Raw genomic sequence first — 115,343 nt, forward strand, 5'->3', positions numbered from 1 at the left:
TGGCGGACGGGTGAGTAATGTATGGGGATCTGCCGAATGGAAGGGGACAACAGTTGGAAACGACTGCTAATACCGTATAATGTCGTGAGACCAAAGCATGGGACTTTCGGGCCATGCGCCATTTGATGAACCCATATGGGATTAGCTAGTAGGTGGGGTAAAGGCTCACCTAGGCGACGATCTCTAGCTGGTCTGAGAGGATGACCAGCCACACTGGAACTGAGACACGGTCCAGACTCCTACGGGAGGCAGCAGTGGGGAATATTGCACAATGGGGGGAACCCTGATGCAGCCATGCCGCGTGTATGAAGAAGGCCTTCGGGTTGTAAAGTACTTTCGGTGATGAGGAAGGCGGTGTATCTAATAGGTGCATCGATTGACGTTAATCACAGAAGAAGCACCGGCTAACTCCGTGCCAGCAGCCGCGGTAATACGGAGGGTGCGAGCGTTAATCGGAATGACTGGGCGTAAAGGGCATGTAGGCGGATAATTAAGTTAGGTGTGAAAGCCCTGGGCTCAACCTAGGAATTGCATTTAAAACTGGTTATCTGGAGTATTGTAGAGGAAGGTAGAATTCCACGTGTAGCGGTGAAATGCGTAGAGATGTGGAGGAATACCGGTGGCGAAGGCGGCCTTCTGGACAGATACTGACGCTGAGATGCGAAAGCGTGGGGAGCAAACAGGATTAGATACCCTGGTAGTCCACGCTGTAAACGATGTCGATTTGGAGTTTGTTGCCTAGAGTGATGGGCTCCGAAGCTAACGCGCTAAATCGACCGCCTGGGGAGTACGGCCGCAAGGTTAAAACTCAAATGAATTGACGGGGGCCCGCACAAGCGGTGGAGCATGTGGTTTAATTCGATGCAACGCGAAGAACCTTACCTGGTCTTGACATCCACAGAATCTTGTAGAGATACGAGAGTGCCTTCGGGAACTGTGAGACAGGTGCTGCATGGCTGTCGTCAGCTCGTGTTGTGAAATGTTGGGTTAAGTCCCGCAACGAGCGCAACCCTTATCCTTTGTTGCCATCGATTCGGTCGGGAACTCAAAGGAGACTGCCGTTGATAAAGCGGAGGAAGGTGGGGACGACGTCAAGTCATCATGGCCCTTACGACCAGGGCTACACACGTGCTACAATGGCGTATACAAAGGGAGGCGACCTCGCGAGAGCAAGCGGACCTCATAAAGTACGTCTAAGTCCGGATTGGAGTCTGCAACTCGACTCCATGAAGTCGGAATCGCTAGTAATCGTGAATCAGAATGTCACGGTGAATACGTTCCCGGGCCTTGTACACACCGCCCGTCACACCATGGGAGTGGGTTGCACCAGAAGTAGATAGCTTAACCTTCGGGAGGGCGTTTACCACGGTGTGGTTCATGACTGGGGTGAAGTCGTAACAAGGTAACCGTAGGGGAACCTGCGGTTGGATCACCTCCTTACGAAGTGCTCGTAAGTGTTCACACAGATTGTTTGTTTAGAAGAAATAATTAAGTCCCCTTCGTCTAGAGGCCTAGGACATCGCCCTTTCACGGCGGTAACAGGGGTTCGAATCCCCTAGGGGACGCCATAAAATGTGATGAAATTATTTCTGACTGATTATGTTTGTATTTATTTATTAATTAATGATGAGTAAATAGAAAGATAAAGCTCTTTAACAATTAGGAACAAGCTGAAAGAAACGAGTTCTCGTTTTTGCGGAAGGAAGCGATATGAAGATATCTGCGACTGGAAGTAAGAAAGAGAAGAAAGCGTAATTTAGACCAAGACAACTGTGAGTTGTAAGGTTAAGAAATTAAGCGTACACGGTGGATGCCTAGGCAATCAGAGGCGAAGAAGGACGTGTTAATCTGCGAAAAGCGACGGTGAGCCGATAAAAGGCGCCATAGCCGTTGATGTCCGAATGGGGAAACCCAGTGTAGGAGACTACACTATCATATGATGAATACATAGTCATATGAGGCGAACCGGGAGAACTGAAACATCTAAGTACCCCGAGGAAAAGAAATCAACCGAGATTCCCTAAGTAGCGGCGAGCGAAAGGGGAGGAGCCCAAGCGGGTAGCATATTGTATTAGTGGAAGCGTCTGGAAAGTCGCACAATAGAGGGTGAAAGTCCCGTACACGAAGGTGCGATATGTGGAAGCTTATAGAGTAGGGCGGGACACGTGATATCCTGTCTGAAGATGGGGGGACCATCCTCCAAGGCTAAATACTCCTGATTGACCGATAGTGAACCAGTACCGTGAGGGAAAGGCGAAAAGAACCCCGGGAGGGGAGTGAAATAGACCCTGAAACCGTGTACGTACAATCAGTGGGAGCATGTATCATAAGATATGTGTGACTGCGTACCTTTTGTATAATGGGTCAGCGACTTATATTCTGTAGCGAGGTTAACCGAATAGGGGAGCCGAAGGGAAACCGAGTATTAACTGTGCGTTAAGTTGCAGGGTATAGACCCGAAACCCGGTGATCTAGCCATGGGCAGGTTGAAGGTTGGTTAACACTAACTGGAGGACCGAACCGACTAATGTTGAAAAATTAGCGGATGACCTGTGGCTGGGGGTGAAAGGCCAATCAAACCGGGAGATAGCTGGTTCTCCCCGAAAGCTATTTAGGTAGCGCCTCATGAGTAACTGTTGGGGGTAGAGCACTGTTTCGGCTAGGGGGCCATCCCGGCTTACCAACCCGATGCAAACTCCGAATACTGACAAGTTTAATCATGGGAGACACACGGCGGGTGCTAACGTTCGTCGTGAAGAGGGAAACAACCCAGACCGCCAGCTAAGGTCCCGAAGTCATAGTTAAGTGGGAAACGAAGTGGGAAGGCTTAGACAGCTAGGATGTTGGCTTAGAAGCAGCCATCATTTAAAGAAAGCGTAATAGCTCACTAGTCGAGTCGGCCTGCGCGGAAGATGTAACGGGGCTAAAACTATGCACCGAAGCTGCGGCAGTGCACGTAAGTGTATTGGGTAGGGGAGCGTTCTGTAAGCCGTAGAAGGTGTGTTGTGAGGCATGCTGGAGGTATCAGAAGTGCGAATGCTGACATAAGTAACGATAAAGCGGGTGAAAAGCCCGCTCGCCGGAAGACCAAGGGTTCCTGTCCAACGTTAATCGGGGCAGGGTGAGTCGACCCCTAAGGAGAGGCCGAAGGGCGTATCTGATGGGAAACGGGTTAATATTCCCGTACTGGCTATAACTGCGATGGGGGGACGAAGAAGGCTAGGTTTACCACCTATTGGATGGTGGGTTAAGCATGTAGGCGTGTGATTAGGCAAATCCGGTCACTGAGACGCTGAGGTGTGATGACGAGCTACTAAGGTAGTGAAGTAATTGATGCCCTGCTTCCAGGAAAATCCTCTAAGCTTCAGGTTATAGTTAATCGTACCCGAAACCGACACAGGTGGTCAGGTAGAGAATACTCAGGCGCTTGAGAGAACTCGGGTGAAGGAACTAGGCAAAATGGTGCCGTAACTTCGGGAGAAGGCACGCTGATGTTAATTGAAGTCCCATGCGGATGGAGGTGAAATCAGTCGAAGATACCAGCTGGCTGCAACTGTTTAATAAAAACACAGCACTGTGCAAACACGAAAGTGGACGTATACGGTGTGACGCCTGCCCGGTGCTGGAAGGTTAATTGATGGGGTTATGCGTAAGCAGAAGCTCTTGATCGAAGCCCCAGTAAACGGCGGCCGTAACTATAACGGTCCTAAGGTAGCGAAATTCCTTGTCGGGTAAGTTCCGACCTGCACGAATGGCGTAATGATGGCCAGGCTGTCTCCACCCGAGACTCAGTGAAATTGAAATTGCCGTGAAGATGCGGTGTACCCGTGGCAAGACGGAAAGACCCCGTGAACCTTTACTATAGCTTGACAGTGAACATTGAGCCTTAATGTGTAGGATAGGTGGGAGGCAAAGAAGCATGCACGCTAGTGTGTGTGGAGTCGACCTTGAAATACCACCCTTTAATGTTTGATGTTCTAACCTATACTTCTGAATCGAGGTAAGGGACACTGTCTGGTGGGTAGTTTGACTGGGGCGGTCTCCTCCCAAAGAGTAACGGAGGAGCACGAAGGTTAGCTAATCCTGGTCGGACATCAGGAGGTTAGTGCAATGGCAAAAGCTAGCTTGACTGCGAGAGTGACGGCTCGAGCAGGTACGAAAGTAGGTCATAGTGATCCGGTGGTTCTGAATGGAAGGGCCATCGCTCAACGGATAAAAGGTACTCCGGGGATAACAGGCTGATACCGCCCAAGAGTTCATATCGACGGCGGTGTTTGGCACCTCGATGTCGGCTCATCACATCCTGGGGCTGAAGTAGGTCCCAAGGGTACGGCTGTTCGCCGTTTAAAGTGGTACGCGAGCTGGGTTTAGAACGTCGTGAGACAGTTCGGTCCCTATCTGCCATGGGCGTAGGAAAATTGAGAGGGTTTGCTTCTAGTACGAGAGGACCGAAGTGAACGCACCGCTGGTGTTCGGGTTGTGATGCCAATTGCATTGCCCGGTAGCTACGTGCGGAATAGATAAGTGCTGAAAGCATCTAAGCACGAAACTAGCCTTGAGATGAGTTTTCCCTGAAGAGATTCAGTAAGGTCCGTTTGAGACTAAGACGTAGATAGGTCAGGTGTGTAAGTGTAGTGATACATTGAGCTAACTGATACTAATGAACCGAGAGTCTTAACCTTACAACTCGGAGTTGTTTTGGGTTACGCGAAGAGATGATTAAAAGTTAGATAAACAGTTTGTTCCGGATTGAGCGATTGGTGTAGTTATGAGATAATGAGCACTGATTGAGAAAGAGAAGACAGGATATGTCTGGCGGTAATAGCGCGGTGGTCCCACCTGACCCCATGCCGAACTCAGAAGTGAAACGCCGTAGTGCCGATGGTAGTGTGGGTATTACCCATGTGAGAGTAGGGTGCCGCCAGACTTTTAAATAGATGAGCCCAGCAGTGATGCTGGGCTTTTTTGCTTTTGGGATTTTTATTTAGGAAAATACTAAAGCAGTACACTAATAGTAATTTAGAATTATAATTTATTGGTTTATTTTAATTTACCCTTATTTGATATTGAATAATTCTGTTAATGATATCATTTTATTTAACCACACAAGAGATACTAACTTTTCCCTCCGTAACCTAAATGAGATAGATAGAGCCTAACTAAAAGGGCATGTCCATTCGTTATTTTTCACTGGTAGTCCTAAGTATAGATGAAGAAAAACTTAATCTAATAAAGACTGTTAGGAAAGTTATTGATTTTATTTAATTTTTTTATTTTGTTGTTTTTTATAAAAATTACTCCATTTTAATCGACTGGATCCTTATCTTGCATCATGTCAGGCATAGTTATATCATGGTTACAATCCCATATTATTAAGGAATAAACTATGTTAAAGTCAATTGATCCAACTACTACTGAGTCTTGGAAATCGCTCCAAGCTAGCTATGAAAAGCATCATATTAAAACCATTGCTCAGATCTTAAAAGACGAACCACAACGCGTTGAAAAGCTCAGCATTCCTTTTGAAGATGAATTTTTGGTTGATTTGTCTAAAAATCGTATTACGCAAGAGACACTAGCATTACTTTATAAACTTGCTGACGAATGTGATCTGGCTGGCGCAACACAGGCCATGTATAGTGGTGAAAAGATAAACCGCACTGAAGACCGGGCAGTACTGCATGTAGCGTTACGTAACGTATCAAATACACCAATTTATGTTGACGGTAAAAATGTGATGGATGATGTTAATGCTGTTTTAGCTAAGATGGAATCATTCAGTAAAAAGGTGATCGAAGGTGAGTGGAAGGGCTATACTGGTAAGGCGATTACTGATGTGGTGAATATTGGTATTGGTGGTTCAGATCTAGGACCAGTAATGATTACCGAAGCGCTGCGACCTTACAAAAATCACTTGAACATGCATTTCGTATCAAATGTAGATGGTACACATATTGTTGAAGCACTGAAAGGTTTAAATCCTGAAACAACGTTATTTTTGGTGGCTTCTAAAACCTTTACTACACAAGAAACTATGACTAATGCACAGACAGCACGTGCATGGCTACTTGATGCGGCTAAGGATGATAAAGCGGTTGCGTTACACTTTGTTGCATTATCAACTAATGCCAAAGAGGTTGAAAAATTTGGTATTGATACTACCAATATGTTTGAGTTTTGGGATTGGGTTGGTGGTCGTTATTCGTCATGGTCTGCGATAGGATTATCGATTGTATTATCTATTGGTTTTGATAACTTTAAGCAATTTTTAGCTGGTGGTCATGCGATGGATAAACACTTCCAAAATGCGCCAATCGATAAAAATATCCCAACTTTACTTGCGTTAATAGGTATTTGGTATAATAATTTTTGCGGTGCTGAAACCGAGGCGATTTTACCTTATGATCAGTATATGCACCGTTTTGCTGCTTATTTCCAACAAGGAAATATGGAGTCGAATGGTAAGAGCGTGGATCGTAATGGATATAAAACGCCGTATACTACAGGTCCAATTATTTGGGGTGAACCGGGTACAAATGGTCAACATGCGTTTTATCAGTTAATCCATCAAGGGACTAAGCTCATTCCTTGCGATTTTATTGCTCCGGCGATTAGTCATAATCCAGTTAGCGATCATCATCCTAAGTTACTTTCTAACTTTTTTGCTCAAACCGAGGCTTTAGCATTTGGTAAAACAAAAGCGCAAGTCGAGCAAGAGTTTATTGCCGCTGGTAAGACACTTGATGAGGTTAAATCTATTGTTCCATTTAAAGTCTTTGATGGTAATAAGCCGACTAATTCGATATTAGTGAAGAAGATCACTCCTTATACACTTGGTGCATTGGTTGCAATGTATGAGCATAAAATTTTTACTCAGGGCGTTATTTTAAATATCTTTAGTTTTGATCAATGGGGTGTAGAGCTTGGTAAGCAATTAGCTGGACGAATTTTATCTGAATTGGCTGATGATAAGCCAGTAAGTTCTCATGACGATTCGACCAATTGTTTGATCAACCAATATAAAAAGTGGCGTTAGATTATTTTAGTCAATCGACTATTAGAATAGAGGATAAAATAAAACCTTCAGCTTTGGCTGAAGGTTTTTTTATTGATATATGGCGTTACTTTTTAATTCGCATTATTGGCGTTTTACCCGCTTCGATAGTACCTGATAATTTAGTTAACTCAGTCACTGTTTCCATATTAGAAATAACTACTGGCGTTAACACTGATTTTGCTTTGCTTTCAAGTAGTGGTAAGTCGATTTCAATAATTGTGTCACCTACTTTTACTTGTTGACCCTCTTCTGCAATTCGAGTAAATCCTTCGCCTTTTAGTTCTACGGTATCAATACCAAAGTGAACAAAAAGTTCGATACCTTCGTCTGATTCAATAGCAAAAGCGTGGTTGGTTTCGAAAATTTTGCCAATTTTGCCGCTTAATGGTGCAACGATTTTGTTACCAGATGGTTTGATGGCAACACCATCACCAACGATTTTTTCAGCAAAAACCACATCTGGCACATCTTCGATTTTGACAATTTCACCACTTAAAGGGGCAATAATCTCGATGCTATTTTTATTATCATCAGATACAAATTGCTTAATTTTATCGAATAGACCCATTATTGTCTCCTAACAAACTTGCTTTTCAGCAGTATAATTTTCAATTAACTCGATGATTTCTTTAGATGTCGCTTTTTCAAGTACGGTATCTGCAAATTTTTTCGCTTCTGCATAATTAGTGTTACGAATTAATTTTTTAATTTTTGGAATAGATACTGCACTCATACTGAATTCATCAAGTCCCATACCTAGTAATAAGATGGTAGCTCTTTCATCGCCAGCAAGTTCACCGCACATTCCTGTCCATTTTCCTTCCTTATGAGAAGCATCAATAACTTTTTTAATCAATGTCAACACAGAAGGTGAAAACGGATTATAAAGGTGAGAAATTAGTTCATTACCACGGTCAACAGCTAAAGTATATTGTGTTAAGTCGTTGGTACCAATACTAAAGAAATCTACTTCTTTGGCTAAATGATGTGCAATCACAGCTGCTGCTGGTGTCTCGATCATAACGCCGATTTCAATGTTTTTATCAAATGCTTTACCTTCAGCACTTAATTGTTCTTTAAGAATATTGATTTCTGACTTTAATGTACGAATTTCTTCAACCGAAATGATCATTGGGAACATGATACGAAGTTTACCAAATGCCGATGCACGCAATACTGCACGTAGTTGTGTGTGTAGTATTTCTTTGCGATCTAAGCAAATACGGATAGCTCGCCAGCCCAGGAATGGGTTTTCTTCTTTTGGTAGATGCATATAAGGTACATCTTTGTCACCACCAATATCCATGGTTCGAACAATAATTGATAAGCCATTTGTTGCTTCAGCCACTTCTTTGTAGGCCTTGAATTGTTCTTCTTCATCAGGATATGCTTCACGATCCATGAACAAAAATTCAGTACGATAAAGCCCAACACCTTCGTAACCATTACGTTCAGCCCCAGCGATGTCACGTACAGTGCCAATGTTGCCACAAATTTCTACTTGATGGCCATCAAGTGTGACTGCAGGTAAATCCTTTAATTTTGCCAGTTCTTCTTTATCGGCTGTGTATTTTGTCTGAACTTGTTTTAGTTTTTCTTGAGTATTGTGATCTGGATTAATATAAATGGCATTATTTATTGCATCTAAAATAATAAAATCACCATGTTTGATCGCTTGAGTGGCATTAGATGTGCCGACAATAGCAGGGATTTCTAAAGAACGCGCCATGATTGATGTATGGGAAGTGCGTCCACCGGCATCAGTAATAAAGCCTAATACCATTTCTAAGTTTAATTGAGCTGTTTCTGACGGTGTTAAGTCAGTGGCAACTAGGATACATGGTTGATTGATTGCACTAAGATCAACAATTTCGATACCTAAAACATTTTTAAGTAATCGTTTGCCAATGTCACGAATATCGGCAGCGCGTTCTTTTAAATATTCATCATCTAGATTTTCAAGCTCTTTAGCTTGTGCCTCAAATACTGATTGCACCGCAGCGTCTGCGCTTGAATGCTTGCTTTGAATACGAGAAATCACTTCTTGTTCAAGATCTTCATCTTCAAGAAGCATGATATGCCCTTCAAAAATAGCGGCTTTATCTTCCCCTAGTGTTAACTTTGCTCGCTCCATAATTACGTTTAGCTGTTCGCTTGATTTTTGGCGAGCCTCTTTAAAGCGTTCTATTTCAGCGTCAATTTTGTTATCAAGAATTTGTCTATTATTAATAACAATTGGTTCTTCTTTTAGTAATAACGCTTTAGCAAAAGCGATACCGGGGGAAACAAGTATACCTGATACCATAACATTTAGTCCTTATTCAATTTTAAAACCGTTCATATCTCATTGGGAGTGATTATTCTAATTCTGGAATTAATTTTACTAGATGTTTTACTGCTTCTTTTTCGTCTTCACCTTCGGCAGAAATGCTAATGGTTGTTCCTTGTGTCAAGCCTAAAGTCTGCAATTTAAATAAACTTTTAGCGCTTGCACTTTTGCCGTTAGATGTGACAGTGATTTCTGCATTAAAGTTTTTTGCTTCTTTAACGAATTGCGCCGCAGGACGTGTATGAAGCCCGTTAGATGCAGTAATAGTGACATCTTGTGTATACATTTTTTTACTCCCAAAAATATTCTCATATTAATGACCAATATAAATAAAAACTGCCTGAAAGGCTAGTAAGATTTCATTGTTTATATTAAGTCAATTGTATTAGTTAACATTTATTATGATAACTATGTTTTTCAGTATCGGTAGATGCGAGTGATTTTATCACTACATTTTTTAAATTCTACCTGCCCATGGATTCCATGTTTTATATTTTCAAACACGATTTCTTCACTGCCATCAAGTTGTGAGGCGCGAATTTCTTTTTTACAAAAAGCTTCAAATCGTTGTAGTTCTTGTTCGCCATTACCTATTTTATATGATTTAGGCAAATCTTGACTGGTTACATTGGTCTGTATTTTATCCTGTACATCAAGGATAATGACACCTTTATTAGGTAAAAATGAGCTACAGGATGCTAACGACAATGCTAATCCTGAGAAACATAATAGACTTAATCGTTGCAGAGATAATTTTGCAATTAATCTAACAATGTTCAAAATAATTCCTTTATAAAGCACAGTAACCTGTTTATTATTTATAATTGAATACGGATTATATACTAATAATCAAAGAAAGTGCAGAGTGCATTTTTAGTGATATGACAAGATTAGGGTGGAGCTTATGTCTGATGCTATTAATTACGACGAATTTAATCGTCAATTAATCCAAAATAAAATTGGTATTACTGCTGCTGAGTTGCATGGTTTTCTTTCTGGAATTTTAGCAGGTGGTAATCATGATGAAAGTTGGCATCCTTTAGTTAGCGATATGTTAAATAATGGTCAAGCGATTGTTGAACCATTAGCTGAGCAAATAAAAAGGCTTTATCTGTTAACTAAGCAACAATTTTCTAATGATGATTTTGAATTTGAGCTATTACTTAGTCATCATGATTTGTTTACGCAAATTGATGATTTGGTTGGTTGGGTGAATCATTTTTTACTTGGTATTGGCCTTGTACAACCTAAAATTAACCGTCTGAAAGGCGATGTCGGCGAAGCGATTTATGATTTACGCCAAATTGTTAAATTGGGTTATGATGAAAGTGAAGATCAAAAAGAGCTTGGTTTTGCATTTGAAGAAATTAAAGAGTATGTTCGTATAACAGCTATGCTCTGTTTTGATGAGTTTAACGAGCCTGATATAGCTCCGACCATTCATTAATATGAATAATTACATCCCATTAAGTAAGGCTATGACTATGATAAACAGTAATATCAAAACAGAACTATTGTCACGAAGAGAAAAACTATCATCCCAGATGACTACAAATAGTGTTGCACTTTTTTTTGCTGCCCCTGAAATGACACGCAGTAATGACACCAATTACCCATATCGGCAAAATAGTGATTTTGGGTATTTTACGCTTTTTTCTGAGCCAGAGGCAGTTTTTATTATTGTTAAACAAAATGATAATTCTACTAGATATGTGTTATTTAATCGTAAAAGAGATCGACTAGCTGAAACTTGGACAGGTTATCGATTAGGACAACAAGCAGCGTTAGATGCTATTTTTGTTGATGAAGCTTATGCATTTGATGAAATTGCTACCGTATTACCTGATTTATTGAATGGTAAAACAGCAATTTATCATGCTGATCAGCAATATGAATATGCTGATAACATTGTTGATAACGCAATGGAGACGTTGCGAAAAGGTAATAAAATGAATCTTTTCGCACCCAGTTGCATGATTGATTGGCGACCGCTAGTTCATGAAATGCGTATGTTTAAATCGGATTTTGAAGTAACTATTTTACGGCAAGCTTGTCAAATTAGTGCTAAAGCTCATGTTCGCGCTATGCAAAAATGTCAACCAGCGATGTTTGAATACCAGCTAGAAGCCGAAATTTTACACGAATTTGCTTGGCATGGGGCACGTTTTCCATCTTATAACACGATTGTTGGCGGTGGAAATAATGGTTGTATATTGCATTATGAAAATAATAATAAACCGTTAAAAGCGGGTGATTTAGTTTTGATCGATGCTGGTTGTGAATATCAATACTATGCGGGGGATATTACTCGAACATTTCCTGTTAATGGTCAATTTAGCCAAGCTCAACGTGAAATTTATGACATCGTTTTAGCATCACAATATCAAGCAATTAAATTACTTAAACCGGGTACTTCTATTATGGACGTGAATCATCACGTCGTTAGAATAATGGTTGAAGGCTTAGTCAAATTAGGCATTATGCAAGGTGATATCGACACTTTAATTGCCAATAAAGCATATATTGAATTTTATATGCACGGTTTAGGGCATTGGTTAGGAATTGATGTGCATGATGTTGGTAGCAATCGAGCTAGAATATTAGAGCCAGGTATGGTTTTAACCGTAGAACCAGGCTTATATATTAATCAAGATGCTGATGTGCCAGAGCAATATAAAGGTATCGGTATTCGGATTGAAGATAATATTTTAATCACTGAATCAGGCAATGAAGTTCTAACCAGTGATGTTCCTAAAGAACCGCACGAAATTGAAAAGTTAATGGGAAAAAATAAGTAAATTATTAATGGTAAGCCATAATCACTTTGCTTAAGGTTATGGCTTACCAGTTAGCTAACTATCAAAAAGCTAATACCTAACTATTTATTATCCAATTATTAATTGTTATCTAAACGAATCGATTTATCACGATTGAAGATAATTTTTATTTTCATGTCTTTGGTGGCAATGGGTTGATATTTCCAAGTTTTCATAACGCTGATTACTGAGCGATTAAATATATTATTGGGAATTGCCTCAATAATACGAATATTTTCAACTCGTCCATCACTGTTCACATCAAACTTTGCTACGACATAACCTTCTATGCGCATATCGAGTGCTCGGCGTGGATATTCAGGTTGATTTCGCCTTATCGGCGACGGGTTTCCTGAATATTGACGATTATCAGAAATCTTAGGTGCAACAGATGTTTTGGCAATATTTGGGCTATTTACTTCTTGCCTAACTTGTTTGTGCGAAGCTTTTTGAACTGGTGGACGCTTTTTCTTTGGTTTTGGTTCTTTTTTTATTTCAATTTTCTTTTCGGGCTCAATAGTTGGTTTATCAGTAACTTTTTCGATGATGGGTTCTGGCGTTTCTTCTTTTACAACTTCCGGCTCGGTTGGAACTTCTTCTATTTTTTGATTATCAATAATTGGACTATTTTCTACGCCTTGTATGTCTGGGGTGTCTTCTACTAGGGATTGTTCAGGTGCTGCTAATAGTGATAGATCAACCATGACGGCTTTGATGGAATTATCACCCTCATCAACCGCAATATTTTGGGCAAGTAACGCAGAACTAAATAGCATTACCAATAACACAAGATGCGACAGGATGGAAGCCGATGTGCATAGATAGGTGTGTTTTGGTTTTTTTTTAGTAGGGCTTTGTGGAGCCTTGGTATGATCGATGTCTATATTAAAGTTAATCTTCATAACAATTATCATTTTCAACTTAAGATATGTATTTTAAATGAAAATGAGTATCATTTATAGTGTTTTTTAAAATATGATAGATGACACCTTGTTGCATAAAGATATTTATCAGATAATAGAAAACAAATATCTATTATTTGTAGTGGTTAGACTGATGAATACTCCATCAATGAATCAAATACTCGATCTTGTTAAAGAAGATCTAATCAAAGTCAATCAGGCTATACAAGCAGAACTCAACTCTGATGTGGCTTTAATTAATCAATTAGGCAATTACATCATTAGTAGTGGTGGAAAACGCATTCGTCCGGTTATTGCTTTGTTAATAGCCAAAGCACTCAATTATCAAGGTGATAAACATATTATTACTGCTGCTTTCATCGAATTTATCCATACTGCTACTTTATTGCATGATGATGTTGTTGATGAATCAGATTTGCGTCGTGGCAAATCAACAGCAAATGCGCTTTTTGGTAATGCGGCAAGTGTACTCGTTGGCGATTATATTTATACACGTTCGTTTCAAATGATGGTACGCACAGAATCTTTTAAAGTCTTGACTATCATGTCGGCAGCAACTAATGTAATTGCCGAAGGTGAAGTTCAACAACTTATTAATTGTAACGATCCCAACATTACTAAAGAACAATATTTAGAAGTCATTTATCGTAAAACAGCCCGTTTATTTGAAGCAACTTCGCATTCGGCTGCGGTGTTAGCCGGCGCTAATGAAACACAAGAATTGGCTTTACAAGAATATGGAAAATACTTGGGAACAGCCTTCCAAATTATTGATGATCTGCTTGACTATAGTGCCGATAGTAACCAAAAACTGGGTAAAAATTTAGGCGACGATCTTAACGAGGGCAAACCAACATTACCACTTTTACATGCCATGCATCACACAAAAAATGCTCAAGATGCCGAATTAATTCGCCAAGCAATAGAACAAGGTAATGGACGTAACTTGTTAGATCGTATTTTAAAAATCATGGATGAATGTGGATCGCTAGATTTTACATTGCAAACAGCTCAAAAAGAAGCGCAAAAAGCATTTGATGCTATCGCCATCTTACCTGATTCACCTTATAAAAAAGCGTTACAAGATCTTGCCTTATTGTCAGTAAAAAGGGAAAACTAATTAATCAATTCGCAAATAAATGAGTATTCAGTTGAACAGATATTTTTATAGCTAAATTCATGGCGTTATATCTAATCATATAGTTTCCTGAAAACTTCTTGCCATTAGTTTCATATACAATAACTTCAATTAAGGTAATTATTCATGTTTAAAAGAGCTTTGCCTATTTTATTAATCTTTATTTCGATGATTTCGGTTCAAGGCAGTGCATCAATAGCTAAATATCTGTTTCCTGTATTAGGGCCTGAGGGTATGACGGCTTGGCGATTGTTTTTTTCGTCCATTCTGTTGATTTTTATACTCAAACCATGGCGTAAAACAATGACAAAACAAGCATTGAAATATGTTTGTTTGTACGGAATTTCAATTGGTAGCATGAATTTAGCGTTTTATAACGCAATTGCTAGAGTACCATTGGGGGTTGCTGTCGCTATTGAACTTACAGGACCTATTATGGTGGCAATGTGCTCATCAAGAAAACTACTTGATTTTATTTGGCTAGGTATTGCTATTATTGGGCTGTCTATGCTTTTGCCTCTTTATCAAGTTACAGATAATTTAGATCCTATAGGCATTTTATTTGCGTTATTAGCGGGAAGTGGTTGGGCGTGTTACATTTTATTTGGACGCAAAGCCAGCACTATTTATGGAACATCAAGCGTAGCAGTTGGGTCAGTTATTGCTGCGTGCTTTTTATTTCCTATTGGAATTTGGCAAAGTGGTAGCACAATGTTTTCGTTGGAACTGCTTCCGCTTATTTTTGTCGTTTCATTATTAGCATCGGCAATCCCTTATGGCTTAGATATGATTGCACTACCAAGATTACCGGCGCAAACATTTAGCACATTAATGAGCTTGTCTCCTGTCTTTGCCGCGCTTTCTGGATTGGTGGTTTTGCGCGAACAGCTAACTTGTAATCAATGGTTAGCCATTGTCTTTATTATTATTTCGTCCATAGGCACAGTACTTACTATGAACCATCCAGTAAAGATTAAACCGATTAAATCAAATAGTGAAATAAAGTAACAAAATTAAGCGACTAAAAACAATATCGCACTGTTTATCAGTGCGATATTTTGGGGAAATTTGAAATAGAGATTATGATAGTTATCGCTGTTGAAAATTTGAATTTGTGACGCCTTAACGAGGAGGGAATCCCATACCTCCACCCATTAATCCTTTCATTTGGCGCATCATTTTCATCATGCCACCGCCTTTCATTTTTTTCATCATTTTTTGCATATCTTCAAACTGTTTTAATAGCTTATTAACATCTTGCACTTGTGTGCCAGAACCGTTAGCAATACGGCGTTTACGTGATCCTTTAATTATTTCAGGGTTAGCACGTTCTTTTAATGTCATTGAACCAATAATAGCTTCCATTTTGATGGTAATTTTATCATCCATCTGAGCTTTGATATGATCAGGAAGTTGACCAACACCGGGTAATTTAGCTAGCAAAGCACCCATTCCGCCCATATTACGCATCTGCTTGAGTTGGTCTTGAAAGTCATTAAAATCGAACTTATCGCCTTTTTTTAGTTTTTTGGCAATTTTCTCGGCTTTCTCTCGATCGACATTATGTTGTAGATCCTCAATCAACGAAAGTACATCACCCATGCCTAAAATGCGTGAGGCAATACGATCTGGGAAAAATGGCTCTAACGCATCAGTTTTTTCTCCCATTCCTAAGAATTTAATTGGTTTGCCCGTAATATGACGAATAGATAATGCTGCCCCACCACGAGCATCGCCATCAACTTTAGTTAAAATTACACCAGTAAGAGGCAATGCATCGTTAAACGCTTTAGCTGTATTGGCGGCATCTTGTCCTGTCATCGCATCAACCACAAATAATGTTTCTATTGGATTAATGGCTTGATGAAGCGCTTTGATCTCATTCATCATGTCACTATCAACATGCAAACGACCCGCGGTATCGACAATAAGCACATCAAAGAACTGCAATCTTGCATGTGAAATGGCTTTATTAACGATATCAATAGGTTTTTCATTAATATCAGATGGAAAAAACTCAACATCAATCGCTTTAGCTAAGGTTTCAAGTTGTTTAATTGCTGCAGGGCGGTAAACATCGGCAGAAACAACTAACACTTTCTTTTTTTGCTTTTCTTTTAAAAATTTGGCTAACTTAGCAACACTGGTTGTTTTACCTGCACCTTGTAAGCCTGCCATTAACATAACAGCTGGAGGTTGAGTAGCAAGATTAAGCGAACTGTTAACTTCACCCATTGCTGCTGTAAGTTCCGCTTGAACAATTTTGATAAACTCTTGTCCTGGTGTTAAGCTTTTACTAACATCTAATCCAACAGACTTTTCTTTAACTTGATTAATAAATTCACGAACGACAGGCAAAGCAACATCAGCTTCGAGTAAGGCCATACGTACATCGCGCAATGCGTCTTTGATATTATCTTCAGATAGTCGCCCACGACCACTGATATTACGAAATGTTTGTGATAAACGGTCGGTTAAATTCTCGAACATATTAACTCTCAATGAATAAAAAAATTATGTTTATGATATCAGAAAATTTCAATAAGTCCCACGATCATAATTTTGCGTTAGCTTGACACTAAATTGTGTTCCTGATGAAATGAGAACGTAAAACAAAAAAAGAAAAACCAAATATATTCACCATATTGGTAACTAAATAACACAATAGATTAAAAAGGAGAAAATCGAATATGGCAAAAATAATTAGTACAGATAAAGCGCCAGCCGCTATAGGACCTTATGTTCAGGCTGTTGATTTAGGTAATATGTTATTTGCATCAGGACAAATTCCATTAGACCCAAGCACTGGTGAAATGCCAAGTTGTGTGAAAGAGCAAGCAAAACAAAGTTTAGCAAATGTTAAAGCGATTGTTACCGCTGCTGGTTATCAAGTGAATAATATTGTCAAAACGACTATTTTTTTAGCCGATATGAATGATTTTGCTGTGGTAAATGCGGTATACGAAGCCTTTTTTATTGAAAATAATGCGACTTTTCCTGCTCGTTCTTGTGTACAAGTTGCTCGAATTCCTAAAGATGCTAAAGTCGAAATAGAAGTGATTTGTAGCAATTAATCGCTTTTTTTACAGGAAGTTGAGAAACTACTGTAATGAATATGCAACATAAAAAACAAAACTAATGCCTTATCACAGACAATAGATAGGGCACTTATATCGTAAAGAGAAAATAATTGTCACTTATTGTTACAATCTAGACTAAGGAAAAGTATGAATTTAAGAGGAATATGTTGGGATAATGCGGTCGTTAAAATTTTTTCACCCACTTAAAACACATTTTAATGGTAAAAAAATGTTGTGTAATTTTGAATAATTCTAAAATTTATTCTACTGAATAGAATTAAAAACTCAAGCGATTTTGGATAAAATCACCTCATGAAGCTTTAAAGAATTATTTTATTTGTAAAGCGAAAAACTAGATATTCTCATTTTCTTACATATTACCTATCCTTTTCATTTATAGCACGATTTGATGGTTCAGAATGACAAACGTTGTTAACTTGAATTGAAATATTATTTGGTGGCTGACCATATTTATTTATGTGGATACAGTTTACATAGTCAACCATGCCACTAGTTAGAAAAAGGTCTAAAAACCATCCAAAACCAAATAAACCAGCAGTAAAAAACCAAATGATTCCTGTAATCCATTTACCACAGTACATTCGATGGACACCCCAAAAACCCAAGAAGAACCATAACAAATAAGCTACACTTTTATTTCTCATAATCATCCTTATTTTATAATTACATAATGTTATCTGATTATAATTAAGTTGATTTTTTAGTACTTATATCCCTATTGATATCAGATCAACTATGTTTATCCTTACTCTTTGTAAGTAATTAATGCTACAGTAGCTAAAAAAGAATATCAATAAAAAGTTTTTAAATTAACATGTTACTTTGATTGATTTAACTATGGACAATAATAAATACATATAAAAACAAAACTAATGTCTTATGAGTTTTTAGAGAATTATTTTAATCATTCTGTGTAAAAAACGGTGTTTTCCTACATTTTATTTTTTCTAAAAAGCATGATTTTTAACCAAAAATCAACGTAATTATTTGTTGTTAAACTGCTATTTAATGATTGATTGCCAATAAAGTTGGTGCAATAATCTACAATTATTTATTGTTATTTTTGTCTTAACTGGATTGTGAATATGTTTGAAAAAGTAGAGCCGTATGCAGGCGACCCGATTTTATCGTTAGTCGCTGAATTTATTAATGATAATCGAGATAATAAGACTAATTTAAGTATTGGTTATTATTATGATGAAAACAGTATAGTTCCTCAATTAGAATGTGTAAAAACGGCTCGCGATTATATTTATCATCACAATCAAGAGGCACAGCTTTATTTGCCTATGAGTGGGTTACCATCCTATTGCCAAGCTATTGGCTCTTTATTATTTGGCGAACAACACGCTGCTTATAAAGACAAACGTATTGCAACAATACAGACACTAGGCGGATCGGGTGCACTTAAAGTGGGTGCTGATTTTTTATTTCGCTATTTTCCACACTCTCAAGTATGGGTAAGTGATCCAACTTGGGATAATCATATCGCTATCTTTAGTGGTGCGGGTTTTAAGGTCAACCAGTATCCTTATTTTGATGAACAAACATGTGGCGTAAAATTTGATGCAATGCTTGAAACATTAAATCAATTGCCAGCTAAAAGCATCGTATTACTTCATCCTTGTTGTCATAATCCAACTGGTGCTGATTTAACTCATGCTCAATGGGATAAAGTGATTGAAGTATTAAAGGAACGGGATCTAATTCCTTTTATGGATATTGCTTATCAAGGTTTTGGTGAAAGTATTGACGATGACGCTTATGCCATTCGAAAGGCGGCAGATGCAGGATTATGTGGCTTTATTAGTAACTCGTTTTCAAAAACATTTTCACTTTATGGTGAACGTGTTGGCGGTTTATCGGTTTTATGTGATAACAATAACGTCGCCAACCTCGTATTAGGGCAACTGCAAGCAACCGTTCGTCGCAATTATTCTAGCCCATCGGCTTATGGTGCACAGCTAGTTAGTTATATACTAAATAACCCAACCCTTAAAGAACAATGGGTTAAAGAGGTGGATGCGATGAGAAGCCGTATCGTAACAATGCGAACAATGCTTGTCGACCTACTGAAAACTGCTATACCCAATCGTAATTTTGATTATTTAGTTAAACAGCGAGGCATGTTTAGCTATACCGGCTTTACAAAAGAACAAGTCACACAATTAAAAGATCATTTTGCTGTTTATTTGGTGGGCAGTGGAAGGATGTGTGTGGCGGGTTTAAATCACCATAATATTGATCGTGTGGCAGAAGCATTTGCTGCATTAAAATAAACATGCTACTAAAAGGAGTATATTTTATGTTCCATAAAGTGTTAATGTTAATATTAGGTATAGCTATGACGACTTTGGTTGTTGGATGTAACACTGTTAAAGGTGTTGGGAAAGATGTTGAATCGGGTGGAAAGGCTATTTCACGTACTGCCGAAAAAGTAAGTGATAAAATGTAACTAAGGTTATATATGTCTAGAAATATTTTAGCATTTTAACTTTTTTTAGAGTAAAAATGCCACGTAGTTTGTCTTTTGTTATATTATTTTTACTTGTTGGGTGCGGTTCGTTAAATTTACGAACTGCCCCTTTAACTATGGAAAATTGTTAATATTCAAACCTATCGGGTATTGAGTTTTTATTAAATACCCTCCCAGCAGATACCCCAAGTTATCAGTATGTTTATATTGCTCAAAGTAGAGTAAGCCAACACTTACCATCTAATTATGCAGGCATAAAAGGCAAATTAACGGGACAAACTTTAGTCCGTGACTATCCTAAAGAAACTTTTTGGCGAACGCCAAGCCTACTAGAAAGCGCTTCTTTATATGACGATGGATATGATGATCTTTATATTCGCAAAACACAAAAAGAAGCGCGTGATCGCAAGGCCAAATTTGTAGTAAGGCAAGCCGTGTTGCAAAATTGCCAAATCGTTTATATCGCTATTGATTCTTTAGCCAAAGACAGGGATAATCCTTTACTAATTGAATCTAGTGACTTATCAATTATTAAATAAGAATAAAAATAACTAAGGGAAAAGACTTAAAGGATTAAAAGGTGGGTTAATTTTAATTTGTGTTAAATTGTTTTTTTATTTGAAGTAGGTCTAAATTATTTATTTTTTCTTTTAAGAATCTATACATATCTATATTTTATTAAAAGTAATAAATCTCCTATCTTCTTTATTATGTTTAGTAGTAGTTTTATTGCAATCATTTATACCTGTATTTGGATTGCTTATATATTAAAGTCAGTACGAGTCAAAAATACATTTGTTAATGGTCGCCGTGTGAAGGTACGAGCAATACCATTGTTGGCTAATTTGTTTTAAGGAAATAAAATGACATTAAATTTAGAAAGTTCGGTTAGCGGAAAAGTAAGAAAAGCGGTTATCCCCGTAGCTGGTTTAGGTACGCGTATGTTACCTGCAACTAAAGCCATTCCTAAAGAGATGCTTCCTGTTGTTGATAAACCACTAATTCAATATGTGGTTAAAGAATGTATTGCCGCCGGCATAACCGAAATTATCTTTGTTACTCACTCATCAAAAAACTCGATTGAAAACCACTTTGACACCAGTTTTGAATTAGAAGCAATGCTAGAAGCGCGTGTTAAACGTCAGTTATTGCAAGAAGTACAAGGTATTTTGCCTAAAAATGTCACAATAACAAGTGTTCGCCAAGGCTTAGCAAAAGGGCTTGGTCATGCAGTATTATGTGCTTATCCTCTGGTTGGTAATGAACCTTTTGCTGTTGTTTTACCTGATGTCATTATTGACGAATACGATAGTGATTTGACTCAAGATAATTTAGCTGCAATGATCAATAATTATCACGAAACCAAACACAGCCAAATCATGGTAGAGCCTGTGCCAAAAGAGTTAGTTTCTTCCTATGGTATTGTTGACTGCCGTGGTGAAACGCTATCAGCAGGCAATGTAGCACAAATGTATAGCGTTGTTGAAAAACCATCGATTGACAAAGCACCATCAAACCAATCTGTAGTTGGACGCTATGTATTATCTGAAAAGATTTGGTCTTTACTTGCTAAAACGCCATTAGGCGCAGGTGGTGAAATTCAGTTAACTGATGCGATTGCAATGCTACTAGAAGAAGATCCAGTTGATGCTTATTGCATAAAAGGACGTAGCCATGACTGTGGTAATAAATTGGGCTATGTACAAACCTTTGTTCAATATGCAATGCGCCACAAAAGTTTGGGTAACGATGTTAAAGCTTGGTTAAAGACACTTTAGTTTTGAACATCTAACAATATAAAAAAGGGCGCAGATGGCGTCCTTTTTTATTCATATAACATAAATGTCATACATAGTGGAAAAAACGATAAATATTTTTACACTTCATAAAATATTAATTCCTTATACTTTTATTGGAATGATAATGATATTTCTCAAATGTTAATAAATTAAGCAAATCAGATAATTCTTTTGAATTCAATAAAGCTCGATTAGTATAAATAAGTTCAGTTAATGGCAATTGACTACAGCGATAAGTAAATTGCGAATAGTCCCGTTAAATGTGTTGAATTGTAGCTATAGTTTATTTGTGTTGCTTCTAAAGCTTGTTTTTTTAGTGACAATATAGTGGCTAATATTTTTTTCACACAGCTGCATGATTTTATCGAGGGTGACGTTTTGGCAATGAGGATTGTATTTGGTGTTTAGCTCATTGGGATTCTTACTAACAAATTGCCCCTGCAAATCAATATAACCCTGTTTATTATCTTGCGTTTTTACTTCAGCGTAGCCATTATTAAATGGATAGATTTTTTTATAATAAACGCCTTTAGGGGTAATTAAATGACCATCGGTATCAATTAAAACTGATGCCTTAGTATCTTGATAGTAATAAGCAATTCTTTCATTACCCAAATACCTCAACGACCCACCGGGTTTGAAAGTTAAAATATCACCCTGTTTATCAAAAGAATATTCAAAGTTTTCAACTTGCCTAGAATTATTAAAAAAAACATCATTATTTTTTTGTATAATCCAATAATGATCCTTATACGTTATCGTATTCTCATCCTGCACATTATCGACAATCACCTTACCGCTACGATCAAGTAACAAATTCTTATAAGGCACATAAAGTCTTGCATCATCAGCATACGACGACATTGAAAAGCAAGCCAAACTTATTAGATATAAAGCGCTCTTTAATCTTTTTTTTATCACTTAACTATTTCCTTTCCTTAACAAAATTCCAATCATTCATTATTAACGGTTAGTGTTTATTGAATAATGGTAATAGTGAAATTAATGATTATTTTTATTAATACCTAATTCTAAAATAAAATAAGGTTAATTTCTTGTTATTTTTCAAATATGATTTTTGAAAATGGTGTGAGGTTTTTTATTGGGGGAATTTTCTATAAAAAAACATACTATCAAATGCTCAAAAATTAGTCAGGAAAGGTATTGATTTTATTGAAGTTTTTATTTGACTCTTTTTAAGCAAAATCAACCACTTGCATAACTAGCGTTAAATACCAACAACTAACAAACCCGTAAAACCAATAAAAGCACACTCTGGATAACTGCATTTAATCGCAAAAAAGTGGTCAGGAAAGGTACTGATTTTATTAAAGTTTTTTCTATCCGTTTTTTTGAATATAAACCTCTACAAACCCTTTTTTTTACGATAATTTAAAATTAAATAAAATCAATGCATTAGAAAACAGCTTAAAAAAAGGGTTTTCAAAGCCAAAATTGTTGTTTATCTTTATATAACGAGATTTATCAAATCTTGAGTTCTACCTTAACGCCGTATAGGCGGTTTAGAAACCCTACCAATCATATATATAAAAAAAAGAACTACCTTAACGCCGTATAGGCGGTTTAGAAAAGTCAGTGACGTTTTCGTAGCTATCGCCATTCCCTTAACGCCGTATAGGCGGTTTAGAAATGTCCCCATTCCACTAACACTGGCTCCGGTAACCTTAACGCCGTATAGGCGGTTTAGAAAACCGTTACCGCCTGATGATAAAAAAACACAGACCTTAACGCCGTATAGGCGGTTTAGAAAATCAACGCCAAGATAACCTTGCTTTTGTTCATCCTTAACGCCGTATAGGCGGCAATAAAAAATAAAATTAATCACATAATTAAAAAACAATCGGCTATACTATCTGCCTTATTCAGGCGTCAGAATGTGCCGACAACAGAGCGAGGTTAGCACGCCAAACAGGGATGTTTGGCGAGTTTGTGGCGCGCTTGACAAATTTGTCTGGAACAAATTTGAACACCTGAGCATAGCGAAGGTGGCCTCGTAGAGGCGAGTATCAGGATGATACGAGTATTGCCGAAGGCCACATTCTGCAGCCAAAGCGTGGGATTGCTAAGGGAATTCGCTTTAAATTCCCTTGGCTCGGACGTGGTCACTGTGGCCATTTTATTCACCCAAAGGTCAAAACGTCCGAAACCACCGCACTTAATTTATTCTATTCACAAAAACAAAAAAAGGCCTGATTTTCCGCTAAAAAATCAGTTAGGAAAGGTATTGATTTTATTGAAGTTTTTATTTAACTCTTTTCAAGCAAAATCAACACTAACATCAGCTTAGAACAACCTCCTCATTGCTATCAAACCTCTGACGACTCATTTTCAAGAGTAATATTCGGATCGTTATACACACCCATATCCATAAGGCCAATTTCACGATCGGTTACCACTGCGGCTGTCATAGCGCCAGATACATTAGCTAAAGTTCTTGCCATATCAATAATTGGATCCACGGCTAAAACCATTCCAATTAATGGGAAGTATTCGGCCATCCCCATCCCCGATAAAACAACAGTTGCGGCAACTGTTGCTGTGCCGGGAATGCCGGCGATGCCGATTGAACCAATAACGACCACAATGACAAGCATAATATAAAATTGGATATTTGTTTCAATGCCAACCATATGGGCTACCATCACGGCAAGTAAAGCAGGGAAAAAACCTGCACACCCATTCATTCCCATTGTACTGCCAAGTGAGCCGACTAAATTTGCAGTGCCGGTATTCACTCCCATTCGAATGGTTAACGTTGAGATAGTCATTGGTAATGAGCCAACTGATGAGCGACTAGTAAAGGCTAATAACCATGTTCCTAGCGCTTTTTTTATAAACATAGTTGGTGAAATACCATGAATCGAAACAATGGCAATATGCACAATTAACATAATCAATGTGGCAATATAGATGGCGGCAACAAAGCTTGAGACCTGAATAATGGCCGGTATTCCATTAGAAATAATGGTGCGAGCCAGTAACGCAATGACTGCGTAAGGCATGTATTTAATAACCGTCATCGCAATGGACATAACGATCTTGTAAAGTGCTTCGATAAATGTTTTAAAGAGTGAAATAGGTTGTAGATTCTTCTTTTCCATTCTATTGGCGGCAAGCCCCATTAAGGCAGAGAAGATGACTAATCCAACAATATTTTCATTTACCATTGATGCAATAATATTACTTGGGATTAGATTTACAAAGGTATCAATAATATTGGTGTATTGTTTTGCTTGCGCTTGATGTACAGAGCTTGAGCTTATTTCACCTAAAGAAAATAGATTCGCTAGCAAAATACCGATGATACAAGCAATGGCTGTTGTAAACAGTAACCAAAAAATTCCTCTAAATGCAATTTGAGGTAGATTTTTTTTGCCCGAAAAGTCGATAATCACTTTAACAATCGATACAAAAATAAGTGGTATTACTAGCATTCGGATAAAGGCAATAAATGCTCGACCAAATAGCCCATACCATGTTGCGGTTTCCTGCATCCAGAGGGTTGCCGCATCAGGAAATCCCGCCACAGCTTGAATGCCTAGACCAAGTATAGCACCAAGGATTAAGCCAACTAACATACGAACTGAAAAATTGACTTTTTTATCTTGTAACGGTTTCATCACCGCAAAAAAACAGATGAGAAGTAGTCCAATACCAATGAGGGTTTGATAATGGGTAATTGATAAGAACTTTTCAAAAAAAGTCCCCTGAAAAATGGCATCTGACATAATTAGCCTCTCTTTTGATAATTCAGTTATCTGGTTAACAATCTATGTTTAATTACGTGCTATGTTTAATTACGTGATTTGATGTTTAACTATAAATATATTAATGTTGTTTATTTTGCGATTGAGCCTGCAATATTTAAAATATCCCAAGGTCTGGAAAAAGGTGGCGCGTACAGAAAATCCATCATGGCTAATTCATCAATTTTCAAATTCGCCCATATAGCGGTTGCTAACGTGTTCACTCTTAATACCGCGCCATTCCCCCCCGCTATTTGTCCACCTAAAATCACGCGCGTATCGGCATGATAAATCAGTTTTGCTGTTACACTTGTTTGTCCAGCAACATAATTACTGTGATTTTTATCTTTAACTATGACAGTTTTATAGGGGATTGCGGCTTTTTGGGCTTCGTTTTCAGTTAAACCCGTGCGTCCTGCTTCGATATCAAAAACTTTTAACGCTGAAGTACCAATCGTGCCGGGATATTCGCAATGTCCACCACCTAAATTTTCGCCTACAATTTTACCAAGCTTGTTTGCTCCTGTGGCGAGCGGGATATATACCATTGAATGGCTAACTTTATGGTAAAGCGCGGCGCAATCGCCAGCGGCATAAATATCAGCAATATTGGTTTGCCCTAAGCTGTTAGTGATTATGGCTCCATTTTTAAGTAGGTTGATGCCAAGATCTTTATAGATATCACTGTTTGGTTTTACTCCCGTTGCAATAATAACGATATCAGCAGGATATCGTCCTTTATCTGTAATTACATGGGTGACATTGTGTGATCCCTCAAAGCTAAGAACTCGCTCTTGCAAGTGTAGGTCGCAATGTTGTTTAATATTTTCTTCAATTAGGCTGGTAATTTGTTCATCAAACGCATCGACTAGGATTCTGTCATCTAATTGAATCAATTTGACATTTTTTTGTAAGGCGACTAGCGATTCAGCGATTTCAAGCCCAATATAGCCAGCACCGACAACAATAACATTTTGGGTATTTTTGTTTGATAATACGTGTTTGATTGCTAATCCATCGTGCAGATCACGTAATGTAAAAATGTTTTTTAGCTGATCATTTTTAAAAGCTGGTATGATAGGACTTGCGCCAACCGCCAGTAATAATTTATCGTAGTTGTCATCAAAGCAATGGCCAGTATTATGATCTTTTATGGTTAATTTTTTTTGATTAACATCAATCGTCATTACTTCATGTAACGTTTTAATTTCAATACCATCTTTTTGAAATTGTTCTGGTGTTCGAGATATCATTTCATTGGCATCAGTAAAGTGGTTACCAATGAAATAGGGTAAACCACAAGCGCCAAACGAGACAATATTTGATTTTTCATAAATACGGATGGTTGCCTCTGGGTTCATTCTTTTGGCTTTTGCGGCGGCACTTGCGCCTGCGGCTTGAGCGCCAATGATGATGATTTTCATTTAATTTGCTCCTCAGTGCTCAGATACTCAATTATTAATAATATCCTATCATACGCCATAAATTATAGGAGAGATAGACAGCTATTTAGCATTAATATTTGTGAATTTGAATCATTTGAACATTTACAATCACCAGTCTTGCATAATCTTTTTAAGTCACTTTGCTTCTGTAAAAAATTTTAGGAGACTATGTGTTTGAATATAAGGTGTTTGAGCATAAGTTTTTAAATGTAAGCGGTTGAGTATGATTAATTAGCTCTATGATAAAACTAATCTGTAAGTCGCTCTCATTTAATGCGGGAATATAATAAAACGTTTTTCCTCCTGCATTAAAAAATAGTTCTCGATTTTCTTCATCAATTTCATAAAGGGTTTCAATACAATCTACCGAGAAACCTGGGCAGATGACGTGCACGTTTTTTATGCCTTGCTTGGCTAGCTGTTTTAATACATCACTGGTATTGGGTTCGACCCATTTACCTTTACCAAATTTGGATTGATACGCCATTTGGATTGGTCGATTTATCCCATTTTCTCGACATTTTTCGATTAATAATTGCGTGGTCATTTCACAACGTTCAATATAATCCTCTTTTCGTTTGTGGATATAGCGCTCTGGGATACCATGGTAAGACAGAACGAGCACTTCCGGCTCGCCTTGCTGTTGAAAAGCCTGTTTGATTTGCAAATATAGTGCATTGATATAACTTGGATGATCCGCATAATCACGAATGTAGTTAATGTTTGCAGTGATTTGATTGTGGTTGATGAGTTGGTTAAGTTTATCTAGTACGGCAAGTGTTGTGGTGGTTGAGTATTGCGGAAAGAGGGGCAATACTGTAATTTTGGTACATGAGCTAAGATGATTCAATGCCGATTGCATAGTGGGATCACCATAAGTCATGGCTAATTCGCATTGCACATTGGGTAAACACTGTTGTAACTTGTTACATAATAATTGGCTGTAATGCAATAATGGCGAGTTACCCTCTATCCAGATTTTTTGGTAATGCTTAATTATATAAGGTACGCGTTTGGGGATTATGCGGTACTTTAAAAGCGGATACCAAAGCAGTCTAGGCAGATCAACAACATGCCTATCAAGCAGGAACTCAGTTAAATACTGCGTTATGGCTTCTGGCGTTGCGGCGTTTGGAGTGCCTAGGTTTACAAGTAATAGTCCTTCTTTTGAGGTCACCATTAATCCTTATTTTTAAGATATCGGTTGATAATAGCAAGAAGCCGACCTAATGCCCCCTGATTTTGTTTTAATACTTGATAGGCGTGTTCACCCATTTGTTGGCGATTAATTTGACTGTTTAATAATGCATCAATCGTTGAATAAAGTGCATCAGCCGAGCTAGCACAAACTTGCATTCCTTGTGCTGAAATGAGTTGTTCACCAATTACTTTAAAATTAAAAAAATGTTTGCCACTTATGATCGGGATGTGATGCAGTGCTGGCTCTAGTGGGTTATGTCCTCCATGCTCAACTAAGCTCCCCCCAACAAAGGCGATGTTGGCAATGCCATAAAGTTCTATTAGTTCGCCCATTGTGTCGCCCAATATAACTTGGGTTTGTCGCGTTGGGGCATTATTGTGACTGCGGTTGATGTAATTTAGTTTGCGGTCATCAATTAGCTTTTCAACTGTTTTAAAGCGCTCAGGATGGCGGGGAACAATAATTAATAATAAATCAGGATGTTTGAGTAATAACCGTTGAAAGGCCGTTAAAATAATTTCGTCTTCGCCATTATGGGTACTTGCGGCAATAAATACTGGGCGATTTAATGGCCATTGCTGTTTTAGCATGGCAATTTTTCGCTGTTGTTGTTCGGTTAGCTCAATATCGAATTTAATACTGCCTGTGACGGTTAAGTGATCAGGCGGTAAGCCTAATGACATAAATCGTTCGCCGTCTTGCTTATTTTGTGCGGCAATGGTGCTGATTTTTGATAATAAGTGGCTAATGGCAGAACCGAGTTTGCGGTATCGGTTTGCTGATCGCTCAGATAATCTAGCATTGGCAATAATTAGGGGGATGTTTTTGTTATGGCATTGGCTAATCATGTTAGGCCAAAGTTCGGTTTCCATAATAATCACTAATTTAGGTTGTACTGTTTTTAGAAAACGATGGATTGCACAAGGTAAATCGTAAGGTAAATAAACATGGCTGACACTATCACCAAGTAACGATTTGACTCGTTCAGATCCCGTTGGTGTCATGGTGGTGACAGTGATGGGTAAATGCGGGTATTGTTGCTTAAGTGCTTTGATAAGTGGTATTGAGGCGATGGTTTCGCCTACCGATACCGCATGAACTAAAATGCCGTTGGGCTTGACTTTGTTTTTACAAAAACCATAACGTTCAAGCCAACGTTTGCGATAATTTGGCGCTTTAAGGCTACGCCAAAGTAACCTTAGCCAGACAAAAGGTTGTAGTAAATATAATAAAATAGTATATAAAATTTGCATACTAATTAAATAGTTATATTAAAAAAGTGTTGGCGATAATAAGCCAATTCGGCAATCGAGTCACGAATGTCTTCAAGTGCTTGGTGTGAACTTTGTTTACTGATGCCTTTTAATATTTCGGGCTTCCAGCGTTTGGCTAGTTCTTTAATTGTACTGACATCTAAATAGCGGTAATGAAAATAGCTTTCTAAATTAGGCATATAGTTAAATAAGAAACGTCGATCTTGCCCAATGGTGTTGCCACAAATTGGCGAGCTGTTTTCAGGCACCCATTGTTTTAAGAATTCAATGGTTTGTAATTCGGCTTGTTGTTCGCTGATGGTACTTTGGCGAACACGTTCAATTAGTCCTGATTTGCCATGTGTGTTTTGGTTCCATTCGTCCATTAGTGCTAACTGTTCATCAGATTGGTGAACTGCAATGACAGGTCCTTCAGCAAGGATATTAAGGTTGGAATCGGTGACGATCGTTGCAATTTCAATAATGCGATCAACGGCTGGATCTAGGCCTGTCATTTCAAGATCAACCCAAATTAGATTGTTGCTATTAATTTGTGTTTGTTTAGTCATAATATGTGATAGATAATTTCTTTTTGATACTGAGTAGTGTAGCATAACTGGCAATCTGTTTTAGTAAAAAATGAGTACTATGGCAAAAATTCAATTATCCAATAATCAAAAAAGACGCATGGCAGCTAAACATCAACAACGGTTAGCAACAAAGCAAGATGAAAGCCTATCTAACTTTTCATCACCGCGTGATGGTGTGGTTATCAGTCGTTTTGGTAAATCGGCTGATGTTGAGGATAATACTGGCAATATTTATCGCTGTAGTATTCGACGAACGTTACCTTCGTTAGTCACTGGCGATAAAGTGATGTGGCGTGAAAGTTTAGAGCCTAATACCAATGGTGTGATTGAAGCTGTTCACCCTCGACATTCTGAATTGGTTAGGCCTGATTTTTATGATGGTGTTAAACCTGTTGCGGCAAATGTGGATCAAATTGTGATTATATCGGCTGTATTGCCAGAGTTGTCTCTTAATATTATCGACCGTTATTTGGTGGCTTGTGAAGCAACAGATATTAAACCGATTATTGTTTTAAATAAAATTGATTTATTAAACGATGTCGAGCGAGCAAATGTTGAAAGCCAATTGGCTATTTATACTAAAATTGGTTATCAAGTGTTGTATGTTTCATGCCAGCATCAACAAGGTATTGCTGTATTACAGGATATTTTACAAGGTAAGATTTCTATTTTAGTTGGACAGTCTGGTGTGGGTAAATCAAGTATTATTAATTTGCTGTTACCGCATCAATCACAATCAGCGATGACTGGAGATATTTCAGAAATATCAGGGCTTGGTCAGCATACAACCACATCCTCTAGACTTTATCACTTACCAAACGGTGGTGATATTATTGATTCTCCAGGGATCCGCGAATTCGGATTATGGCACTTAGAACCACAGCAAGTGATTAGTGGTTTTAAAGAATTTGATAATTATTTGGGCGGTTGCCATTTTCGGGATTGTAATCATCTTGACACACCAGGATGTTTACTACAAAAAGCCGTGCAAGATGGTGAAATCGCTCAATCAAGGTTAGATAACTATCATCGAATTTTGCAGACAATGCAAGAAGTTAAGGCAAAAACCAATAAAAGCTATAAGTAGTCGGTTTTGGCGTGTTGTTTGTTGCAATTAAGCTGTATTATGTTCATAAATGATTGCTCACAATAAGTAGGAATCGTGTGACATATAGCTAAACGTATCGCTACTTGATTGTGAGCACTGGCATAATTTATTTTTTATTTACTGCTTTAATTGCAAAACCAATCGCAACATAAGCCCAACCTTGGAAGATGAGGTCGATACCTAAAAACATACCTAATACCCAAACGCTGTCGTATGGCCATCCTATGATAATCATAAAGCCTAAAATAAGTGTAATAATGGCAGAGGTTAAAATCCATCCCCAGCTTGGTAAATTACGATTATTTAGCGCTGCAAATAACTGAGTAAAACCACTCATCAGTAATAAGAATGAAATAACTAGTGTTAACGCCGATGAAACCGCAACGGGTTGGAAAAATGACATCAAGCCAATCACTATATATAAAATCCCCATTACTGCCCATAAAGCTGATTGGCCAAAACTTTTTATGTTAAATGAATGTAATGCTTGAGCAATCCCTGCAATTAATATTAATGAACCAATAAAATAGACAGAAAAGACAGTGGCGATAAACTGATAAGTTAATGCTAAACATCCTAATACAATTAAAATAACACCAATTAAAATAAACCAATTTGATTTTGGTTTTAGGTTTTGTAGCTCGTTTTTGTTAGATATCATGTTATTTTCCTGTTTTTATAAGTTAATTTTGGGTTTTAAATTAAAATTATCTTTAAAACCTATGCGTTTGCTAATAGTGAATAGAAAATAAAAAGAAAGGTCGTGGAGCTTTAATTTATTGCACAGTCATTATTTTTGCTGAAACTTTGACTGTGCAGTTAAATTAGTAAATATGATAAGACTAAATTTAAAATTAATCTTTATCTTTCAGTGCTTCTTCTAATGTTGAATAGAACATGATTTTGTTAGATGTTGGCACTACTTTGGCGCGAGCAAGGGTTTTTAATGGTTGAAATTGTAACTCGCAAATCGATAAATCGACATGTTCAGGAAGTTCATCAATAAAATGTATTAAAGCATTGAGTCCGCCTGCATCAAGAATAGGCACGGCATCCCATTGTAATACGATGTGTTTATAACCATTGATTTTTTGATATATTTCTGAAAAAGTACGTTCAGCAGCAGCAAAAAAGAGTGGGCCGTTAATTCGTAATGCAAGGGTTTTATCGTTGCTTTGGTTTAGTTCAACTAAGCGGGTCATTCGAGCAATACGGCGCATAAATAGAATTGATGCCAGCACAATTCCAACAGTAATTGCAATCACCATATCAAATAGTACTGTTAGCGACATGCAAATAAGCATAATTAAAATATCGTCTTTAGGGGCGCATTTGATGATATAAATGACACGTTGAACAGCACTCATGTTCCATGCCACGATAAGTAACAAGGCAGCCATCGCAGATAGAGGAATAAACGATAATGCTGGCGCAAAGCAAATAAGTGCAAGTAATACAACTAATGAATGTAATACAGCAGCAATAGGTGATGTTGCTCCTGCTTTGACATTGGCGGCCGACCTTGCGATAGCCGCTGTTGCTGATATACCACCAAAAAATGGGGCAATGATATTACCTAAACCTTGCCCAATAAGTTCACTATTTGAGTGGTGTTTGGTGTGTGTCATTTCGTCTAATACGACTGCGCACAATAATGATTCAATTGCACATAACATTGCCATGGTTAGTGAAATGGGTAATAGGGCTGTGAGCATTGACCAATCCCAGTTAAATTCAGTATGAAGCCACGGTAAAGAAAATTCTGGTAGTACGGATGGAATACCGTGCCCTATGGTATTATCAGCCATTGTGTAGGTGAATCGAGAACCAATTGTTTCAATCTGGTAGCCTAATTGATTAAAAATAAACATGACAATCACGCCAGCAATGAGTGCAGGTAGGTGCCCCGGTATTTTTACTTTAAGTTTTGGCCATGCAATTAATACCATTAGTGTGACAAAACCAACAATGGTATCAGCAATGTTGATAGTTGGTAGATTTTTTGTTAGTTCAATGACTTTGCTAATATAGCTTTCTGGCATATGTTCAAGCGTTAAGCCAAAAAAATCTTTAATTTGCATGGTGGCGATAGTGATGGCAATGCCCGAAGTGAAGCCTAATACAACAGGGAGTGGAATATATTCAATTAATCGACCTAATCGAGCCATGCCCATAAAGATAAGGAATATCCCCGACAATAAGGTGGCAATGAGTAGTCCAGATAATCCGTATTGTAATGAAACAGGATATAAAATAACGACAAATGCAGCCGTTGGGCCAGAAACACTAAAACGTGATCCTCCCGTTAATGCAATCACCAAACCAGCAATAATGGCTGTATATAAGCCATGTTGTGGCGGTACTCCACTGGCAATTGCTAATGCCATTGCTAGCGGAATAGCAATAATACCAACAGTTATGCCGGCTATTAAGTCTTTAATAAAACGAGGAATGCTGTAAGGGGTGTTTATGCATGAGGATACTAATGCACAGCTAATTTTTGTGCCAGAAAGGCCGTATAATTTCATTGTATCTAATCAATTAAAGGAAAGTTGTGTTGAGTGCTTAATAAGATAATCTTTTTTACAAAAAATAAAAGAGTGTTATAAAAATAATCATCTTTTTTTTGAAGTTTTTTATAGGTAGTGTTTTATTGATGCGATGACTTGATAAGTACGGCTTATTTTAATTTTTATGTTAATCTACACTATAAGGTAGTGATGTTGAGAGTATTTTTAATGGTATATTAACATTGTTTATTTCAAGGGGAAAAGCGTATGGTTACGGTTCGTTTTTGCAAATGGTTTACTGTTTTTTTATGTGCGTTTTCTGCTGTAAGTTTTGCTCAACAATCTATAATTTTGGGGTCTAAGACAGCTTATCAATATGATACCGAACAAAAGATTACTCCTGCACCAGTTGGGTATGTGGCGTTTTATATCGATCATGTCGGGCGACATGGTTCACGTTATATCAGTAAGTCAAAATCTGAAGATATTGCTTATCAAATTTTGTCAATGGCCGAAAAGCAAGATCAATTAACTAACCTTGGAAAAGATTTATTGAGGCAAATAATTCGTATTAGTGAGTTAAATAAAAATCATTACGGTCAACTTACCGATCTTGGTCGTAAAGATATAGCTTTGATTAGTCAACGAATGCTGAACAATAATCCTACTGTGTTTAACGGAAAGGAAATTGATGTTGTTTCCTCTAGCTCACCAAGAGCCAAAGAAACCGCAGAAATATTCGTTAGTTCTTTCAAATCTAAATATCCTAATATCCATGTCACACAGCAACCCGAAGATCAGCAAACGTTATTGCGTTTTTTTGATTATTCACCAGATTATGATGAATATAAACACAGTAAAATAGTAAAAAATGCCGTGAAATCAGTAGAAAATGCTCCTAAAACGCAACAAATAAGCAAACAGGTTGCAAAAAAGATCTTTGTTGATGATTTTATTCAAAAGCTAGATAGCGGTATTGAAGTTGTCGACAAACCATCTGTAACAACGCGAGATTTCGTGATTGCGATTTACCAATTGTATCAAGAGTTACAAGCATTTTCGCCTCAATTATTAAAGGATAATTATCTTGACCTTAATTCGTATTTTTCGGTTGATGAAAATACTTGGCTTAATACCGTGGTTACAGCTAAAAATTATCTGGAAATTGGTCCTGCTTTTGATGCCAATGGTATCCAAATAAAAATTGCCGCCCCATTGTTGTGGGATATGTTAAACACTGCCGATATTGCAATAGCGAATAATAATATTGATGCTAATTTGCGTTTTGCTCATGCTGAAACTATTTCACCTTTAGCTACTTTACTTGAAATTGAAGGTACATCCACTGTTGCTGAGTCTATTTTTGATTATTATGCCGTTTGGCAAGCAGATAAAATTATTCCTATGGGTGCCAATATTCAATGGATTTTTTATAAAAGCGAACAAGCAAATCAGCCTGTATTAGTTAAAGTATTATTAAACGAGCGTGAAGTGCATCTACCTATAAAATCAGCGCAATACCCTTATTATCGTTGGAGTGATATAAAGCAATTTTATACAGATAAGCTTAATAAATTAGGTTTAAGTTATGTCCCGTCACCCGCAGCAAATTAGGCTGTAATGGAATTAATTGCGATAGATAAAAAGCAATATTTCTAATAGAAATATTGCTTTTTGATAATGGTTAACCTAAAAGCAGAGCATCGTCGGTAACCTTTTCACCGCGTGTTCGTTCAAACATGGCTAAAAGGTCGGTGACAGTTAATTTAGCACGTTCTTCGCCCGATACATCAAGTACTACTTGCCCTTGATGCAACATGACTGTTCGGGTGCCATATTCCAAGGCTTGTTTCATTGAGTGAGTTACCATCATGGTCGTTAATTTGTTTTGTGACACGATTTTATCAGTAAGATCTAAAACAAATTGCGCCGTTTTAGGATCAAGTGCCGCAGTGTGCTCATCTAGAAGTAGTATTTTAGATGGTTGTAAAGTTGACATTAATAAGCTAACAGCTTGCCTTTGCCCACCAGAAAGTAGTCCCATCATGTCGGTTAGTCGATTTTCAAGTCCTAGGTTTAATGTTGCTAGTTTTTCTTTAAATATTGAACGTGCTTTGCGGTTAAGCGCTGAAGATAATGTGAATTTTTTACCACGGTTATAAGCAATAGCAAGGTTTTCTTCTATCGTTAGGTTTTCACAAGTTCCAACCATTGGGTCTTGGAATACTCGAGCAACCATACCCGCGCGTTTCCATGCTGGCCATCGAGTGACATTTTTATCATTGATCATAATGCAGCCAGAATCAGTCAGTAAATCACCACTAATTGCGTTAAGTAACGAGCTTTTCCCTGCACCATTACTGCCGATGATTGTGACAAATTCCCCTTCACTGATGTTAAGATTTAACCCTCGTAATACATGATTCTCAATCGGCGTACCTTGATTAAAGGTTAAATGTAATTGTTCTGCTTTAATCATGTTTACTTTCCTCTTTTCTTCGAGAGTTTTCTTATTTGTTTTGGTAATACAAGTGCTAATACCATTAATAATGCGGTGATGATATTAAGATCTTCTGTTCCAACACCGATACTTTTTAGGGTTTCATTACTTAATGCAAAAGCAATAAATAAACGATATAAGATAGACCCTAAGATGATCGCAAACATAATCGACCAGATGCGTTTTGTTGGGAAGATGCTTTCTCCAAGTATAATCGAGGCAAGCCCAATAACGATAGTGCCAACGCCGATAGTGATGTCAGCACTGCCTTGTGTTTGTACAAATAATGATCCACCTAGCGCAATTAAACCATTTGAAATCGCCATTCCTAAAATGATGATGCCATCCGTTGGAATCCCTTGCGATTTTGCCATTCGTTGGTTAGTCCCTGTAGCTCTTAAAGCAAGGCCTTTTTGGGTATTTAAAAATAGGTTTAGTAGCATCCAAAATACAATGACAAACCCTAAGATTATAAGGTATTGCGATATAGATCCTTCAAAAGGAAGTGATGTAAAAATTGTATCCGAACCCAATAATGATAGGTTGGGTGTACCCACAATTTGATCCGCTTCACCAGTGACATAACGGCCAACACCTAAAATCCGAAGATTTATTGAATAGAGCCCCATCATGACAATAATACTAGCGAGTAGCTGTAAGATATTTAGTTTGACATATAATAACCCTGTCATTGCACCAGCAAGACAACCTGCAAACATGCCAAGAAATGTTGCAATCCAAGGATCAACGCCAATATAGATGAATAAACCACATACCGCCCCTCCAAGAGGAAAGCTACCATCAGCAGTTAGATCAGGAAAATCCAGTAAACGAAACGAAATAAATACACCTAAACTGACAAGTGCATAAATAAGGCCAATTTCGGTTGAGCCTAATAAAAATTCAAAAGACATTCAAAAATCCATTAAAGTTAACCGCCAATATTGGCGGTTTAATGATAATAAAAGTGTAAAAATTATTTTTCAACAATTTTTGCGGCTGATTTTAATATATCTTCAGATAAAGTGACACCTTGGCGTTCAGCTGCTTTTTTGTTAATTGTTAGTTGAGTAATATTGCCCACTTGTGGTGGAATATCACCTGGGTTTTCGCCATTAAGGATGCGAATAACAATTTTACCAGCTTGTCGACCAAGATCATAATAACTCATACCTAAAGCAGCAATAGCACCGCGTTCTGCAGAATCAGGATCTGATGCTAGCAAAGGAATTTTGTTTTCGTTAGCTACTTTTGCTAACGCTTCATAAGCGGAAACGACGTTATTATCAGTTGTGGTATAAATCATATCAACCTTACCTTTTAAGCTTTGAGCTGCGGTTGAGATATCTGATGTTCGTTGAGCTGGGGCAGCAATGATTTTCATACCTCGTTTTTCAAGTGCTGATCGTAATTCTTTAAGTACAATTGTTGAATTAACTTCACTTGGGCTATAAACATAACCAATATTTTTAGCATCCGGTTTAATTTTTAGCATCATCTCAATTTGAGAATCAAGCGGTAGTGCATCAGATACGCCTGTTACATTCGTTTTTGATGCTTCCCAGCTTGATGTTAATTTAGCCGCAACAGGATCAGTTACAGCAGTAAAAACGATAGGAATATTTTTGGTTGTAGCAACTAACGCTTGTGTACTAGGCGTTGCGATACCAACGATAACATCAGGTTTACTTGCTGCAAATTGTTTAGCAATTTGCGCTGCATTTGCACTAGTTCCTTGTGCACTGGCAAATTGTAGTTTTAGATTTTGGCCATTAATATAACCGTTATCTTTTAATTCGTCTTCAACACCTTTGCGTACATTGTCTAACGCAGGATGTTCAACAATTGCGGTGATAGCAACAAATTTTTGTTCAGCTTTAGGTTCAGCATCAGCAAAAGAACAAAATGTTGCTAACGATAAACTCAGTAACATACAAAGTTTAATTATAGAATTACGCATAAAACGCTCCTGTAATATTTTTTTTACATATAAGCTAAATATTGAGTTACTATAAAGCAAAATTAGATAATTTTCTATAATAAAAAACAGGTTATCTGTAAATATTTCATTACAGTTACAAAGGCATTATTAAAAGCGATGTTAATGATGTGTATCTTAGTATTCGATTAAAGTTGAGAGTCAGTGATGTTTATTGATTCAGAATGATGCTTTGTAATATTAAGTGCCTTGTTCACTTAAGTGAACAAGGATTTTTATTGATTTTAGGGATATTAAATTAATGATTACCGATGACTTTGTCAGCAGATTGAATCACTTCAGGTGTAAATGTAATTCCTTGTTTTTTAGCTGCATCAATATTGATGACAAGGCGAAGAGATTGTCCTATTTCTGGAGCAATATTACCTGCGGTTTCACCTTTTAATATGCGCACAACAAGTTTGCCTGACTGACGACCCACATCGTAATAACTCATGCCATATGCCGCAACAGCACCGTGTTCAATAGCATCAGGGAACGAGGCTAAAAGGGGAATTTTATTCTCATTAGCAAATTTAACTAAAGACTCATAGGCCGAAACCACATTGTTATCCGTTGTGGTATAGATTAAATCAACTTTACCCTTTAATGAGGCGGCCGCCGTTGGAATGTCTGATGTTCGTTGAGCTGGCACGGCAAAAAGGGCGATCCCTTGTTCTGTTAGCAATGTTTGCAGGTGTCTTAGTACAACCGTTGAGTTAATTTCACTTGGGCTATAAATATAACCGACTGATTTAACGTTAGGTACAATTTTTTTCATAAAATCAATTTGTGGACCTATTTCTTGGTAATCAGATACGCCAGTAATATTGGTGCCTGTTGGTTGCCAATCTTTGGTTAATTTAGCTGCTATGGGGTCGGTAATTCCCGCAAAGACGATAGGAATTTGTTTAGTTGCAGCAGCTGTTGCTTGTGCGCTTGGTGTTGCAATTGCAACGATAACATCAGGTTTTGCTGTAGCAAATTGCTTTGCTATTTGAGCTGCAGTGGCACTGCTTCCTTGTGCACTTTTGTATTGTACGGTTAAATTATCATTTAATGTATAGCCGCTATCGGTTAATTCATCTTTGACACCATCACGGATTTGGTTTAATGATGGATGCTCAACAATTGCCGTAATGGCGACATTTTTCATTGCATCAGCAAAACTGTAAAAAGGCACAAGCAATATCATTATTATCAATAAAGTAAAGCGTTTCATAAAATACACTCATAAACTAGTACAATAGTTTCATTGTAGCCTTATTAGCCTAAAAAGTTAAGTTGTATTTTATGAATTAATGATTATTGTTAACAAAGCCGTTATAAAAGTGGTAATCAATAACCATAAATTATTTTTTTAATCATCGTGTTATAGTCACTTTTTATTGAGCGAATATAAAAGGATTTATTCCACTTTTAGCAAATCCCTCTTCTTCTGTTTTGATATCTAATATTAGCGAAGCAATGTCATCAGCAATAATCTCAATGTGTGGATCTTTATCTTGATCGAAGATTTTTAAATAGCTATGGCAAGCATCACAGCATTCTGTTTTGGTGGGGGATAATTCGTTATCAAGTGAAAAGTATTGAATATCTTTCATGTTATCACAGCAGGTACATTTTATTCGAGGCACATACCATTCGCTTTCACACAAACTACAATGTAAATAGCGTAAGCCATTATTGCTACCTAATTGGATGATACTAGCAACAGGTATGTTGTTGCATACTGGGCATAACCAGCTTTTATCAGTGCTTTCTGCTATTGCTTTGCCTTTAATTTGGCTTGCTAGTTGACTGTAATAAACCGACAATGCTGCCCAAATAAATATCGCTTCGTTACCCTCTACATGAGCAAACTCATTATTGAGTAGATGTAGCGCTTTATCTTGTAGCTGCTGAACACTATTTTTTTTAAGTTGCTCAATGACTAATGTTATTTGTTCAGTTGTTGCAGTTATCGAACTTAATAATTCATTGAGGTATTCTTGCCAACTCGTGGACAATGGTCGATTGCTTAAACTTAATGGTGGATTTTCGTTGTTAAGATATTCAGACAAATCAACATTAATAGGATTTTGTTTAGCTAAATTGGCTTGTTGTTCGGCGATTGTGGCACAAAAATTTAAATAATCACTAAATGGGTTATTGGTTGCCAAGCTTTTTAAGCGCTTTGCTCGATGTGCATAAGTCGTTGTTGGTGATGGATAAAAAATTAATGGAATCTGTCTAATCACTGAGTTTGTTGCCTGTTGTTCAAGTTGTTTTTGTGGGATGATTTTTATACTCATTATAAATTCTCATTGATTGTGACTTAGCTGATTATAGACTTTAACCAAACGTAGTACCGCTGATATATTGTCAGCGGTAAATTGGCGTTATATAAAAACGTTAATTAAATCGTTTTATGTTCAATGTCATTCTTGATATCATGTTTCGTGTTAGTTGTCGGCTGATCTGATTCGGTTTTGGCTTTTAGTTCTGCTTGATAGACTTTTTCCATCTCTTGTTCATACCAAGCGGAATGATTTTTTCGTGCCCAAGCACGTGATACATAGCCCGTTATCATCCCTTTAATCGAGCCTTTAACCCAAATTGCCATATAAGCATGGCCAATAGCCAGTAAAATTAAGCTAATTGCGGCAAGTGAATGAAATAATATCGCAATACGAACAGTCTGTACTGGAAAATAATCCGAAATATACTGACGCCACATAATAAGTCCCGTAACGAATAAGACAAAAATTAAGCCCATAATGCACCAGAACAGAAACTTTTGACCGACGTTGTATTTACCAATTGGAATGCCTTCTTCTTTGCCCATAATGACGCTTTTAAAGTTTTTAATCCACACCATATCTTGCTTATTAGGGATGTTATGATGAACCAATTTTAAAAACATAAACATCAGCAATACAAAAACAATACAGCCCAAAATAGGGTGTAATGTTCTCACTAATTGTGGGGTGCCAAGGAACAAACCAAATAGTTTTATTGATGGGAAAAACAGTGATAAACCTGATAGCGCAGTCAAAATAAATAGACATACCATACACCAATGGCAGAAGCGAACAATTAATGGTGTTCTTAATATCATTCCTTTCTTATTCATGATGATTCTCCTGTTGTGGTAAATTAGCACCATTTTTACGTTCAACAACTGGTAATCCTAATTTTTTTCGTGCTTGTTTATCGGCTTCTTTTTCGTGTTCAATATCATCTTGGTCGACTTCAATTGCACCTACGCCCATATAATGGAATAGTAAACCTCCAAAGGTGGCAACAAATGCTGCCGCTGAAAGTGGTTTCCAAACACCTTTCCAGAATTTAACAATTTCGCTAATTTGTGGATCTTTAGGCAGACCGTGATAAAGTTCTGGTTGATCTGCATGGTGTAAAACATACATCACATGCGTACCACCAACACCTTGTGGATCATAAAGCCCCGCATTTTCAAACCCTCGTTTTTTCAAATCGACAATTCTGTGTTCAGCATGGCGAATCATGTCTTGTTTTGTGCCAAAATGGATAGCGCCCGTCGGGCAAGTTTTTACACATGCTGGCTCTTGCCCCACAGCAACACGATCTACGCATAAAGTACATTTATAAGAGTGATTATCTTCTTTACTGACCCTTGGAATGTTAAAGGGACAACCAGCAATACAATAGCCACAACCAATACAGTGTTCTGATTGAAAATCCACAATACCATTGGCATATTGAATAATAGCACCTTCGGCAGGGCAAGCTTTTAAGCACCCAGGATCTGAGCAGTGCATACAACCATCTTTACGAATCAGCCATTCGAATTTACCATTAATTTCAACTTCCGAATAACGCATTACGGTCCAAGCTTTGGGCTCTAAGTCAGCGGGATTATCATACACGCCGACAGTATTGCCAATTTCGGCTCGTAAGTCATTCCATTCGCTACAGGCAACTTGGCACGCTTTACAGCCAATACATGTTGTTACATCGATTAATTTTGCGACTTCTTGTTGATAATCGCGGGCTCGTGGCGCTGGTGTTAATGCGTTGGTTCCTGAGCGGCGAATAATATCTTGTGTTTGTAATGACATAATTGATCTTCCTCCTTATGCCGCACTGGTAACTTTTTCAATATTGACTAAGAATGATTTATATTCTGGTGTTTGTGAATTAGCATCACCTAAATGAGGTGTTAATTCATTAACCAAAAATCCTTTCTTTGTTTGCCCTGTGAATCCCCACACAATAGGAATTCCTATGGTTTCAATCTCTTTACCATCAACGGTTAATGTCGGAAGACGTTTTGTCACGACTGCTTTAGCTTTGATATAGCCCCGATATGAAGTTACTTTAACCGTATCACCTAATTTGATACCTTTTTTATTGGCTAAATTTTCACTTAGTTCAATAAATTGCTCTGGTTGAGTGATCGATGCTAACCTTGCATGCTGTGTCCAAAAGTGGAAATGTTCAGTGATGCTATAAGTCGTGCCAACATAAGGAAATTCGCTAGCATTACCTAAGCGAGCCAAATCTTCTTTAAATGCTCGTGCAACAGGACTGCTTATTTGATTTGGATGCAATGGATTATTGGTAATAGGCGTTTCAAACGGTTCATAATGCTCAGGGAACGGTCCATCAACTAATCGATTTAAACAAAATAATCCACCTAAACCATCATTATTCATAATAAAAGCGCCTGCTCCAGCACTTGGCGATAATGTTGCCGTAAAATCAGGAACATCATTACCGATCCAGTTTGAGCCGTTCCATTTTACTAAAACTCGTTTTGGATCCCATGGTTTGCCGTTTTCATCCGCTGATGCACGATTATAAAGTACACGTCGATTCATTGGCCATGCCCAAGCCCAACCAGCATGAACGCCTTTGCCAGACGGATCGCTTGGATCTCGCCTTGCCATTTGGTTGCCTTGCTCAGTCCAAGAACCACAAAATATCCAAATACCTGATGACGTTGTTCCATCTGCTTTTAATTGGGAAAAACCACTGAGTAACTGACCTTTTTTAAGGATAACATTTCCATTTGCATCAGTGATATCTGCAAGTGCACGTCCATTATAATCTTTGGCTAGTTCTTCGGCTGCTGGACCTTCAGGGTCTTGATAATCCCAAACTAAATTATCAATTGGCTCATGATAAGTACCGCCCTCTTCGGCATATAGTTCTTTAATTCTTAAAAAGATACGTGCAATAATTTCAGGATCATATAATGCTTCGTAAGGCGGTTTAGCTGCTGCCCAATGCCATTGTAACCAACGGGAAGAGTTAACAATTGTTCCGTTTTCTTCAGCAAAACAGTTAGATGGTAATCTAAAGACTTCCGTTTGAATCTTGCTAGAATCCACATCATTTGATTCACCATGGTTTTTCCAAAACTCAGCGGTTTCAGTTGGCATAGGATCAATGCTAACTAAGAATTTTAAGTTAGATAAACCTTCACGAACACTATTTTTATCGGGTAGAGCAGCAAGTGGGTTAAAGCCCTGACAAATAAAGCCATTGGCTTGTCCATCGCGCATCATTTTACTAAATCTTAAAACATCATAGGTTTTATCCCATTTTGGTAACCAATCAAATCCCCAATCGTTATCTTTAGTCGATTTATCACCGTACATTGATTTCATAAAACTGACAAAGAATTTAGGATAATTTCTCCAAAAATTTATTTCGCTTGGACCAAGTGGTTTTGGTGTTTTTTCATCTAGATACTGAGTAAGTGAAACTTGAGACTCTTTAGGTAAATCAAGATAAGCTGGCAGGCGATTTGACAACAAACCTACATCGGTTAAACCTTGAATATTTGAATGCCCACGCAGAGCATTAATACCTCCGCCCATAACGCCAATATTACCTAAAATAAGCTGGACCATGGCAGCGGTACGGATAATTTGTGATCCATAAGTGTGTTGAGTCCAACCTAATGCATATAAAAAGGTTGCTGCTCTATCATTGGTTTTTGTGCTAGCAAGTGATCGGCAGACATGTAAAAATCCATCAATTGGGCTACCAGTAACCTTATTTACCATTTCGGGGGTATAACGGCTAACGTGTTGTTTTAATAGATTCCAGACACAACGAGGATGGTTTAGTGTTTTATCCCGAAGAGCATAACCATTTTCGTCTTTTTGATATGCCCAACTGGTTTGATCATATTGACGATTAGTTGCATCATAACCACTAAACAATCCACTATTAACATCAAAATTAAAATCATCACGCACAATTAAGCTAGCATTGCTGTGTGTCACTAAATACTCAAAGTTAACTTCGTTATGAGTAATCAGATAATTAATAATACCAAGTAAAAATGCAATGTCAGATCCTGAGCGAATGGGTACATAATGATCCGCAACTGAAGCTGTTCGGTGAAAACGAGGGTCAATGGCAATTAGTTCTGCGCCATTATTAATTTTAGCTTCAATTGCCCATTTAAAGCCAACTGGATGGGCTTCTGCGGCATTACCGCCCATGACAATAACAACATTGGCGTTTTTGATATCATTCCAATTGTTAGTCATTGCCCCTCGACCAAACGTGGCAGCTAAGCTAGATACAGACGGTCCATGACAAACTCGAGCTTGGGTTTCAAGGCTTAACATGCCTAATGCACGAGCAACTTTAAAGGCTAACCAGCCTGTTTCGTTGCTTGCGGCCGATGTGACAAGCCATCCTGTTGTTGTCCAACGATTAACCGTCGTGCCTTTCTCATTTTTTTCAATGAAGTTTTTATCTCGGTCAGCTTTCATTAAACGAGCAATACGGTCAATTGCATCATCCCAACTTATTTTTTGCCATTTATCTGAACCTGGTGCTCGGTATTGTGGATATCTAACACGATTTTCACTTTTGATATAATCAAGAACTCCAGCGCCTTTAGGACAAAGCGAGCCGCGGCTAACAGGATGATCAGGATCGCCCTCAACATGAAAGATGGATGATTCGGCATTTTTAGCGCCATCGCCACGACTATAAAGTAGCATTCCACAACCCACTGAGCAATAAGTGCAGTTGTTACGAGTTTCTTTGGATTTGAGTAATTTAAATTGGCGAGTTTGTGCAAGCGCGACATTCGGCGCTAGTCCTAGTGTGGCTACCGTTGTTCCTGCCATACCACCAGCACAGATCTTAAAGAACTGCCTACGGTTAAATAGCATATGGGCTCCTTAGAAAGCTGACATCACATTATTTGATTTATTATATTGGAAGTTATTAACATCCTTATAAGTTGTAATGATAATCTTTAATAGCATGGAAATAAAGGAGAAAACAGGGATGAATTCACAAAATTTGATGTATATCAAAAATAAATTTTCAATAGCTTAATTTATGTTGAATATGGTGAAAAAAATTGTTTGAGCTTTTGTTACTTCTTTTTGAATCATCAAATATTTGCTGATTATATCACACTCTTTCGGTTTTTTACTTGTTTGTGGGGTAGTTAATTTCATAATTTTTTTGATTGATAAGATAGTTGTTTTAGATATTAGGCATGCGGACAATCTTTTTCACAAGTTAGAAATCTATTTCATACATTTTAAACTGCGCTATTTTGGCTAAATCATCTGGCGATAAATTTTGTAATTTTGTAAGTGTATTTCTGTTTGAATCAGTATCATAATGATAAAGTCCATTTTTATCCGATACAATGAAAGGTCCAGAAAATAATGACTGATAACGCAATACTTTAAAGGTTTTGCCATCTAAAGCTACGGGGTGTGAATAATAGTACACAACATTGTCATCGAAAGCGAATCCATACATTGTTAGTCGTGCCAATTTTACATTAAGAGGTAAAATTTCACCTTGAAAGTAGATATGATTTTTGTCTTTAGCAAAACCAAACTCATTGGTGGTTATGAAAGATTTGACATCAACATTATCCAGTCTTATTAGCGTTTTTTCTTCGGTAACCCGATCGAGATAAACATAGTTTTTATCTTTCCAATAAATTGGTTCACCTGTTCCACATTTAGTGAATGTAGAACCATCAATCCCTTCAATACGTTGATAATTCCATCCATAATAACCTAAATAAACATGATTCTTATCAGCAAACAGATCTGAAAGCATGGATACTTCCCTTAATGTGACTGGATCTGCTCCCACTAGCTCCATATAATCATCATCTTTTTTCTTTTCGTAGACTTTATTATTGAAAGTATAGAAATGTCCCAATAACGGCAAAGGATTATCCTTAGTGGCTTGGCTAATTTTATACGGGCGAATAATTTCTTCTTGCTCTTTACAATAACGGTTAAAAGCGTTCCTTATGGGCTTGTAATAGTAATTTTTCTTTCTTAATGCTTTACCTATAGGTGGAAAAAACTCTTTCTCCATAAAACTAAAAAAATTCTCAATATACTCATCAATAATCGTTTGAGAGACTTCAAACTCATCAATTTTATGCAAAGTGTTTTTATCTAAATGATAAGCAGAGTAAAAATCCCTCGTCCATGGACTGATAAATAAAGCGGTATCATTACTTTCAATATCTTTATAACTAGCAAGCTGAGATAGCATGGATAGCATTATTTTTTCATAAGTGGGGAAAATATCTTGATCAAATATAACCGCAATAAATACCCGTTGTTTATTTGCGTCATAATTGAAAAGAATAACATCACTATCTGGATCACTATTTTTTAAATCATACAGTAAACTGGCATAAAAATAGGCAATACTTTTTGATGTGTTAATATTCTTTTGTATGAGAACATTATCAAACTTCTGAAATTTATTAGATAAGAAATATTTTTCAATATCAGTATTTTTTTGTTTACTGCGTAGATATTTATCTAATGCTGAGGCCGTTATTTTTACATCAATAATACATCCCCAAGGTTCAGACATATACAGTACTCCTTTTTTACATATAAAATGCCTACTTATTTAGATAAAATAGCTTTTCTATTTAAAATAAAAAAATGTTAATGCGGGTTTTTATCATTACTTCGTTACCAAATAAATACATGAAAGACATATACATTTTACACACTAAGTCTCTTGTTTGCTTGGATTTTTCCATCTCTATTTTTTGTAACGTTGGTCATTGTCAAAATACTAGATAGAACCCACTGCTATCATTTTATCGTTTTGGTAATATTGTTGTTTATATTGTTCAGGTGATACCCCGTCATTGGCTGAATGACGGGGTATACGATTATCATAGATTTCAATGTATTCAAATAGTGCTTTATTAGCCAGCTTCCTCGTTTTGTAGTAACAGTCATAAATAATATGGGGTTTGTGTGTATGAAAAAAACGTTCAATGACCACATTATCTCAACAGTTTCCTCTTCGAGTCATGCTTTGCTTTAGTCCATATTGTAACAATAACTACTTAAAATCAGCGTTGTAATATTGGCTTATTCATTGATAGAAAGCTCTGCATGAGATAATGCATAGTCGACTGATTATTGTTTGAATTCGATGCTAAATTTTTTGTTCATGATATTTGCCTCTTATGAGTTTTGTTCACTTTTTGTCTAGGGTCACTAGTTAAGAATATAAACAGATCCATCCCCCCATGTTCCAATATAATAATGATTATGCTTAAATGCCAATGCAACTGCACCATGTAAGGAAGAAGCAATAGTATTAACTTGACCTGTTTTGACATCAATAGTACGTAACATTCCTGCACCGTTATCAATAACAGCAACGACAGTAGGAGTAATAGCGGTAATACCCACACCAGGACGTTCAAAATTTTGACCTAATTCAACTTTTTCACCTGATGGTCGAATTAAAGTTAGATGTCCACTGTATTGAGATACCATTATACTATCGTCTGGTAATTGGGTAACCCCCACTGGCGTCGATAAACCTTGAACAAGCACTTCTTTTCGACCATTTTTTAAATTTAGAGAAATAATCTCTCCTGTTGCTCGATTAGTAATAAGAAGTTGTCCCGAGTTAGAAAACGCAATACCCGTTGGAGTGTGATAACCTTCCGATATTTTTTGTGGTTTTCCTTTAGCTGGTATTTTTAAAATATAATTGTCACTATATGATGAAACATAAATATTATCCTTTTCATCAATAACAATACCAGCAGGAGAAGAAATATTCGAGTAAATAACCTCATGTTCATTACTGGCTTTAATCTTAGTAATTGAATTTCCTGACCAATTGGTGACATACATTGCCCCTGTGCTATCAAAAGCAATACCAGTCGGTGCTTGGAAAGAAGTTTCCATTTTTGTTAATTGAGCCATACTAGTACCTGCATGTAAATTTAAAAATAAAAAATATATAGTACATAAAAAACACTTTCTCATAATTGTTATGATCCTGATAATGGTGAGTTGGTATTTTATCTAATGATTAACTATCAAAATTAAACATCTTGTTGGTTTTAACTTTATCTTACTTCTTTACTATTTGTATTAATTTGTATTAATTTTCCCCCATAAAAGGATAAAACAATATTTGCTAATGAAAGAATAATGCATGTAATAATGATTCCATTCCAGTTTAGGCTGTCATAAACGATCCCAAGTAGATATGTGCCAGTACTCCCTCCAGCTAAACAAGCAAGTAAATATAGAGACGAAATTGAACCTCTTGATTCTTGGTTAACAATTTGATTAATTGATGAAATAACAATTGGTTGAACACCAAAAACGAATAAAAATAGACTAAAAATACCCACTGTGATGCAAATTAAGTTTGTACTCAATTTAATAATAATAATTGATACACTAATGCCTAATAAGCAAATAATTAGTAATTTATTTCCTTCTATATATTGAGATAATTTACCAGTAATTGTTGCACCAATTACCGCACTTATGCCGGCAAAGTTTAACCACCCTAATGTTGTTGAAGAAAGATAAAACGGTGCACCTTTTAAATAAAAGGTTAAAAAGGAAGATATCCCGAAATAAACAAAAAAGAGTATAAAACCAACAAATAAAAAAATAACGATAGTTTTATTAAATAATAATTTAATTGCATTTAAGTAAGTTTGAATAACTTTAATATCATTTTTATCTGAGATATTTTTATCAATACCATAGGGAACAAAAAAGCAAGCACAAAAAATGAGCATTGCATAAATAATAAATGCAAATTGCCAAGACCAAGTATCTGTTAGCATTGCAATAAAGCTGCGACTAAAAATCATTCCTACAATTGAAGCTGAAATCATTGACCCCATTTTTTGAGGTAACTTGTCATTAGGTGTATTTTTAGCTGTATAAGCAAATAATGCTACAGGTACAGATGCAGCAAAAAAGCCCGTCAATGACATAATAAATAAGTATATTTTATACGATTCGACAAACACTGAAATAGTAAGACATAAAATTGTACCGATACAACCAAAAATAACTAATAGTCGTGTTGAGACTCGATCTGATAATGGGCCATAAATAAAAAAAGAAATAGCGTAAAAAAAACACGATAAACTAAAAACAAACCTAGCATCTAAAATATCTATATTGAAGCTTTGTGATATTTCTTGGAAGATGAGTTGACTAATATAAACCGAACCGACTAAAAGTAATACAAGCATAACTGACACAATAATGCTCATTTTGCTTTGTTTTTTCTCTATAAAATGGATGTTACTTATTTCCATAAGATAAATACCTTTCGTTAATAATCATATTATTGGTATTGGTAACAATAAATAGAAAATTCAAAATATAGAAATACTTATTTTGTGATATGAAATAGATATCAACCAAAATTTTAAAGAGGAATCAAGCAGAAATAACTTTAAATATTCAAGATTATTAATAATTAATAGGATAAAAATTAGAACATTTATTTATTAATATCTAAATATTCGTCTTTAAAATAATTAATTATCGATTCAGTCAATACGGTCTTTCTTAGGTTTTTACGCCAGATAAGGTATATATTAATGTTTAGTTTTTTAGCTTGTCTTTTGATTAGTTTTTTATAAACTACACCTTCGACTTTTGCTTGAGCCATTGATTGTGGTAAAAGCATCATTGCTTTTCCTAACGATACTTCAAGCAACATTGATAGCGTATCGGATAATTCAGCTCGACGACAAATAGGATAAGAGAGTGTTTTAAATACTTGTTCACATTGGTCATAAAAAGTCGGATTTAAATATTCTTTGAACCAAAAAAGAGGTAAATTGGTAATCTCATTAAGATCCACGAATTCAAGCTTACTACATGGATGAGAATTTGGTAACACTAAAATCATAGGTTCTTTATAAATCAGCAAAGAATTTTCAGTTTCCTCTATTTTTTCATTCTCAGAAACAAATGCAAAATCGATGTTTCCTTTTTTTAATTCAAGCATTAGTTCTTTTGATGTGTAATTATGTTTGTAGATTTCTGTATTATCACTAAAATCAGAAAGAAATTTTTTAAAATTAGGAATAAAATCAAAACTGAGTGTTTTTGTCATCCCTAATATCACCTTTTTAAGATTGTTTGAATTAGTTAATTGAGTGATTAAACAAAGCTCATTTAATAAACTGGAAGCTTTTAATTGGAAATATTCCCCTTCTTTTGTCAAAAAAACACGGTGAGAATTTCTTAAAAACAAAAGTACACCAAGTTTTTCTTCTAGTTCTTTTATTTGAATTGAAAGAGGAGGTTGACTAATGCCTAATTTTTCAGCAGCGCCTCTAAAGCTTTTTGCTTCACAAACAGCAATAAAATACTGTAACTGCTTTATTGTTGGTAACCTTTTATTATAAATATCCATTATTTCCAAATTTCGCTGATTTATGCTTTAAGAAAAATACTTTTTAGTTGTAAAAATAAAAGAATTATCATCAGTTTTGTTTTTTTCTTTCAAAAAAACAAAAGTACGGCGATAAAACTGTACATTAAATTTTCTAAAAAACATAAAAATGAAGATTCTAACTATTTATTTTATTATCAGTAATTAGTTCAAATTTTGTTTTGAGATAACGATTTTTGATTGATGGAAAAAATTTATAATTATCAAAAATATTATTATTAAATATTGCTTGTTTGGCATATTCGCAAGATTGCGTGATTTTTCATGCCAAACAGTATCAACAAAAAGTATGACTTATTATTTTCTTTTTTAGTTTTTTATTATGTTATTTTTATTGTTTGATGATAGATTAATTTCGTCAATGGTTTGCATTACCCTTGCAGTAATAAGGGGTTTAAGAATTTTGTTCATTTTTTCAATTTTTGGTATGTTTTTGTCACCGTGATCATCTAGATATCCTTGTTCACGCAATGATGCTACTAATGTTGAAAAAACACCTTTATCAAAAAATTCAGGCGCATTGATGCCGTGTAAAATGGATAATCGTTCAGCAATTAATCGACCTTCTTTTTCTAGTGTTGCTCGGCTAATGGTTGGTTCTTTTTGCAATAAAGAAAATGCAATGGCATAACGCTGTAATGTATCTTTAGATGATGAAGCAAGTAATTGTAATCCCGAAATTTTTAAATAATTTATTGTCAGCTTATTGGTCGAATCATTAATCAAATTCAACTCGGTATAAGTTGCAATGATTTGTTTTACATACTCGGTCAGTTGTTCATCGTTATGATAAAGAAATAGCTCTGATTTGATTAAAGGGAAAAGTAGTTTTACTTGTTGTAAAACGTCATCAGGTGAAATTTGGTTATGTTTGAGTACAATTCTGGCTATGATGGCCGGAATAATCAGTAAATGCTGAATATTATTACGGTAATAAGTCATTAATACTGCTTGTTCGGTTGTAAGGCCAACCATTTCGCCAACGTCGTCAGTAGTAATAATAAATTTGCCCATTTCTTTGGCATGCTCAAATAATTCTTCGGGCGTATCATCGGGAATAGTAATTAAATTCGAATAAGGGACTGTTTTAAAAAGTTTTAAAAGATAATCAATATGTTCCAAAAGTCTGACTTTGGTTAGTGCGCATTGGTCTGCAGCTAATAATATTGAACAACATAAATTCATTGCATTAATCGCTGCTGATGAATTTATATTTTCCATAATTTGCTTGGCAAGTAAGTTGGTTGTTGGTGTTAACCATTGCGGGCGTTGGGCGCCTGTTGGTTCGATAGCTTCTCGCCATTCGGGAACGTATTGGTTTAGAAATTGATTTAACGGAATAGGTTGACCAAAATTGACATAACCAAATCCTAATTTCTTTAGCTTTAAAAATGCTTTAATAGTACGCCACAAACTCTCTTTTTCTTTTTTAGCGCCTCGTAGTTCATTGGCGTAGGTTGCAACTTCTAATACATGCTCGTAACCAATATAAACAGGTACAACAGTAATTGGTCTTGCATCTCCACGTAATAATGTTTGAATGGTCATCATTAACATCCCCGTTTTAGGATCGAGTAACCGACCCGTACGAGAGCGTCCACCTTCAATAAAATACTCAACAGCATAACCGCGAATAAATAGTTCGGCTAGATATTCTCGAAAAACTGAGGTATAGAGTTTATTACCTCGGAACGAACGGCGGATAAAAAATGCACCTAATCGTCTAAAAATAGGACCCGCTGGCCAAAAATTTAAGTTAATACCAGCGGCAATATGTGGCGGAACTAAACCTTGTCGATAAAGCACATAAGATAATAATAAGTAGTCCATATGGCTACGGTGACAAGGCGCATAGACAATTTCGTGGCCATTTTGTGCCAATTCACGAACAGGATCGGCATTGGTTACTTTTAATCCTTGATAGAGTCGATGCCACGCCCAAGTAAGGACAAAATCAGTTACTCTAAGCATGCGATAAGAAAAACTAGCGGCAATTTCGTTCAAATTAGCTAATGCATTTTTTTTCGCTTTATCAAAAGTGATATTTTTACTTTTAGCCTCTTCTTGTATTGCTTCCGAAATAACTTGCTTTTTGAGTAAATTATTTAGCATTGCTTGACGAACAGGTAACTTAGGTCCAATTGAAGCCATACGTTGTTTGGCAAAATGAATTCGTGCAACACGAGCTAATTTATGAGCTAATACTGAAAGATCTTGTTCTGCAACATGAATATCTTTAAACGAAACCGTACGAGAAAAGCGCGTATAACAGTCTCGTCCTGATGTGATTATTTTGAAAAATTTACTTGTTGCACCAAGCACTTGTAGTGATAACTTTTTTTTGCCTTCTTTATCGGGACAACGCCCAAACATAACCGAAACAGGTAACATTTGAATATCAAGATCATGATTTTGTTGATGTGCCGAAATATAATCTCTTAAAATGCCAATAGCTTTGTTTTTTTGTTGATTAGAGGCAAAAATACCTGGGCCTTTATCAATATAGATATAAGCTGGAACGTTTTTTCCGTTGATGTCGATTCCAATTAATGGATCAGGTAAATTATATTGTAAACAAAGTGACCGAACCACCATTAAGTCGATTTGAGAGTTGTAAGGTAATACATATAAAATGGGGCTATCGATATCAAGGTCTAATTCTGTTATTGGATCGGTTGGTATCGGTTTACTTTTAACAAAAAGTTTGACCAGCATTTGGATAAGAAAAAAATAGACTTTAGTCCACCAAGAAAACATAAAAAAATAAACCTCATACTTTTGCGTTATTCATAATACTTTAAAAAAGCAACGAACTCAGTATATACTTGTTACTGCCTAATTGTTAGTAAATTTGCATAACCTTTAGGCTATATGATTAGATAAATTCGAAGCCAAATTATCACAATATTTAGCCGTATTATAACGGTTTATCGTTATCAACGCCACGCATCGACTTGGCTTTTAAGTATCAAGCGAATTTATTGGGATATCGCCAATTATTTAATGAATTACTACCGCTAATGGTGCGCTCATAATTATGATTAGAAAGCTGTATTGTCATTTATTAAAAATGACAGATTCAATTAACCGTGGCTTTTGTATAGCACATCTAAAATGTATCGTAATTCTTTGACATCTAATTGCCCTGGTGCAGAGGCATTTTTAGCTGCTCCAAAAGTCATTGCAGAACCAAATGTGATTCCTGCAATGCGACTAATAGTGCCAAGCCCCGCCATAGACATGGTAATAATTGGCTTGGTTGCGTATTTTTCGTTCATTTCGGTTGTGGCGGCCAGTAAAGTTAATACATCATCTGTGGTTTTGGGCATAACGGCAATTTTAGGAATATCAGCGCCTAAATCTTGCATTTTTCGTAATCGCTCGATAATGTCGCTTTTTGCTGGTGTTTTTTCAAAATCGTGGTTTGATGCTACAACAAAGACTTGATTATTGTGGGCAATATCAATGATATCTTTTACATAATCATCACCAATAAATACTTCAACATCAATCAGATCAACAAGTCCACTACAGGCCATTTCTTTATTCAATTGAATATAAGAGGATAACGGCCAAGGTTTGACTCCTCCTTCGTTTGCTGTTCTAAAAGTGAATAAAAGGGGTTTATTGGGTAATAGATCTGTTATTTTTTTAGCGACTTGTTTGACAGCCAAAATATCGTCAACTTGGGTAAAATGATCGACTCGCCATTCTAAAACATCAAAATCAATGGATTGCAAAAACTGAACTTCATCGATTAATTCAGCTTGAGTTTTACCAACAATTGGTACAATAATTTTGGGTGCTCCAACGCCGATCTCAAGTTGTTTGATAGTAACTGTTTTCATTTTATTTCCTATTAATTGTCGATACTCTCATTATAAATGGCTATTTTATGTTTTATATCGGATAAAACAATAGAGTAAAACGAGTTGGTATAATGTTATTACATCGATTTTAACTAATCATTAAAGCCCATTTTTTCTTTTACATATTCAATTGGAGCGTCTTCACCTGTCCATATTTTAATTTGCGCAGCTCCTTGCCATAACATCATGCCAATACCATTTAGTGTTTTGCAACCTTGCTGTTCAGCTATCTCTAATAGTTTTGTTTTGCGTGGACTATAGATACAGTCTGTCACAATAAGATCTGCATGTAGCATGGTGGGATCCGTAATTAAACTTTGACCTTCTAATGGCTTCATTCCAACGCCTGTTGCATTACAAAGCACAGTACTTGTTGCTATTTCTTGACGTAGCTGTGTTTTATCGGCCAAATCGAGAACGTTTACCTGACATTGTGTATTTTGATTTAGTTTTTCGGCAATGGCTTCTATTTTTGTATAACACTCATCTTTTTGATTAAAGATCGTGATTTCTTTTACACCATCAAGAGCGGCTTGCACTGCAATGGCGGTGCCTGCACCACCAGCACCTAGGATGGTTATTTTTTTGCCTATCATATTGACACCAGCTTCTTTTAGCATCCGCATGTAACCCATTCCATCAGTGTTATAACCAGTTAAAACACCATTGTCGTTTGAAATGGTGTTACATGCTCCGCTCATTTCAACCGCTGGTGTTAATTTATCCAGATATTGGCAAACGACCTGCTTGTTTGGCATGGATACGGCACTGCCACGTAGACCTAATGCTCGTAGTCCTTTAATAGCATCAGGAAGTTTTTCTTGGTCAACTTCAAACGCTAAATAAACATAGGGAATATTCAATTTAGAATAGATCGTATTTTGCATCTGAGGGGATAAACTATGGCGAATAGGATAAGCCATTAACCCAATCAATAAAAAATGTCCGTCGATATTACTTCTCATTCACCATTCTCCGCGCAAGTTTTTCTTTATTATAATAGGGGTTATGTTTAATCATTCTTCAATAACATGCCTAGGGCACACCTATCGGAAAAGAGTGAGTATACACTATCAATTGCACTTTCGACACCTATCGCCTAGAATAATAAACTTTGCTTCTTAACAAAGAATCTATTTATGAATACCATGCTTGATTTGTTCTCATCAATAAATGCCGTTGTGATAGCGGTAATTTGTATGTTAATTTTGTCTCTTTGCCGTGTTCATGTGGTAATTAGCTTAATTATTGGGGCATTTGTTGGTGGCTTGTTTAGTCATTTATCGTTAAAAGAAACGATTGATGCTTTTAATACAGGTATTAGTAATGGCGCTAATATTGCATTATCTTACGCCATGCTTGGCGCTTTTGCAGTGGCAATATCAAAATCTGGTCTACCCGAGCTATTGGCTGATAAAGCAATAAAACAGCTGACAACAAGTAATGCTAAAAAGCGCATTAAATGGTTATTAATTATTATTATTGCACTTGTTAGTATTTCGTCACAAAATATTATTCCGATTCATATTGCTTTTATACCGCTTTTAATTCCGCCACTCTTGTATGTAATGTCTCGATTACAACTTGATAGGCGAATGATTGCTTGTATCATGACATTTGGGTTAATTACGCCATATATGTTTTTACCTGTTGGCTTTGGTAACATCTTTTTAAATCAAATTTTATTAAAAAACATTACTGCATCAGGAATGGATGTGAGTCACGTCAATGTAATGCACGCCATGGCTATTCCTGCGCTAGGTATGTTTTCTGGTTTATTGTGGGCGATTTTTGTCAGCTACCGTAAACCAAGAGAATATAAAATTATTGATGAACAGACAAATCTTGACGCGTTAAAAAATGTAAATAAGCGTTCACTTATTGTCTCATTATTGGCGATTATTCTTTCATTTGCTATCCAACTTTACACGGGTTCAATGATTTTAGGTGCCTTAATTGGTTTTATCTGTTTTATTGTGTCAGGCTCCATAAAATGGGGTGAAGCCGACGGTGTATTTACCGATGGTATCAAAATGATGGCAATGATTGGTTTTGTGATGATTTCCGCACAAGGCTTTGCCGAAGTTCTAAAACAAACTCACGAAATTGAACCATTGGTTATTAATAGTGCTGCTTTATTTGCAGGAAATAAAATAGTTGCATCATTTATGATGATGTTAATAGGGCTTATTATTACGCTTGGTATTGGTTCTTCGTTTTCAACGGTGCCGATTATTGCCGCAATTTATGTTCCGCTTTGTGTTCAACTTGGTTTTTCGCCAATTGCAACTGTTTGTTTAATTGGTGCCTCTGGTGCAATTGGGGATGCTGGTTCTCCACCATCAGATACTATTTTGGCAACCTCAGCAGGGCTTAATAGCGATGGGCAACATGATCATATTCGTGATAGTGTTATTCCTACATTTACCCATTTTAATATTCCATTATTTATTGCAGGTTGGGTTGGATCGTTAATTTTATAATCAACATTATTCTATTTAATTGTTGTTTTTTAGGTCATTATTATTATGAATAATCAATCACACCAAAATATTCGTGCAGTTTGTGCGCAAGCTATTTTTAATGTGCTAGAAGAAGGGCAATCATTAAGTGCAACCTTAACGGCACTTAATCATAAAATAGCTGATAAAGATAAGGCTTTAGTACAAGAGATCTGTTTTGGTGTGATGCGAGTATTACCCGAACTTAATTTTTATATTCACACCTTGATGAGTAAAGTATTAACGGGTAAAAATAGAATTTTACATGACCTATTGTTAGTGGGTATTTACCAAATTCTTTATACTCGTATTCCTGCACATGCGGCAGTTGCCGAGAGTGTAAATGCGGTTAACTCACTTAAAAAAACACAACTTAAAGGATTAATTAACGGTGTATTGCGCGAATTTTTGCGCCAACAAACATCATTACAACAACAATTTACGCAAGACAGTAAACAACAAAACCAGCAAACACTGCACCCAAGTTGGTTGTTAACACGCCTTAAACAAGCTTATCCAAAGCAGTGGCAAAGTATTGTTAATGCTAATAATCAAAAACCACCAATGTGGTTGCGCGTTAATCTTAATCAATACTCAGTAAGTGAGTACCAACAATTACTAGCCAAAGATAACATTGAATCAGAAACCTTTGCGGATATACCTTCGGCAATTAGGTTAATAACCCCCGTTAATGTGGCAAAATTACCTGATTTTGCAAAGGGTGCTGTCACAGTGCAAGATCTATCAGCACAATATGCTGCGTATTTATTAGCGCCGCAAAATGGCGAACAAATTTTAGATATGTGCGCGGCGCCCGGAGGTAAGACTACACATATTTTAGAAGTAGCTCCAAAAGCGCAAGTCTTAGCTGTAGATATTGAACCTAGTCGAGTTAAGCGTATTAACGAAAATTTAGCTCGCTTAAAACAGCAGGCTGAAGTAAAAGTAGGGGATGGTTTAACGCCCGAAAATTGGTGCAAAGAGCGCAGTTTTGATCGTATTTTACTTGATGCACCTTGCTCAGCAACAGGCGTTATTCGCCGTCATCCTGATATCAAATGGTTACGCCGTGATAGTGATATAGCGCAGTTGACTGAATTACAATACGCAATTTTAACTAAAATATGGGCTTATCTAAAAACGGGTGGTACTTTGGTTTATGCTACTTGTTCAATTCTGCCAGACGAAAATAAATTACAAATTGAGCGTTTTTTGCAAGAAAACACCAGCGCCAAATTACAAGGTGAACTAAAACAATTTTTACCGTCTGAAAATGGGGGTGATGGTTTCTTTTATGCGGTTTTAAAAAAGCATAGTTAATACAACATAAAATATGATGATTTATCAATTACTATAAATATCATATTGATTTTTATTAGTTATATTTGTTTATAATTTCAACTAACTGTTGACCGTGTTGTTGTGCTTTTGTTTTTATTTTAGCTTGTACTTCTTCAACCACAGGTGAAACACCATATAAAAGTTTCGGTGGCAGATATTCCATTTGCGCATATAAGGCTGATATTTTGACGGGCTCTAATAAATTATCCATTAAATCGTTGCGATATTTTTTATAATTCTGTTCTTGTTGTCCTATGGTTAAACTTGGTAATAGTTTTTTATCTTTTAATTTATCGCCTTTGGAGCCATAAGCAAATTGGTAAGTAAATACTTCATCAAACCATATTTTTAATATGGCCGGCATGTTATACCAGTACATTGGATATTGTAAAATAATAAGGTCATGTCTGAGTAATGCGGCTTGCTCCTCTTGCACATTGATTTGATAGTTTGGATAAAGATTGTGAATATTGCGAATTTCAATATCCTCAACTTTATCTTGTAATGTTTCGATAATTGTTTTATTGGCGGTAGACTGTTTAATGTTAGGGTGACCTAAAATAATTAATGCCATAATGATTCCTTTTTCCTTTTTTGCTATTAAAATGATAGTTACTCTAATTAGTTTATTCGTAAATAAGCTTATAGCAATATCTATCAAACTTGATAGTTAGGTGAATTAATGCAAATAGATGAACAAAGGCCATTAAAACGTTATAACAATAAAACTTATGATTGTCCTATTAGTTTATCAATGGATTTAGTTGGCGGAAAATGGAAAGGGGTGATAATTTATTATTTGCTTTCTGGTGAAAAAAGATTCAGCGAATTGAAAACCATTATTCCTAATATTACCGATATGACATTAAGTATACAACTTAAAAAATTAGAGGAGGATGGGTTAATTACTCGACATGTTTTTGGTGATAAACCCCCTTTAAAAGTTGTCTATAAATTAACTTCACTTGGCGAAAAATTGGAGCCTATATTAGAGCAACTTTGTTTATGGGCGTTGAATATTTAAGATCACTATCAGTATCGTGGTGGAATGATTAAAGGCAATTGATAGATTTATTTTTTTGTTAAAAAGTTTCAGGTAACTATGTGTTTAAGTATAAAAAACTAAAAAAATCACACAATCCTAATTTGGACAATCTTTAGTAGTTGTGATAAATTTTGGGCTTGTTTTATGTTATGAAGACTTCCTAATATGGCTTATATACTTACCTACAATGACCTTCCTGAAAATATTCAATCTTGGCAGGGGTTACCACTTTCATTAAATGGCTGTGAAGTGGTTCCTTTGGATTATAATGCTGGTAAAACAGGTTGGATTATTTATGGTAAGAAGTTAAATAAGACCATCTTGTCAAAATTTCAAGATCAGCTTGCTATGCCAATGGTGATAGTGTCATCGTGGAAAATAAAAACTTACCAAATTGTTCGTATTGCAGGTGTTATGCCTAAAAAAGCCAAATCGATTTCATTGACTTTAGGTATTGATGTTGCACCAATTGACAATTTGCCTACGCTACGCTCTCCTGGATTATTAGTCATGGATATGGATTCGACAGCGATCAGTATTGAATGTATTGATGAGCTTGCTAAATTGCAGGGCGTTGGAGAGCTAGTTGCGGCAGTAACCGAACAAGCGATGCATGGTGAACTTGATTTTGCGGCGAGTTTACGCAAACGAGTGGCAACCTTAAAAGGGGCACATCAAGCTATTTTAGATCAAGTTAAAGATAATTTACCGCTTACTCCCGGACTTACTTATTTAGTGAAAGAACTGCATAAAAAAAATTGGCATGTTGCTATTGCGTCAGGCGGTTTTACCTATTTTGCTGATCACTTAAAGCAAAAGTTAAAATTAGTTGATGTTTATGCCAATGAATTAGAGATTAAAAATGGTAAATTAACTGGTAAAGTCACAGGGCAAATTGTTGATGCTAAATATAAAGCAAGAACACTACAGCAGTTAGCCACATCGCTAGACATTCCTATTGAACAAACGGTTGCGATTGGTGATGGTGCTAATGATTTGATGATGATTCGTATTGCAGGTCTTGGCGTTGCTTATCATGGTAAGCCTAAAGTTGTCGAAAAGGCACGAATTAGTATTAATTATGCTGATTTAACTGGATTATGGTGCATTTTATCAACCAGTTTATTAAGCGAAGGTTAGGAGATTAAATTGGCAAAAGCAGTAAAACGTGCTTATGTTTGTAATGATTGCGGAGCAGACTACCCTCGTTGGCAAGGGCAATGTAGTTCATGTCATGCTTGGAACACCATCACTGAAGTTAGACTTGCTAGCACCTCATCACGTAATGATCGGTTAACAGGGTATGCAGGTAGTAGTGTTGGACAAGCTAAAATTCAAAAATTATCTGAAATCAGTTTAGAGGCATTACCGCGGTTTTCAACGGGGTTTTCAGAATTTGACCGCGTGCTTGGTGGGGGGGTTGTACCGGGTAGTGCTATTCTTATTGGTGGAAACCCAGGGGCAGGTAAAAGTACGTTGTTACTGCAAACCATGAGTAAGCTCTCATCACAAATGAATACGCTTTATGTCACTGGTGAAGAATCACTCCAACAAGTGGCGATGCGTGCTCATCGCTTAGGGTTACCTGCTGATAATATCAATATGCTATCTGAAACCAGCATTGAACAAATATGCTTACTTGCTGAACAATCACAACCTAAACTGATGGTGATTGACTCAATTCAAGTTATGCACTTAACTGACATTCAATCGTCCCCCGGTAGTGTTGCACAAGTGCGTGAAACAGCAGCTTACTTAACGCGTTTTGCCAAAACTAAAGGTATTGCCATTATTATGGTTGGACATGTCACCAAAGATGGCTCGCTTGCAGGACCCAAAGTGCTTGAACATTGCATTGACTGTTCTGTCTTATTAGATGGTGATGCGGATTCACGTTTTAGAACATTACGAAGCCATAAAAACCGTTTTGGTGCCGTGAATGAACTAGGCGTATTTGCCATGACCGAACAAGGTCTAAAAGAGGTTAGCAATCCATCCGCCATCTTTTTAAGCCGTGGTGATGAAATGCTACCGGGTAGCTCGGTAATGGTATTGTGGGAAGGGACACGTCCATTATTGGTTGAAATTCAAGCCCTTGTCGACCATTCTATGTATGGCAATCCACGACGTGTAACAGTAGGATTAGATCAAAACCGACTTGCATTATTACTTGCAGTATTACACAGGCATGGTGGATTACAAATGGCCGATCAAGACATTTTTGTTAATGTAGTTGGTGGCGTAAAAGTCACCGAAACCAGTGCAGACTTAGCATTAATTTCGGCTTTAGTCTCTAGTTTTCGTAATCGTCCGTTACCGCAAGATATCGTTATTTTTGGCGAGATTGGACTGGGTGGTGAAATTCGCCCAGTACCAAGTGGTCAAGAACGTATTACTGAAGCGGCTAAACATGGCTTTAAAAAAGCAATTGTTCCCATTGCCAACATGCCTAAAAAGAAACCCGAAAATATGCAAATTTTTGGCGTCAAAAAGGTATCAGAAGTGCTAGATATTTTAAGTAATTTTTAGCTAAAAATTGTATTTGCCTTTTACACAAACGTATCCGCCGATAAGGTATCGGTGGATACGATAAATTAAGCGACTATGTGCACCAACAATTAAAACACTATGTGAAATACTAAGTTAAATGCAAAGTTAAATACTAAGTTAAATACAAAGCTTAATAACAAATCTCATAACAAGGCTGATAAGCCGTTCCACCCGGTAACTTCATACGGTCTTGCTTAATAAAGCTTCGCAATAAATTATCCATTTGTTTCATAATTTCGCTATCGCCTTGTAGCTTATAAGGACCTTTTTCAGCAATTTGCTTCATACCAAATTCTTTAACATTACCCGCCACAATACCCGAAAACGCACGACGCAAATCAGCAGCTAATAGTTCAGCTGGTTGATCCTTATGAAGATTTAATGACGCCATATTGTCATGAGTTGGATCAAATGGATGTTGTAGCGATTCGTCAATTTTAAGTAACCAATTAAATCCATAAGCATCGCCTGTTTTTAAGCGTGAAGATTTAACATGCTTAACACCCTCTTTCATAATGCGAGCCACTTGCTCAGGTGAATCGATCACAATTTGATAAAGCTTCGTCGCTTCATCGCCTAGTGTGTTACGAATAAAGCTATCGATAGAAGCAAAATAGGCTTCGCACTCTTTAGGACCTGTTAAAATTAACGGTAATGTTTGTTGTTTATTGGCTGGATTTAGCAAAATACCCAGAATATAAAGTAACTCCTCGGCAGTGCCAGGACCACCAGGAAAAATAACAATACCATGAGCCATTCGCACAAACGCTTCAAGGCGCTTTTCGATATCGGGCATAATAATCAATTCATTAACTAGCGCATTAGGCGGCTCTGCGGCGATGATTGACGGCTCGGTCATGCCAATAAAACGGCTCTCTTTGTAACGTTGCTGTGCATGGCCTACGGCTGCCCCTTTCATTGGTGCTTCCATCACACCCGGACCACAACCCGTACAAATGTTTAACTCTCGTAAGCCAAGTTGCATGCCGACTTGACGGGCATAGTAATATTCATTTTCATTAATAGAATGGCCACCCCAACAAACAACCAAATTTGGCTCTTCGCCCACATGGAGTGCATTGGCATTACGTAAAATCGAAAAAACAAGGTTAGTGATATAAAATGAGTGATCTTTTTCAAGTTGAACATTTGCCATTAACTCTTTAATGGCACTGATTTGGCTATTTAAAAATAAAATATCTCGCAATACCGCAAAAAGATTTGCTTGAATAGAGCGAATAATCTTTCCATCAACAAAAGCGCTTTCTGGCGCATTAACGAGTTCTAATTTAACACCACGCTCTTTACTGATCACATTGATTTCAAAAGACTTAAATCTATCGAGCAGATCTTTAGTATTATCGGTCTTGCTTCCTGCATTTAATGTTGCCAATGAGCAATTTCGATATAATTGATAAAGCTCACTATTGGCTGATTTTTTTAGGATATCAACTTCAGCCTGAGCAAGTAAATCCATCGATCCTAATGGGCTAATATGGGTAATCATCGCAACCTCGACATGACGTTTTTATCAACAAAGGGATTATTATATACTCAAACCGATTGAATAAGTAAAGTTGGTAAATGTAATTAATTATAGAAATTAATCTGCTTTATTTTTGATAGATATTATAGGGTAATGCATGTTTTGAACAATTAATTGAAGTGCGAAAATACACATATTAATAATTAGACTAAATCGCCGATTATGTTCTCTTGGCTCAAAATTATTAAATAGTAATAAATATTGACCATAGAACCTTATTTAGCATCGGTTATTATATTTTATAAATATGTATAAAAAACAGTCAGGAAAGTCATTGATTTTATTGAAGTTTTTAATTTTCTATTTTTACCAAAAATAGCTATTAAAAATTTCCTAAAAGGTGAATTCTCTAGATAATACCCTTAGAATTAACAAAACTTTACAATTCTTTTAAAAAAAACTAGCCATTTAATTTTTAGCAAGTTATGCTTTATTTAAATTACAAAATAGCTCATGAAACGAGCATTAAAACAAAAAAACCAAATAAAACAATAAATTAATTGACAGGAAAATAAAAATGCACTACCATGGTCGGCATCTGGCCTGCCAAACCTATGCCCTAAATCTTATTGATTCGCACAGTGGTCAAAAACAGGCGCAACGGTTATTTTCATCACCGAAGTCATTTTGCGTAGCGAAATCGACGCAGTCATCGCGGTTTTTACTGGCGATGTCTTCGGCGGATTCATCAACAACATTCTTGGAAACATCCTCGACAACCTCTTCGGTCACAGATTCGGCAGGGTTATCGCCGATATCTAAATGGTTATCCAAACCACTATTACTATTTAAATCTTCATTATTATTTAAATCGGCATTGTTCTTTGCGCCATTATTGTCATATACGCAGGGAGTACAGGCGTTAACGGCTTATACCTCAATGACAATAGAGGGCAGTGCGCCGTATTTAACGTTTGATGGAGGGGTAACAAAATTAACGAATACAGACCGTTTATTGTCAATAAAGTTGCAGGATGGCACGGTATACACAAGGTCAACCAACCCATCCACACCAAGCAATCCAATCAGGTTGCCATATGTGGGGAGTAATTTAAGTCATATAGAGATGATAGTACCGCCATCCCAGAATTCAATCACCATGAATGATTTGGTTAGTCAAGGGAATTGGAAAGATGATGATGGCGATGGACAGGCAACGGCATCAGGGAGTATATCGGTAACGTTTACCGATAAAGATGGTAATACAGTTAATCGTACTGATGCATTAAGTGTATGTAATGCACCGTATAAGGTAACTTTAACAAGTTCAGGTGGCACATTAAGTACGCAGTATGGGGTGCCAAGAAGTAGTAGTTTTATTGGCGCAACGGTGGATTATTATATTAATCCGAATTCATCACAGCCCGTTATTTGTTCGGTCAGGCCGAATCTAAAGTGGGGCACAGGCAACTACGCAGGCCCAGCTAACATATGGAATCCTGACAAGGGCTTTTTAGTTCAGTCAACGAGTCCATCATCTTACGACAGGAACTTTCCAACTACGGGTTCAGATGGCTTGTATTTTGATTTGGATGTAGGGGGGGGTAGATGTAGCTCAGTTAACTTGGTCTCCGGTCACTCATGGTGGAATAACGGCTACGGTGACAAATGTTACACCTAATGATAGTTGGATTCCTAGTGATGATAGAGGGAAACAGGTAGCACGGGTAACGTTGCGTGGCCCTAAGGCAAGTAGTAGTCAAATAAGCTCAAGTAATCCTAGTCCACTTACACGTCTATCTTTGCCACAGACCTTCGAGTTGGTCGGTAGGGATAGAAGTGGTAATGAGGTTCGTTATGGATTTGTGTTAAAGCAGTGGTTCGTCTATCGGGGTAATCAAAGTAAACGTTATAGTGACCAATTAGCATGGTGTAATAGTTTGGGTTATCGGATGCCTAGGGTAAGGGATTTAACCAATTCGGTCAAAACAGATAATCCTCCTATTTCAGGCGCGGCCCCTAGCTCATCTGTTAATTATTACATGGTCACATAGGAGCAGGATTTTTCACGGAGTGGGGCTTCATGTACTACTACGCTGATACGGGCTTCGTCGGCAACTACTACTGGACGAGTGACGCAGCAGGTAGCAACCAGTTCACTGTCCACTCTTACGACGGCGACGTGAACAGCTACAGTGCCCGCTACATGTTTTACGCTGTTTGCACCGCACCTTAGCTTTTAGCGTTTAGTTCTTAATCCTTAGGGCGCGGGGGGCGATTATGGTGCCTGAGGGGATAATATAACAAAGAATAAAGCCCCCGCGTAAGTTGGGGCGTTTCCCTTAGGGTTGCGCCGTTGTGGCAAAGTCACAATAGCGCCGCCCCCCCCCCCGCCACATGTAAATATCCAAATCACTATATCTAATCTATTCCACCATTCAAAATCCAAAAAAGACATTATTTCCGTCAAAAATCCTTTATTTGTAAAAGCCAATTTGTTCATAGTCAAAAAATAAAGTCTATGCTAGACTGAATCAAACTCTGAAGCTCTTTTACCTAAGTGAAATAGTGATTTTATAAGGTGGATTAGCCGCGGTATAGCTCAGAAATGGCTATGCTTCCCGATTTGGATAAGGTGTTTGTTTTATATGCAATTAATGGATAATTATCAACGTCGATTTCAGTATCTGCGTTTGTCGATTACCGAGCAGTGTAATTTTCAGTGTCAGTACTGCCTGCCTAATGGCTATCAACCTAATAAAGCACATCAATTTTTAACTCTTAACGAGATTGATAATGTAGTATCAACATTTGCTGAACTTGGTGTGCACAAAATTCGGTTAACAGGTGGCGAACCAAGTTTGCGTCGTGATTTTGTTGATATTTTGTCGCTGATTTCTGCATATCCAAGTATTAACGAAATTGCCATGACAACTAATGGGTCACGTTTATTAAAAAATATCCATTATTGGCATCAAGCAGGTTTGAATGCGATTAATATTAGTATTGATAGTTTTTCACCCCATTTGTTTAAATTAATTACTGGGCAAGATAAGCTTAAAGAATTATTGCAATGTGTTGAAAAATCGTTAGAAGTGGGTATAAAAAAGGTCAAAATTAACACCGTTTTGATGAAAAACATGAATGATAATCTAACTGATTATTTATCATGGATTAAACAGCGTCCTGTTGAGTTGCGTTTTATTGAACTAATGGAAACAGGCGAAAGTGGTGATATTTTTAATCGTCACCATGTTTCAGGGCAATCAATCGAATTACAACTAATTGAGCAAGGTTGGTTGTTGCAGCCTAAAGTAGCTTTATCTGGACCCGCTAAGGTTTATACTCATTGCGATTATCAAGGTAAGATTGGGTTGATTATGCCGTATTCAAAAGATTTTTGTAAGAGTTGTAATCGGTTAAGGGTATCATCAATTGGGCAGTTGCATTATTGTTTATTTGGTGATGCGGCAGTGGATTTGCGTGATTTGCTCCAAAGTTCAGAGCAAAAACAACAATTAATTGAAAGAATCTTTGCTTCGTTAATGATAAAGCCTGAAAAACACCTATTGCATGACCATAAGGTTGGTGTTATGCCTAATTTATCTTATGTTGGTGGTTAATAAGCGATTTTGTTTGGGAATATTGGTTATTTTCCAGTGGTTAATTGCCCAATCTAATAACTGTTTTTGCGTGGCATCTTGCCAATCTTGAGGGATTTGTTGTCCTAAAAACTGTAGTGCTTGTATTGTTAAGGATTGCGTATTACTGACTTCAATGGGCTTTGCGTGGTTTTGTTTGGAAAGCTTGTTGCCGTTACTATCTAGTACCAATGGTAAATGACAATAGCTTGGTGTTGGTAAGCCCAAAAGCTGATAGAGCGAAATCTGTTTAGCGGTGACAGGCAATAAGTCTGCACCTCGCACTATTTCGGTAATACCTTGCTGGTGATCATCAAGTACTACCACTAAATTGTAAGCAAATAAACCATCTTTTCGGTGAATAATAAAGTCTTCTTGAGCATTTTGGGCGTCGAACGTTTGAATGCCACGAATGCGATCGGTAAACTGATATACGGGTTGAGTCTGTTTTAGGCGTATGGCAAGTGGTTGGTTGGGGATATTTAGATGTCGATCACGACAAAAACCATCATAAATCCCATAAGGTAAATTGTGAATGCGTTGCCTTGTGCAGTCACAAAAATAAGCCTGCTGTTTATCTAAAAGAGTTTGTAGAACAGCTTGATAACGTTCACTGCACGTCGATTGGTATAAGATTTCATCATCCCAGTATAAATTAAAGGCTTCTAGTGTTTTTAAGATGAGTGATGATGCGCCTTTTACTTCTCGTGGTGGGTCGATATCTTCAATACGAACCAACCATTTGCCATGACAAGATTTTGCTTGTAAATAGCTACCAAGAGCGGTCACCAGTGAACCAAAATGTAATGGTCCAGATGGTGACGGGGCAAAACGACCAATATAGTGCATAGGTCAGTTGGGTAGAATAATAAAAGGTTAAGAAAGTTGGGTTTACATGCCCATTTGTTTTTCGCGAAGTTCAGCAAGTGTTTTACAGTCGATACATAAATCAGCTGTAGGTCTTGCTTCTAAGCGGCGGATCCCAATTTCAACCCCGCAAGAGTCACAATAACCAAAATCATCGTTTTCAATTTTCTTTAATGTTTTTTCGATTTTTTTGATTAGTTTTCGTTCTCTATCGCGAGCACGTAATTCTAAGCTGAATTCTTCTTCTTGCGTTGCTCGGTCAGCTGGATCTGGGAAATTAGCCGCTTCGTCTTGCATGTGCGAAACTGTTTTTCCCATTTCATCTTGTAATTGAGCAAGCCATGCTTCTAAAATAAGTTTGAAATGTTTTAATTGCTTAGGATTCATATACTCCTCGCCTTTTGCTTCTTGGTAAGGTTTAAGCCCCGCAATTGAAAGCAAGCTAAGAGAAGATGTATTTAATTTTTGTTCCTTTTTCACAGCAATCCCCTTAAGTACAGATTATTTGCAAGCGGTAAACTATAGCAATAAATTAGCTGTTGGCAAATTTTTTTTTATCTTTTTTCTACCTATAAATAAGCAAAATAGTACAACTGTATGTTATTAATAAAGATAATTACTTATCCCACTTTTCTAATCCATTTTTAGGGCATTGGGTTACTAAATCATACAACTTATCGTTATCAGGTAAAATAAGTTCAGGACTGATATCAAAGAGTGGGTAGAGAACAAATTCTCTATTTTTCATATGGTAGTGAGGGATCGTTAGTCTTTCGCTTTCGATCACTAAATCATCATACAGTAAAATATCAAGATCTAAGGTTCTTGCTCCCCATCGATTTTCTTTACGTACACGACCTTGGGCTTTTTCAATTGTCTGTAGTGCATCAAGTAGTTCAATGGGGGATAGGGCTGTTTTAATTTTTACAACAGCATTAAGATAATCATTCTGATCCTGCGGTCCCAGTGGCTTACTGCGGTAAAAAGGTGACACTTCTAAACATGTTGTATTAGGTAATTGCTTTAATGCCATTATTGCACGATTAGCTTGTGATAATGGATCCTCAAGGTTACTGCCTAAGGCGATATAACAGATAGACATAATTGGTCGTTTACTTTTTGATATGGCTAGTGTTTGATAAAAACGATTTTAACACATAACATCATTAGCAAAAAAGCTATATCGTTTTGTTACTTATTGTTTTTGGTTATTAATATATGACTATATAATCTTTAATTTAGTTATGATTATAGGTTATGTTAGTGGTATTAAATAGTGTTATCCATTAAAGGGTTATAGAGTGAATTTATATTGAGATCATCAAATGAATTTAGGTCAACAATTGAGTTATTTGATAAAAAACACACCTGTTATCCACGATGCAGTAGTTATTCAACGGGCTATTAGTGGGGTAATTGATTATTTTGCTAGTAGTTTACAAGCACGCCATGATACTGATGCTAAAAAATTACTAAGTTGGATCGATGATGAGGGGGGGAAGGCTAGAGCATGGCTTGTTGGTCAAAAAAAACTAGCAACGGCAAGACAAGCTGCATTATTTAATGGTTTTCAAGCCCATTGTTTAGATTATGATGATGTGCATTCTGAGGTGCGTGGTCACCCTTCGGCAGTGATTTTATCTGCACTTATTGCAAGTATTCGTTTAGATAATGTTGATTTAAAAATTGATGGCCGACGGTTTTTAACGGCTTATGTTATCGGCATAGAAGTAATGGCGTTATTAGGTAAAAGTGTTAATCCTGCGCATTATGAAAAAGGTTGGCACACAACTATTACTTTGGGGGGAATTGCGGCAACTGCAGCTATTTGTTATTTATATGATGAACCTTTTTTATCGCAAGCATTAACCTTAGCGGCTACTCAAGCATCAGGAATGCGTTTATTAATGGGAACACCGATTAAATTTTTACACGCAGGATTAGCGGCCGAGCATGCAATACAAGCTGTTGAATGGTTGAGGGCAGGCATACATGCAAAACAGGATTTTTTAAATGATAAATTGGGGTTTTTAGCTATCTATGGGCAAGGTAATGCAAGTCTTGACTTGTGTCATTGGGGAAAACCTTGGAAGATTGTTGAACCAGGATTATGGTTTAAAACTTATTCTTACTGCTCGGCAGCCGCTTATGTTGCCGATGCGGGTAAATTGCTTTATCAGCACCGACAATTAAATGTTGATGATATTGCCAATATTACGCTTTTTTTTACGCCCGAAAACAGTGATGCTGCATTGATTTATCGGTTGCCTTTGTTTGCCGAGCAGGGGCGTTTTTCTGCTGAGTATATTTTAGCATTAACTTTATTAGGGATACCGCTTGATTTTGAACAATTTTCGGCAACGCCAATCCCTGAACATATCCAAAAATTGATGCAAAAAATGCAGCGTAGTTATCAAATACAACTACCACCACACCCAAAAGCTTATAATGGACGTTATGTAGTCATTGATATTGTGCTTAATAATGGCAAAAAAATTTGCCAACGTATTGATATACCGAAAGGATCTCCCCAAAATCCATATAGTCAAGCTGAAATGTCATTAAAGCTTATTAATGCCATTAAAAATCAGCAAATGGCTGAAAAATTAACTCAGGATATTGAAGCATTAGCTACAGGGTTAGAGGTTAGTCGATTTTTAATGAATTATATTTTTAGGTTATAGAGGTGTGGGCTTTCTTTGTATGAATATATTTGTATGAGTATAAAAGACAATATCCAAAAATTTCGCTTTCTATATTAGAAAGTATATATTCCGTATTGTATCCCTCATTCCAATACATTCTAATGTTTATACGCTATCTATGAATTGACTTTACCGAAATTGTTAGGGTAACGGTATTATTTTCATAGTATACTTTGTCATTGTCTTTAATGATAAAAAGCTAATATCAAGTATCTAGGAATTACAATGCATTAAATAAAGCACAAATAGAATTAATTTGGTTGGTTAAATTTCAAAATCAATCTCATCTGTTAATTGACGTAAAAAACGTTGAGTCAGTTCATGTTGCGGGTTGTCAATAATTGATTTGGCTGCCCCCTCTTCAACAATGACACCATTTGCCATAAAGATAATACGATCGGAAACATATTTAGCAAACTCCATTTCATGGGTCACAATGAGCATGGTTATTTTTTCTTTAGCGAGTTGTAGCATGACTTGTAATACTTCATGTACTCGTTCGGGATCAAGGGCTGAAGTGGGTTCGTCAAATAATAGGACTTTTGGCTTAACGGCTAATGCTCTAGCAATGGCAACACGTTGTTGCTGACCACCTGATAATGTAATGGGGTATTGATCAGCATACGCTAACATGCCTACTCGTTCTAATAATGACAGTGCTAGCTGTTTCGCTTTTTCTTTAGCTATTTTTTGTCCTGTAATTAATGGGTAAGTGATGTTTTCAATTGCAGTTTTATTTTTGAATAAATTATAGTGCTGAAAAACCATCGCCGATTGTTTGCGTAAATTTTTTTCTTCTTTATGATTATAGTGTTCACTATTAAGTGATACATCGCCAATGCGAATTTCACCTGTATTGGGTTTTTCTAATAAATTTAAGCAACGCAATAAGGTTGATTTTCCCGATCCTGATGGTCCAATAATGGCAACAACTTCGCCTTGCTTGATGTTTAGGTTAATTTCTTTTAATACTTGATTATCAGCAAAGCGTTTTGATAAATGAGATACTGAGATCATAAGGTTTTTCCTTAACGACGATATGGCAAAGTAAGTTTTTGTTCTAATTGTTTTTGTATCCAAGAATAGATAACCACAGTAAGCCAGTAAACAATGCCAACAGCTGAATAGGTTTCGAAATAAAGAAATGAATTAGCTGTTAACATTTTTCCCGCTGCTAATAATTCTTGCACACCTACAAAAAAGGCGACTGAAGAGTCTTTAAGTAATGAAATAAACATATTACCAGCATTAGGGAGTGCGTTTACCATCGCTTGAGGCAATATAATGCCTTGGTAAACTTGAATAGTATTGAGCCCTGATGTTAATCCTGCTTCTTTTTGACCTTGATCGACCGATGCTAAACTTGCACGAAAAATTTCTGCTAAATAAGCCGCATATTTTAAGCTAAAGCAGATAATTGCCGCAGTTGTTGCGCCCATTTGTTTTAAAATGGGGAAAATTTGTGGCGATCCATAATAGATAATAAATAGTAAAACAACGGACGGAATACCACGAAACAGTGAAATAAACAGAGCAAAAATCGAATCGATAATGATGATTTTTTGGTTGCGTAATAGTGCGATAGATAGTCCAAATACAGTGGCAAACAGAATCGATACGATGGCAATACATAGTGTGACAGGCAAATACGGTAATATCTGCGGAAACACACTAAAAAAATAGTCTATATTAAATTTCATGAGGTAATGTCTTCGCCAAAATATTTAATTGAAAGATTCTTTAATGTGCCATTTGCTTGTAGCTTTTTTAGGGCTTGATTAAATTTTTCACGCAGTGCTCGACCCTTTTCATTCTTGCTGAATGGAAAAGCAACTTGCTCAATAGTAATTGGTTCGCCAACTAGCTTAAATGGCAAGTTTTTACGTTTGATTTCTGCCAGTAAAATGGGCTTTGAATTAACATATCCGTCAACACGCTGATATTCGGTGTCATACATTGCGCCATCTCTAGTTTCGTAAGTTTTGATAGTGATGTCGTTATTTGGAAACACTTTTTTTAAATTATTGATGTGATTCGAGCCTAATACTCCCGCAATAGTCTTACCTTTAAAATCAGACAATGTATTGATGTTATTATCTTTATGGGTAACAATTTGACTACCGTAAAAGCTATAAGTGTTGGAAAAATCATATTTGGCTTGGCGAACAGGGGTGACAGCTACTGCATTGGCAATGGTATCTAAACGTCCTGAATCAAATTGCCCCATTAAACCACCAAATTCTGCAATGACCCATTCGACTTTATAGCCTAATTCTTTCGCAATTGCTTCGGTAATTTCAACATCAAAACCAACTAAATTGCCATCTTGCTTGTAGCCATTTGGATAACTTTGTCCAGTAGAGCCTACTTTTATGGTAGGTTGTTCGGTAGTTTGTTTGTTGGATTGATTATCACAGCCAATTAAGGTTAGGCTAGTTAATAAAAGAACCGATAGTAAAGTTCTTATCTTTTTCATTGTGTATTACTCCTTTTTTTCCATTCGGTATAGCTTTTGTCATTTAAGATTTTTTCAAAATAGAGGGTTGTATGATCTGGCGTTAAATTTGCGTATCCTATTTTTTTATAACCTTTATTAATATAAGTTTGAGCAAGCCATGGATGATTTGCTGCAGTTCCTAAGGTAACAGCGGGTAATTTTAGTTGATGAATCAAAATCTGTTGTTCAACAAAATCCCATAGCGCATTACCATAGCCTTTGCCTTTATAATCTGGATCGGTTGCAAACCAACCTAAATGAGGTAGCCCATAAGGTCCTGGATTATTACCCCATGGAAAGCGGATGCTTAATGTTGATAATAGTTTGCTATTTTTTTCAAATAGGTAGACGGCATTCGATTCAATGTGTTCAATAATTTGTGCTTGTGTGGCTGTTGCTGCTGCAAAGTGAATGCCCAATTGCGTGTTAGTTTGATAAGCACTATGCAATAGTTTTTGATAAGTAGGAATATCATTATATGTCATTAAGCGAAAACTCATGCTAATACTCCGCTATGTTCAGCATAGTTAATCACTTGTTCTACTTTTTCAGGTGCGGAACCAAGATAATTAATTGGATTTAACCAAGTATCAAGTTCAGATTCGGTAAACTCTTTGTTTAAATAAGGATCATCTAATAATATGTCTTTAAATGGACGATTTTGTTCAAACGCTTTCATTGCACTTTGGTAAACTAAATTGTGGGCGGTCTGTTTACCTAATCGTTTGCCAATTTCGAACATTACTTTTTCTGACAATAATAAGCCATTTTGTATTGATAAATTGGTCAACATTCGGTCAGCATTGACCTTTAATCCTTTAAGTACGGTAAGTGCTGTTTGTAATTGCGCTGAAATGTAAAGGTTAATTTCGGGGAGTGCAATCCATTCGACACGCCAACTCATGGCATCGCGTTCATGTTCAACTTTCATCGATTCATGAATTAAAGCAACACTTTTTAATAACGGTGCAGTTAAACTTGCTAATCCTTCTAGTGCCGCTGGGTTGCGTTTATGCGGCATGGTGGTTGAACCAATCTTACCTTCTGAAAATGGTTCTTCTACTTCGTTAATTTCAGTACGCATCAAGTTATAAAATTCATTGCCAATTTTACCCAATGTACCACTAATTAGGGCGATAACTGATGCGTATTCAGAAAACCGATCACGTGCTGCTTGCCAACCAATATTTGGAGTATTTAATCCCAATATTGTTAAAGCACGGGCTTCAACTTGTGGTCCTAATTTACCCATTGAGGCATAAGTACAGATTGCACCACTGATATTACCAACCAATACCCGTTGTTTTATTTCACTTAATCGTTGTAGATGACGAATAAATTCATCCAACCAAACAGCCAGTTTAAAACCAAAGGTTGTCGGTAGTGCTTGCATGCCGTGAGTTCGTCCGGCCATAGGTAAGTATTGGTATTGTTTGGCTAATTTTTTTAGTTCAAGCGCAACAAGCTTAGTGTCTCTTTCAATAATAGAAAATGATTGTTTTATTTGTAAAACAGTTGCAGTATCTACAATATCTTGTGTTGTTGCGCCATAATGAATATATTGACCTGCCTCACCCACTTGCTTTTGTAAAGCATTTATTGTTGACATTAACGAGTGCTTAGCAACGGCTGCTTCTTGAGCAATTTTCTCTAAAGATAACTTAGTAGCATTGGCTTTTTTGACTATCGTATTAGCCACGTCAATCGGAATTACTTCAAATTCTCCCTCGGCTTTGGCTAATGCAACTTCAACGGCAACTTGTTGCTCAAGTCGATTCTGCTCTGACCATATTGACCGCATTTCAGGAGTGCCAAAGTTATTCCCTAAAACTAAAAAATCCAAAACATGTGATGCCACAAAACAATCCTTAATCAATTTTTATTTATTGATTAATTATTGATAATAATTGCGTTATCGTCTAATAATCAGTTTTTCTATTGATATAACTAAATGGCATAAAAAAAACAATAAGCCTGCGGTTTATTGGTTAGTTTGGAATGATAAATTTGATATTTAGTCGTTTTTATAGCACTTTAACAATTGATTCGCAAAGTCTAGACATATTATCTAATGTCATACCTGCAACATTAATACGACCTGAATTAACAATATAGATACCATAGTCGTTGCGCAATTTGAGCACTTGTTCTTCATTTAGACCACTAAATGAAAACATGCCATTTTGTTTAACAATAAAGCTAAAATCTTGGTTAGCACCTTTATCTTGTAAGGTTTTAACAAATAGTTGGCGCATACGGTGAATGCGTTGGCGCATATTGGTTAACTCATTAATCCATTCTTCTTTTAGTTCTTCATTGTTTAAAATGTGAGAAACGATTTTAGCACCATGTGCAGGAGGGTTGGAGTAGTTAGCCCGAATAATCGTTTTTATTTGGCTAAAGGCTCGATCGGCAATTTCGCTATTGGCAGCAATTAGGGTGAATGCGCCAACACGTTCATTATAAAGACCAAAGTTTTTTGAATAGGAACTGGCAATAAGTAATTCAGGTTGATTTTGTGCAAAGAGTCTTAAGCCGTAGACGTCTTCTTCTATACCTTGTCCAAAACCTTGATAAGCAAGGTCGAATAATGGTAACCAGCCATTTTTTAAGGCTAGATCCGAGATCGCCTGCCATTGTTCGGGTGTTAGATCGATACCTGTTGGGTTGTGACAACAGCCGTGGAATAGCACTGCTTCACCAGTAGCAACAAGGTTTAGATCGTTCATCATGGCATCAAAATTAAGGCTGTGAGTTTCAGGGTTGTAATATTGATATTCACGAACTTCAAGTCCTGCGGTTTGAAATATACTGCGGTGATTTGGCCAAGAAGGGTTGCTTATCCAAACTCGTTTTACTTTCGTTCTGCGAGCTAAAAAGTCTGCCATTATGCGTAAAGCGCCTGTTCCACCTGGTGCTTGAGCCGTTCTTGCTCGTTCATTTTCATGACCAAAGAGCAAAATTTGCGTTGCAATATTAAAGTCGTTGATACCGTCAATAGCTAAATAACTTTTAGTTGTTTCATCAGCTAATAAAAAATGTTCTGCTTTTTTTACGCTTTCTAAAATAGGTGTTTTGGTTGTTTCATCTTTATAGACGCCTACGCTAAGATTGATTTTATTGGTGCGGTCGTCTTTGTTGTAAAGATCGGCTAATCCTAAAATAGGATCAGCCGGAGCTGCTGTTAAATATTCAAACATAATTCACCTATCTGATCTAATGGCTTTTAGTTCATTATATACACATTATTTTGTAAGTTACAATTTTGATAATGACAATCTATTAAAAAATTTTTAAATAAATTAATCTTATTTTTTACCAATATGTTTTTTAACAACAGGTAACTAGTTGCTGTAAAAATTGTTGTAAATCATCGGCTAATATTGTTAGCTCTCCGGTAATAAGATCTTCTTTTACAATTTCACCTGTTAGGTTGTTTAAACTAATGATTTCGGTGCTTTCATCCGTCGAGGCTATAAATACCGTTGGTGTGCGTCGTAACTTTTTTTGTTGTGATAGATGAGCAATTAGGTTTTGTTCTAAATTTGAAAAATCATCATCATTCCAAGTTTGAATTAAAACTAAATTAATGTTGTTAAACTTAGCTAGCATATTGCCTGCGTATTGTGTGCCATAAAAAACATGGCTACTTGGGTGTAGCGTAATGCCTATTAGTTGCTCAATGATAGTTAAAGATCTTGGTGGAACTAATAAAAAAGGTTGCCAATATACAGTTAATTGTTCTGTTTTTAGAATACAAGGTGAGGGTATGGCGTGCAGTTCTTCACTTTGTGGCGCATCGTCAAATTGGTTGAGCCAACGTGAAGTAAAATTTATTAGGGCTGTTTTATCTGGGTTATCCATAAGTCGACTTTATCTCTTATTTATTTTATTGTTTATTTTATTGCTTTTATTAACAATTATTATACTAATTAAGGTAGTAGATGCGCCAGTTTATTAAAATCTTATTTTTGATTAAGTCGATAAATAAAAAAAACAAAAATTGTAAAGATGTTTAAGGTTAGTAAGGCGTTTTAATATAAATTAATTGAATAATAATATAAAAAAATTATTAATTAAAAGCCTATGTGTAAACAATAAGAAGTAGCTTGCTAATAGGGTGTAAAACAGTGCGCTTAATTTACTTGCTATCCTTTGCCGAAACGTTAATAATAAGCAGGGATTTTTTATCCTTGTAATGCAGCAATGGCGTTAGACATTACAATTTATTAAAAAATAAAATAGCGTAAGTAGAGTCATTATCATTAAATAATATGTTTATTTTAAACAATCATATGAAGTTTTAGTTTGTTAACTAAAGTAGGTAAACGAGCTGAGGTTTGCAAATTAATTATAACAATAATATCAATTAATTATATAATTAATGATAGTTTAAGAAATATACAGAGCTTTTAAGTGTCAATAATGACCTAAAACTTTGTATAAATATTGTATAAATAATACTGGGTTCACATAAAATAATAACAAAAATAACACAAATAAAATAATGAATGCCGTATTGAAGTTAATTAAGTTCCGTTATTTATCATTGTTAAAATATACATTTATTACTAATAATAAGATTCTGCCTATAGTTAACTAAGATTAATGAAGAGTGTAGAATAATGAAAAGAATGCTAATCAATGCAACTCAGCAAGAAGAGCTGCGTGTTGCGCTTGTTGATGGCCAACGCTTATATGATTTAGATATAGAAAGCCTTGGACATGAGCAAAAGAAAGCCAATATTTATAAAGGTAAAATTACTAAAATCAATCCAAGTTTAGAAGCTGCTTTTGTTTCTTATGGTGGTGAGCGTGATGGATTTTTACCGCTAAAAGAGATTGCAGAAAGTTATTTCCCATCTAATATTTCTGGACGTCGTAGTATTAAACATCTACAAGAGGGGCAAGAAGTCCTTGTCCAAATTGAAAAAGAAATCCGCGGGAAAAAGGGCGCAGCTTTAACCACCTATATTAGTTTAGCTGGTAGCTATTTGGTGTTGATGCCTAATGATCCACGTGCTGGTGGGGTTTCGCGTCGTATAGAAGGTGAGGAAAGAGCCGATCTTAAACGAATTATTGATGCGATTGAAAAACCCAAAGGGATGGGTGTTATAGCTCGAACCGCAGGGGTTGGTAAAACCCAAGAAGAGTTGCAACAAGATTTAGATGCATTAGTTAACTATTGGACAGCAATTTTAAACGAAGCTAAAAGACATCCTGCTCCAAGTTTAATCCATAAAGAAAGTGATATTATCACTCGTGCTTTTCGTGATTATTTACGCGATGATGTGGGCGATATTTTAATTGATAATCCTAAAGTACTTGAAGTTGCTAAAAAACGCTTAGCTGATCTGGGACGAGTTGAGTATGTTAGTCGCCTTAAATTTTATGAGAGCGATGTGCCTTTATTTAACCATTTCCAAATTGAAGGACAGATTGAATCGGCATTCCAACGAGAAGTTCGTTTGCCGTCTGGTGGTTCTATTGTTATTGATACCACTGAAGCACTTACTGCAATTGATATCAACTCGGCTAAGTCGATTCGTGGTAGCGATATTGAAGAAACCGCCTTTAATACCAATCTTGAAGCTGCTGAAGAAATTGCTCGTCAGTTACGTTTGCGTGACTTAGGTGGATTGATTGTTATTGATTTTATTGATATGACACCAATTCGTAACCAACGTGAGGTTGAAAATCGCCTAAAAGAGGCAATGAAAACAGACCGTGCACGTATTCAAACTACACGTATTTCGCGCTTTGGTTTGCTTGAAATGTCACGCCAACGTTTAAGTCCATCTTTACGTGAAGCGACGCATCATATTTGTCCACGTTGCCAAGGCACTGGCACTGTTCGTGATAATAATTCATTATCTCTTTCTATTCTTCGATTAATTCAAGAAGAAGCGATGAAAGATAATACTGTACAAATTGATGTTATCGTTCCTGTACCCATTGCAAGTTATTTACTTAACGAAAAACGCCGCGCTATTACCAATATTGAACGAATGCATCCAGATGTAAAAATTGTGATTGCTGGCGATGAAGAGATGGAAACGCCGCTTTATAAAGTCATCCGCAAACGTGCTGGCGAAGAAACGGACGTGCTAAGTTATAATCTTCCAAAACTGATTCGTGAACTTGAAGAAGAGGAAGATGAACAACAAGCCGTTGAAGTGATTGTTGAACAAGCAGTGTTATCAGGTCCTAAAGTTGAAGCATCTGTTGCTCCAAAAGATAAAACAGATTCAAAAACTAAAAAATCAGAAGGTTTATTTGGTGGGTTGTTGGGTAAACTACGTAAATTATTTGCCTCAGAAAAAGCGGAACCAGAACCAGAAGTTAAACCAAAAACAACTAAAAGACGAGATAATCAACGTACAAATAATCGACGTCAACGCAATAATCGAAACAATAGTGCTGCTAATACTGCTACTGGTGTTGTTGCAACAACGGGTAATATTGATGAGGCTAAAGAGCAAAGTAGAAATAATAATCGCAGAGCTAAACAAAATAGTCACTCAAATACCAATTCGTCAAATTCAACAAGTAATGTAAAAGTAGATAGGTCTGCTGACGAAACGTTACCACCGAAACAGCGTGAAGTTAAACCAAGGCGCCAACAACGCGCATTGGCTAAAAGTGTTCGTGTAAAAAATAGCGATACAATAGAGCAAGCTCAAGAAGAAAGAGTAATCATTCCTTCTTTATTGTTACCAATTATTGTTTCTAAACAAACTGAAGACGATATTGTATCTGAAACTCAACCAAGACGTCAGCGCCGTGCTTCAAGGCATTTACGAATGAATGGCCAACGTAATAAACGTCGTGTTCGTAATGTGGAACTAAAACAATCTCCAATGCCATTACCTTTTGCTGCAGCATCATTAGAGTTAGCATTAGGTCGTGTTGTTGTTGATTATAGTCAAATAACAAATGACGATTCTAGTATTGTGACACCTGTTATCCCTTCACTTTTGCTTCCTGTTATTGTTAAAAATGAAGAGGATGTAAATAGCAATAGTGTTGATATTGTCACCGTTGATGATGTGTTTAATGATTCTACAAATGCTCAAGAAGAACTTAAACATAGTGAAAAAAATAGTAATGATGTCGATTTGGAAATTAATGACTTTCAATCAATAGGTTATTCTTCATCTGCAATGGCTAAAGCTCCCGCACCAGAATATGTGACTTCTGATATTGGAGTGAAAGCACGTGATGAGTCAGATTATTGTTTTGAAGGAAAAGGTAATGCTGGCGGTTTAAGTGCGCAAGATCATGCATATGCTGCAGCAAGTAAACCGGTGATACCGGATTAATAAATAGATAAATCAAAACACGGTGATGTTTTTATGTTACCGTGTTTTGTTGATTTATCATATCAATAAAGATAAACAATGATTATCTATATTTTTAAGAAAATAGTTACGTTTTTATTTATTATTTGCGTGCTAGCTCAGATTAGCTTCTGTTTAGTTTATTTTACCCCTCATTCAATGTCTAACTTTCATAATCTAAATTTTATTGATGCTTATATTGCTTTTTTTAAGCAGTTGTTGCAAGGTCAATTTAGATTATTAACAGGAGAAACAGTACCGTTTTTTCATACATTATTAGCAACATTTGAATTGTGTATTCTTGCTCTATTGGTTGCTTTAGTTGTTGGGTTGCCTTTAGGTGTGTTTCTTGGCTTAAGCAATATTAATTGGTTAAATAGTACGATTCGCTTAGGGGCTTTATTGCTGTATTCTTGTCCTATCGTTATGCTTGTTATTATTGTGATGTATTGGTTATCACCAACTTGGCTTGTATCAATGAATTTTGATATGTCACCGTCGGTAACGGGAACTTCTTTATTGGATATTTTTATTTCAACAAATACATCTAAATGGCCAGCACTACTTGAACAATTACATTATTTAATTTTGCCAATTATTTTTTTAGCTATTCAGCCTAGCATTATGACTATTCAATTAATCAGTCAAAATGTAAAAAATATATCGAGACAGAATTTTATTAAAATGGCAGTTATCCGCGAACGCTCACCGTTTAAAATTTTACGTCGGCATTTATTACCTAATTCTATTCCAGTGACCATTCCACAGCTGACATATAATACTACAACGTTGTTATTCTCAACGATGGTTATTGAAATTCTATTTAATCGAGTAGGGCTTGGACAGTGGGTGATGATTGCTTATCGTGATCATAATTATTTTATTATTTCTATTGCCATTTTAGCTTGTGGCACTGTTATTAGTTTATTAACATTATTAGGCGAAATTTTGGCGATTGTGATTTATCCTTTACGCCATAAGGAACATTATGTCTAGGCGAGTAAGGTTACTTAAACGTGTAAATTCATGCTTTAATCGGTTGCATAGTAATCTTTATTTGATTGTTGGCTTTTATGGTATATTGGCGATTACATTTGTGGCATTGTCAACTAAGTGGTTCTTTCATGCTCATTTAGATCCGATTTATCCTGCTTTATTACCTCCAGCTTGGTGGCCTAATGGTGATATCAATCATATATTAGGAACAAATGATAAAGGACAAGATATTTTTGGTTTTTTACTTATAGGTTATCGTTCAACTATGTCAATGACATTAAAAACAGTATTTTATGTGGTTGTCATTGGTGGGTTAATTAATTACTTAATGTTTTTTATATCGTTGATACGTCCTTTTGTATTATTTGTTTTTAAATTCTGTATGGTTGTTCCTCCGTTACTTGGTGTGATTGTTATTAGCTTATTATTTAAGGATGATATTACCAATATGTTATTGATTATTGGGCTATCATATACACCGAGATTTATTTACAATATTCATCAGAGTATTATCAATGAATGGAATAAAACTTATATTACAGCTTATAGGCTTGATGGTTTATCGTCATTTTCAATTTTAAACCATTACATTTTACCTAATATTTTACCTGTCTATTTGACCGAAATTGTTTCGTTATTTGGTTCAATTATTTTATCTATTACGACTATAACTTTTTTAGGTTTTGCTAACGATGTTTCCCGACCTGATTTAGGCATGATGATGTTTCAAATGAAAGATATTATTGCAACTAATTATTTAGCCTTTTTATCTCCTGGAATTGCGGTGTCAGCTACAATTATTTTTGTTTATTTGTTCAATTTTGGGTTGTATGGACAGCGGGCAGGAACTTAATTATGGCATTATTAGATATTCGAAATTTGACCATTGAGTTTATTACGCCAGATGGCCTTTTGCGCGCGATTGACCGTGTTAATTTGAAGTTATCTGAAGGCGAAATTCGAGGCTTGGTTGGTGAATCAGGATCAGGAAAAAGCCTTATTGCTAAGGCCATTTTAGGAGTGACTAATCATAATTGGAAAATTTCAGCTGATCGCTTTCATTTTGATAATATTGACTTATTAAAGTTAACACCTAAACAGCGTCGAAAAGTCATTAGTGATAATATTTCGATGATATTTCAAGAACCACAATCTTGCTTAGATCCTTCAATGAAAATTGGTCAACAATTGATTGAGGCGATACCAAGCCGAACTTTTAAAGGGCATTGGTGGCAAAGGTTATTTTGGCGTAAAAATCGTGCCATTGAACTGTTACATCGAGTTGGCATTAAACATCATAAGGAAATATTAAAATCTTACCCATTTGAATTGACAGAAGGTGAGTGTCAAAAAGTGATGATTGCAATTGCATTGGCTAATCAACCAAAACTACTGATAGCAGATGAGCCGACAAATGCGATGGAAGCCACAACTGAAGCGCAAATCTTTAGATTGTTGGCTAGTATGAATCAAAACATGGGTACTACTATTTTACTTATTAGCCATGATTTGCAGATGGTGACTCGATGGACAGATCGTATTAACGTACTGTATTGTGGGCAAACAGTTGAAGTTGCTGATAGTGAAGAGCTAATTAAATCACCTTATCATCCTTATACTCAAGCTTTAATTTATGCAATTCCAGATTTTGGTAAAGCGATGCCACATAAAAGTCCATTAAATACTTTACCAGGAGTGATTCCTTCTCTTGAGCGTTTACCAATTGGATGTCGATTAGGACCAAGATGTCCTTATGCGCAAAAAAAATGCATTCAAGCCCCTGAGCTAATACCGATAAAAGATCATTTCGTAGCCTGTCATTTTCCGTTAAATACTGATGAGTGACCATAAATAATAGGAATATACAATGAATCCAATATTAAAAGTGCGTAACTTATCTAAGCAATTTAAAATACCCAAAGGATTTTTTGGTCATTTACGAATTAATGCGGTTAACCCTATCTCTTTTTCATTAAATGAGGGTAAAACCCTGGCTATTATTGGGCAAAATGGTTCAGGAAAGTCGACTTTGGCAAAAATGTTAGTGGGCATGATAGAACCGAATAGTGGTGATATTTGGATTGATGGTAATAAAGTTGAGTATGGCGATTATAACCATCGTTGCCAGTTAATTCGTATGATATTTCAACATGTAGAAAGTTCGTTCGATCCTAGATTGCGTATTGGGCAATTATTAGAAATCCCATTAAAATGCCATACTCATTACAATGTTCATGAGCGTGAAAAGTTAATTAGTAGTGTATTAAAACAAGTCGGATTATTGCCAGAACATGCTTCTTATTACCCCTCTGTGATGGCTGCAGGACAAAAACAACGTGTTGCATTAGCTCGTGCATTGATTTTAAAACCCAAGGTGATAATTTTAGATGAAGCTTTAGCGGCATTAGATATTTCGATGCGTTCACAAATTGTGAATTTAATGTTGTCATTACAGGCTGAACAAAATATTTCTTATGTTTATGTTACTCAAGATATTGGCATGATGAAACATATTAGTGATGAGATTTTAGTTATGCACAATGGTGATCTTGTTGAATATGGTAATACAGCCGAAGTGTTGGCTTCGCCATTAAGTGATATTACACAGAAGTTGATAAATAGCTATTTTGGGGAGGCGCTAACGGCCGATTCGTGGCGAACTGATACGCGAGCTTTTTAAGAAACTTTTTATGTCTATAATCATCAATAATATATTTAGCTATTGTTATGATTTTATGTTAAATATCATATCTATTATTATTCAATAAAAAGTCTCGACAAATCATTTAAAACAAATTATATTTAGCTGTATAGATTTCTAGACGTCTATTTTAGGTGTTTTAAAATAACTGATTGTGTTTAGGAGCTTTTGTTATGCCTATCTGTATTCCTGATTCATTACCCGCTGTTGATGTGTTGCGTAATGAAAATGTTTTTGTTATGACCTCGTCTCGGGCAAATACTCAAGAAATTCGTCCACTTAAGCTTCTTTTTCTAAACTTAATGCCTAAAAAAATAGAAACCGAAAATCAGTTTTTACGATTACTTTCTAACTCATCTTTGCAAATTAATATCCAATTATTGCGAATAGACCAACGTGAATCAAAAAATACACCAGTCGAACATTTGAATAGTTTTTATTGTGATTTTGATGATATTCGTGAACAGAATTTTGATGGATTAATAATAACTGGTGCCCCTTTAGGTAAAGTTGCATTTTCTGACGTGGTTTATTGGCCAAAATTATTTGAGATTATTTCTTGGGCTAAAGAACATGTTACATCAACAATGTTTGTTTGTTGGGCTGTTCAAGCCGCTTTGAATGTATTATATGATTTGCCTAAATTTACACGAACACATAAGTTGTCAGGCGTTTATCAACATCAAATTGTTCAGCCTAATGCGATTTTAACTCGTGGTTTTGATGATAGCTTTTTAGCTCCTCATTCACGATATGCTGATTTTCCACTTGATAAAATTAAAAATTATACGGATTTAACGATTTTAGCAAAATCTGATATCACAGGACCTTATTTAATGGCAACGGCAGATAAACGCATGGCGTTTGTGACAGGGCATCCCGAATATGATTCATTTACATTAGCGAATGAATATTTTCGTGACTTAAAAGCAGGTATTCATCCTGATCTTCCTGATAATTATTTCCCTGATAATAATCCTGATTTACAACCCAAAGCGACTTGGCGTAGCCATGCTTATCTATTATTTAGCAATTGGCTTAACTATTATGTTTATCAATTAACGCCTTTTGATTTGACCACCCGCAATTTAACCATTGATGATTAATAAGCTAAGATTAGTTATAGGCTAGATACAGATATAAGAATTTAACTATTTAACTATTTAAATAAGTTGTAAAATATTATCTAAATATTTATTTAATTATATGATCAAACTTGTAACCAAAATGTTACTGGACCGTCATTAATCAATGATACTTGCATATCAGCCGCAAACTGACCAGTTTGCGTCATTATTTTTTGCTGACATTGTTCTACAAAAAACTGGTAAAGCCTATTTGCTTCATCAGGCTTAGCTCCTTTAGTAAAACTTGGACGCATCCCTTTTTTAGTATCTGCAGCTAGAGTAAATTGAGAAACAACTAGTATTTCTCCATTTGCTTGACTAACATTTAGGTTCATTTTTCCTTCATTATCACTGAAAATACGATAGCCTAATACTTTTTCACATAAACGAATTGCTTTTTGTTCGTCATCGTTTTGTTCAACTCCAAGTAAAACCAGTAAACCCTGATTAATTTGGCCAATAATATTATTGTCGACGGCAACACTAGCTTTTTTTACTCGTTGGATTAAGGCGATCATAAGTTAATTACTCTGGTAAAGGGGGATTATTAATAATGTGCTTTTTTTGTCGGTTATAGTCAGTTAAGGTTGCTGCAAATTCAGCTCCGAATAAAACAATGCACCAAGAAAAGTAGATCCAAACTAACATGATAGGAATGGATGATACTACTCCGTAAATAAGTTGATATGTTGGAAACGAAGTAACATATAATGCGAAAATGCGTTTACCTAATTCAAATAATATTGCAGCAACAAGGGCGCCAATCATTGATTCTTTTAATGGTACTGATTCCGTTGGGATAATGCTATAAAGTAACCAAAATCCCAATATAGAAATAAAAAATGGTAGGCTACTAAGCAAAATAGTGTTTGTTGTCGCTGCTGAAAACCATTTTAAAGAAAATATGTATGAACTTACTGCTATGCTTGCACCAACTAAAATAGGACCTAAAGTTAATATTGTCCAGTATATGGTTAGGTTGTACATAAAAGAGCGTTTTTTTTGGGTTTTCCAAATATGATTAAGTGTCGTATTAATTGAGTTAATAAGTAATAGTGAGGTAACGATTAAACCAATTACACCAAAAAAAGTCATTTTTTTAGTGTTGGTTATAAATTGCTCTAAGTAATTTTGAATTGTATCACTGGCAGTAGGGACAAGATTGTTATAAATTAATTGTTTCAATGAATGGCTAACTTCTCCAAACATAGGAAAAGCAGACAATAGGGAAAAAATAACAGTAATAAGAGGTACTAGAGCCAGTATTGTTGTATAAGCCAGCCCAGCAGCAGAGGTTGTTAGGCGATCGTTGTTTATACGCTCCCATAACATTTTCGTAAAAATTTGTATTTGCTTAACTAATTTCATTGTTTTTTTAGTTAGAAATAACACAGTTATTAATCCCATTGTTATTTAATGAGTTTAACGCCTTACTTGCTTCTTTTTTACTTTCATATGGCCCGACAGTGACCTTATATAATTGCCCTGAAGAGATATTGCCGCTAACGCCAGTCATTGCAAGCTTAGCTTTTAGTGTGTCAGCATTAGATTTATCTTTGAATGCACCACACTGCAAGAGCCATTTATTGGTAACTGTTGAAGTTGGTTGTACAGCTGTATTTGTTATTTGATTTTGTGTTGCTGAGCTGCCTTGTGATGCTGGTATAGCAGTATAAGTACTGTTTGCAAAACTATCTAAAATTCGCTGTCTTTCATTAGCTATTGAACTTGGTGTTGCACCATTATTTGCATTTGGTGTTTCTAACTCTTTGAGATATGTCCAACGCTCTTGAGGTTGCTCTGGTAGGGTTATAGCAGGTGGTTGAGTTTTTGCTTTTGGAGTTTCAATAACTTTCTTGGGGGTGTTATTTGAAATAAAGTAGAGAATAGTTGAAAATAATATGACTATAATGATAGCCAAAAATATCATTAGATTAGGCTTATTTCGTGACTTATTTTTTTTTGATTGGCTCTTTTTTCTAACATAATCACGCTGAACCACAATAGACTCTCTTTTATTTTATTAACATTACATAAATAATTAGTATACAAATAAAAAAAGTGGTTTACACCACTTTTTATTATTTTTCTTTAACTATGATAGTTAACAGTTAATAAATAAAACTATTAACCTAACGCTTTGATTTGCTTAATTAAATTAGCTTTATGACGAGCAGCTTTATTTTTGTGGATTAATCCACGAGCCGCTTGGCGGTCAACAACTGTTTGCATATCTTTGAATGCTACTTCAGCTGTTTGTTTATCACCAGCTGCAACAGCGGCGTAAACTTTTTTAATATAAGTGCGCATCATTGAGCGGTTGCTAGCATTATGTTTACGGCGTTTTTCAGATTGAATCGCACGTTTTTTAGCTGATTTGATATTAGCCAAAGTCAACTCCCAAGTTTAGATAAAAATTACATATTAATAAGGTGGCAAAATATGCCTGATTTTCTTTCTGTTGTCAATGCTGTTGTATAAAAAAATATAATTGGACATTTTTTGTTGTTAATAAATGTTTACCATTTGACCAATAAATGTGTATAACCTAAAAAGAAATTTTATGTTAGAATAAAAAAAGTTTTATTTTATTTATATTTTATAGAGAGGAAGTATCATGTCTATTATTAGAATGCAAGATCTTGATCTAAAAGGAAAACGTTTATTTATTCGTTCAGATCTTAATGTGCCAGTGAAAAATGGTAAGGTGACTTCAGATGCACGTATTAAAGCATCATTACCTACTATTGAAGAGGCCATCAAGAAAGGCGCGAAAGTAATGGTTACCTCGCATATTGGTCGTCCAACAGAAGGTGAATATAATCCTGAATTTTCATTACAACCAGTTGTTGATTACTTAAAAGAACATGTATCATTCCCTGTCCGTTTAGTAAAAGATTACCTTGATGGTGTGGATGTTAAGGAAGGTGAATTAGTTGTTCTTGAAAATGTCCGCTTTAATGTTGGTGAAGGTAAAGATGATGAAGCTTTATCTAAAAAATATGCAGCACTTTGTGATATTTATGTGATGGATGCTTTTGGTACTGCTCACCGAGCTCAAGCTTCAACTCATGGTGCAGGTAAATTTGCTCCAGTTGCTTGTGCAGGTCCATTATTAGCCGCTGAGCTTGATGCGTTAGGTAAAGCTTTAGATAATCCTGCTCGCCCAATGGTTGCAATTGTTGCTGGTTCAAAAGTGTCAACTAAATTGACTGTACTTGATTCTCTATCAAAAATTGCTGATCAAATTATCGTTGGTGGTGGTATTGCAAATACCTTTATTGCCGCAGAAGGCTATAATGTGGGCAAATCACTTTATGAAGCTGATTTAATCCCTGAAGCTAAAAAACTAATGGCTAATTGTGAAATCCCAGTTCCAACTGATGTACGTGTGGCAACTGAATTTAGTGAAACAGCTGTTGCAACAGAAAAATCAGTTCAAGATGTTAAAGAAAATGAACAAATTCTTGATTTAGGCGATAAATCAGCAGAGGTCTTAGCAAATATCATTAAAAATGCTAAAACCATTTTATGGAATGGTCCTGTCGGTGTTTTTGAGTTCCCTAATTTCCGTCGTGGAACTGAAATTGTTGCTAAAGCAATTGCAGATAGCGAAGGATTTTCAATAGCTGGTGGTGGTGATACTTTAGCTGCAATTGATTTATTTGGTATTGAAGATAAAATTTCTTATATTTCAACTGGTGGTGGTGCTTTCCTTGAATTTGTTGAAGGTAAAAAACTACCAGCTGTAGCGATGCTAGAAGCTAGAGCAAAAGCATAATATTTAGTTCAATAGAAAGGATGGGAAAGTACTCATCCTTTACTTTTTATATAGATAACTTATAGGTAACAAGATGGCTACAAAGATTTCAGATGTTGTTAAACCTGGTGTTGTGACTGGTGATGATGTTCAAAAAGTATTTCAAATCGCTCGCGAAAATAACTTTGCAATACCTGCGGTTAACTGTGTTGATACGAATACAATTAATGCTGTTATTGAAACAGCTGCAAAAGTAGGTTCTCCTGTTATTGTCCAATTTTCTAATGGTGGCGCTCAATTTATTGCTGGTAAAGGCTTAAAATTAGAAGGACAAGAATGTGCTATTTTAGGTGCCATTTCTGGTGCAAAACATGTTCATCTTATGGCTGAGAAATATGGGGTTCCAGTTATTGTTCATACTGACCATTGTGCTAAAAAATTACTTCCATGGATTGATGGATTACTTGATGCTGGTGAAACTCATTTTGCAAAAACAGGTAAACCTTTATTCTCATCTCATATGATCGACCTTTCTGAAGAAACACTGAAAGATAATATTGATATCTGTTGTCAATATCTTGCTCGTATGTCGGCAATGAAAATGACATTAGAGCTAGAGTTAGGTTGTACTGGTGGTGAAGAAGATGGTGTTGATAACAGCCATATGGACAGCTCAGCACTTTATACTCAACCTGAAGATGTGGCATATGCTTATGAACGTTTAAGCGCTATTAGCCCTCGTTTTACTATCGCTGCTTCATTTGGTAACGTACATGGTGTTTATAAACCTGGTAACGTTAAGTTAACACCGAAAATTTTAGATAACTCACAAAAATATGTATCTGAAAAATTTAATTTACCTGCTAAATCATTGAATTTTGTATTCCATGGTGGTTCAGGTTCAACACCAGAAGAAATTGCTGAAGCAGTAAGTTATGGTGTAATCAAAATGAATATTGACACAGATACTCAATGGGCTAACTGGTCAGGTATTTTAGAATACTACAAAGCAAATGAAGCATATCTACAAGGTCAATTAGGTAACCCTGAAGGTACGGATGCGCCAAATAAAAAATACTATGATCCTCGAGTATGGTTACGTAAAGGACAAGATTCTTTAATTGAGCGTTTAGAGCTAGCATTTAAAGAACTTAATGCAGTGAATGTTCTTTAATTTGTTTTAGTTATTTAAACTAAAAGCAGAGTTGTTGCTCTGCTTTTGATTTATCCTGTTTTAAATAAATCTTGCATTTTTAATTGGATTATAGGATAATTCTGCCCTCATTTAACTTAGGGGAGCTGTCTATTTATTAATATCTATTATTAATAGAGGCGTTCGCACCCGAGCAAAGGAAACTAAAATGGCAAAAAAAGTACAAGCTTACATCAAGTTGCAAGTAGCGGCTGGTGCAGCAAATCCTAGTCCACCAGTTGGTCCAGCACTTGGTCAACACGGTGTTAATATCATGGAATTCTGTAAAGCGTTTAATGCTAAAACAGAAAGCATGGAAAAAGGTTTACCGATTCCTGTAGTAATTACAGTGTATTCTGATCGTTCATTCACTTTTGTAACTAAGACGCCTCCGGCTGCTGTTTTATTAAAGAAAGCTGCTAAAATTAAGTCTGGTTCAGGTGAACCTAATAAGAAAAAAGTAGGTAAAGTAACGAGTGCTCAAATTCGCGAAATCGCTGAATTAAAAGCTGCAGATATGAATGGTGCTACTATTGAAACGATGATGCGTTCTATCGAAGGAACTGCTCGTTCAATGGGCTTGGAAGTGGAGGGTTAATTCATGGCTAAACTATCTAAAAAAGCTAAACTTATCCGCGAAAAAGTAAATGCAACTAAACAATATGATATCAACGAAGCGATCGCTTTATTAAAAGAATTAGCTACAGCTAAATTCACTGAAAGCGTCGATGTTGCTGTTAATTTAGGTATCGATTCACGTAAATCAGACCAAAATGTTCGTGGTGCAATTGTACTTCCACATGGTACTGGTCGTAGCGTTCGCGTAGCTGTATTTACTCAAGGTGCAAATGCAGAAGCAGCTAAAGAAGCTGGTGCTGAATTAGTGGGTATGGATGATCTTGCTGATCAAATCAAAAAAGGCGAAATGGATTTTGATGTTGTTATCGCATCACCTGACGCTATGCGTGTTGTTGGTCAATTAGGTCAAATTTTAGGACCTCGTGGTTTAATGCCAAATCCTAAAGTTGGTACTGTAACTCCTAATGTTGCTGAAGCTGTAAAAAATGCTAAAGCTGGTCAAATTCGTTATCGTAATGATAAAAATGGTATTATCCATACTACTATCGGTAAAGCTGATTTTGATGCAGATAAGCTTAAAGAGAATTTAGAAGCATTACTAGTTGCATTGAAACGTGCAAAACCAGCATCTGCAAAAGGTGTATTTATTAAGAAAGTTAGTCTTTCTACTACAATGGGCGCTGGTGTTGCAATTGATCAAGCAACATTAAATGCAACAGTTTAATTATTTTTATAATTAAATAAAGAAATCGGTTGGTGTCTGGCCTTAACCAGACCCCGTCCAAGACCGTAGGTGTGGTTGAAGTTTGACTACTTAATTTTCCTACGTAGACGGTGACAGAGCCTGATAAGATATAATAGAAGGTTTCTGCTCATCGTGGTTGTGCTAGTTACATTTGTAGCTAGTTGAAATAAGTCTAGGCTTTGGCCTAGTATAATCCAGGAGCAATACCAATGGCACTAAATCTTCAAAATAAACAAGAAATTGTTGCTGAAGTTAACGAAATCGCCAAAGGTGCGCTATCTGCAGTTGTTGCGGATTCTCGTGGCGTTACTGTAGAAAAAATGACTGCATTACGTAAATCTGCTCGTGAAGCTGGTGTTTATATGCGTGTTGTTCGTAATACGCTATTACGCCGTGTTGTTGAGGGTACTCAATACGAGTGTTTAAAAGATACGTTTGTTGGTCCAACTCTAATTGCATTTTCAAATGAGCACCCAGGTGCTGCAGCGCGTATTTTTAAAGCGTTTGCTAAAGAAAATGATAAATTTGAGATTAAAGCCGCAGCCTTTGAAGGTGAGTTGATTACTGCAGCGAACATTGATCGCTTAGCAACATTACCTACATATGAAGAAGCATTAGCTCGCTTGATGTCAACCATGAAAGAAGCCGCAGCTGGCAAATTGGTTCGTACTCTTGCAGCGGTTCGCGATCAAAAAGAAGCTGCTTAATTGGCAGTTTGATTGTGAATTTTATTAATTAGAAAATGTAAATTTGGGAAACTATATTATGTCTATCACTAAAGAACAAATTTTAGATGCAGTTGCTGAAATGTCTGTTATGGACATTGTTGAACTTGTATCAATGATGGAAGAAAAATTCGGTGTTTCTGCAGCAGCAGCTGTTGCAGTTGCAGCAGCAGGTCCAGCTGAAGCAGCAGAAGAAAAATCTGAATTTGATGTAATCTTAAAAGATGTTGGTGCTAATAAAGTAGCTGTTATCAAAGCAGTTCGTGGCGCAACAGGTCTTGGTCTTAAAGAAGCGAAAGATCTTGTTGAATCAGCTCCAGCGACAGTTAAAGAAGGCGTTAGTAAAGCTGATGCTGAAGAACTTAAAAAAGCGCTTGAAGAATCAGGTGCGGTTGTTGAACTTAAATAAGTTTATCGACAACACAGCAAATGGCTGGGGGTTTTATACCTCCAGCCTTTTTGCGCTATAATAAGTTAAAGAATTTTATTTGAAGATTATCAATAAAAAGTAATAAAGAAATAGTATATTTATTAAGCCTAATCAATTGATATTTATAGATATTTTCGATGAGGTGTCAGGTGTTATCAGTTATCGATAGTATCCCTGATGAATATTAATCATGCTAAAATAGCAGATAAGCAAGTTGAGGAACTAATGGTTTACTCTTATACCGAGAAAAAACGAATTCGTAAGAATTTTGGTAAACGTCCACAAGTTTTGGATATACCGTATCTTCTTTCTATTCAACTTGATTCGTTCCAGAAATTTATTGAGCAAGATCCAGAAGGTCAATATGGTTTAGAAGCCGCTTTTCGTTCAATATTTCCAATAAAAAGTTATAGTGGTAACGCTGAGTTACAATACGTGAGCTTTAAAATGGGCGAACCTGTGTTTGATGTTAAAGAATGTCAAATTAGAGGGATCACTTACTCAGCACCATTGCGCGTAAAATTACGTTTAGTTATTTATGATAAAGATGCACCAGAAGGAACAGTAAAAGATATTAAAGAACAAGACGTCTATATGGGCGAAATTCCTTTAATGACAGATAATGGTACATTCGTAATTAATGGTACTGAGCGCGTTATTGTTTCACAGTTACATCGTAGCCCTGGTGTGTTCTTTGATAGTGATAAAGGTAAAACGCACTCTTCTGGGAAAGTTTTATATAATGCTCGGATTATTCCTTATCGTGGCTCTTGGCTTGATTTTGAATTTGATCCTAAAGATAATCTTTTTGCTCGAATTGACCGCCGTCGTAAGCTTCCTGCAACAATTATTTTACGTGCTCTAGGTTATGAAACTGAAGAGATTTTAGATATTTTCTTTGAAAAAACTAATTTCGAAATTGGCAAATCTAAATTAAAAATGGATCTTGTCCCTGAGCGTTTACGTGGTGATACAGCATTATTTGATATTGAATCAAAAGGTAAAATATATGCTGAAAAAGGCCGTCGTATTACAGCTCGTCATATTCGTGAATTAGAAAAAGATAAAGTTAGTAAAATTGATGTACCTGTTGAATATATTGTTAACAAAGTTCTTGCTAAAAATTATATTAACGAAGAAACAGGTGAAGTGATTGCTTTTGCCAATACACCAATCTCATTAGAACTATTGGTTGAATTATCTAACGCTGGATATAAAAAAATAGAGACATTATTCACTAATGATTTAGATCATGGTGCATTTATTTCTGAAACATTGAATGTTGATTCAACGCGAGATCGATTAGGTGCATTGGTTGAAATTTATCGAATGATGCGTCCTGGTGAGCCACCAACAAAAGAAGCGGCTGAAGCATTATTTGATAACTTATTCTTCTCTGATGAACGTTATGATTTATCGGCAGTTGGTCGAATGAAGTTTAATCGTTCTTTAGGTCGTGATGATATTGAAGGCGAAAGCGTCTTAACTAAAGATGATATCGTTGACGTAATGAAGAAATTAATTGCTATTCGTAATGGTCACGGTGAAGTCGACGATATTGATCACTTAGGTAATCGTCGTATCCGTAGCGTTGGTGAAATGGCAGAGAACCAATTCCGTATTGGTTTAGTTCGTGTTGAACGTGCAGTGAAAGAGCGTTTATCTTTAGGTGACCTTGATTCACTCATGCCACAAGATATGATTAATGCGAAACCAATTTCGGCTGCGATTCGTGAATTCTTTGGTTCAAGCCAGTTATCGCAATTTATGGATCAAAACAATCCATTATCTGAAATTACGCATAAACGTCGTATTTCTGCATTAGGTCCGGGTGGTTTAACACGTGAACGAGCTGGATTTGAAGTTCGTGACGTACATCCAACTCATTATGGACGTGTTTGTCCAATTGAAACACCGGAAGGTCCGAACATCGGTTTGATAAACTCATTAGCGGTTTATGCTCGTACTAATGAGTATGGATTTTTAGAAACGCCATATCGTCGAGTTATTGACGGTGTTGTTACTGATGAAATTAATTATTTATCAGCTATTGATGAAAGTGAATTTGTCATTGCACAGGCTAACTCAAATCTTGATGAGAATGGTCGTTTTAAAGAAGATTTAGTAACTTGTCGTTTAAGTGGTGAGTCTGGCTTATATAGTCCTGAACAAATCCATTATATGGACGTATCAACGCAACAAATTGTATCTGTTGGTGCTTCATTAATTCCATTCTTAGAGCACGATGATGCGAACCGTGCTTTAATGGGTGCGAACATGCAACGTCAAGCAGTGCCAACGCTAAAAGCCGAAAAACCATTTGTTGGTACAGGTATGGAGCGAGCGGTAGCGGTTGACTCAGGTGTTACTGCAGTTGCGCGTCGTGGAGGTACAGTACAATATGTTGATGCATCACGTATTGTGGTTAATGTTAATGCTGATGAAATATATGCAGGCGAAACTGGGATAGATATTTATAATTTAACTAAATATACCCGTTCTAACCAAAATACATGTATCAATCAAATTCCGTGTGTGGAATTAGGCGAAAAAGTTGAGCGTGGTGATGTGCTTGCTGATGGTCCATCAACCGATTTAGGTGAATTAGCATTAGGTCAAAATATGCGCGTGGCATTTATGCCATGGAATGGTTATAACTTTGAGGATTCTATTTTAGTTTCTGAAAAAGTGGTACAAGATGACCGTTTCACTTCGATTCATATTCAAGAGCTATCTTGTATTTCTCGAGATACTAAATTAGGTGCAGAAGAAATTACTGCGGATATTCCAAATGTGGGCGAAGCAGCACTTTCTAAGCTTGATGAATCAGGTATTGTTTATATTGGTGCTGAAGTTCAAGGCGGTGATATTTTAGTTGGTAAAGTAACACCTAAAGGTGAAACTCAACTAACACCAGAAGAAAAATTACTTCGTGCTATTTTTGGTGAAAAAGCATCTGATGTTAAAGATACTTCATTGCGTGTACCAAATGGTGTTTCGGGTACAGTTATTGATGTCCAAGTCTTTACTCGAGATGGTGTACAAAAAGATAAACGTGCACTAGAAATCGAAGAGATGCAGCTTAAACAAGCGCGAAAAGACTTAACAGAAGAACTAAAAATCTTAGAAGCAGCTTTATTTGCTCGTATCCGTGATGTATTAATTTCAGGCGGAATTAAAGCAGATAAATTAGATGCATTACCTCGTGAAAAATGGTTAACAATCGGTATTGCAAACGAAGACAAACAAGCTCAACTAGAGCAACTTGCTGAGCAATACGACGAAATTAAAGCCGAGTTTAACAAAAAACTAGAAGCTAAGCGCATGAAGATCACTCAAGGTGATGATTTACAACCTGGTGTACTCAAAATTGTGAAAGTTTATTTAGCTGTTAAACGTCAAATTCAGCCTGGTGATAAAATGGCTGGTCGTCATGGTAACAAAGGGGTTATTTCTAAGATTAATCCAATTGAAGATATGCCATATGATGACAAAGGTCGCCCAGTTGATATCGTATTAAATCCGCTAGGTGTTCCTTCTCGTATGAATATTGGACAGATCCTAGAAACTCACTTAGGTATGGCAGCAAAAGGAATCGGTCAAAAGATCGATACGATGCTAAAAGAACAGCAAGAGCTAGCAAAATTACGTGAATTCATTCAAAAAGCGTATGATCTTGGTTTAGGGGCTGCTCAAAAAGTGAATGTGGCTGAATTTACAGATCAAGAAGTCATGAATTTAGCTCAAAACTTGCGTAATGGTATGCCACTTGCTACTCCAGTATTTGATGGCGCTAAAGAGCAAGAAATTAAATCACTACTTGAACTTGGTGATCTACCAACATCTGGGCAAATTACCCTATATGACGGTCGTACAGGTGAACAATTTGAACGTCCAGTTACAGTAGGTTACATGTACATGCTTAAATTGAATCACTTAGTTGACGATAAAATGCATGCTCGTTCTACTGGTTCATATAGTTTGGTGACTCAACAACCATTGGGTGGTAAAGCTCAATTTGGTGGTCAACGTTTCGGTGAAATGGAAGTGTGGGCACTTGAAGCATATGGTGCTGCTTATACCTTACAAGAAATGTTAACGGTTAAATCAGATGATGTGAATGGCCGTACTAAAATGTATAAAAATATTGTAGATGGTGATCATCGTATGGAACCTGCGATTCCGGAATCCTTTAATGTATTGTTAAAAGAGATTCGTTCGCTAGGTATCAATATTGAGTTAGATGAAGAGTAATTTTTGCTAACTTAAATGATTTCTATTTATAGGGATAACTTATTAGCAATAATAAGTTATCTAATTGGTTTAACTCCATAGGAGTCAATTGTGAAAGACTTACTAAAGTTTCTAAAAGCACAAACAAAAACAGAAGATTTTGATGCCATCAAGATAGGTCTTGCCTCTCCTGATATGATTCGCTCATGGTCTTTTGGTGAAGTTAAAAAACCTGAAACAATCAACTACCGTACTTTCAAACCAGAACGAGATGGATTGTTTTGTGCGCGTATTTTTGGACCCGTAAAAGATTACGAATGTTTATGTGGAAAATATAAACGTTTAAAACACCGTGGTGTGATCTGTGAAAAATGTGGTGTTGAAGTAACTCAAGCTAAAGTCCGCCGAGAACGTATGGGACACATTGAACTTGCGTCACCAACAGCACATATCTGGTTTTTAAAATCATTACCGTCTCGTATTGGTTTATTACTTGATATGCCTCTTCGTGATATTGAACGAGTCCTTTATTTTGAATCATTTATGGTTCTTGATGGAGGCATGACAAATCTTGAACGAGGTCAGATCTTAACTGAAGAGCAATATTTAGACGCACTAGAAGAGTTTGGTGACGAATTTGATGCTCGCATGGGCGCAGAAGCTATTCAAGAGTTATTACGAAATATTGATGTTCAAGCGGAATGTGAAGCTTTACGTGATGAATTATCAACGACTAATTCAGAAACTAAACGCAAAAAGTTAACTAAACGTATCAAAATTATTGAAGCATTTATTCAGTCTGAAAATAAACCTGAGTGGATGATTCTAAATGTATTACCGGTTCTGCCACCAGATTTACGTCCATTAGTTCCACTTGATGGCGGGCGTTTTGCAACATCAGATCTTAATGACCTTTATCGTCGAGTGATTAACCGTAATAACCGTTTAAAACGTTTATTAGACTTAGCTGCACCAGATATCATTGTACGTAATGAAAAACGAATGTTACAAGAATCTGTTGATGCATTACTAGATAATGGTCGTCGTGGACGAGCTATTACTGGTTCAAACAAACGTCCATTAAAATCACTTGCCGATATGATCAAAGGTAAGCAAGGTCGTTTCCGTCAAAACCTATTAGGTAAACGTGTTGATTATTCTGGCCGTTCAGTTATTACTGTAGGTCCATACTTGCACTTGCATCAGTGTGGTTTACCTAAAAAAATGGCATTAGAATTATTCAAACCATTTATTTATGGCAAATTAGAGCGCCGAGGCTTCGCTACTACAATTAAAGCAGCGAAAAAAATGGTTGAGCGTGAGGATGCAGTTGTTTGGGATATCTTAGATGAAGTTATTCGTGAACACCCAGTATTACTAAACCGTGCACCAACATTACATAGATTAGGTATTCAAGCATTTGAACCGATTCTAATTGAAGGTAAAGCAATTCAATTGCACCCATTAGTTTGTGCGGCCTTTAACGCCGACTTCGATGGTGACCAAATGGCGGTTCACGTTCCATTAACGTTAGAAGCTCAACTAGAAGCACGTGCGTTAATGATGTCGACTAATAACATCCTTTCACCTGCGAGTGGTGAGCCTATTATTGTTCCTTCACAGGACGTAGTTTTGGGCCTTTACTATATGACTCGTGATAAAGTCAATGCAAAAGGTGAAGGCATGGTATTAACAGGCCCTAAAGAAGCAGAAAAACTGTATCGTTTAGGCCTAGTTGAACTACACGCTAAGGTTAAAGTTCGTATTACTGAAAGCCATCATAATAATGTGGGTGAGTGGGAAGAAACCACTTCAGTTATTGATACAACAATTGGACGCGCAATTTTATGGTTAATCATGCCTAAAGGTATGAGTTTTTCTGTTATCAATCAACCGCTTGGTAAAAAAGCGATCTCTAAGATTTTAAATATCTGCTATCGCCAATTAGGTATGAAAGAAACGGTAATTTTAGCCGACCAAATTATGTATACTGGATTTGCATACGCTGCTCGTTCAGGTGTGTCAGTTGGTATTGATGATATGGAAATCCCTGCGAAGAAAATACAAATCATCAATGAAGCTGAAATTGAAGTTGCTGAAATTCAAGAGCAATTCCAATCAGGTCTGGTGACCGCTGGTGAACGTTATAATAAAGTTATCGATATCTGGGCAGCAGCTAATGAACGTGTTGCTAAAGCGATGATGGATAACTTATCAACAGAAAAAGTGATTAATCGTGACGGTGAAGAAGAAGTACAATCTTCTTTCAACAGTATTTACATGATGGCTGACTCAGGTGCTCGTGGTTCGGCAGCTCAGATTCGTCAGTTAGCTGGTATGCGTGGTTTGATGGCAAAACCTGATGGCTCGATTATCGAAACACCAATTACAGCAAACTTCCGTGAAGGACTAAACGTACTACAGTACTTTATCTCTACCCATGGTGCACGTAAAGGTCTTGCTGATACAGCATTAAAAACAGCAAACTCTGGTTACTTAACCCGTCGTTTAGTTGATGTTGCGCAAGATTTAGTGGTTATAGAAGATGATTGTGGCACCTTAGAAGGTGTTGTCATGACACCTGTTATTGAAGGTGGTGATGTTAAAGAACCACTACGTGAACGCGTTTTAGGTCGAGTAACTGCTGAAGATGTATTAAAACCAGGTAGTGCGGATATCTTAATTCCACGTAATACACTACTTGATGAACACTACTGTGACTTACTTGAAGCGGAATCAGTCGATAGTGTCAAAGTTCGTTCGGTTGTATCATGTGATACTGACTTTGGTGTTTGTGCGAAATGTTACGGTCGTGATCTTGCACGTGGTCACTTGGTTAATAAAGGTGAAGCAATCGGTGTTATCGCCGCTCAATCAATTGGTGAGCCAGGTACACAGTTAACCATGCGTACGTTCCATATCGGTGGTGCGGCATCTCGAGCAGCGGCTGAATCAAGTGTTCAAGTTAAAAACAAAGGTAGTATTAAATTAAGTAATGCTAAATTTGTGACTAACCCAGATAAAAAATTGGTTATCACCTCTCGTAATGCTGAGTTAACGATTATCGATGAGCTTGGTCGAATGAAAGAAACTTATAAAGTTCCTTATGGTTCGATTTTAAGTAAAGGTGATGGCGTAGCTGTTGACGCTGGTGAAACAATTGCTAACTGGGATCCGCATACTATGCCAGTTATCTCAGAAGCAAAAGGTTTTGTCCGTTTTGTTGATATGATCGATGGTCAAACTATTACACGTCAAACTGATGAATTAACTGGTTTATCATCTATCGTGATTTTAGATGTGGCTGAGCGCACAGGTGTAGGTAAAGATTTACGTCCTGCAATCAAACTTGTTGATGCTAAAGGGAACGATATTTTCCTTACGGGTACAGAAATGCTTGCACAATATTTCTTACCAGGTAAAGCATTAGTACAGTTAGAAGATGGTGCTGAGATTAATATCGGTGACACACTTGCTCGTATTCCACAAGCATCTGTTGGTACTAAAGATATTACTGGTGGTTTACCGCGTGTTGCTGACTTATTTGAAGCACGTAAACCGAAAGAATCAGCTATCTTGGCTGAAATTGACGGTATTATTTCATTTGGTAAAGAGACCAAAGGAAAACGTCGCTTAATTATTACTCCATTAGATGGCAGTGAACCATATGAAGAGATGATTCCAAAATGGCGTCAACTTAACGTATTTGAAGGTGAACAAGTTGGACGTGGTGATGTAATTTCTGATGGACCTGAATCAGCACATGACATTTTACGTTTACGTGGCGTCAATGCAGTAACACGTTACATTGTTAACGAAGTTCAAGAAGTTTATCGTCTACAAGGTGTAAAAATCAATGATAAACACATTGAAGTTATTGTTCGTCAAATGTTACGTAAAGCAACGGTTATTCATCCGGGTGGTTCTCGTCTACTTGAAGGTGAGCAACTTGAAGTTTCACGCTTGAAGATTATCAACCGTGAACTTGAAGCACAAGGTAAAGAGCCAATTGTTTATTTGCATGACTTACTAGGTATTACTAAAGCCTCGTTAACAACTGAATCGTTTATTTCTGCGGCTTCGTTCCAAGAAACAACTCGCGTCTTAACCGAAGCAGCGGTAGCAGGCAAAAATGACGAATTACGTGGCTTAAAAGAAAACGTGATTGTTGGTCGATTAATTCCGGCGGGTACGGGTTATGCTTATCATAAAGAGCGTTTGCGTAAACGTGCGATGCCATCAACAGATGATATCCAACCAACGATTTCAGCAGAAGAAGCAACCGCTAACTTAGCTGAGTTACTTAACTCTGCTGAAGAAAATCAATAACCTCTGAGGTTTAATTAACAAATAGCACGCATAGCGTGCTATTTTTTTATATGATGCTTAATAAACATAAAAGGAGTTTTATATGTATATTGTCATGAATCGTTTTAAAGTAAAACGAGGTAGCGAAGATACTTTTATTGAAATATGGCGTAATCGTGATAGCCATTTAAAAGAAATGAAAGGATTTAGTCGTTTTTATTTTTTGCAAGGTAAAACAGAAGAAAATTACACCTTATTTTCTTCATTTGCCGAATGGGAATCTAAGGCTGATTTTGAAGCTTGGGTAAATTCAGATAACTTCAAACATACTCATCGTAATACTAAGAATCGACCGAATAACAGCGATATCTATTTTGAGCCAGCACAGCTAGAGTGTTTTGATGTTATACTATAATAAATAAGGTATTGAACTTGATCGAAAAGCAAAAAAGCTAATTTATCTATTTATCATTTACTTAGTCATTCCAACGACGTTTTGTGAGCAATAATAAATTGATTTGGACACGAATATAGTAATAACAAAAGAGTCTAAAATCTAATAGTAAGATTTGAGTTTTATATAGAAATAATTGATTTTATTTAAAATAAACACGAGAAAAACTTTAATAAAATCAACGCTTTTCCTGACTGATTTCTAGTTAATAAAATATAGTCAAGCACAAGTGTGTAAAGGTTTTTATATTCCTTGACAGAGACATTTCCTCTTGCTTAAACTGTTTGTAAAATAAACAGCAATGTGAGGCATACTGATGAAAACCAAATCGTTATTAATCATTGTAGTGTTAGTTGTTGTTGGAGCGTTTATCTATTTTACAAGTTACAATGGCATCCAAACTAAGGATGAAAACGTGGCAGCCTCATGGTCTGAAGTGCTTAATCAATACAAACGTCGGGCTGATTTAGTCCCGAATTTAGTCAATACCGTAAAAGGTTACACCACACACGAAAAAGAAGTTTTAACCCAAGTAACTGAAGCGAGAGCAAAAGTCGGAACGATTCAGATTAATGCTGATCAGTTAACCGACCCTACTTTATTCTTAAAATTCCAACAAGCACAATCAGAATTGAGTACAGCATTAAGTCGCTTAATCGCAGTAAGTGAAAATTATCCAGAACTGAAAGCCAACACCCTTTATCAAGATTTAATGAGTCAGCTTGAGGGTAGTGAAAATCGTATTACTGTTGCTCGTGGACGATATATTGAAGCGGTACAAACATTTAATATCTATATCCGTAAGTTACCGACTAAATGGGTTGCTGATAGTCTAGGGAAACAACCAAAACAGCAATTTACGGTTGATGATGAAAAGCAAATATCTAATCCACCGGTAGTGAATTTTGGCTAATTATTATCGTGAAAAAATATTTCCTATGTAGCGTATTATTTATAGTCAGTTGGTTCAGTTATGGGCTGACTGACATTCCCCAATTTTCTCATCGTGTCATCGATACCACTAGAACATTAAGCGAATCACAAAAAAAGGCATTAGAAGCAGGCCTAATCGACTTTGAACAACCAAGGTCAGATGGTGCACAAATAGCCGTGTTAATGATCGATAAACTCGATAATGAAACCGTAGAGCAATATGCGGATAGAGTCTTTATCCAATGGAAAATCGGCAAAAAAGGGCAAGATAATGGTATCTTATTACTGATTGTAAAAGATGATAAACGGATGCGCATTGAAGTAGGTTATGGTCTTGAAGGCACTATTACCGATTTAGTTGCCAGCCATATTATTCGAGAACAATTAGTGCCACAATTTCAACAAAATAACTATTATCAAGGTATTGATAATGCATTATTGGTGCTGAAACAGAAAATTGATAATCCTAACCTAAAAGTGACTGATGATCAGGAGCAAAATCTCAATACATTATTGGCGGGAGACTTTGGTTTCAAGCTAATTAACTATGGACTCGTGTCATTTTTTATCTGTTTCTTATTAATCAGTTTATTTATCACTAGAGTCAGTGTTAAACGAAGTATAGGCACAGGTTTACTCAATGGTCTGTCTATTGGAGGGTTCACCTTATGGCAAGGCTATCCGATACATATCGCATTACCCCTATTATTTTTGGCTTTCGTTGTCAGTACGATTATGAGCGGTATTTTAACTGCTAGAGGTGGTAGCGGTGGTGATAATAATCGCCGTGGTGGTGGTTTTGGTGGGTCGGGTGGTGGATTCGGTGGTAGATCAGGAGGCTTTGGTGGTGGTGGTGGTCGCAGTGGAGGCGGTGGTGCATCTGGTAGTTGGTAATTCAATGAATTCCCCTCAAAGCATCCAATTAAATATCAATGGCTAAAAATTAGTCAGAAAAGATTTTGATTTTATTAATGTTTTTTTGTGTTTTTAATGTATGTAGAAGGGTAAGCAGATTTCCCCTGTCAATCTTAAACTAGGCGCGTTTTTTAGTGGAAAATAACTTTAGCTGTAGTAGCTCAAATTTAAAATGACAGAAGGTGAAATTAGCTATTTAGCAATTCACATTGGCGTGGCATTAGAACGTAATTATAACGAAGGTCATGAAAGGTATGCTCAAATTTTATTAGTTAGTGAACTGGGTAATTCTACTCTAAGAATGATTGAGTCAAAAATTAAGCGAGATTTTCCTCATATTCAGATTAACCGTGTTCTTTCTTATAGAGAGTATGAGCAGCTTTTAGATATTGAAGAAGATTTTGTCGTATCAACAGTTCGTTTAACAGAAAAAAATAAACAAATAGTTAAAATTGCACCATTTCCCACACTTTATCAACTTGAACAGTTGGGAAGGCTTGCAATGATTGATCGAACTATGCCTTATATTATTGAGCGATTTTTTGATGAAAAATTTTTTCTTATTATCGATAAACCTATTACACAAAAAAGCCTTTTAAAAAAGGCGTGCCAACGACTTGAACAATCAGGTTATGTCGATGAAAATTTTTATCCTTCGGTGATTGAACGCGAAGCAATTGTTTCAACATTATTAGGTGAAAATATCGCTATTCCTCATACTGTTGGCCTATTAGCAAAAAAAACAATGGTAACAACGATTTTGGTGCCACAAGGTATTGCATGGAATAGAAATGAAATTGCACATGTTATTTTTTTGTTAGCAATTAGCAAAGATGAATATGAAGATGCTATGAGAATCTATAATTTATTTGTTAATTTTGTTAAGGAAAGAGCGACTAAACGTTTGTTAAATAGTAAAAATTTTGATGACTTTAGGGCCATTGTTAAAGATAGTTTTGGGCGATTATCATAGTATGTTTATAGGCCATAAAAATGTATGGTCTAAATTAAACTGTTTTACAATAATAAAATTACATAAATTTAAAATATATTAAGGTAATGCCAATATTTAAATTAAATTATATTATGATCTAGCATTGACGAAAACCTTATTTAAAGGTAATATGCGCGCCTTATGTATTGTGTTCTTTTTAAGAGACATAAGAATAACTTTAAGGTAGAATGCATATTCTATGCAAAATAAATTGCCATTAACAATTGACCCAATTAAGGCAGCACAAAAAAAGCTTGATTATGTTGGATATTATCCAATGCAAAGTGCGACAAGGGTTGAACGTCCAAAAAGTGATATTGAGTGTAGCTTATCTTTTTATTATGATGAGCAAAGGCTCTGTGTTATTGCAATTGATGCAAAAATCACGTTAGAGCAGATATGCCAACGTTGTTTTAAACCTTTTGTCACAGAAGTTCATGTGATGAATAAATTTAGTCCTGTTAAGAGCGATGCTCAAGCAGAGACACTACCGGAACATTATGAACCTGTTCTTATGAACGAGTTTGGTGAAGTAGATATATTAGCGTTACTTGAGGACGAAATTATTCTCTCGTTACCAATTGCGCCGGTACATGATAGTAAACACTGCGAAGTGTCAGAGGCTGATATGGTATTTGGTGATATTCCACTTGAAAATGAAAAACCAAATCCATTTGCAATTTTAGTTAGTTTAAAGAATAAGGGGTAATCCATGGCTGTTCAACAGAATCGTAAAACTCGTGCAAAACGTGGTATGCGTCGTTCTCATGATGCGTTGACCGTTGCTAATATTTCAGTTGATGAATCAGGTAAAACACATTTACGTCATCACGTAACCGCTGATGGTTATTATCGTGGTCGTAAAGTAATTTCTAAATAATTACTCTAAAATTAGAAATTATTAGGTGACATTTTGGATAGTCTAACCATTGCGTTAGATGCTATGAGCGGGGACTTAGGTCCTCGTGTTGTTGTTCCTGCTGCAATACAAGCACTAAATTGTTATCCAAACCTTTCTATTTTTCTGGTGGGCGATCCAACAGAAATTGGTCTTTTTTTGTCAAAAGAAAATACAAAGCTTATTTCTCAATATCAAAAAAATGAGCGCTTAATTTTGATCGAATCAACGTCCGTTATTACTAATGATATGAAGCCTTCTTATGCAATTCGTCATAGTCAAGGATCATCAATGAGAATAGCACTTGAACTGGTTAAAGATAACAATGTTCAAGCTTGCGTCAGTGCTGGTAATACCGGTGCACTAATGGGGCTTTCTAAATTACTTTTACACTCTTTAACTGGTATTGATCGTCCAGCTTTAGTTGCTACTATTCCAGCCTTAAATAATCAAAATACAGTTGTGTTGGATTTAGGCGCTAATGCTGAATGCGATAGTGATATGCTTGTGCAATTTGCCATAATGGGGCAAATTTTAGCTAAGACTGTGCTTAAAATTGAACATCCTCGGGTTGCATTGCTTAATATTGGTGAAGAAGATATTAAAGGATTGGATAAAATACGTGCGGCTGCTTCTATTTTAAAGTCAAATGATCAAATTAATTATATTGGCTATTTAGAAGGTAATGAACTTCTAACTGGTAAAACGGACGTATTAGTTTGTGATGGTTTTGTTGGTAATGTGACGTTAAAAACAGTAGAAGGATTAGTTAAAATTTTTATGTCTTCATTTAAGTCATCCTTTGGTCATAATTCATTATTAATGAAGATATTGAGTAAGTGGTTACAAAAAAAGGTGTCAAAAAATTTTGGTTATTTAGATCCCGGACGATATAATGGAGCTTGTTTGCTTGGACTTAAAAGTATTGTGATTAAAAGTCACGGTAGTGCCAATCAAAAATCATTTTTTGCAGCAATCGAACAAGCTATTTTAGCTATACAAACCAATATACCTGAGAAGATTGCAACGCGCCTTTCTTCTGCACTACCCAAGAGCGAATGATTAGATGTATACAAAGATATTAGGAACAGGGAGTTATCTTCCAAAACAGATAAGAACTAATGCTGATCTAGAAAAGATGGTTGATACCAACGATGAATGGATCACAACTCGTACTGGCATTAAAGAAAGACGCATCGCCGCTCCTGATGAAACTGTAACGAGTATGGCTTATCAAGCAGCGATTAATGCTATTAAGATGGCTGATATCGATAAGAATGATATTGGTATGATTATTGTTGCAACAGCGACTTCAGTTAATGCTTTTCCAAGCAGTGCAACAGAGTTACAAGCTAAATTAGCAATAGGTGATGTTATCGCATTTGATGTGTCTGCTGCTTGTTCGGGATTTGTTTATGCGCTAGATATTGCTGATAAATATGTTAAGAGCGGCGCGATTAAATATGCTTTGGTTGTTGGTTCTGATATGTTAACACGTGGTGTTGACCCAAATGATCGAGGAACCATTATTATTTTTGGTGATGGTGCTGGAGCTGTTGTTGTTGGTGCTTCAGAAGAACCTGGTATTATCGCTTCACATCTTCATGCCGATGGTCGTTATGGTGACTTATTAAAATATCCATATGTTGATCGTCGCGATATGCATGATCCTGTTTATATGACCATGCATGGTAATGAAGTATTTAAGATTGCGGTTAAAGAGCTTTCAAATTTAGTTGATGAACTTTTAACTGAAAATGCGTTTAACAAAGCGGATTTAGATTGGCTAGTACCGCATCAAGCTAATTTAAGAATTATTTCTGCAACTGCAAAGCGTCTAGATATGGATATGAGCAAAGTAATTGTTACATTAGATAAACAGGGTAACACTTCAGCAGCTTCTGTTCCGTGTGCCTTAGATACAGGTGTGCGAGATGGGCGAATTCAACGAGGTCATCTAATTTTATTAGAGGCTTTTGGTGGTGGATTTGTTTGGGGATCTGCTCTAATTAGATTTTAAGTTATGCTTTATTTTTTATAATCAAGGATTTAATAATGACCAAATTTGCAATGGTATTTCCAGGACAAGGCTCACAAGCTGTCGGTATGTTAAAAGAACTTGCCGATGATTTTCCGATTGTGAAATCAACATTTGATGAAGCCTCTGAAGTACTCGGTTATAATTTGTGGGATTTAGTACAAGAAGGTTCTGCAGAAGAATTAAATAAAACTTGGCAAACACAACCTGCATTGCTTGCTTCATCCGTTGCGATATTTAGGGTATGGCAAAGTGTTAATGGTGCTCAACCAGATTTTATGGCTGGGCATAGTTTAGGTGAGTATTCTGCATTAGTTTGTGCAGGTGTGATTGATTTTAAAGATGCCATTAAATTAGTTGAGTTACGTGGTAAATTAATGCAAGAAGCGGTACCAAGTGGTACGGGTGCTATGTATGCTATCATTGGACTTGATAATGATTCAATTCGTAATGCATGTGAGCGAGCCGCTCAAGGTCAAGTTGTTGCACCAGTTAATTTTAATTCACCTGGACAAGTCGTTATTGCTGGTAATAAAGAGGCAGTTGAACGTGCCGGTGTATTATGTAAAGAAGCTGGCGCAAAGCGAGCATTACCTCTTGCTGTTAGTGTACCTTCTCATTGTGCATTAATGAAACCTGCTGCAGATAAATTAGCCATTACATTAAATAATGTTGAATTCAGTGCACCAAAGTTTGCTGTTATCAATAATGTTGATGTAAAAGTTGAAACATCTGCAGAAAAAATTAAAGCGGCATTAATCGCTCAACTTTATAGCCCTGTGCGTTGGACTGAAACTGTAGAATATATGGCAAAACAAGATATAACGCTTTTAGTTGAAATGGGACCAGGTAAAGTATTAACGGGCTTAACTAAACGTATTGTTGATACACTTTCTGGTATTGCAGTTAATGATAAAGCATCACTAGAAGCAGCATTAGAAAATACAAAGTAAAAAGAAAGAGGTTGTTATGAATCTATCAGGGAAAATTGCTTTAGTTACTGGTGCAAGTCGTGGTATTGGTAAAGCTATTGCGGAAAAACTTGTCTCTTGTGGGGCAACTGTTATTGGTACAGCAACCACAGACAGAGGCGCAGAGGCTATTAGCCAATATTTGGGCTCAAATGGTAAAGGTTTAACTTTAAATGTAACTGATGAAGCATCGATTGAATCTGTGATTAATACAATAAAAACGGAATTTGGCGATATTGATATTCTTGTCAATAATGCAGGTATTACCCGTGATAATTTATTAATGCGAATGAAAGAAGATGAATGGCAAGATATTTTAGATACCAACTTAACGTCTGTTTTCCGTTTATCTAAAGCATTAATGCGCACAATGATGAAAAAACGTTATGGAAGAATTGTGACTATTGGGTCTGTAGTGGGTACAATGGGAAATGCTGGACAAGCTAATTATGCAGCAGCTAAAGCAGGATTAATTGGATTTAGTAAATCATTAGCACGTGAAGTTGCGTCACGTGGCATTACCGTTAACGTGGTTGCACCAGGTTTTATTGCAACGGATATGACTGATGCGCTAACTGATGAGCAAAAGGCTCTAACTTTATCTCAAGTTCCTGCTGGTCGTTTAGGGGAACCTACAGAAATTGCTAATGCCGTTGCCTTTTTGGTTTCCGATGAAGCATCTTACATTACTGGCGAAACTTTACATGTCAATGGTGGCATGTATATGGTGTAATTGGCTAGAATAGTGTAGAATAGGTCAATATTTTAGGTTTTTGAGTAAAAAATAAGCAGTTGGGTTGAAAAATGATTGGCATCTTTTTCAACATTTTATAAACTTACATTCACCGTCAATTTTGGCGATTTTTATAGGAAAAAAAAGAGTATGAGCACTATTGAAGAGCGAGTTAAGAAAATTATTGTTGAGCAACTTGGTGTGAAAGAGGAAGAAGTTAAAAATGAATCTTCTTTTATCGAAGATCTTGGCGCTGACTCTCTTGATACAGTTGAATTAGTTATGGCTTTAGAAGAAGAATTTGATACTGAAATTCCTGATGAAGAAGCTGAAAAAATTACAACTGTTCAATCAGCAATTGATTATATTACTGCAAATCAATAAGGTTAGCAGAGTTTTTATGATAGGCGGTCAAATGATCGCCTAGTTCGTATTTATATATTAAATTTTAAAATTAGCTTAAGTGCGAATGATAATAAAACTCGAAATTAGCATTTCATTGATTCAAATTTCATTTCAATCCTTTCCTGGAGGACAATGTGTCTAAACGCAGAGTTGTTGTTACTGGAATGGGCATGATATCTCCTGTAGGTAATACAGTTGAATCCACTTGGCAGGCTTTACTAGCTGGACAAAGTGGTGTTGAACTCATAGAACACTTTGATACAGCCCCTTTCGCAACGCGCTTCGCCGCAATGGTTAAAAACTTTAATGGTGAAGATTATAATATTTCACGTAAAGATGCTCGTAAAATGGATTACTTTATCCAATATGGTATTGCTGCGGGTATGCAAGCAATGCAAGATGCTGGCATTGAGATTACCGAAGAAAATGCAGAACGAATTGGTTGTGCTATAGGTTCTGGTATCGGTGGACTTGGGTTAATAGAAGAAAACCATAGTGCATTAGTTAATAGCGGACCACGTAAAATTAGTCCTTTTTTTGTGCCGTCAACTATTGTTAATATGATTGCTGGTCACTTATCTATTATTTATGGATTAAAAGGACCTAGTATCACTATTGCAACAGCATGTTCTTCTGGTGTGCATAATATCGGTCACGCGGCACGCATGATTGCTTATGGTGATGCTGATGCAATGTTAGCTGGTGGGGGCGAAAAGGCAAGTACTCCACTAGGTATTGGTGGTTTTGGTGCTGCGCGTGCTTTATCAACTAACAATGATAACCCTAAAGCAGCTAGTCGACCATGGGACAAAAATCGCGATGGTTTTGTTCTTGGTGATGGTGCAGGAATTATGTTTTTAGAAGAGTATGAGCATGCTAAAAAACGTGGTGCTAAAATTTATGCTGAAATTGTCGGTTTCGGTATGAGTGGTGATGCTTATCATATGACTTCACCGCCTGAAAATGGTAGTGGTGCTGCATTAGCAATGAAATGTGCAATTCGTGATGCAGGAATTACGCCGGAACAAGTGGGTTATATTAATGCTCATGGTACATCAACGCCTGCTGGCGATAAAGCTGAAACTCAAGCGGTAAAGAGTATTTTCAAAGAAAATGCCAATAAAGTGATGGTAAGCTCAACTAAATCTATGATTGGTCACTTACTTGGAGCAGCTGGCGCTGTTGAGTCAATTTTTACTGTCCTAGCATTGCGTGATCAAGCTGTACCACCAACGATTAATTTAGATAATCCTGATGAGGGATGTGATTTAGATTATGTACCTCATACTGCTCGTCAAGTTCAAAACTTAGAATATGCACTTTGCAACTCATTTGGTTTCGGTGGAACTAATGGTTCGGTATTATTTAAAAAAATCTAAGTTTTTGTTATCCGTCGATAATGTTTTATCGGCGGTATATCTTTGATATAGGCGTTTTCATTTATCAAAATAATAATGGATCCTTCCATTGTTTTTTTATCCAATTAGTGTTTGCCATTAAAGAGATAAGAATATTCCTACTGCCTATGTTATAATCTCGTATAATTTTTTAAGCGTAATCATTTCTGGTAATTATGGCGGAACCAAAATTTATTCATCTTCATTTGCATAGTGATTTCTCAATGATCGATGGAATTGCTAAAGTAGGTGCATTAATAAATGAAGTGAGCAAGTTGCAGATGCCAGCATTTGCAATCACCGATTTTACCAATCTTTGTGGACTGGTTAAGTTTTATGGCTCAGCAATGTCAAAAGGCATTAAACCTATCATTGGTGCAGATCTCGCTATTAGAAGTTCTCAATTGCCTGATGATATTTACCGTCTAACTCTATTAGCTGCTAATAATCAGGGATATCAAAATCTTACTTTATTGATTTCTAAAGCCTATCAGCGAGGATATCTTGGAGATTTGCCTGTAGTTGATAATGAGTGGTTAATTGAGCATCGAGAAGGCTTAATTGTGTTAGCGGGGCGAGATAGTGATATTGGTATCGGTATTATTCGCAATAATCAAACTATTATTGATGATGCTATTCATTTTTACCTTCAAAATTTTAATGAGTACTTTTATTTCGAGTTAGTACGTACTAATCGAGTAAATGAAGAGTTGTTTATTCATCGTGCTATAAAACTGGCTGAACAATATTTATTACCGGTTGTTGCAACTAATGACGTTCGATTTTTAAAGTCTTCTGATTTTGAAGCTCATGAAATTCGAGTTGCAATTCACGATGGGAATACTCTTGAGGATCCATCACGGCCTAAGAATTACTCAGCAGATCAATATTTACGTTCTGAGCAGGAAATGTGTGAGCTATTTTCTGATATTCCTGAAGCGCTTGAAAATAGTGTTGAAATAGCAAAACGTTGTAATGTGTCTATACGGTTAGGTGAGTATTTTTTGCCTAAATTTCCGACTGGAGATATGACTACTGAAGACTTTTTAGTGTATAAATCGCGTCAAGGATTAGAAGAAAGGTTAGAGTTTTTATTTCCAGATTCTGAAATCAGAAAACAAAGAAGGTCAAAATATGATGAGCGTTTAGAAACGGAATTGACTGTTATTAACCAAATGGGTTTTCCCGGTTATTTTCTCATCGTAATGGAATTTATTCAATGGTCTAAAGATAATGATATTCCTGTTGGGCCTGGGCGGGGGTCTGGAGCCGGTTCCCTCGTTGCGTATGCATTAAAAATTACCGATTTAGATCCTCTAGCATTTGATTTACTTTTTGAACGTTTTTTAAACCCTGAACGTGTTTCAATGCCTGATTTTGACGTCGATTTTTGTATGGAAAAACGCGATCTGGTTATTGATCATGTTGCCGATATGTATGGACGAGATGCAGTATCTCAAATTATTACTTTTGGAACTATGGCTGCCAAAGCGGTAATACGCGATGTTGGTCGAGTCCTTGGGCATCCTTATGGGTTTGTTGATCGTATTGCGAAATTAATACCATTAGATCCAGGTATGACTCTAGCTAAAGCTTTTGAAATCGAACCTCAACTTCAAGAGTTATATGATAATAATGAAGAAATTAAATCATTAATTGACGTAGCTCGACAATTAGAAGGTGTAACCCGAAATGCTGGTAAGCATGCAGGGGGAGTTGTAATTTCACCAACTAAAATTACTGATTTTTCACCGATTTATTGCGATCCAGAAGGGCATCATCCAGTTACTCAATTTGATAAAAATGATGTTGAATATGCAGGGCTTGTTAAGTTTGACTTTTTAGGGTTAAGAACATTAACCATTATTGATTGGGCAATCAAAATGATTAATGAGCGCCAGCTACGAGAAAGTAAAGAAAAAGTCGATATAACTCGAATTCCTTTAGATGATGAAAAGTCTTTTGAATTATTATTAAAAGCCGAAACTACAGCAGTGTTTCAGCTTGAATCTCGAGGAATGAAAGACTTAATAAGACGTTTAAAGCCCGACTGTTTTGAGGATATGATCGCTTTAGTGGCTTTATTTCGTCCTGGACCATTACAATCAGGTATGGTTGATAATTTTATTGACCGAAAGCATGGTCGCGAAGAGGTTTCTTACCCTGATATTAAATATCAACATGAATCATTAAAACCTATTTTAGAGCCAACTTACGGCATTATTTTATACCAAGAACAGGTTATGCAAATTGCACAAACCCTATCGGGTTATACACTGGGTGGCGCTGATTTACTACGTCGAGCTATGGGGAAGAAAAAGCCTGAAGAGATGGCAAAACAACGTTCTGTTTTTAAAGAAGGTGCAGAAAAACAAGGCATTGATGGCGAACTTTCGATGCGAATATTTGATTTGGTTGAAAAATTTGCTGGATATGGTTTTAATAAATCTCATTCAGCAGCTTACGCGCTTGTTTCTTACCAGACTTTATGGTTAAAAACTCATTTCCCTGCAGAATTTATGGCTGCTGTTATGACTGCCGATATGGATAATACTGATAAAATTGTTGGTTTAGTTGATGAATGCTTAAGGATGGGATTAAAAGTTAATCCTCCTGATATCAATAGTGGCCTTTATCACTTCCATGTAAATGATAAAGGTGAGATCGTTTACGGGATTGGTGCAATAAAAGGTGTTGGTGAAGGACCTATCGAGGCGATTGTTGAAGCTCGTAATAGTGGTGGTTATTTCAAAAATATTTTCGAACTTTGTGCTCGAACAGACATGAAGAAAATTAATCGTCGAGTTCTTGAAAAACTGACTATGGCTGGAGCTTTTGATAAACTAGGCCCTCATCGAGCGGCAATTTTACATAGTATTAATGATGCAATGCAAGCGGCGGATCAATATGCTAGAGCTCAAAATATTGGTCAAGAAGATATGTTTGGTGTTTTGGCTGAAGAACCCGAACAAGTTGAACATGCTTATGCTGCGGTTCCTGAATTACCTGAGCAGGTTTTGCTTGATGGTGAACGTGAAGCTTTAGGGCTTTATTTAACTGGGCATCCTGTAACTCAATATTTAAAAGAATTAAATCGTTATACAGGTGGATTACGAATAAGTGAGGCTTCTCCTACTGGATGGGGAAAATTGGCAACCTTTGCGGGCATTGTTGTAGATGCAAGAATAAGAATTACCAAAAAAGGTAATAAAATTGGTTTATTTACTTTAGATGATCGTTCTGGTCGTATTGATGGCATGTTGTTTTCGGATGCCTTAGATAAATTTGGACATTTATTAGTAAAAGATAAAATTCTTATTGCTTCAGGTCAAGTTAGCAATGATGATTTTAATGGCGGATTTAAAATGTCTGTACGAGATCTTGTTGATTTGAAAGATGCTCGAGCTAAATATGTAAAAGGATTATCCATTACTTTAACTGAGAATGAAACTAATCAAGCAATATTACAGCGATTACAACAATTATTTGAGCCTTATAAAAATGGATGTGTGCCGATTCATTTATATTATCACCGCGATGATTTAGTTGTTAGAATACAATTTGGTACAACATGGAGAATTATCCCAGAAGATTCTTTAATTGTTGAATTAAAAACATTACTTGGTCTCGATCGTATCGAATTTGAGTTTGAATAAATAAAGCTTCATTTTAATAAATGTAGATAACTAGATTTTGGAAAAGTTGCAGTCTATTAATATAAATATAGGTGACTTTAATGAGTATTACATAGTAGAATTGGCTTAATTTTATCTTAAGAATTAAGCCGTATACTATGTTAGATAGTGTATTTTTTAAAATACCGAATAAATTAAGAGGCAATTACAAGCGTTATGAACAATTTTTTGGAATTTGAAAAGCCGATCGCGGAATTAGAAGCAAAAATTAATTCCTTAAAGAATATTGATTCGCAACAAGTTGAATTAGATATTAATTTAGATAAAGAAATCAAACAATTAAATAAAAAAAGTCGTGAATTAACAAAAAAAATATTTGCTAATTTAACTCCTTGGGAAATTGCGCAACTAGCTAGACATCCGAACCGGCCTTATACATTGGATTATATAAAGGAAATTTTTACTGATTTTGATGAATTAGCTGGTGATAGAGCTTATGCGGATGATAAAGCAATTGTTGGTGGAGTAGCACGTATTGATGGGCGAACAGTAGTGGTTCTTGGGCATCAAAAAGGACGAGAAACAAAACAAAAA

Annotated in this window: 95 protein-coding genes, 1 tRNA gene, 3 rRNA genes, 1 CRISPR repeat array and 1 riboswitch (1 of these 101 running past the window's edge); of the genes, 52 read left to right on the forward strand and 47 right to left on the reverse strand. The window is 36.4% G+C overall.

Going from position 1 to position 115,343, the window contains the following annotated elements; all coding sequences use genetic code 11:
* From GQ589_RS03045 to pgi, 5 genes are all read left to right on the forward strand, one after another.
* Positions 1-1,440 (forward strand): 16S ribosomal RNA (locus GQ589_RS03045); the annotation flags it as partial.
* Positions 1,441-1,492: 52 nt separating this feature from the next.
* Positions 1,493-1,568 (forward strand) — tRNA-Glu (locus tag GQ589_RS03050).
* A 215-nt stretch (positions 1,569-1,783) separates the two neighbouring features.
* Positions 1,784-4,682, forward strand: a 23S ribosomal RNA gene (locus GQ589_RS03055).
* A 129-nt stretch (positions 4,683-4,811) separates the two neighbouring features.
* Positions 4,812-4,927 (forward strand): 5S ribosomal RNA (gene rrf / locus GQ589_RS03060).
* 459 nt (positions 4,928-5,386) lie between these two features.
* Complete coding sequence (gene pgi / locus GQ589_RS03065) at positions 5,387-7,036, forward strand: glucose-6-phosphate isomerase (RefSeq protein ID WP_160424537.1); 1,650 nt, start codon at positions 5,387-5,389, stop codon at positions 7,034-7,036.
* Positions 7,037-7,121: 85 nt separating this feature from the next.
* Here the strand turns inward: pgi and crr are convergent, their stop codons facing one another.
* The 4 genes from crr to GQ589_RS03085 form a co-directional block, all read right to left on the reverse strand.
* Positions 7,122-7,625, reverse strand: coding sequence for a PTS glucose transporter subunit IIA (gene crr / locus GQ589_RS03070; RefSeq protein ID WP_160401602.1), 504 nt, complete (start codon positions 7,623-7,625; stop codon positions 7,122-7,124).
* A gap of 9 nt (positions 7,626-7,634) precedes the next feature.
* Positions 7,635-9,362 (reverse strand): phosphoenolpyruvate-protein phosphotransferase PtsI, encoded by a 1,728-nt coding sequence (gene ptsI, locus GQ589_RS03075; RefSeq protein WP_160411875.1) that lies wholly within the window; start codon positions 9,360-9,362, stop codon positions 7,635-7,637.
* Between the two features lie 52 nt (positions 9,363-9,414).
* A complete protein-coding gene (gene ptsH / locus GQ589_RS03080) occupies positions 9,415-9,672 on the reverse strand; it encodes a phosphocarrier protein Hpr (RefSeq protein ID WP_160401606.1) in 258 nt (85 codons plus the stop codon).
* A gap of 131 nt (positions 9,673-9,803) precedes the next feature.
* Complete coding sequence (locus tag GQ589_RS03085; RefSeq protein WP_160401608.1) at positions 9,804-10,166, reverse strand: hypothetical protein; 363 nt, start codon at positions 10,164-10,166, stop codon at positions 9,804-9,806.
* A 124-nt stretch (positions 10,167-10,290) separates the two neighbouring features.
* Between GQ589_RS03085 and GQ589_RS03090 the strand changes: the two genes are divergently transcribed.
* Positions 10,291-10,833: a UPF0149 family protein gene (locus GQ589_RS03090; protein ID WP_160401610.1), complete on the forward strand. Its 543-nt coding sequence runs from the start codon at positions 10,291-10,293 to the stop codon at positions 10,831-10,833.
* Positions 10,834-10,873: 40 nt separating this feature from the next.
* Complete coding sequence (gene pepP, locus GQ589_RS03095) at positions 10,874-12,184, forward strand: Xaa-Pro aminopeptidase (RefSeq protein WP_370519412.1); 1,311 nt, start codon at positions 10,874-10,876, stop codon at positions 12,182-12,184.
* Between the two features lie 98 nt (positions 12,185-12,282).
* Here the strand turns inward: pepP and GQ589_RS03100 are convergent, their stop codons facing one another.
* Positions 12,283-13,104 carry a TonB family protein gene (locus GQ589_RS03100; protein WP_160411873.1) on the reverse strand — a complete coding sequence of 274 codons (822 nt, stop codon included), beginning with the start codon at positions 13,102-13,104 and terminating at the stop codon, positions 12,283-12,285.
* 154 nt (positions 13,105-13,258) lie between these two features.
* Between GQ589_RS03100 and ispB the strand changes: the two genes are divergently transcribed.
* Both ispB and GQ589_RS03110 read left to right on the forward strand, forming a co-directional pair.
* Positions 13,259-14,245 (forward strand): octaprenyl diphosphate synthase, encoded by a 987-nt coding sequence (ispB, locus tag GQ589_RS03105; RefSeq protein WP_160424542.1) that lies wholly within the window; start codon positions 13,259-13,261, stop codon positions 14,243-14,245.
* A gap of 144 nt (positions 14,246-14,389) precedes the next feature.
* Entirely contained in the window at positions 14,390-15,271 is an 882-nt protein-coding gene (locus tag GQ589_RS03110; RefSeq protein WP_160401614.1) for an EamA family transporter, read from the forward strand.
* A 114-nt stretch (positions 15,272-15,385) separates the two neighbouring features.
* On the opposite strand, the gene ffh is transcribed toward GQ589_RS03110, so the two are convergent.
* Entirely contained in the window at positions 15,386-16,753 is a 1,368-nt protein-coding gene (ffh, locus tag GQ589_RS03115) for a signal recognition particle protein (protein ID WP_160411870.1), read from the reverse strand.
* 200 nt (positions 16,754-16,953) lie between these two features.
* On the opposite strand from ffh, the gene GQ589_RS03120 reads away from it, so the two are divergent.
* The gene (locus tag GQ589_RS03120; RefSeq protein WP_160411869.1) at positions 16,954-17,337 is read left to right on the forward strand and encodes a RidA family protein; all 384 of its coding nucleotides are present in this window, start codon (positions 16,954-16,956) and stop codon (positions 17,335-17,337) included.
* A 383-nt stretch (positions 17,338-17,720) separates the two neighbouring features.
* Here GQ589_RS03120 and GQ589_RS03125 read toward each other — a convergent pair whose 3' ends face one another.
* Positions 17,721-18,008 (reverse strand): NINE protein, encoded by a 288-nt coding sequence (locus GQ589_RS03125; RefSeq protein WP_160411868.1) that lies wholly within the window; start codon positions 18,006-18,008, stop codon positions 17,721-17,723.
* 441 nt (positions 18,009-18,449) lie between these two features.
* On the opposite strand from GQ589_RS03125, the gene GQ589_RS03130 reads away from it, so the two are divergent.
* The 3 genes from GQ589_RS03130 (at position 18,450) to galU (ending at position 21,618) form a co-directional block, all read left to right on the forward strand.
* On the forward strand, positions 18,450-19,643 hold the full coding sequence (locus GQ589_RS03130) for an amino acid aminotransferase (protein ID WP_160424544.1): 1,194 nt from the start codon (positions 18,450-18,452) through the stop codon (positions 19,641-19,643).
* Positions 19,644-19,687: 44 nt separating this feature from the next.
* Complete coding sequence (locus GQ589_RS03135; protein WP_202115011.1) at positions 19,688-19,819, forward strand: entericidin A/B family lipoprotein; 132 nt, start codon at positions 19,688-19,690, stop codon at positions 19,817-19,819.
* A gap of 884 nt (positions 19,820-20,703) precedes the next feature.
* Positions 20,704-21,618, forward strand: a complete 915-nt coding sequence (gene galU / locus GQ589_RS03145) for a UTP--glucose-1-phosphate uridylyltransferase GalU (protein WP_160424548.1) — start codon at positions 20,704-20,706, stop codon at positions 21,616-21,618.
* 297 nt (positions 21,619-21,915) lie between these two features.
* Here the strand turns inward: galU and GQ589_RS03150 are convergent, their stop codons facing one another.
* The 6 genes from GQ589_RS03150 to orn form a co-directional block, all read right to left on the reverse strand.
* On the reverse strand, positions 21,916-22,560 hold the full coding sequence (locus GQ589_RS03150; protein ID WP_160424550.1) for a WG repeat-containing protein: 645 nt from the start codon (positions 22,558-22,560) through the stop codon (positions 21,916-21,918).
* A 581-nt stretch (positions 22,561-23,141) separates the two neighbouring features.
* Positions 23,142-23,470: direct repeats of the CRISPR family, unit length 28 nt; unit sequence CCTTAACGCCGTATAGGCGGTTTAGAAA.
* Between the two features lie 496 nt (positions 23,471-23,966).
* Positions 23,967-25,388, reverse strand: coding sequence for a cation:dicarboxylate symporter family transporter (locus tag GQ589_RS03155; protein WP_160424552.1), 1,422 nt, complete (start codon positions 25,386-25,388; stop codon positions 23,967-23,969).
* A gap of 110 nt (positions 25,389-25,498) precedes the next feature.
* A complete protein-coding gene (locus GQ589_RS03160; protein ID WP_160411859.1) occupies positions 25,499-26,830 on the reverse strand; it encodes a CoA-disulfide reductase in 1,332 nt (443 codons plus the stop codon).
* 187 nt (positions 26,831-27,017) lie between these two features.
* Positions 27,018-28,031 (reverse strand): ferrochelatase, encoded by a 1,014-nt coding sequence (gene hemH / locus GQ589_RS03165; protein WP_160424555.1) that lies wholly within the window; start codon positions 28,029-28,031, stop codon positions 27,018-27,020.
* A complete protein-coding gene (gene waaA / locus GQ589_RS03170; RefSeq protein ID WP_160424556.1) occupies positions 28,031-29,305 on the reverse strand; it encodes a lipid IV(A) 3-deoxy-D-manno-octulosonic acid transferase in 1,275 nt (424 codons plus the stop codon). Before waaA ends, hemH begins: the two co-directional genes overlap by 1 nt.
* A gap of 5 nt (positions 29,306-29,310) precedes the next feature.
* The gene (orn, locus tag GQ589_RS03175; protein WP_160424558.1) at positions 29,311-29,874 is read right to left on the reverse strand and encodes an oligoribonuclease; all 564 of its coding nucleotides are present in this window, start codon (positions 29,872-29,874) and stop codon (positions 29,311-29,313) included.
* 79 nt (positions 29,875-29,953) lie between these two features.
* Here orn and rsgA point away from each other — a divergent pair, with 79 nt between their 5' ends.
* Positions 29,954-30,982 carry a small ribosomal subunit biogenesis GTPase RsgA gene (gene rsgA / locus GQ589_RS03180; protein WP_160424560.1) on the forward strand — a complete coding sequence of 343 codons (1,029 nt, stop codon included), beginning with the start codon at positions 29,954-29,956 and terminating at the stop codon, positions 30,980-30,982.
* Between the two features lie 127 nt (positions 30,983-31,109).
* On the opposite strand, the gene GQ589_RS03185 is transcribed toward rsgA, so the two are convergent.
* Positions 31,110-31,664: an HdeD family acid-resistance protein gene (locus GQ589_RS03185; protein WP_160424563.1), complete on the reverse strand. Its 555-nt coding sequence runs from the start codon at positions 31,662-31,664 to the stop codon at positions 31,110-31,112.
* A 193-nt stretch (positions 31,665-31,857) separates the two neighbouring features.
* Positions 31,858-33,531 carry a C4-dicarboxylic acid transporter DauA gene (gene dauA, locus GQ589_RS03190; RefSeq protein ID WP_160400951.1) on the reverse strand — a complete coding sequence of 558 codons (1,674 nt, stop codon included), beginning with the start codon at positions 33,529-33,531 and terminating at the stop codon, positions 31,858-31,860.
* A gap of 249 nt (positions 33,532-33,780) precedes the next feature.
* Here dauA and GQ589_RS03195 point away from each other — a divergent pair, with 249 nt between their 5' ends.
* Positions 33,781-35,127 carry a histidine-type phosphatase gene (locus GQ589_RS03195; RefSeq protein ID WP_160424565.1) on the forward strand — a complete coding sequence of 449 codons (1,347 nt, stop codon included), beginning with the start codon at positions 33,781-33,783 and terminating at the stop codon, positions 35,125-35,127.
* A gap of 70 nt (positions 35,128-35,197) precedes the next feature.
* Here the strand turns inward: GQ589_RS03195 and GQ589_RS03200 are convergent, their stop codons facing one another.
* From GQ589_RS03200 to GQ589_RS03275, 16 genes are all read right to left on the reverse strand, one after another.
* Positions 35,198-35,992 (reverse strand): ABC transporter ATP-binding protein, encoded by a 795-nt coding sequence (locus tag GQ589_RS03200; protein WP_160400953.1) that lies wholly within the window; start codon positions 35,990-35,992, stop codon positions 35,198-35,200.
* Positions 35,993-35,994: 2 nt separating this feature from the next.
* The gene (locus GQ589_RS03205; protein ID WP_160400954.1) at positions 35,995-36,927 is read right to left on the reverse strand and encodes an ABC transporter permease; all 933 of its coding nucleotides are present in this window, start codon (positions 36,925-36,927) and stop codon (positions 35,995-35,997) included.
* Between the two features lie 62 nt (positions 36,928-36,989).
* Entirely contained in the window at positions 36,990-37,946 is a 957-nt protein-coding gene (locus GQ589_RS03210) for an ABC transporter substrate-binding protein (RefSeq protein WP_160424640.1), read from the reverse strand.
* A 304-nt stretch (positions 37,947-38,250) separates the two neighbouring features.
* Complete coding sequence (locus GQ589_RS03215) at positions 38,251-39,213, reverse strand: ABC transporter substrate-binding protein (protein ID WP_160400956.1); 963 nt, start codon at positions 39,211-39,213, stop codon at positions 38,251-38,253.
* A gap of 163 nt (positions 39,214-39,376) precedes the next feature.
* Positions 39,377-40,285 carry a formate dehydrogenase accessory protein FdhE gene (gene fdhE, locus GQ589_RS03220; RefSeq protein ID WP_160424567.1) on the reverse strand — a complete coding sequence of 303 codons (909 nt, stop codon included), beginning with the start codon at positions 40,283-40,285 and terminating at the stop codon, positions 39,377-39,379.
* 104 nt (positions 40,286-40,389) lie between these two features.
* Positions 40,390-41,106 carry a formate dehydrogenase subunit gamma gene (locus GQ589_RS03225; RefSeq protein ID WP_160424569.1) on the reverse strand — a complete coding sequence of 239 codons (717 nt, stop codon included), beginning with the start codon at positions 41,104-41,106 and terminating at the stop codon, positions 40,390-40,392.
* Positions 41,099-42,073: a formate dehydrogenase subunit beta gene (gene fdxH / locus GQ589_RS03230; protein WP_160411850.1), complete on the reverse strand. Its 975-nt coding sequence runs from the start codon at positions 42,071-42,073 to the stop codon at positions 41,099-41,101. Before fdxH ends, GQ589_RS03225 begins: the two co-directional genes overlap by 8 nt.
* Positions 42,074-42,088: 15 nt before the next feature.
* Entirely contained in the window at positions 42,089-45,157 is a 3,069-nt protein-coding gene (gene fdnG, locus GQ589_RS03235; RefSeq protein WP_160424570.1) for a formate dehydrogenase-N subunit alpha, read from the reverse strand.
* A gap of 358 nt (positions 45,158-45,515) precedes the next feature.
* Positions 45,516-46,853: a DKNYY domain-containing protein gene (locus GQ589_RS03240; RefSeq protein WP_160424573.1), complete on the reverse strand. Its 1,338-nt coding sequence runs from the start codon at positions 46,851-46,853 to the stop codon at positions 45,516-45,518.
* A gap of 210 nt (positions 46,854-47,063) precedes the next feature.
* Positions 47,064-47,279: an IS3 family transposase gene (locus tag GQ589_RS03245; protein WP_160424574.1), complete on the reverse strand. Its 216-nt coding sequence runs from the start codon at positions 47,277-47,279 to the stop codon at positions 47,064-47,066.
* Between the two features lie 218 nt (positions 47,280-47,497).
* A complete protein-coding gene (locus GQ589_RS03250) occupies positions 47,498-48,220 on the reverse strand; it encodes a serine/threonine protein kinase (RefSeq protein ID WP_160424576.1) in 723 nt (240 codons plus the stop codon).
* A gap of 146 nt (positions 48,221-48,366) precedes the next feature.
* Positions 48,367-49,587: an MFS transporter gene (locus GQ589_RS03255; RefSeq protein ID WP_160424578.1), complete on the reverse strand. Its 1,221-nt coding sequence runs from the start codon at positions 49,585-49,587 to the stop codon at positions 48,367-48,369.
* A gap of 188 nt (positions 49,588-49,775) precedes the next feature.
* Positions 49,776-50,699 carry a LysR family transcriptional regulator gene (locus GQ589_RS03260; protein ID WP_160424580.1) on the reverse strand — a complete coding sequence of 308 codons (924 nt, stop codon included), beginning with the start codon at positions 50,697-50,699 and terminating at the stop codon, positions 49,776-49,778.
* A 348-nt stretch (positions 50,700-51,047) separates the two neighbouring features.
* Positions 51,048-53,495 carry a glycerol-3-phosphate 1-O-acyltransferase PlsB gene (gene plsB / locus GQ589_RS03265; RefSeq protein ID WP_160424582.1) on the reverse strand — a complete coding sequence of 816 codons (2,448 nt, stop codon included), beginning with the start codon at positions 53,493-53,495 and terminating at the stop codon, positions 51,048-51,050.
* A 326-nt stretch (positions 53,496-53,821) separates the two neighbouring features.
* Positions 53,822-54,586 carry a type I 3-dehydroquinate dehydratase gene (gene aroD / locus GQ589_RS03270; RefSeq protein ID WP_160424584.1) on the reverse strand — a complete coding sequence of 255 codons (765 nt, stop codon included), beginning with the start codon at positions 54,584-54,586 and terminating at the stop codon, positions 53,822-53,824.
* A 113-nt stretch (positions 54,587-54,699) separates the two neighbouring features.
* On the reverse strand, positions 54,700-55,572 hold the full coding sequence (locus GQ589_RS03275) for a shikimate dehydrogenase (protein WP_160424587.1): 873 nt from the start codon (positions 55,570-55,572) through the stop codon (positions 54,700-54,702).
* Between the two features lie 174 nt (positions 55,573-55,746).
* Between GQ589_RS03275 and GQ589_RS03280 the strand changes: the two genes are divergently transcribed.
* Together GQ589_RS03280 and rsmB are read left to right on the forward strand one after the other, a co-directional pair.
* On the forward strand, positions 55,747-57,090 hold the full coding sequence (locus GQ589_RS03280) for a Na+/H+ antiporter family protein (RefSeq protein ID WP_202112495.1): 1,344 nt from the start codon (positions 55,747-55,749) through the stop codon (positions 57,088-57,090).
* 45 nt (positions 57,091-57,135) lie between these two features.
* A complete protein-coding gene (gene rsmB, locus GQ589_RS03285; protein ID WP_160411845.1) occupies positions 57,136-58,428 on the forward strand; it encodes a 16S rRNA (cytosine(967)-C(5))-methyltransferase RsmB in 1,293 nt (430 codons plus the stop codon).
* A gap of 55 nt (positions 58,429-58,483) precedes the next feature.
* On the opposite strand, the gene GQ589_RS03290 is transcribed toward rsmB, so the two are convergent.
* The gene (locus GQ589_RS03290) at positions 58,484-59,023 is read right to left on the reverse strand and encodes an NAD(P)H-dependent oxidoreductase (RefSeq protein WP_160424589.1); all 540 of its coding nucleotides are present in this window, start codon (positions 59,021-59,023) and stop codon (positions 58,484-58,486) included.
* 108 nt (positions 59,024-59,131) lie between these two features.
* Between GQ589_RS03290 and GQ589_RS03295 the strand changes: the two genes are divergently transcribed.
* The 3 genes from GQ589_RS03295 to radA all read left to right on the forward strand — a co-directional run bounded on the left by GQ589_RS03295 (position 59,132) and on the right by radA (position 62,023).
* The gene (locus GQ589_RS03295; RefSeq protein ID WP_160424590.1) at positions 59,132-59,473 is read left to right on the forward strand and encodes a helix-turn-helix domain-containing protein; all 342 of its coding nucleotides are present in this window, start codon (positions 59,132-59,134) and stop codon (positions 59,471-59,473) included.
* A gap of 186 nt (positions 59,474-59,659) precedes the next feature.
* The gene (gene serB, locus GQ589_RS03300; protein WP_160400967.1) at positions 59,660-60,634 is read left to right on the forward strand and encodes a phosphoserine phosphatase; all 975 of its coding nucleotides are present in this window, start codon (positions 59,660-59,662) and stop codon (positions 60,632-60,634) included.
* A gap of 9 nt (positions 60,635-60,643) precedes the next feature.
* Positions 60,644-62,023 (forward strand): DNA repair protein RadA, encoded by a 1,380-nt coding sequence (radA, locus tag GQ589_RS03305; protein ID WP_160400968.1) that lies wholly within the window; start codon positions 60,644-60,646, stop codon positions 62,021-62,023.
* A gap of 151 nt (positions 62,024-62,174) precedes the next feature.
* Here radA and ppnN read toward each other — a convergent pair whose 3' ends face one another.
* A complete protein-coding gene (ppnN, locus tag GQ589_RS03310; protein ID WP_160400969.1) occupies positions 62,175-63,551 on the reverse strand; it encodes a nucleotide 5'-monophosphate nucleosidase PpnN in 1,377 nt (458 codons plus the stop codon).
* 556 nt (positions 63,552-64,107) lie between these two features.
* Here ppnN and GQ589_RS03315 point away from each other — a divergent pair.
* From GQ589_RS03315 to moaA, 3 genes are all read left to right on the forward strand, one after another.
* Entirely contained in the window at positions 64,108-65,211 is a 1,104-nt protein-coding gene (locus GQ589_RS03315; protein WP_160424592.1) for a hypothetical protein, read from the forward strand.
* On the forward strand, positions 65,192-65,584 hold the full coding sequence (locus GQ589_RS03320) for a hypothetical protein (RefSeq protein WP_160424594.1): 393 nt from the start codon (positions 65,192-65,194) through the stop codon (positions 65,582-65,584). Before GQ589_RS03315 ends, GQ589_RS03320 begins: the two co-directional genes overlap by 20 nt.
* A 473-nt stretch (positions 65,585-66,057) precedes the next feature.
* A riboswitch (molybdenum cofactor riboswitch) is annotated at positions 66,058-66,184 on the forward strand.
* Positions 66,179-67,153: a GTP 3',8-cyclase MoaA gene (gene moaA, locus GQ589_RS03325; protein WP_160424596.1), complete on the forward strand. Its 975-nt coding sequence runs from the start codon at positions 66,179-66,181 to the stop codon at positions 67,151-67,153. Its footprint overlaps the riboswitch before it by 6 nt.
* Here moaA and gluQRS read toward each other — a convergent pair.
* The 3 genes from gluQRS to folK all read right to left on the reverse strand — a co-directional run bounded on the left by gluQRS (position 67,133) and on the right by folK (position 69,140).
* Positions 67,133-68,020 carry a tRNA glutamyl-Q(34) synthetase GluQRS gene (gluQRS, locus tag GQ589_RS03330; protein WP_160424599.1) on the reverse strand — a complete coding sequence of 296 codons (888 nt, stop codon included), beginning with the start codon at positions 68,018-68,020 and terminating at the stop codon, positions 67,133-67,135. The genes moaA and gluQRS overlap by 21 nt on opposite strands.
* Positions 68,021-68,062: 42 nt before the next feature.
* Positions 68,063-68,518, reverse strand: coding sequence for an RNA polymerase-binding protein DksA (gene dksA, locus GQ589_RS03335; RefSeq protein WP_160400978.1), 456 nt, complete (start codon positions 68,516-68,518; stop codon positions 68,063-68,065).
* A gap of 136 nt (positions 68,519-68,654) precedes the next feature.
* Complete coding sequence (folK, locus tag GQ589_RS03340; protein WP_160400979.1) at positions 68,655-69,140, reverse strand: 2-amino-4-hydroxy-6-hydroxymethyldihydropteridine diphosphokinase; 486 nt, start codon at positions 69,138-69,140, stop codon at positions 68,655-68,657.
* A gap of 223 nt (positions 69,141-69,363) precedes the next feature.
* On the opposite strand from folK, the gene GQ589_RS03345 reads away from it, so the two are divergent.
* Entirely contained in the window at positions 69,364-70,722 is a 1,359-nt protein-coding gene (locus GQ589_RS03345; protein WP_160424601.1) for an MmgE/PrpD family protein, read from the forward strand.
* A 285-nt stretch (positions 70,723-71,007) separates the two neighbouring features.
* Here GQ589_RS03345 and GQ589_RS03350 read toward each other — a convergent pair whose 3' ends face one another.
* The 7 genes from GQ589_RS03350 to syd all read right to left on the reverse strand — a co-directional run bounded on the left by GQ589_RS03350 (position 71,008) and on the right by syd (position 77,104).
* On the reverse strand, positions 71,008-71,760 hold the full coding sequence (locus GQ589_RS03350) for an amino acid ABC transporter ATP-binding protein (protein ID WP_160411836.1): 753 nt from the start codon (positions 71,758-71,760) through the stop codon (positions 71,008-71,010).
* A gap of 11 nt (positions 71,761-71,771) precedes the next feature.
* Entirely contained in the window at positions 71,772-72,443 is a 672-nt protein-coding gene (locus tag GQ589_RS03355) for an amino acid ABC transporter permease (protein WP_160411835.1), read from the reverse strand.
* Positions 72,440-73,219 carry an amino acid ABC transporter substrate-binding protein gene (locus tag GQ589_RS03360; RefSeq protein WP_160424603.1) on the reverse strand — a complete coding sequence of 260 codons (780 nt, stop codon included), beginning with the start codon at positions 73,217-73,219 and terminating at the stop codon, positions 72,440-72,442. Before GQ589_RS03360 ends, GQ589_RS03355 begins: the two co-directional genes overlap by 4 nt.
* Positions 73,216-73,740 carry a GNAT family N-acetyltransferase gene (locus GQ589_RS03365; protein WP_160424605.1) on the reverse strand — a complete coding sequence of 175 codons (525 nt, stop codon included), beginning with the start codon at positions 73,738-73,740 and terminating at the stop codon, positions 73,216-73,218. The genes GQ589_RS03360 and GQ589_RS03365 overlap by 4 nt, the downstream gene beginning before the upstream one ends.
* Positions 73,737-75,098 carry an adenylosuccinate lyase gene (gene purB / locus GQ589_RS03370; RefSeq protein WP_160411832.1) on the reverse strand — a complete coding sequence of 454 codons (1,362 nt, stop codon included), beginning with the start codon at positions 75,096-75,098 and terminating at the stop codon, positions 73,737-73,739. The genes GQ589_RS03365 and purB overlap by 4 nt, the downstream gene beginning before the upstream one ends.
* Before the next feature lie 166 nt (positions 75,099-75,264).
* Positions 75,265-76,440, reverse strand: a complete 1,176-nt coding sequence (locus GQ589_RS03375) for an amino acid aminotransferase (RefSeq protein WP_160424607.1) — start codon at positions 76,438-76,440, stop codon at positions 75,265-75,267.
* A 130-nt stretch (positions 76,441-76,570) separates the two neighbouring features.
* Complete coding sequence (gene syd / locus GQ589_RS03380; protein ID WP_160424609.1) at positions 76,571-77,104, reverse strand: SecY-interacting protein; 534 nt, start codon at positions 77,102-77,104, stop codon at positions 76,571-76,573.
* A gap of 761 nt (positions 77,105-77,865) precedes the next feature.
* Between syd and rne the strand changes: the two genes are divergently transcribed.
* The 6 genes from rne to metA all read left to right on the forward strand — a co-directional run bounded on the left by rne (position 77,866) and on the right by metA (position 85,383).
* Positions 77,866-80,562 (forward strand): ribonuclease E, encoded by a 2,697-nt coding sequence (rne, locus tag GQ589_RS03385; protein WP_160424611.1) that lies wholly within the window; start codon positions 77,866-77,868, stop codon positions 80,560-80,562.
* Between the two features lie 78 nt (positions 80,563-80,640).
* On the forward strand, positions 80,641-81,576 hold the full coding sequence (locus tag GQ589_RS03390) for an ABC transporter permease subunit (RefSeq protein WP_160424613.1): 936 nt from the start codon (positions 80,641-80,643) through the stop codon (positions 81,574-81,576).
* Positions 81,569-82,429 carry an ABC transporter permease subunit gene (locus tag GQ589_RS03395; protein ID WP_160400984.1) on the forward strand — a complete coding sequence of 287 codons (861 nt, stop codon included), beginning with the start codon at positions 81,569-81,571 and terminating at the stop codon, positions 82,427-82,429. Before GQ589_RS03390 ends, GQ589_RS03395 begins: the two co-directional genes overlap by 8 nt.
* Positions 82,430-82,431: 2 nt before the next feature.
* The gene (locus GQ589_RS03400) at positions 82,432-83,421 is read left to right on the forward strand and encodes an oligopeptide/dipeptide ABC transporter ATP-binding protein (protein ID WP_160400985.1); all 990 of its coding nucleotides are present in this window, start codon (positions 82,432-82,434) and stop codon (positions 83,419-83,421) included.
* A gap of 22 nt (positions 83,422-83,443) precedes the next feature.
* The gene (locus tag GQ589_RS03405; protein WP_160400986.1) at positions 83,444-84,256 is read left to right on the forward strand and encodes an ATP-binding cassette domain-containing protein; all 813 of its coding nucleotides are present in this window, start codon (positions 83,444-83,446) and stop codon (positions 84,254-84,256) included.
* Positions 84,257-84,450: 194 nt separating this feature from the next.
* Positions 84,451-85,383 (forward strand): homoserine O-succinyltransferase, encoded by a 933-nt coding sequence (gene metA / locus GQ589_RS03410; RefSeq protein WP_160400987.1) that lies wholly within the window; start codon positions 84,451-84,453, stop codon positions 85,381-85,383.
* A 104-nt stretch (positions 85,384-85,487) separates the two neighbouring features.
* On the opposite strand, the gene dtd is transcribed toward metA, so the two are convergent.
* The 4 genes from dtd to rpsT all read right to left on the reverse strand — a co-directional run bounded on the left by dtd (position 85,488) and on the right by rpsT (position 87,795).
* Complete coding sequence (gene dtd / locus GQ589_RS03415; RefSeq protein WP_160400988.1) at positions 85,488-85,922, reverse strand: D-aminoacyl-tRNA deacylase; 435 nt, start codon at positions 85,920-85,922, stop codon at positions 85,488-85,490.
* A gap of 7 nt (positions 85,923-85,929) precedes the next feature.
* Positions 85,930-86,796, reverse strand: a complete 867-nt coding sequence (locus tag GQ589_RS03420) for a virulence factor BrkB family protein (RefSeq protein ID WP_370519411.1) — start codon at positions 86,794-86,796, stop codon at positions 85,930-85,932.
* Entirely contained in the window at positions 86,780-87,325 is a 546-nt protein-coding gene (locus tag GQ589_RS03425) for an SPOR domain-containing protein (protein WP_160400989.1), read from the reverse strand. The genes GQ589_RS03420 and GQ589_RS03425 overlap by 17 nt, the downstream gene beginning before the upstream one ends.
* A gap of 206 nt (positions 87,326-87,531) precedes the next feature.
* Positions 87,532-87,795: a 30S ribosomal protein S20 gene (gene rpsT, locus GQ589_RS03430; protein WP_160400990.1), complete on the reverse strand. Its 264-nt coding sequence runs from the start codon at positions 87,793-87,795 to the stop codon at positions 87,532-87,534.
* Between the two features lie 226 nt (positions 87,796-88,021).
* On the opposite strand from rpsT, the gene pgk reads away from it, so the two are divergent.
* The 22 genes from pgk to accA all read left to right on the forward strand — a co-directional run.
* Complete coding sequence (gene pgk / locus GQ589_RS03435; protein ID WP_160400991.1) at positions 88,022-89,185, forward strand: phosphoglycerate kinase; 1,164 nt, start codon at positions 88,022-88,024, stop codon at positions 89,183-89,185.
* 73 nt (positions 89,186-89,258) lie between these two features.
* Complete coding sequence (gene fbaA / locus GQ589_RS03440; protein WP_160400992.1) at positions 89,259-90,338, forward strand: class II fructose-bisphosphate aldolase; 1,080 nt, start codon at positions 89,259-89,261, stop codon at positions 90,336-90,338.
* A 187-nt stretch (positions 90,339-90,525) separates the two neighbouring features.
* Entirely contained in the window at positions 90,526-90,954 is a 429-nt protein-coding gene (rplK, locus tag GQ589_RS03445) for a 50S ribosomal protein L11 (RefSeq protein WP_034884321.1), read from the forward strand.
* Positions 90,955-90,957: 3 nt separating this feature from the next.
* Positions 90,958-91,659 (forward strand): 50S ribosomal protein L1, encoded by a 702-nt coding sequence (gene rplA / locus GQ589_RS03450; protein ID WP_160400993.1) that lies wholly within the window; start codon positions 90,958-90,960, stop codon positions 91,657-91,659.
* 230 nt (positions 91,660-91,889) lie between these two features.
* Positions 91,890-92,387, forward strand: coding sequence for a 50S ribosomal protein L10 (gene rplJ, locus GQ589_RS03455; RefSeq protein WP_025316516.1), 498 nt, complete (start codon positions 91,890-91,892; stop codon positions 92,385-92,387).
* Between the two features lie 58 nt (positions 92,388-92,445).
* On the forward strand, positions 92,446-92,814 hold the full coding sequence (gene rplL, locus GQ589_RS03460) for a 50S ribosomal protein L7/L12 (RefSeq protein WP_160424615.1): 369 nt from the start codon (positions 92,446-92,448) through the stop codon (positions 92,812-92,814).
* 246 nt (positions 92,815-93,060) lie between these two features.
* On the forward strand, positions 93,061-97,089 hold the full coding sequence (rpoB, locus tag GQ589_RS03465; protein ID WP_160401022.1) for a DNA-directed RNA polymerase subunit beta: 4,029 nt from the start codon (positions 93,061-93,063) through the stop codon (positions 97,087-97,089).
* A gap of 90 nt (positions 97,090-97,179) precedes the next feature.
* A complete protein-coding gene (rpoC, locus tag GQ589_RS03470; protein WP_160424616.1) occupies positions 97,180-101,397 on the forward strand; it encodes a DNA-directed RNA polymerase subunit beta' in 4,218 nt (1,405 codons plus the stop codon).
* A gap of 82 nt (positions 101,398-101,479) precedes the next feature.
* The gene (locus GQ589_RS03475) at positions 101,480-101,791 is read left to right on the forward strand and encodes an antibiotic biosynthesis monooxygenase (protein WP_160400995.1); all 312 of its coding nucleotides are present in this window, start codon (positions 101,480-101,482) and stop codon (positions 101,789-101,791) included.
* Positions 101,792-102,146: 355 nt separating this feature from the next.
* On the forward strand, positions 102,147-102,743 hold the full coding sequence (locus tag GQ589_RS03480; protein WP_160424618.1) for a LemA family protein: 597 nt from the start codon (positions 102,147-102,149) through the stop codon (positions 102,741-102,743).
* 8 nt (positions 102,744-102,751) lie between these two features.
* Positions 102,752-103,657: a TPM domain-containing protein gene (locus GQ589_RS03485; RefSeq protein WP_160424620.1), complete on the forward strand. Its 906-nt coding sequence runs from the start codon at positions 102,752-102,754 to the stop codon at positions 103,655-103,657.
* Positions 103,658-103,850: 193 nt separating this feature from the next.
* Positions 103,851-104,651 (forward strand): PTS sugar transporter subunit IIA, encoded by an 801-nt coding sequence (locus GQ589_RS03490; protein WP_160424622.1) that lies wholly within the window; start codon positions 103,851-103,853, stop codon positions 104,649-104,651.
* A gap of 220 nt (positions 104,652-104,871) precedes the next feature.
* A complete protein-coding gene (gene yceD / locus GQ589_RS03495; protein ID WP_160401007.1) occupies positions 104,872-105,381 on the forward strand; it encodes a 23S rRNA accumulation protein YceD in 510 nt (169 codons plus the stop codon).
* Positions 105,382-105,384: 3 nt separating this feature from the next.
* Entirely contained in the window at positions 105,385-105,552 is a 168-nt protein-coding gene (gene rpmF, locus GQ589_RS03500) for a 50S ribosomal protein L32 (protein WP_025316508.1), read from the forward strand.
* A 33-nt stretch (positions 105,553-105,585) separates the two neighbouring features.
* Positions 105,586-106,632 carry a phosphate acyltransferase PlsX gene (gene plsX / locus GQ589_RS03505; RefSeq protein WP_160401008.1) on the forward strand — a complete coding sequence of 349 codons (1,047 nt, stop codon included), beginning with the start codon at positions 105,586-105,588 and terminating at the stop codon, positions 106,630-106,632.
* A 4-nt stretch (positions 106,633-106,636) separates the two neighbouring features.
* Positions 106,637-107,590: a beta-ketoacyl-ACP synthase III gene (locus tag GQ589_RS03510; RefSeq protein ID WP_160424624.1), complete on the forward strand. Its 954-nt coding sequence runs from the start codon at positions 106,637-106,639 to the stop codon at positions 107,588-107,590.
* A 35-nt stretch (positions 107,591-107,625) separates the two neighbouring features.
* Positions 107,626-108,561 (forward strand): ACP S-malonyltransferase, encoded by a 936-nt coding sequence (gene fabD / locus GQ589_RS03515; protein ID WP_160401010.1) that lies wholly within the window; start codon positions 107,626-107,628, stop codon positions 108,559-108,561.
* Positions 108,562-108,577: 16 nt separating this feature from the next.
* Positions 108,578-109,312 carry a 3-oxoacyl-ACP reductase FabG gene (fabG, locus tag GQ589_RS03520; protein WP_160424626.1) on the forward strand — a complete coding sequence of 245 codons (735 nt, stop codon included), beginning with the start codon at positions 108,578-108,580 and terminating at the stop codon, positions 109,310-109,312.
* 150 nt (positions 109,313-109,462) lie between these two features.
* Positions 109,463-109,696 carry an acyl carrier protein gene (gene acpP / locus GQ589_RS03525; protein WP_034910452.1) on the forward strand — a complete coding sequence of 78 codons (234 nt, stop codon included), beginning with the start codon at positions 109,463-109,465 and terminating at the stop codon, positions 109,694-109,696.
* Between the two features lie 155 nt (positions 109,697-109,851).
* Positions 109,852-111,096 carry a beta-ketoacyl-ACP synthase II gene (gene fabF, locus GQ589_RS03530; RefSeq protein WP_160401012.1) on the forward strand — a complete coding sequence of 415 codons (1,245 nt, stop codon included), beginning with the start codon at positions 109,852-109,854 and terminating at the stop codon, positions 111,094-111,096.
* A 194-nt stretch (positions 111,097-111,290) separates the two neighbouring features.
* Positions 111,291-114,770: a DNA polymerase III subunit alpha gene (gene dnaE / locus GQ589_RS03535; protein WP_160424628.1), complete on the forward strand. Its 3,480-nt coding sequence runs from the start codon at positions 111,291-111,293 to the stop codon at positions 114,768-114,770.
* Positions 114,771-114,965: 195 nt separating this feature from the next.
* Positions 114,966-115,343, forward strand: the 5' end (the start) of a protein-coding gene (gene accA, locus GQ589_RS03540; protein WP_160424630.1) for an acetyl-CoA carboxylase carboxyl transferase subunit alpha. The gene runs 582 nt beyond the window's last position; the window shows 378 of its 960 coding nt (coding positions 1-378); it begins with the start codon at positions 114,966-114,968; its stop codon lies beyond the right edge, outside the window.

Source organism: Gilliamella sp. Pas-s27 (genome assembly GCF_009795865.1).
In the GTDB taxonomy this organism is placed as follows: domain Bacteria; phylum Pseudomonadota; class Gammaproteobacteria; order Enterobacterales; family Orbaceae; genus Gilliamella.

Coding starts and splice junctions, on each gene's coding strand:
- pgi (WP_160424537.1), top strand. CDS start 5,387: ATGTTAAAGTCAATTGATCCAACTACTACTGAGTCTTGGAAATCGCTC.
- crr (WP_160401602.1), bottom strand. CDS start 7,625: ATGGGTCTATTCGATAAAATTAAGCAATTTGTATCTGATGATAATAAA.
- ptsI (WP_160411875.1), bottom strand. CDS start 9,362: ATGGTATCAGGTATACTTGTTTCCCCCGGTATCGCTTTTGCTAAAGCG.
- ptsH (WP_160401606.1), bottom strand. CDS start 9,672: ATGTATACACAAGATGTCACTATTACTGCATCTAACGGGCTTCATACA.
- GQ589_RS03090 (WP_160401610.1), top strand. CDS start 10,291: ATGTCTGATGCTATTAATTACGACGAATTTAATCGTCAATTAATCCAA.
- GQ589_RS03100 (WP_160411873.1), bottom strand. CDS start 13,104: ATGAAGATTAACTTTAATATAGACATCGATCATACCAAGGCTCCACAA.
- ispB (WP_160424542.1), top strand. CDS start 13,259: ATGAATACTCCATCAATGAATCAAATACTCGATCTTGTTAAAGAAGAT.
- GQ589_RS03110 (WP_160401614.1), top strand. CDS start 14,390: ATGTTTAAAAGAGCTTTGCCTATTTTATTAATCTTTATTTCGATGATT.
- ffh (WP_160411870.1), bottom strand. CDS start 16,753: ATGTTCGAGAATTTAACCGACCGTTTATCACAAACATTTCGTAATATC.
- GQ589_RS03120 (WP_160411869.1), top strand. CDS start 16,954: ATGGCAAAAATAATTAGTACAGATAAAGCGCCAGCCGCTATAGGACCT.
- GQ589_RS03125 (WP_160411868.1), bottom strand. CDS start 18,008: ATGAGAAATAAAAGTGTAGCTTATTTGTTATGGTTCTTCTTGGGTTTT.
- GQ589_RS03130 (WP_160424544.1), top strand. CDS start 18,450: ATGTTTGAAAAAGTAGAGCCGTATGCAGGCGACCCGATTTTATCGTTA.
- GQ589_RS03135 (WP_202115011.1), top strand. CDS start 19,688: ATGTTAATATTAGGTATAGCTATGACGACTTTGGTTGTTGGATGTAAC.
- galU (WP_160424548.1), top strand. CDS start 20,704: ATGACATTAAATTTAGAAAGTTCGGTTAGCGGAAAAGTAAGAAAAGCG.
- GQ589_RS03155 (WP_160424552.1), bottom strand. CDS start 25,388: ATGTCAGATGCCATTTTTCAGGGGACTTTTTTTGAAAAGTTCTTATCA.
- GQ589_RS03160 (WP_160411859.1), bottom strand. CDS start 26,830: ATGAAAATCATCATCATTGGCGCTCAAGCCGCAGGCGCAAGTGCCGCC.
- hemH (WP_160424555.1), bottom strand. CDS start 28,031: ATGGTGACCTCAAAAGAAGGACTATTACTTGTAAACCTAGGCACTCCA.
- waaA (WP_160424556.1), bottom strand. CDS start 29,305: ATGCAAATTTTATATACTATTTTATTATATTTACTACAACCTTTTGTC.
- orn (WP_160424558.1), bottom strand. CDS start 29,874: ATGACTAAACAAACACAAATTAATAGCAACAATCTAATTTGGGTTGAT.
- rsgA (WP_160424560.1), top strand. CDS start 29,954: ATGGCAAAAATTCAATTATCCAATAATCAAAAAAGACGCATGGCAGCT.
- GQ589_RS03185 (WP_160424563.1), bottom strand. CDS start 31,664: ATGATATCTAACAAAAACGAGCTACAAAACCTAAAACCAAAATCAAAT.
- dauA (WP_160400951.1), bottom strand. CDS start 33,531: ATGAAATTATACGGCCTTTCTGGCACAAAAATTAGCTGTGCATTAGTA.
- GQ589_RS03195 (WP_160424565.1), top strand. CDS start 33,781: ATGGTTACGGTTCGTTTTTGCAAATGGTTTACTGTTTTTTTATGTGCG.
- GQ589_RS03200 (WP_160400953.1), bottom strand. CDS start 35,992: ATGATTAAAGCAGAACAATTACATTTAACCTTTAATCAAGGTACGCCG.
- GQ589_RS03205 (WP_160400954.1), bottom strand. CDS start 36,927: ATGTCTTTTGAATTTTTATTAGGCTCAACCGAAATTGGCCTTATTTAT.
- GQ589_RS03210 (WP_160424640.1), bottom strand. CDS start 37,946: ATGTTACTGAGTTTATCGTTAGCAACATTTTGTTCTTTTGCTGATGCT.
- GQ589_RS03215 (WP_160400956.1), bottom strand. CDS start 39,213: ATGAAACGCTTTACTTTATTGATAATAATGATATTGCTTGTGCCTTTT.
- fdhE (WP_160424567.1), bottom strand. CDS start 40,285: ATGAGTATAAAAATCATCCCACAAAAACAACTTGAACAACAGGCAACA.
- GQ589_RS03225 (WP_160424569.1), bottom strand. CDS start 41,106: ATGAATAAGAAAGGAATGATATTAAGAACACCATTAATTGTTCGCTTC.
- fdxH (WP_160411850.1), bottom strand. CDS start 42,073: ATGTCATTACAAACACAAGATATTATTCGCCGCTCAGGAACCAACGCA.
- fdnG (WP_160424570.1), bottom strand. CDS start 45,157: ATGCTATTTAACCGTAGGCAGTTCTTTAAGATCTGTGCTGGTGGTATG.
- GQ589_RS03240 (WP_160424573.1), bottom strand. CDS start 46,853: ATGTCTGAACCTTGGGGATGTATTATTGATGTAAAAATAACGGCCTCA.
- GQ589_RS03250 (WP_160424576.1), bottom strand. CDS start 48,220: ATGGCTCAATTAACAAAAATGGAAACTTCTTTCCAAGCACCGACTGGT.
- GQ589_RS03255 (WP_160424578.1), bottom strand. CDS start 49,587: ATGGAAATAAGTAACATCCATTTTATAGAGAAAAAACAAAGCAAAATG.
- GQ589_RS03260 (WP_160424580.1), bottom strand. CDS start 50,699: ATGGATATTTATAATAAAAGGTTACCAACAATAAAGCAGTTACAGTAT.
- plsB (WP_160424582.1), bottom strand. CDS start 53,495: ATGTTTTCTTGGTGGACTAAAGTCTATTTTTTTCTTATCCAAATGCTG.
- aroD (WP_160424584.1), bottom strand. CDS start 54,586: ATGAAAACAGTTACTATCAAACAACTTGAGATCGGCGTTGGAGCACCC.
- GQ589_RS03275 (WP_160424587.1), bottom strand. CDS start 55,572: ATGAGAAGTAATATCGACGGACATTTTTTATTGATTGGGTTAATGGCT.
- GQ589_RS03280 (WP_202112495.1), top strand. CDS start 55,747: ATGAATACCATGCTTGATTTGTTCTCATCAATAAATGCCGTTGTGATA.
- rsmB (WP_160411845.1), top strand. CDS start 57,136: ATGAATAATCAATCACACCAAAATATTCGTGCAGTTTGTGCGCAAGCT.
- GQ589_RS03290 (WP_160424589.1), bottom strand. CDS start 59,023: ATGGCATTAATTATTTTAGGTCACCCTAACATTAAACAGTCTACCGCC.
- GQ589_RS03295 (WP_160424590.1), top strand. CDS start 59,132: ATGCAAATAGATGAACAAAGGCCATTAAAACGTTATAACAATAAAACT.
- serB (WP_160400967.1), top strand. CDS start 59,660: ATGGCTTATATACTTACCTACAATGACCTTCCTGAAAATATTCAATCT.
- ppnN (WP_160400969.1), bottom strand. CDS start 63,551: ATGATTACCCATATTAGCCCATTAGGATCGATGGATTTACTTGCTCAG.
- GQ589_RS03315 (WP_160424592.1), top strand. CDS start 64,108: ATGCACTACCATGGTCGGCATCTGGCCTGCCAAACCTATGCCCTAAAT.
- moaA (WP_160424596.1), top strand. CDS start 66,179: ATGCAATTAATGGATAATTATCAACGTCGATTTCAGTATCTGCGTTTG.
- gluQRS (WP_160424599.1), bottom strand. CDS start 68,020: ATGCACTATATTGGTCGTTTTGCCCCGTCACCATCTGGACCATTACAT.
- folK (WP_160400979.1), bottom strand. CDS start 69,140: ATGTCTATCTGTTATATCGCCTTAGGCAGTAACCTTGAGGATCCATTA.
- GQ589_RS03345 (WP_160424601.1), top strand. CDS start 69,364: ATGAATTTAGGTCAACAATTGAGTTATTTGATAAAAAACACACCTGTT.
- GQ589_RS03350 (WP_160411836.1), bottom strand. CDS start 71,760: ATGATCTCAGTATCTCATTTATCAAAACGCTTTGCTGATAATCAAGTA.
- GQ589_RS03355 (WP_160411835.1), bottom strand. CDS start 72,443: ATGAAATTTAATATAGACTATTTTTTTAGTGTGTTTCCGCAGATATTA.
- GQ589_RS03360 (WP_160424603.1), bottom strand. CDS start 73,219: ATGAAAAAGATAAGAACTTTACTATCGGTTCTTTTATTAACTAGCCTA.
- GQ589_RS03365 (WP_160424605.1), bottom strand. CDS start 73,740: ATGAGTTTTCGCTTAATGACATATAATGATATTCCTACTTATCAAAAA.
- GQ589_RS03375 (WP_160424607.1), bottom strand. CDS start 76,440: ATGTTTGAATATTTAACAGCAGCTCCGGCTGATCCTATTTTAGGATTA.
- syd (WP_160424609.1), bottom strand. CDS start 77,104: ATGGATAACCCAGATAAAACAGCCCTAATAAATTTTACTTCACGTTGG.
- rne (WP_160424611.1), top strand. CDS start 77,866: ATGAAAAGAATGCTAATCAATGCAACTCAGCAAGAAGAGCTGCGTGTT.
- GQ589_RS03390 (WP_160424613.1), top strand. CDS start 80,641: ATGATTATCTATATTTTTAAGAAAATAGTTACGTTTTTATTTATTATT.
- GQ589_RS03395 (WP_160400984.1), top strand. CDS start 81,569: ATGTCTAGGCGAGTAAGGTTACTTAAACGTGTAAATTCATGCTTTAAT.
- GQ589_RS03400 (WP_160400985.1), top strand. CDS start 82,432: ATGGCATTATTAGATATTCGAAATTTGACCATTGAGTTTATTACGCCA.
- GQ589_RS03405 (WP_160400986.1), top strand. CDS start 83,444: ATGAATCCAATATTAAAAGTGCGTAACTTATCTAAGCAATTTAAAATA.
- metA (WP_160400987.1), top strand. CDS start 84,451: ATGCCTATCTGTATTCCTGATTCATTACCCGCTGTTGATGTGTTGCGT.
- dtd (WP_160400988.1), bottom strand. CDS start 85,922: ATGATCGCCTTAATCCAACGAGTAAAAAAAGCTAGTGTTGCCGTCGAC.
- pgk (WP_160400991.1), top strand. CDS start 88,022: ATGTCTATTATTAGAATGCAAGATCTTGATCTAAAAGGAAAACGTTTA.
- fbaA (WP_160400992.1), top strand. CDS start 89,259: ATGGCTACAAAGATTTCAGATGTTGTTAAACCTGGTGTTGTGACTGGT.
- rplK (WP_034884321.1), top strand. CDS start 90,526: ATGGCAAAAAAAGTACAAGCTTACATCAAGTTGCAAGTAGCGGCTGGT.
- rplA (WP_160400993.1), top strand. CDS start 90,958: ATGGCTAAACTATCTAAAAAAGCTAAACTTATCCGCGAAAAAGTAAAT.
- rplJ (WP_025316516.1), top strand. CDS start 91,890: ATGGCACTAAATCTTCAAAATAAACAAGAAATTGTTGCTGAAGTTAAC.
- rplL (WP_160424615.1), top strand. CDS start 92,446: ATGTCTATCACTAAAGAACAAATTTTAGATGCAGTTGCTGAAATGTCT.
- rpoB (WP_160401022.1), top strand. CDS start 93,061: ATGGTTTACTCTTATACCGAGAAAAAACGAATTCGTAAGAATTTTGGT.
- GQ589_RS03475 (WP_160400995.1), top strand. CDS start 101,480: ATGTATATTGTCATGAATCGTTTTAAAGTAAAACGAGGTAGCGAAGAT.
- GQ589_RS03480 (WP_160424618.1), top strand. CDS start 102,147: ATGAAAACCAAATCGTTATTAATCATTGTAGTGTTAGTTGTTGTTGGA.
- GQ589_RS03490 (WP_160424622.1), top strand. CDS start 103,851: ATGACAGAAGGTGAAATTAGCTATTTAGCAATTCACATTGGCGTGGCA.
- yceD (WP_160401007.1), top strand. CDS start 104,872: ATGCAAAATAAATTGCCATTAACAATTGACCCAATTAAGGCAGCACAA.
- rpmF (WP_025316508.1), top strand. CDS start 105,385: ATGGCTGTTCAACAGAATCGTAAAACTCGTGCAAAACGTGGTATGCGT.
- GQ589_RS03510 (WP_160424624.1), top strand. CDS start 106,637: ATGTATACAAAGATATTAGGAACAGGGAGTTATCTTCCAAAACAGATA.
- fabD (WP_160401010.1), top strand. CDS start 107,626: ATGACCAAATTTGCAATGGTATTTCCAGGACAAGGCTCACAAGCTGTC.
- fabG (WP_160424626.1), top strand. CDS start 108,578: ATGAATCTATCAGGGAAAATTGCTTTAGTTACTGGTGCAAGTCGTGGT.
- acpP (WP_034910452.1), top strand. CDS start 109,463: ATGAGCACTATTGAAGAGCGAGTTAAGAAAATTATTGTTGAGCAACTT.
- dnaE (WP_160424628.1), top strand. CDS start 111,291: ATGGCGGAACCAAAATTTATTCATCTTCATTTGCATAGTGATTTCTCA.